The sequence below is a fragment of the Pseudomonas sp. URIL14HWK12:I5 genome, assembly GCF_900176445.1.
Lineage (GTDB): Bacteria > Pseudomonadota > Gammaproteobacteria > Pseudomonadales > Pseudomonadaceae > Aquipseudomonas > Aquipseudomonas monteilii.
The window spans coordinates 278563-392608 of the sequence record NZ_FWXQ01000006.1 but is presented as its reverse complement, the minus strand read 5'-3'; the positions used below and the strand labels follow the sequence as shown (position 1 = coordinate 392608).

Genomic DNA, 114046 nt, shown 5'->3' with positions numbered 1-114046 from the left:
AGCAACTCCACACCATTGGGGTCGTTGGGCGAAGTGAGGGTCAGCCAGCGGTGCCGGCCCATGGGGATGTCATGCTTGGGCTCGAAACCGAGTACATAGTGATAGAAGGCCAGGGCCTTGGCCTGGTCGTCGACGAGAATGCTGGTAACCACGATCTTCATTGGCGCACTCCGTATCGCTGAGGCCGTTGGGTATCAGTAAAGACGTTCAGAGATTATTGGCCAGTGGCCGGGTTTCCAGATGGGGTACCGGGTGAGCGGACGATAGAGTCTATCTGGCAAGTTCACCCAACCCAGGAGTAACGTACATGCAAGATGAACCGAAGGCGGAATTGCCAGGTAACGATGAGCAACAGACGCTGGAGCATGTGGAGTCTGAAGTGAAACTCTCCAGGCGCAAGCGTGGCGTGGCCCCTGTAATGGAGATGGCATGTGCCCCAGGGTACAAACACGTCGGGGATGACTGCGTGATGGCGAATATAGACTTCGAGTGATCCGGTGGGGGCTTCAGGTGGCCCCCACAAAAAAACCTGCTCAAGCCATAGGTAAATCCTTTATCACCCAGCCCCCATCCGCCAGCGGCCAGGGTTAAAGTGTCAGCCATGATCCCTGCGTGCCCATCGGGCACCAAAGAGGTACCCGTGGCTGCCTATACCCTGCGACAACTGAAGTACTTCGTCACCACCGTGGAGGCCGGCAGCGTTGCCGAGGCTTCGCGCCAGCTGTACATCGCCCAGCCGTCCATCTCCACGGCCATCAAAAGCCTGGAGGAAAGTTTCGGTGTGCAGCTGTTCATCCGTCACCATGCCCAGGGTGTGTCGCTGACGCCCAGTGGCAAGCGCTTCTACGCCAAGACCAAGTCGCTGCTGCAGATGGCCCATGAGTTCGAGCAGAACGCCTTGGCCGATAACGATACCGTGGCCGGGCAGATCGACATCGGCTGTTTCGAAACCGTGGCGCCGTTGTACCTGCCGCGGCTGATTGCCGGTTTTCGTCAGCGTTACCCGGGCGTGGACATTCGCCTGCGTGACGGCGAGCAGCAGGACCTGATCCAGGGCCTGACGGCCGGCACCTTCGACTTGGCGTTTCTCTACGATCACGACCTGGACGGCACCATCGAAGCCGAGCCGCTGATGCCGCCGCAAAAGCCCTATGTGCTGCTGCCGGAAAACCACCGTTTTGCCGGCCAGGCCCAGGTCTCGCTGCGCGACCTGTGCCCGGAACCGATGATCCTGCTGGACGTGGCGCCCAGCCGCACCTACTTCGTCAGCCTGTTCAACGAACTGGGGCTGACGCCGAACATCGTTTTCAGCTCGCCGTCGATCGAGATGGTGCGTGGCATGGTCGGGCAGGGCTTTGGCTTTTCGCTGTTGGTGACACGGCCGCATTCGGAATGCACCTACGACGGCCAGCGCCTGGCCATGCTGGACATTGCCGAGCCGGTGGCGCTGTCGGGGCTGGCGGCGGCGTGGTTGAAGCGGGTGCAGTTGACCAAACCTGCACAGTTGTTTGTGGAGTTCTGTCGGGAGGAGCTGGCGAAGTTCTAAGGCCGGCACGCCATGCCGCCTGATTCAACGGCATGGCGTGCCAGGGTGGTCAAGGATTGACCTGATAGCCGCGGCCTTGCAAGCAGCCGCTGTAGGCACTGGCATGGGCCTGGGTTTTTGCTTCGTCCTGACCGCGCCTGTCCTGGCGCCGATCCTGACGCTGACGCATGCCACCGACTGCGGCACCGGCGGCAGCCACCTCGCCAGCGCGGTTTTGCCGGTATTGCTGCTTGGCATCGTCACTGGCCCGGTCATACAACGCTTCATGCTGGTTGCCGCGCACCTGCGCGCCCACTGCACCGGCGGCGGCACCGGCAGCCGCGCCGCGTACCCGGCCACCGACATGGGCTTCACCGGACGTTGCGGTGCTGTTTGCAGCATTTGTGGCGACGGTATTGCAATCGTTGATATCCAGTTGCATCTGCTGGCTGCTCTGGCCTTTAAGCGGCACTACCGACTGCGCCTGGGCAGCCGGTGCCGCGCTCAGCAGCACCAGCAGGCAGCTCCATGTGAACGTACGCATGGCACACCTCCACGGGGCGGAAAGCCCGTTTCACAGGATAGTCTGTCTTCAGTTGGACATGGCGGTTTTGCCTGCATGGTCTACACCGGATATCAGGCTTCACCATTGCATACGACCATCAAAGCGGGCTACCGGTGGGATCGTCATGACTCAGACCCACGATCTGATTATTTGCGAGTACTGCGACGCGGTGTATCACCGTGCGACGCTGCGCAAGCATCAGCGCGCCCTTTGCCAGCGCTGTGGCGGCGTGCTGTACCGGCATACGTCCTTGACCCTTCAGCAGCGGCTGGCACTGAGTGTGACCGGTGGCATCCTGCTGGTGTTCGCCAATGCCTACCCGGTGATGACCATCGGCATGCAGGGGCTTACCCATTCGGCCACGTTGTGGGACTCGGTGCAGATCCTCAGCCACGGCAGTATTACCTTCATCGCCCTGGTCATGGCGCTGTCGATCATCGTTGCGCCGGTGCTGCAGATTGCCGTGTTGTGCTGGGTTTTGAGCTTTGCCCTGGCCGGTCAGCGTGCCCCCGGCTTTGCCCTGTGCATGCGCGGGCTGGAGAGCCTGCGGCCCTGGAGCATGCTGGAGGTGTGCCTGCTGGGGGCGATGGTGGCGGTGATCAAGCTGGCGGGGTTGCTCGATGTGATCCCGGGCATCGGTTTGCTGGCCCTGGCCGCGCTGAGCATGCTGATCATTCATATCGCCGGCAAGGACATCCGCGATTTGTGGGAGCAGGCATGACTGCCCCGGCCAGCGCTGACGACCTCGGCCTGTGTCTGTGCCATGGCTGCGGCCAGGCGTGTGACCTGAGCAGTGGCGCGCATACGTGCAACCGCTGTGGTGCTGCCATCCATCGGCGCAAGGCCAATGCCATCAGCCGCGGCTGGGCGTTTCTGCTGGCCGCGCTGGTGTTTTACATCCCGGCGAACCTGCTGCCTGTGATGCACACCGAAATGCTCGGCAGTGGCAGTGAAAGCACCATTGGCGGTGGGGTGCTGGAGTTCTGGGAGGCGGGGGCCTGGGACATCGCACTGATCATCTTCATTGCCAGCGTGGGTGTGCCTGCCATCAAGTTCTTTTCCCTCGGCCTGCTGCTGTATACCGCCCAGCGTGGTTCCACCTGGGCCTGCCGGCAACGTTCGCAGCTGTACCGCTTCGTCGAGCTGATCGGCTACTGGTCGATGCTCGATGTCATGGTGGTGGCGCTGGTGGCGGCACTGGTGCAATTGCGCGGGCTGGGCACCATCGAGCCACGGGTGGGCATCCTGTTCTTCGGCATGGTGGTGGTGCTGACCATGTTTTCTGCGATGAGCTTCGATCCACGCCTGATCTGGGATAGCCATGCCAACGAGGGGAGGCCGCACTGATGGGGCAACAGGCTGACGAACGCGAGGGGGCGGGGCAGGTTGACGTGCGCACCCGACGCTGGAGCGTATCGCTGGTGTGGATCGTGCCGATACTGGCCATCCTGATCGGCGCTTCGCTGGTGGTGCGCAACTGGATGCAGCAAGGGCCGGTCATTGCCATTTCCTTCCACACCGGGGAAGGGCTGGTGGCGCACAAGACCCAGGTGAAGTACCGGAGCGTGGTGATTGGTGAAGTGACCACGGTGGAACTGGCCGACGACAAGAAGAGCGTAGTGGCCAAGGTGCAGTTGTCGGACGATGCCCGCTCGTTCGCCACACAGGGTGCGCGCTTCTGGGTGGTGCGCCCGCGCATCGGCGTGGGTGGGGTGTCCGGGGTGGACACGCTGCTTTCCGGCAGTTTCATCGGGGCTGACTCCGGCGAGTCGAAAGTGCCGGAAAAGGCCTTTGTCGGCCTTGAACTGCCGCCACCGATCACGTTCGACGAAAAGGGCAAGCGTTTTACCCTGACTGCCAGCGACCTTGGCTCGCTGGACGTCGGCTCATCGATCTACTACCGCAAGATTCCGGTGGGTGAGGTGGTGTCGTTTGCCCTGCAGGATGATGGCAAGGGGGTAGAGATTGGCGTGTTCGTGCAGGCACCCTATGACAGCTTCGTCACCACGGATAGCCGCTTCTGGAACGCCAGCGGCATCGACATGCAGATTGGTGCCAACGGCCTGAAGGTGGATACCGAATCGCTGTCATCGATCCTGGTGGGTGGGCTGGCTTTCGGCTCGCCTGATTTTTCCCCCCAGGCCGAGGCTGCTGCCGACCAGGCCCGCTTCCAGCTGTTTGCCGACCGCGAGACCGCGTTGGCACCACCCAATGGCCAGGCGCAGTATTTGCAATTGCGCTTTGACCAGGCCATGCGCGGCCTTTCGGTGGGCGCGCCGGTGGAGTTCAAGGGCGTGGAGTTTGGCCGGGTTACCTCGGTCCAGCTTGACTACGATGCCGCCCGCCAGACTTTTCCGGTGGTGGTCAATGCGGTGATCTACCCGCAACGGTTGGGGCCGGTGCACCGCAAGATGCTGTCGGTGTTCAAGCACGCCGAGGGCGATATGGATGGGGCCAGGCGGTTGATCGGCACCTTCGTCGAACATGGCCTTCGGGCCCAGGCGCGCAGCGGTAACCTGATCACCGGGCAGATGTTCATTTCCCTGGATTTCTACCCGGATGCCCCCAAGGTGGCCTTCGACATGGCCGCCAATCCCATCACCATCCCCACACTGCCGGGTAGCCTGGAACAGTTGCAGGAGCAGCTGCAGCGGGTGGTCGAGCGCATTGCCAAGCTGCCGCTGGAAAGCATCGCCGGCAACCTGGACGGCAGCCTTCGAGCGTTGCGCGCCAGCCTCAAACAGTTCAATGGCCAGACGCTGCCGGACGTGAAGGTGGCGCTCGATGAAGTGCACAAGACCCTACGCACGGCCAACTCGGCCATTTCCGAAGATTCGCCACAGCGCGAGCGGATGGGCGAAACACTGGATGAGCTGGAGCGCATGTCGCGTTCGCTGCGTGACCTCGCCGATTACCTGGGCCGGCACCCCGAGTCGCTGATTCGCGGGCGGCCGAAGGCGGCCGGTGCCGAAGCGCTTGAACCCTGAGGAGACAGCCGATGCAACGACTGCGCAATGTCTGTGTGGCCAGCCTGCTGGTGTGGCTCGGGGGCTGCAGCAGTACGCCGAACAACTACCACACGCTGGTGGCGAGCGAGCCGGTGCGCGACAGCGGGCAGCATATCCAGGTGACCCGGGTGGTGGTGCCGCCGCAGGTGGACCGCCCGCAACTGGTGGTGCGCCGGGGCCAGAGCGGCCTGGCCATTCTGGAAACGGAATGGTGGGGCGCCAACCTGGTGGATGAATTTCGCAGCGCCTTGCAGGACCAGTTGGGCGGGCCGGCGGCTGGCAACAAGGCGGCACTGCGGGTGGATGTGCGGCGCTTCGATACGGTGCCGGGGCGCTATGCCTCACTGGAGGCCGTCTGGCGCCTGAAGCAGGCAGGTCAGGCTGAACTGACCTGCCGCACGTCGGTGCAGACGGCCGCGGACAACAGCATCACCAGCCTGGTGAATGCGCACCAGGCCAACCTGCGCAAACTGGCCGAGGCGGTGCGGGGGAGTGCCCGGAACGGCAGTTGCTCTGCACCGGTATAAGTCCCATGCGGGCGGCGCGCTGGCATCCTGCCTTCATGCCTGTGTGGCCTGGCGCAGCGGCACTTCGCGCAGCAGCCAGGGCAGTGCGAAGGCCACGCTGGTGATCAGCCCTGCCAGCAGGACTACACCGTGCATCGCACCGGAAAACGCCCGCAGGTGCCGGCTTACTGCCGGCTGCTGGCTGTTTCCTGTGCTCGCTCAGGCTTGTCCAGCGGCAGGTGGTCGAACTCGCGCAAGCCATCCTTGCGGTAGGGGTCGCCGATCCAGCGCTGTGTTGCCACGAACTGCGGGCTTACCAGGCTCTTGGCCGGCTCGAAGCGGTCATAGCTCAGCCCGGCCAGGTCTGACAGGGTATGGATCAGGTGCGAGCTGCTGTAGGGGCGGTTGGCCATCGCCTGCAAGTCACGAGGGTGCTCGGCCTGCCAGCTGGGCGAGGTCCACAGCAGGAACGGAATGGTGTACATCGGCCGGGTCGGCGCGCCCTCGTTGCGCCCGAGGCGGTCGTGGTCGCCGGAGCTGTAAACGTCCTCACCGTGGTCCGACAGGTACACCAGGAAGCCATTGGGGTTACCGGCCGAGTAGCGCTTGATCAGGCTCGAGACCACATAGTCGTTGTAACGCACCGCATTGTCGTAGAAGTTGTAGGTTTTGACCTGGTCCGGCGTCAGTTTGCCCGGCACGCCCTGGTTGTCGGTGAAGTGCGTGTAGTCGTCCGGGTAGCGGTAGCGGTAGTCCATGTGCGTGCCCAGCAGGTGCACGATGATGAACTTGTTCGGTGCAGGGTCCTGCAGGGCCTTCTCGAACGGCGCCAGCACCACGTCATCGTACTGGCTGGCATTCTGGTTGCGCTGGTTGTTCAGGTACACCGGCACGTCCGTCTGCTGCGAGAAGGTGGTGAGCATGGTGTTGCGCTTGGTCATGGTCTGCTGGTTGGTGATCCAGAAGGTCTTGTAGCCTGCCTGTTTCATCAGGTTGATCAGCGACGGGTCGGTGAGGAAGCGGTCCGGGTTCTGCTCATCGCCGAAGGTGAGGATCTGCTGCATCACTTCGATGGTGTACGGGCGTGGCGATACCACATCGCGGAACACCGTCAGGCCTTTGTCGCTGGCGGCCAGCGCGTCGAGGTTGGGCGTGGTGTCGCGGTTATAGCCGTACAGGTGCATGTGCTCGCGGGTGGTGGACTCGCCCAGTACCAGCACCAGGGTGCGGGGCGCTGTTCCGCTGCTGTCACGCAGGTTTTGCAGCGGCGGCAATGCGGCGTTCTGGGCCAGCAGTTCCTGCATGTTGTCCAGTTGCTGGCGGTACTGCCGGTAGCCGACCAGCAACTGCCAGGGCACGGCGGGTTCCATACGCTGCTGCACCTTCTCCGCGGCATCGGCGAAATTGCGCTCCTGGGTGACCATCTGCTTGTAGAACGGGTACACAAGGTTGGCCACCAGCAACAAGGCGACCACCGGCAGGCGACTGCGTAGCGGCAGGCTGACCGGGCGTACGCGCTTCCACAGCAGCACCGCCACCAGTGTGTACAGCAGCAACGCCAGACCCAGCCATACACTGAAGTACTGGCTGAAGTACTCACCGGCTTCGGCGGTGTTGGACTCGAACATCACGAAGATGACGCTTTGCGAGAACTCCTGGCGATAGATGCCGAAGTAGCTCAAACCCACCAGCGAAGCCCCCCACAGCACCAGGCCGATGACCGCTGCAGTGGCGCGGGTGAAGCGCGGCACCAGCAGCACCGGGGCCAGCCACAGGCTACTGAGGAAGAACGCATCACGAAAACCGGCAAACCCGGTCGTTCCGCTGAACAGCAGCAACGCCTGGGTTACGCCGGAAAAGTACCAGAAGAACAGCAAAAGCCAGCCCAGGCCGGCCCAGTCCACGCGCTTGCGCGCGGCGGGGGATGTAGTGTGTGACACGTATGCCTCGTCGTACCTTGGTAGCCAGCAGGTTTGCTGCGGCCATAAAGGATGTGACGCTAATCTGTGGGCTGTGAAAATAACGTCAACGTGGCGAAATGCGCAGGCCGCACGGGTATGATGGCGGCCGCTAAAACGTACTGACAGGCCCTGTGGATTATGAACCGTCGTAAGAAGATCAAGCAGCTATTGCAGGCGCATGCCAAAAAGGCCAGTGCCAAGCTGGCACCGCGCAAGCCCAAATACATTTGCAAGGCTGACCGGTTGAAGATGGAGGCAGAGGCGGTGGGGGACACCCCCACCTGACTCACTGAGCAGGCAGCGCAAGTGCTGCCGCAGCGCCCTTAACGGCGGTAGTACCGGTGGTCGTCATAGTGACGCTGGTGCATCGCCCGCTCATGGCGGCGCTCCCAGTCACGGCGGCGTTCCCAGTCCCGCCGCCGCTCCCAGTCCCGCCGGGCTTGCTCACGCCGCCACTGCTCACGGCGCCAGTCGCTTCTGTGGTCATGCCAGCGGTCGTCATCATGCGCCAACAGCGTGGCCGGCTGTTCGACGGCCCCGGAGGCCACTTTCGACCAAGGGTTGCCGGCAGGCTGCAACGGTGACTGAACGGCGGGGGCCTGGGCCACTGGTGCTTTCATTTGTGTTGCCGATGCCGAACCCATTGCCGCGAACGAGAACAGGCCGAGCAGCATCAACCTTGCGACATGTATTTTCATGAGCGAAGCCAACCTCTGATAACAATTGAGCCATCTGGCCAGCAGGTGAGGGCGAGCCTTGTCTCGCGAGCCGCTACCTTTCTGTACCTGCGAAATAGACCCGCCATCGAGAAAAAGTTCGCTACGGCAACAACTTGTAGAACATTTGCACACACCCGATGCCGCTTGCGCTGCTTGCCAGAAACCTCATCTGATTGGCTGATCACACAAAAGCCCGCCCCCCACGGCGGCGGTCTTCCTTCAGCAGCCCCTCTACTTTGCGCAACGCTTGCCCCAGTACGGCCTGGTCCGGTGCCCCGCCCAGCGAGATACGCACGGCCTCCGGCCCTTGCTGCGCAACGCTGAACGAGTCCGCCCCGGCCACACTCACCCCCACATCATCCAGGGCTTGGGTAAACCGTTCCTGGCGCCAGTGCGCCGGCAACGGTAACCACAGGTGCAGCCCGGTAGGGTGCGCCTGGAACTCATGGCTCAGCAGTGTGCGTGCCAAGTGCTGGCGGGCGCGGGCTTCGCGCTGGATTTCCTGTACCAGCTCCCTGGCGGTACCACTGCGGATCCACTGCTCGACCAAGGCCAGCAGCAGGGCTGAGCAGCCCATGCTCGAGGCGCGCAAGCCGTTGAGCAGGGCATGGCCGTCATCTCCGCGCGGGGGCAGTACAAAAGCGGTGCGCAGGCTTGGCCACAGGCACTTGGACAGCGATGCCAGATAATACGTGTTGGCACCCCCGGTCAGGCAGGTGATGGGCGTTGGCGCATCGTCAAGCAGATAGCGGTAGGGGTCGTCCTCGATCAGTGTGATGCCGCACTTGAGCAGCACTTCGGCAATCGCCTGGCGCCGGGCCACGGGCATGGTGTGCGCTGTAGGGTTCTGGAACGTGGGGTTGAGGTACAGCAGGCGCGCACCGCTTTGTTGGCAGGCTTGCTCCAGATGGTCGGGGCGCATGCCGTCGGCGTCACCGGGCACCGCGACAATGCGCAGCCCCAGTTGTTGGGCAGCCAGTAGCAGGCCGGGGTAGGTCAGTGGGTCGCACAGCACGGTGTCACCCGTGCGGGCATGGGCGCTGAGGATGGCGAATACGGCCGCTTGCGAACCTGGGCACAGGGCCAGGCTGCGGCTGTCCAGATCACCCAGCGCCGGTTTCAACCAGCCCTGCGCGGCCTGCAGCAGCGAGCGGGAGGCCGGCTCATCCTGGTAGGGCGACAGTGCTTCGATGGGGTTGCGTTGCAGTACCTGTTCAAGCCCGGCGCTTACCCATTGGGCCATCGAGCCATTGGCCGGCTGCGGCGGAATGTTCATGGTCAGGTCAATGCCTGCCTGGGTGGGTGTTTCGCGGGCACCCAGAATGAACGACCCGCGGCCACTGTAGGAGGCAATCAGGCCGCGGTCGCGCGCTTCGGCGTAGGCACGGGTCACCGTGGTCAGGTCGACACCCAGGTGCGCTGCCAGCGCACGCTGTGGTGGGATTTGTTCGCCGTCCTGCAAAATTCCAGACTGTATGGATTCTGAGATCATATCGGCAATCTGTATGTATCTTGGGCCGCTCTTCGGCTTAAATGGCCTGGTCCAGCTTATTTGAGCGTGTTCTCTTGGCGTTTCGGCAAGAGGCATGAGTATTATCCCCCGGTTGTCAGTCCATACGCATAGGAATATCATGACATACGGTTGTTAATAGATCCATACAAAATGGAAAGCGTATGGTTATTTTGATATGCACCGGAACGCCGCTGCAGGGCTGCAACGATAAGCGCTTCCGGGCTCCCAGTCATGGAGATGTTCGATGGATGACTGTCATCTGATCTGCGCCAACCGCCTGGGCGATGGGGCTGTGGTCTGGCTTGATGCCGGGCATGAATGGGTAGAGACACTGCAACAGGCCGGCACCTTCGATGCGCAGGCCCTGGAAGCGGCAACCTTCGCGGCCGAAGCTGCCGTGCGGGCCAACCAGGTGGTTGCGCCGACGCCTTGTGAAGCCTGGCTGGTCGATGGCCAGCCTGAGCCCAAAAGCCTGCGTGAGCGGTTGCGTGCGCGCGGCCCGTCGGTACGCAGCGACCTTGGCAAGCAGGCTCCCGGGGGGGCCCTACAGGTCGGCAAAGGGGTACGGCCGCTGCTGCCGGTTGCGGCGGGGCAGGCTGGGGTATACCGCTACGATCCGTTCGAGCGCGAGTTCCTCAAGGACCGCGCCCGCCAGTTCGAGCAGCAGGTTGCCCGCCGCCTGAGTGGCGAGCTGGATGAAGAGGCGTTCAAGGTCTACCGGCTGATGAACGGCCTGTATCTGCAATTGCACGGCTACATGCTGCGCGTGGCCATTCCGTATGGAACCTTGAGCGCGGTGCAACTGCGTCAGCTGGCCTACGTGGCACGCACCTATGACAAAGGCTACGGCCACCTCACCACCCGGCAGAACATCCAGTTCAACTGGCCGCACCTGGCCGATACGCCGGAAATTCTGTCGGTACTGGCAGATGCCGACCTGCATTGCATCCAGACCAGCGGCAACTGCATCCGCAACGTGACCACCGACCACTTTGCCGGTGCCGCCGAAGATGAAGTGCTCGACCCGAGGGTGCATGCCGAGATCCTCCGTCAGTGGTCTACTGATCACCCGGAATTCACTTACCTGCCACGCAAGTTCAAGATCGCCATCACCGGCAGCCCCAAAGACCGGGCGGCTGTGCGCTTTCATGATATCGGCATACTGGCGCAGCGCAACGAACAGGGCGAGGTGGGCTTCCAGGTGTATGCCGGTGGTGGTCTGGGGCGCACCCCGATCGTCGGCACCCGGGTGCGCGAGTGGTTGCCGGAGCGTGAACTGTTGCGCTACGTCGAAGCCATCTTACGGGTGTACAACGCCCTGGGGCGGCGCGACAACCTGTACAAGGCACGCATCAAGATCCTGGTGCGCGAGCTCAAGCCTGGCCGCTTCATCGAGATGATCGAGCAGGAGTTCGCCAGCCTTCCAGCTGACCATCAATACCTGGAGCCCGCCATCGTCCAGGGCATTCATGCCCGCTTCGTGCAACCCGCCTTCGAGGCATTGCCCAGGCTGTGTGACAGCTTTCTGCGCGCACGGGCAGACGACAACGCGTTTGCCAGCTGGGTACGCACCAATACCCACCCGCACAAGCAGCGTGGCTATATCAGTGCAGTCATCTCGTTGAAGCCACCAGGCGGCATCCCCGGAGACATCAGCGCCGAGGAAATGCTCACCCTGGCTGACCTGGCCGAGGCTTACTCGCTGAACGAAATCCGCGTTTCCCATGAGCAGAACCTGGTGTTGCCGCACATTCGTCAGGGTGACTTGTACAGCGTCTGGCAGGCCCTGCGCCAGGCGGGGCTGGCGACCAGCAACATCGGCTTGTTGTCTGACGCCATCGCCTGCCCGGGGATGGACTACTGCAGCCTGGCCACCGCCCGCTCGGTGCCGGTCGCCCAGCGCATCGCCCAGCGTTTCGACGCAGCCCGACAACAGGAAATCGGCGAGCTCAAGCTCAATGTGTCCGGCTGCATCAATGCCTGTGCCCACCACCATGTGGCGCATATCGGCATCCTCGGTCTGGACAAGGCTGGCCACGAAAATTACCAGATCACGCTGGGCGGCAGTGCCGAAGAGGACGCTGCGGTGGGGACCATCCTCGGCCGTTCGGTGCCCTTTGAGGAGGTGCCCGACATCGTCGAGGCCATCGTTGGCATTTATCTGCAATTGCGCGAGGACGGCGAACGCTTCCTCGACACCTACCGCCGCGTCGGTATCGAGCCATTCAAGGAGGTGCTGCGTGATGCTCGTTGATCGTGAAGGCCAGGCGCAGCCCGACAGCTGGCGCTACCTGGGCAGCGAAGTGCTGCCAACCTATGCCCCGCACACCGTGCTGCAGCCGCAGCAGTGGGACGACTACCACATGCGTTTCGGTCAGCCGGCAGAGGGCCTGTGGCTGAGCGCCGACCAGGACCCGGCACAGGTGCTGGCGCTGCTTGGCCACCTGACGTTGATCGTGATCGAGTTCGCCAAGTCACGCGATGGTCGTGGCTTCACCTTGGCCAGGCTGCTGCGCGAGCGCCATGGGTTCACCGGCGACCTGCGCGCCGCCGGGCCATTGCTGCCTGACCAGTTCGCCATGTTACTGCAGTGCGGCTTCACCAGTGCCCTGGTTTCGCCCAGCGTACCGGCCCAGCGCTGGCAGGAGGCTGCGGCCACCCATCGGCAGGCCCGGCCACGCACGCTGCTGCAACGTCTTTCACAACGGAGCGAGGCATAGCCATGTTCAGCCTTACAGCCCTGGAGCTGGCCCGTATACAGTTTGGTTTCACCATCACCTTTCACATCATTTTTCCGGCCATCACCATTGGCCTGGCGGCGTTTCTGGCCGTGCTGGAAGGCCTGTGGTTGTGGAAAAAGGAAAACGCCTACCTCGACCTTTACCACTTCTGGTCGAAGATCTTCGCCGTCAACTTCGCCATGGGCGTGGTCTCGGGGCTGGTCATGGCCTACCAGTTCGGCACCAACTGGAGCTTCTACTCGCAGTTCGCCGGCAGCATCACCGGCCCGTTGCTGACCTATGAGGTGCTGACGGCTTTCTTCCTTGAAGCAGGCTTTCTCGGGGTGATGCTGTTCGGCTGGCACAAGGTCGGCCGTGGTCTGCACTTCTTCGCCACGCTGATGGTGGCCGTGGGGACGATGATTTCCGCCACCTGGATTCTGGCATCCAACAGCTGGATGCAGACGCCACAAGGCCACGAAGTGATCAATGGCGTAGTAGTGCCCGTGGACTGGTTCGCGATCATTTTCAACCCGTCGTTCCCGTACCGCCTGGCGCACATGGTGACCGCCGCCATGCTGTCGACTGCATTGTTCGTCGGCGCCTCGGCGGCGTGGCACCTGCTGCGTGGCAACCGCACCCCGGCAGTGCAGAAGATGTTTTCGATGGCGTTGTGGATGCTGCTGTTCACCGCGCCGCTGCAGGTGCTGATTGGTGACATGCATGGTTTGAACACGCTCAAGTACCAGCCGGCGAAGATTGCCGCCGTAGAGGGCCACTGGAGCAACACGCCGGGGCAGGGCGTGCCACTGATCCTGTTCGGTATACCCGATATGGAAGCAGAAACCACCCGCTACAAAATCGAGATCCCGAACCTGGCCAGCCTGATCCTGACCCACAGCCTGCACGGACAGATCCCGGCGTTGAAAGACTTCCCGAGAGAAGACCGGCCCAACGCGACCATCCTGTTCTGGTGCTTCCGGGTCATGGTCGGCCTGGGGTTGCTGATGGTCGTGCTCGGTCTGTTTGGCACCTGGCAGCGCTGGCGCGGCAAGTTGTACGCGTCGCGGGGGCTGGCACGGTTTGCCCTGTGGATGGGGCCTTCCGGGCTGGTGGCCCTGTTGGCCGGCTGGTACGTCACCGAGATCGGCCGACAGCCGTGGGTGGTGTACGGCCTGATGCGTACCAAGGACGCCGTTTCCGATCATTCGGCACTGACCTTGTCGGTGGGCCTGGTGGTGCTGGTGGTGATGTACATGGCTGTGTTCGGCACCGGCGTCGTTTACATGCTGCGCATGGTGGGCAAGGGGCCGCAGCCGCACGACGACCATGAGCACCCCGTGGCCGCCAACCAGCGCCCGGCCCGCCCATTGTCGGCCGTGGACGACCCGCTGTATCCGAATTCGCCCAATCACACTGACTGACCGGAGACGCTGTCATGGGTATTGATCTTCCGCTGATCTGGTTCTTGATCATCGGCTTTGGCGTGATGATGTACGTCATCATGGATGGCTTCGACCTGGGTATCGGCATCCTGTTCCCGTTCATCACCGACCGCGACCACCGCGATACCATGGTCAACACCGTGGCGCCGGTGTGGGATGGCAACGAAACCTGGCTGGTGCTGGGCGGGGCAGGGTTGATGGCGGCATTCCCCAAGGTGTACGCCATTTTGCTCAGCGCGCTGTACATCCCGGCGCTCGGCCTGCTGGCCGGGTTGATCTGGCGTGGCGTGTCGTTCGAGTTCCGTTTCAAGGCCGATGATGCGCACAAGCCGTTCTGGGACCGGGCCTTCATTGGCGGGTCGTATGCGGCGGCGTTTTTCCAGGGCGTGATGCTGGGCGCGTTCATCGACGGGCATTCGATTGTCGATGGCGTGGCCACCAACGGGCTGATGAGCTGGCTGACACCGTTCAACGTGTTCTGCGGGATCGGCGTGGTCGTGGCGTATGCGCTATTGGGCGCCACCTGGCTGGTGTTGAAGACCGAGGGCCGGCTGCAGGCCAGTATCATTCGTGCCTGCTCACCGATCACCCTGGCGACGGTGGCGGCGATGCTGATTGTGAGCATCTGGACGCCGCTGACGCACCCGGCGATCTTCGACCGCTGGTTCGGCCTGCCGAACTTCTGGTTCTTCCTGCCGGTACCGGTACTGGTGCTGGTGGCCACCTGGGCGATCCTCAGGTCGTTGCGCGGTACGCCCCATGCCGGTCCTTTCGTCTGGTCGCTGGTGTTGGTGTTCCTCGGTTATAGCGGTTTGGTCATCAGTATCTGGCCGTACGTGCTGCCGCCCAGCCTGACCATCTGGGAAGCGGCGGCGCCACCGCAGAGCCTGGGCTTCGCCCTGGTCGGGGCGTTGCTGATCATTCCGTTCATCCTGGGGTATTCGGCCTGGTCGTATTACGTGTTCCGCGGCAAGGTGAAGGACGGCGAGGGGTATCACTGAGCCACAAGCTCATAAACCCGCAAATATCACACGCAAGTGCGCCCGGTAACTGTCGAACGCGGCAATCGCGCCAGCGACCACTGCGGCCTCGTCCTGGTCGTCCAGCACCAGGCCGTCGAGCCGGGCAACGAACTCGCGCCAATGCAGCGCACGGCCATCCGGGTGTGGCGCCAGGTGGCGGGCGCCTTGGTCGCCATCGAGCCCGAGGCGCTGGGTTTGCTTGAACAGAAACGCCGCCCCCAGATTCGAACCTTCGCTGCAATATAGCCAGCCCAAGGCCTCGGCCGGGCCGACGCAGACTTGTTGAGGGCGCGTTGGCAGTGGCAGGCCGAGATCACGCAGGTCGGTTTCGACCGCAGCGAAGCGCGACAGCCCAACCAGCCCTGGCAGGTGCTGGTTGAGCTGTGCATCGTTGTACAACGTCAACAGGCTGCCGTGAAAGCGGTGTTGTACCTGCAGGAAACGGCCATAGCGCTCGCGGTTTTCGAAAGGGCGTGCCGCCATCACCAGTTGATCGACGCTGTCATGGTCCCGGCTGCTGGCCGCCTTCAAGCGTTTGCAGCGGCCGGGCTCCACGAGGGGGTAGTGTGCAGCGGTCATAGGGGTATCCGTGGTGTGAGGGGTATACGCCCATGATGCTTGCCATCCTTGGCCAGCATCAAGCACCACGCGGCTGGCCTGGCCGAGGGTGGCGGCCCGATATCGCCAGAACGCACGCCTGATTTACCATGGCAGACGCTTTCACGTTTCCAAGGAATCAGCCATGAGTATTGTCCAGTTCCGCACCCCCACCGCCGCAGACGCCGAGCGATGCTACGCCATTGAAATCGGCGCCTATGAAGGGGATGAGGCGGCCACCCTGGAGAAGATCCGCACCCGCATCGCACAGTACCCACAGGGTTTTCTCATTCTGGAAATCGCAGGTGAGATCGTCGGTTTCATCAACAGCGGCTGCGCCCACGAAGTTGTCATGTCTGATGAAGCGTTCAAGGAACTGGTCGGCCACGACCCGGCAGCACCGAACGTGGTGATCATGTCAGTAGTGGTGGACCCGGCACACCAGGGCAAAGGCTACGCCAAACGGCTGATGGAAGCATTCATCGCCCGTATGAAAGCGTCGGGCAAGCAGACCATTCACCTGATGTGCAAAGAGCAGCATGTGGCCCTGTACCAGAAGCTGGGCTACCAGTATGTGAAACCGTCACCGTCGGACCACGGCGGCATGGCCTGGCACGAGATGATCATGGGCCTGTAATCGAGGGCGTGCTTCAGGCCGGGCGGCCGAACAGGTTGTGGATCACCTCCCTCAGCCAGCGGTTGCCACTGTCCTGGTGGTAGCGAGCGTGCCAGTGTTGCTTCACCGTGAAACCCTCAACTGCAAACGGGCAGTCGTGCACTTGCAGGTCGTGCATATCGGCTAGGGTCTGGCCGATATGCCGAGGCAGGGTTGCGACCAGGTCCGTAGTGCCGACGATCATGCCCAGTCCGAGAAACGCGGGTAGCTCCAGCACGATGCGACGTTCGATGCTGGCGCGGGCCAGCCCCGCTTCCAGCAACTTCTGGCCGGTCCCCGCGCTGATCTGCACATGGCCTTCAGCGTGGTAGCGGGCCAGGTTCATGCCGCCTTCCAGCCGCGGGTGCTGGCGGTTGCTCAGGCATACCCAGTCCTGTTCGAACAGGACCTGCTGGTACATCCCGCCACCCAGCCAAGGCACAAAGCCGATGGCGAGGTCGGCCTCGCCCGACTCCAGCGCGCTTTCACTGTTGCCATCGATGCGCACAGCCTCCAGGCGAATGCCCGGCGCATGGGTGCGCAGGTGGTTGAGGATGCTTGGCAGCAGGGTGATATGGCTGGCATCGCTGACACACAGGCGAAAGCGCCGTTGTGCCGTGGCGGGGATGAACTGCGGCTCCCAGGCGGTGAGCCTGCGCAGCGACTCCAGCACCTCGCGGCAAGGCCCGATCAGCTGGTCGGCGCGCGGGGTTGGGGCCATGCCGCCGGGGGTGCGCACGAACAGAGGGTCGTTCAGTTGCTGGCGCAGGCGGGCCAGCCAGATGCTGATGGTCGGCTGGCTCTGGCCCAGCTGTTCGGCGGCACGGGTAACGCTACGACAGTGGTAGAGCACATCGAACAATTGCAGCAGCTTGGGCTCGGGCAGGGCGTCGGCAGCAGACATTATTGTAAATCTCAATTGGCATATTGCAGTCATTGTATAGCGCGAATAAGGCCCGCTGCATAAGGTAATCGCAAACCACAGGAGGTCTGCGATTTGAAAGTCTGCATTCTGGGTGCCGGCGCCTTGGGTTGCGCCATTGGTGCGGCGCTGAGCGAGGCCGGGCATGAAACCTGGCTGCTCAACCGTGGTCGCGAGCATGTCGAAGCGATGAACCTGCACGGGCTGCAGGTGCAGGATGAGCGCGGTGAGCGCCACGTGCGCGTCAACGCCACCACGGACGCCAACGACGTGGGTGTGGCCGACCTGGTCGTGGTGCTGGTGAAGTCATTCCACACCGCCGAAGCGATGGCCGGGGCCACCGCGCTGCTGGGGCCGCAGACGCTGGTGCTGTCGCTGCAGAACGGCTTGGGGCACGAGGACATTCTGGCCGAGGTGGCCGGACGGGAACGGGTGTTGGCGGGTAAGACCTATGTGGGCGGCGTGCTGCTTGCACCCGGTTCGATTCGCGCTGGTGTGGCGGGCAAACACACTTACATCGGTGAACTCGACGGCCAGCTTTCAGCGCGTGTGCAGGCCATCGCCGAGGCCTTCAACGCTGCCGGGCTGGCCACCACGGTCAGTGACAACATCCTCGGTACCATGTGGGACAAGCTGCTGGTCAATGTCGCCACGGGCGCACTCAGCGGCATCACCATGCTCAGCTACGGCCAGTTGTACAGCGAGCCGCTGCTGGCCAGCACTGCCAAAGCTGCGGTGGCCGAGGCGATTGCCGTGGCCGAGCGTGCCGGCATAAGCCTGAGCCTGACCAGCCCCGACGCAGCGTGGGCCTTGGCCGCCGAGGGCCTGCCATCGAGCTTCCGCACCTCGATGCTGCAAAGCCTGGAAAAAGGCTCGGTCACCGAAATCGACTTCATCAATGGCTCTGTCGTGCGCTGGGGCCAGCGCCATGGCGTCGCCACACCGGTCAACGCCACGTTGGTGGCTTGTATCAAGGGCATCGAACGTGCGATGGCCGATCATCAGAAAAGGGACAACCCATGAGCCAGCCAAAAGCCTACCTTGAACACGTGGCGTTCTGGGTGCAGGACATCCAGTGGCATATCCGCTTTTTCAGCGAAGTGTGTGGCATGACCATGCGTGAGGTGCAGGGCAGCGTCGAGCAACCGGCGCAGTACTGGACGCTGGGTGGCCTGCAGTTCATTCACCAGCCCGACTTTGCCGGCCCTGAGGGGCGCATGGCACACCTGGGCATCATGTGCGAAGACCTGGAGAGCGTACTGGCAGCCGCCCAGCGCTATGGCGTCAGCGAAATGCCCCAGGGCCGCAACTGGCTGCGCCTGCCGGATGGTCTGGCGGTGGAGTTCATTCAGGCGTTGCCGGCGAAGTGTGTTGCCCAGGCACTGGCCATCGACCCGCGTGCGCAGGTGCAGGCATGAGCGGGGTGGAAAGATACTGGGATGATGCCCGCGAAGGCGATGAGTGCATCAGCCCCACCTATACCGTAACCCGTGAGCGCATCCTGGCCTACGCCGATCTCACGGGTGATCACACCCCGGTGCACGTCGACGAGGCCTACGCCAACGCCAGCCACTTCGGCTGCCTGGTTGCGCACGGCCTGTTCGGGCTGTCGATCGCCGATGGTTTGAAGACCCAGTGCGAGTACCGCTTCTTGCCGGGCATGTCGCTGGGCTGGACCTGGGACTTCGTGTTGCCGATCAAGGTCAACGATGTGTTGCACGTACGCATGCGGGTGGGGGCGATGCGACCGAGCAACAGCCGGCCAGGCTGGGGCATCGTGGTGCTGCCGTCAGAGTTGGTCAACCAGCATGGCCAGGTCGTGCAGCGCGGTGAGCACCGGTTGATGGTGCCACGGAGGGGGCAGGCATGAGCCAGGCATTGCCATTGGCGGGTATCCGCGTCATCGATTACAGCCACTTCCTTGCCGGGCCCTATGTAGGGCGCTGCCTGGCGGCGCTGGGCGCTGAAGTGATCAAGGTCGAACGGCCGGGCAGCGGCGATGCTGGCCGCCAGCACGCCTTTACCCTGGACGATCAGCAGAGCGGCTATTTCCTGCAGATGAACATGGGCAAGCAGGGCGTCAGCGTGAACATGAAGGACCCACGCGGAAAAGCCTTCATGCAGCGCCTGGCCGACTCGGCCGACGTGTTCATTGAAAACTACCGCCCCGGCGCGTTGGACAAGCTGGGGCTGGGTTATGCCGAGCTGTCGGTGCGTAACCCGCGCCTGGTGTACTGCTCGATCTCCGCCTATGGCCACACCGGGCCGGATGCCCACCGCGCCGGTTTCGGGCTGATCGCCGAGGCCAAGAGCGGGATCATGCAGATGGTCGGCGTGCCGGGTGAAGCGCCGCCATTGCTGCGCATTTCGCTGGGCGACATGTACACCGGTATTCACGCTGTAGCCGCGATCAATGCGGCGCTGCTGGGGCGGGTGAGCAGTGGGCGCGGCCAGCACATTGACATGGCGCTGTACGACACCTTGGTGTCGATGCATGAGTACGCCGTGCAGTGCTACACGCTGTCCGATGGCACCGTGCTGCCCGAGCAGACCGGCCACGACATGCCCACGTCTACCTTGTACGGCGTGTTCCGCGCCGCCGACGGCGATCTGGTGATTGCAGCCCAGGTCGATGATGCCTGGCGGCGCTTCGCCGCCATGCTCGAAGCCAACGGCGGCCCGGCAGGTTTTGGCAGCGATATTCGCTACCACGACCTGAATGGCCGCAATGCCCACCGCGAGGCGATTCTGGCGGTGGTGCGTGACTGGGCGGGTGCGCGCTCGGTGGCCGAGATCCTCGCCTTGCTCGACACCGTCGACATTCCCAGTGCCAAGGTCCAGCGTATCGATGAGGTGTTGGCAGACCCGCAAATCCAGGCGCGCAACATGGTCATCGAACAGCTGCACCCTCGCTACGGCACCCTGCGCCTGCCCAATCTGCCGTTCCGGTTTTCCGGCTGTGACACCACGATCCATCAGGTAGCCCCTGACCTCGGCCAGCACAACGCCGAAGTGGCCGCAGCGCTTGGCTTCAGCCCTGAAGAAATCACCGCCATGCAGGCAGACGGTGTGCTGTTTACCCACGGAGATACACGATGAGCGACCGCTACGCAGTGATCGGCCGACCGATCAACCACACCAAGTCACCGCTGATTCATGGCCTGTTCGCTCAGGCCAGCAGCCAGCACCTGGAATACGGGGCTATTGAAGGCTCGCTGGACGGTTTTGAGGCCCAGGTGTTGCAGTTTCGCACTGACGGTGGGCTGGGCATGAACATCACCGCGCCGTTCAAGCTGCGTGCCTTCGAACTGGCCGACCGGCGCAGCGAGCGCGCGCAGTTGGCCCGGGCCGCCAATGCGCTGAAGTTCGAGGATGGCCACATCACAGCTGAAAACTTCGACGGCATCGGCTTGCTGCGCGATATCGAAGACAACCTCGGTGAGCCGCTGCGTAACCGCCGCGTGCTGGTGCTTGGCGCCGGTGGTGCAGTGCGCGGTGCGCTGTTGCCGTTCTTGCACGCGCAGCCCAGCGAGCTGGTGATTGCAAACCGCGACATGTCCAAAGCCTTGGCACTGCGTAACGAACTGGATCACCCAAGGCTGCGTATCAGCCGTTACGAAGCGCTGGAAGGGCAAACCTTCGACATTGTGGTTAACGCCACTTCCGCCAGTCTTGTCGGTGAACTGCCGCCGCTGCCTGGCGGGGTGCTGAGCGAAGCGCGACTGGCGTATGAACTGGCCTACGGCAAAGGCCTCACGCCGTTCCTGCGCCTGGCGCGCGAGGCCGGTGTGGCACGTCTGGCGGATGGCGTGGGCATGCTGGTCGAGCAGGCCGCAGAGGCGTTTGCCTGGTGGCGAGGAGTGCGGCCTGAAACCCGTGCCGTGATCGACCGCCTGACGATTGCGCTGGAGTAAGCCATGGTCGCCAATGTCCTGATGCTGCACGGTATCAACCACAACATGTTTGGCAAGCGCGACCCGCGCCAGTATGGCACGGCAACCCTGGCCGACATCGACCACGCCTTGGAGGCGCTGGGCGCGGAGCTGGGGGCAAGGGTCGAAAGCTTCCAGAGCAACTTCGAAGGTGCCCTGTGCGAGCGTATCCATCGGGCCTTTGACGAGCGGGTGGATGCAGTGCTGATCAATGCCGGGGCGTGGACGCATTACAGCTACGGTATTCGTGATGCACTGGCCATTCTTGAGGTGCCGGTGGTTGAAGTGCATATGTCGAACATCCATGCTAGGGAGCCGTTTCGGCACCACTCGGTGTTTGCCGAAGTGGTGCGTGGGCAGATCTGCGGGTTTGGTGTCGAGACTTACCTGCTGGCGTTGCGTGCGGCCTTGCGCATGCTCTAGGTCCCAGCACCGACCTTTGTGGGAGCGGGCATGCCCGCTCCCACAGGGGCTGCTCCACGGCCCATGATTCATTGCCAACCAGAAGGACGCGTACCTTGGCCAATCCGGCAGCCCCCTATACCTCCCGCCAAGCCACCTGCATCGCCTTGCTGGTCGCCATCACCTTCTTCATGGAAAACCTCGACGCCACCGTCATTGCCACGGCACTGCCGCAGATGGCCAGTGACTTCGGCGAAAATGCGGTCAGCCTGAACATCGGCATCAGTGCCTACCTGCTGGCGGTGGCGGTATTCATTCCGCTGAGCGGCTGGGTGGCCGACCGCTTTGGCCCGCGACAAGTGTTCGCCGGGGCCATCGGCCTGTTTACCGTGGCGTCGTTGCTGTGTGGTATGGCCCCCAACCTGGAAGCCTTCGTCGCCGCGCGGGTATTGCAGGGTATTGGCGGTGCCTTGATGGTGCCGGTAGGCCGGTTGGTGGTGCTGCGTACCACCGAAAAGAAAGACCTGGTGAAAATGCTTGCGGTGATCACCTGGCCCGGGCTGGTGGCGCCAGTACTGGGGCCACCGCTCGGTGGCCTGATCGTCACCCATTGGTCGTGGCCCTGGATCTTCTACCTGAACATCCCCCTCGGGTTGCTGGCGATCGCGGCGGCCTGGTTACTGGTTCCGAATGCCCGTGCAGATGAAACGCGCCGTTTCGACATGCTGGGCTTCCTGTTTCTGGCGTCGGCTTGTGCGGCGTGGCTGGTCGGCCTGGAAATGCTTGGTTCACTGGCTGGGGGCAGCCTGGGGACCGGGCTGGCGCTGGTGTTGCTGGGTGGGGGGCTGACCGGGTTGGCGATCCGTCACTGCAACCGCCATCCTGCACCGCTGTTGCCACTGGCAACCCTGGCTATTCCCACGTTCAGGGTCAGCATCGTGGGCGGTACCTTGTTCCGCCTGTCGATCAGCGCCTTGCCGTTTTTGATCCCTCTGCTGTTGCAGATCGGTTTTGGCCTGTCGCCAGTGGATGCCGGGTTGCTGGTGCTGGCGATCTTCGCGGGCAACCTGGCGATGAAGCCGTTCACCACCCGCTTGCTGCGCCGTTATGGCTTTCGCCGGGTGTTGCTGGTCAATGGCGTGATTGGCGTTGGATGCATGCTGGCGTGCCTGGGCTTGCAGCCAGGCATGCCGTGGTACTGGATGGCGGCGGTGCTGTTCGTGGGTGGGCTTTCGCGGTCGATGCAATTCACCACCTACAACGCTGTCGGCTTTGCCGAAGTGCCCAAGCAGCAGATGGGCGAGGCTTCGACGTTGTTCAGCATGTGCTTCCAGCTGGCGATGGCCTTGGGTGTGGCCGTGGTGGCGCTGCTGCTACGCGTAGCGATGATGGTGCGGGGCGGCGAGACTGAGATGTCAGTCAGTGACTTTCACTGGGCGTTGATCGGCGTTGCATTGATCGCCTGCGTCGCGTTGGTGGATGCCATCCGCTTGCCGAGCAATGCAGGGGAGCAGGTCCTGCGCACCTGATGGCAGTGCTGCGTACCTAGAACGCCATCCGCCAGCAGGCGTGAGCAGGCTGCTGCGCCCGACATGGGACGCAGCAGCCGGGTGCATCACGCACCGCTGACCAGTTGGTGCGCCAGCTGGTTGTGGCGCTCCAGTACGCGGGGCAGGTCGACGGTGGCCAACTGGCCGTCCTTGACCACCACACGGCCATTGATCACGCTGGTGTGCACCTGGGTCGGGGTACAGAACACCAGTGCCGCCAGCGGGTCGTGATGGCCGCCGGCATAGGCCACGTGGCCCAGGTCGAAGGCGACAAAGTCGGCGACCATGCCGGGTGCCAGGGCGCCGATGTCATTGCGGTTGAGCACCTTGGCACCGCCCAGGGTGGCGATTTCCAGTGCTTCGCGTGCGGTCATGGCGTCGGGGCCGAAGCCTACCCGTTGCAGTAACAAGGCCTGGCGCACTTCACCGATCATGCTGGCGCCGTCGTTGGACGCCGAACCATCGACCCCCAGGCCCACCGGCACGCCGTGGTCACGCATCTTGCGCACCGGGGCGATGCCTGAGGCCAGGCGCATGTTCGAGCAAGGGCAATGGGCGACCCCGGTGCCGGTGCGGGCGAACAGCTCGATGCCGTGCTGGTCGAGCTGCACACAGTGTGCGTGCCAGACATCGTGACCGACCCAGCCGAGGTCTTCGGCGTATTCGGCGGGGGTCATGCCGAATTTCTCGCGGCTGTAGGCGATATCGTTGACGTTTTCGGCCAGGTGGGTGTGTAGCGACACGCCGTACTGCCGCGCCAGCACGGCGGCTTCGCGCATCAGGTCGCGGCTGACCGAGAAGGGCGAGCAGGGCGCCACCACGATACGGCGCATCGCGCCATGGCTGGCATCGTGGTAGTCCTCGATCAGGCGCTGGGACTCCTTGAGGATGTCGGCCTCCTTTTCCACCACCGCGTCAGGCGGCAGGCCGCCCTGGCTCTGGCCCACGCTCATGCTGCCGCGCGCGGCGTGGAAGCGCATGCCGATCTCGGCGGCGGCATGGATGCTGTCGTCGAGCTTGCAGCCGTTGGGGTAGATGTACAGGTGGTCGCTGGAGGTGGTGCAGCCGGACAGGATCAGTTCGGCCATCGCGGTCTGGGTCGACACCGCGATCATTTCTGGGGTCAGGCGTGCCCAGATCGGGTACAGATTGGTCAGCCAGTTGAACAGCTCACCGTCCTGGGCAGCAGGCACCACGCGGGTGAGGCTCTGGTACATGTGGTGGTGGGTGTTGACCAGGCCCGGGATCACCACTTTGCCGGCCATGTCCAGGATGACATCAGCCTGTTGTGGCAGGGTATCGCTGGGGCCGACCTGCTTGATCAGGTTGTCTTCGATGAACAGGCCGCCGTGTTTGATTTCGCGGCGTTCGCCGTCCATGGTGACCAGAAGTGCAGCGTTCTTGACGAGGAGGGTTTTCTTGCGGGTTGAAGATGACATGGCTAAGGCCCGTCGCAATACGCATCGGCGTTTACCGAGGTCGTAGGCGAATGGTTATGTAATCAGAATTCATGAAAGTTGTATACATTGCCCCATGATTGATGAATCTGGTTCATTTAATTTATGAAATATGACCAGAAATATGAACCCATTTTGCCAATAGACTGACAGACTCTTTTCTGGAGCCTGTCTTGATGCCTGTTCATGAATCCAGCCTTGGGGCTGCCACTACCGGGCGAAATGTTGCAATCAGCATCGCCATCCTGGCCTTCTCGGCATTCCTGATCGTCACCACCGAGTTCCTCATTGTCGGGTTGCTGCCCGCGCTCAGCCAGGACCTGGAGATATCGATCTCGATGGCGGGCCAGTTGGTTACGCTGTTCGCCTTTACCGTCATGCTTGCCGGCCCGGTCTTGACAGCCGCATTGGCCCATCTGGACCGCAAGCGGTTGTTCATCGCCATCCTGCTGGTGTTTGCCGCAGCCAATGCGCTGGCTGCGGCATCGAGCAGTTTCTGGGTGCTGGCTATCGCGCGGGTGATTCCGGCTCTGGCATTGCCGGTGTTCTGGGGCACGGCCAGCGAAACGGCCGGGCACCTGGCCGGGCGTGATAGCGCGGGGCAGGCCATCGCCAAGGTTTACCTGGGCATCTCGGCGGCGATGTTGCTGGGCATTCCGCTGGGTACTGTGGCGGCCAATGCCGTGGGCTGGCGTGGCGCGTTCTGGATACTGGCCGCACTGTCGTTGCTGATGGCATTGGCCATGGGGTTGTGGATGCCGCGAGTCGCCCGCACGGCGAAAATCGATTTCATGCAGCAGGCGCGCATTTTCAAGGAGCGCTATTTTCTCGCCAATGTGCTGCTGTCGGTGGTGGTGTTCACCGCGATGTTTACCGGCTACACCTACCTGGCCGATCTGCTACAGCGGGTTGTCGGCGTCGCACCGGCTCATACCGGCTGGTGGCTGATGGGCTTTGGCGCAGTCGGCCTGTTTGGCAACTGGATCGGCGGGCGCGCAGTGGACCGTTCACCGCTCAGGGCGACGGCGCTGTTCCTGCTGCTGTTGGCCATCGGTATGGCGGCGCTGGTGCCGCTGGCAGGTGCCGGCCTGGCATTCTGCCTGGCACTGGCGGTGTGGGGCATTGCCAACACGGCGCTGTACCCCGTCAGCCAGGTGCGGGTGATGAGTTCGGTGACGCACGCCCAAGCGTTGGCCGGTACCACCAATGTGTCGGCGGCCAACGCTGGGATCGGCCTGGGCGCCTTGCTCGGTGGCATGACCATCTCTGGCTTGGGTATCGAGTACCTGGGCTACATGGCCGCCGGTGTCGCGCTGTTGGCGCTGGGCCTGGTGCCGCTGGTCAGCAGCCTTTCGCGTCAGCCCGCGGTGCTGGCACGGGTGCCGTGAGGCGACAACCGGGGCAGCAGGTAGTCGCGCAAGGCGCGTACCTTGGGTAACCCTTCGCGGCTTTTCAGCCACACCAGGTTCATCGGCAGGCCGTCGGTGGCCAGGGCCGGCAACACCTCTACCAGCCGCCCTTGATCGAGGTGTTGCTGGGTCAGCCAGGTGGGCAGCTGGCCGATGCCATGACCGGCCAGCACGGCTGCAACTTCCCCCTCGCCGTCGCCCACCGCGATGCGCGGCTGCACGGTGCGTCGCTCCATCTCGCCAGGTTGGCGGCCCTTGAAGAACCATGGGCTGACCATGCCGTCGGTGTGGCCATAGCCGATGCAGTGATGGTGTTCCAGGTCGCGCTCGTCTTGCGGCACACCGTGCTTCTCCAGGTACGAGGGGGCGGCACAGAACATCAGGCGCTGGGCACCGAAGTACTGGTGGCCGAGCGCGGTCGGCCATGCATCCGGGCCACCGATGCGCACGACGATATCGATACCTTCGTGCACCGGGTCGACAAAACGATCGGAAAACGACACATGCGGCTGCAGCAGAGGGTGCAGGCGGATAAAGTCGAGGATCAGTGGCAGCACATGCAAGCGACCGTAGGAGGCGGGCAGCTCGATTCGGACTTTACCGTGGGGTTGACTATCGCTGGCGACCAGTGCGTGCTCGACCTCTTCCAGGTCAGCCAGCACCGAGGTGCAGGTGCGGTAGAACAGCACGCCCGCTTCGCTGAGCGACAGGCTGCGGGTGGTGCGATTGAACAGGCGTGCGCCCAGGCGAGCCTCTAGCCGGGCCACACTCTTGCTGATGGCCGAGCTGGTGAGGTTGAGCCGATCGGCGGCTGCGGTGAAGCTGCCCAGATCGGCGACGGCGACGAAAACATCGATGCCTTTCAGGCGTTCGGAGGAGTACATGGCCGGCCTTTTGATGAATTGAGTTTGATTGTCAGTGCTGCATTATTGAATGCCGACAACCCAAATTCATCAATGATGTGAGCCTGTAACGGCCTCCTCGCGGCGGTTAGGCGCCTCGAAGAGGCCGGCACAGGCTACCTCAGTGCCCGTTCAAACCGTCTCGCGGGTGGCCACACCATCCACCAACCTTGTAATCCCCAGCGGGTTGGCGCTTTTCAGTGCATCCGGCAGCAGCGCCTCCGGGTAGTTCTGGAAGCACACCGGGCGTAGGAAGCGGTCGATGGCCAGGGTGCCGACCGAGGTGCCTCGGGCATCGGACGTGGCCGGGTAAGGCCCGCCATGCACCATCGCGTCGCTCACCTCAACGCCAGTAGGGTAGCCGTTCAACAGCAGGCGCCCGGCCTTGCGTTCCAGCAGTGGTACCAGCCCGGCAAAGGCGTGCAGGTCGTCAGGCTCGGCAATCAGGGTGGCAGTCAGCTGGCCTTGCAGGTGGCGCAACGCCTCGGCCAGTTGCTGGGCATCGGCCACCTCCACTACGACGGTGGTCGGGCCGAATACTTCTTCCTGTAGCAGCGGGTCGCCGTTCAGCAGCAGGCTAACGTCTGCCTTGAACAGCTGTGGCCGGGCCTGGTTACCGGTTTGCGGCTGCCCGGCCAGATGCTGGATGCCTGGGTGCGCCAGCAGGTGCTGCACACCGTTCTGGTAGCTGCGCAGGGTTCCGGCATTGAGCATGGTCTGTGGACCCTGGTCGGCCATGCGCGCCACCAGCGTGTGCACGAAGTGCTCGAACTGCGGCGACCGAATACCGATGACCAAGCCCGGGTTGGTGCAGAATTGCCCGCACCCCAGCACCACCGAGGCGGCCAGCTCTACAGCCACTTGCTCGCCACGGGCCTGCAGCGCCTGGGGCAGCACGATGACCGGGTTGATGCTGCTCATTTCGGCGAACACCGGGATTGGCTGCGGGCGCGCGGCAGCCATGTCGCACAGGGCGCGGCCACCCCGCAGCGAGCCGGTGAACCCCACTGCCTGAATGGCCGGGTGCTTGACCAGCGCTTCGCCCACGCCGGCACCGTAGATCATGTTGAACACCCCTGCCGGCATACCGCTGCTGGCCACGGCGCGGTCGATGGCTGCGGCTACATGCGCGGCAGTGAGCATGTGCCCGCTGTGCGCCTTGAACACGACGGGGCAGCCCGCTGCCAGCGCCGAGGCGGTGTCACCACCTGCCGTGGAGAAGGCCAGTGGGAAGTTGCTGGCGCCGAACACGGCCACCGGGCCCACGCCGATGCGGTACTGGCGCAGGTCCGGGCGCGGCAGCGGGGTACGCTGGGCCAGGGCGCGGTCGATGCGTGCGGCGTAGAAGTCGCCACGGCGTACCACCTCGGCAAACAGGCGCAACTGGTTGCTGGTACGGCTGCGTTCGCCACGGATGCGGGCTTCGGGCAGTGCGGTTTCGCGGCTGACATGCTGGATGAAGTCATCGCCCAGGGCGTCCAGTTCGTTGGCGATGGCGTCGAGGAAGGCGGCGCGCTGTGCCGGGCGGGTACTGCGGTAGGCCGGGTAGGCAACCTCGGCAGCCTGCACGGCAGCCTCGACTTCGTCGCCGGTCGCCTGGTGGAAGGCGTACGGCAGCGGCTCGCCGCTGTGGGCGTCGACGCTGTTCAGCAGCACGTCCCCGTTGCCGCTGAGTTGGCCGGCGATGTGGTTCAGGCGATGTTCGATGGACATTTCGGTTCCCGTTGGCAATGACAGTCGTTGCGCTGGGACTGTAGGCGGCGAACGGGAGGCTGAATAATGATTAATGCGGATCGGGTGATAACGAGCGGTTATCACCCGGTGCTCAGCGTCACTCGGCCATCTGCAACTCCGGCAGCTTCACCCGGAACGCCTTGGTCAGCCCCATCAGCACCACCAGCCCCATGCCCATCCAGCACAGGCCGATGGTGAACGACAGGCTGGTCAGGCTGCTCCACAACCACAGGGTGCTAAGGAAGCCCAGGCCGGGAATGGCGCCATACAGCAGGTAGTTGCGGCCTCCGCGTAGCTTCTGATCGACCAGGTAGTGCTTGACCACCGCCAGGTTTACCGCCGAAAAGGCGAACAGGGCGCCAAAGCTGATCATGTTGGCCACGGTGTCGAGGGTGATGACCAGGGCGATGAGGGACATCAGGCTGACCACCAGAATGGCAGTCGCCGGTACGCGCTTTTTCGTCACCAGCTGGCCGAACGCGCGCGGCAATGCGCCGTCGCGGCCCATGGCGAACAGCACGCGTGACACGCTGGCCTGGGACACCATGGCCGAGGCGAAGCAGCCGGCCACGTAGGTGGCGGTGAACGCGGTAACCAGCCATTCGCCGCCCACCCGGCGCATGACATCCACCGAGGCCGAGTCGGGGTCGGCAAAGCTGCCCCAGTCGGGGAACACCATCTGTGCGCAGTACGACACCACCAGGAACAGCAGGCCGCCGATCAGCGACACGGCCAGGATCGCCACGGGAATGCGGTAGGTCGGGTTGCTGGTTTCCTCTGCCATGGTCGACACCGCATCAAAGCCGAGAAACGATAGGCACAGCACAGCGGCGCCCGTCATGATCAACGGCACGTTGAAGCCTTCGTGATGGAAGGGCGCCAGCAGCGACACCGACTCCGCCTGTCCGTTGAGCTTGAGCACGGACAGGGCGACGAAGACGATGATGAACACCAGCTGCGCCACCACCAGGATCCAGTTGACGCGGGTGATCGACTCGATGCCGATCAGGTTGAGGAAGGTGACCAGGGCGATGGAGCCCGCCACCCACACCCAGGCGTGGATCGCCGGAAAGTATTCCGACATGTAGATGCCGATCAGCAGGTAGCTGAGCAGTGGCAGGAAGATGTAGTCGAGCAGCAGCGTCCAGCCGGTGATGAAACCGATGTGGCTGCCGAAGGCTTTGCGCGTGTAGGTGTAGACCGAGCCGGAGTAGGGGTGGGCCTGGACCATGCGGCCGTAGCTGTAGGCGGTGAGCAGCATGGCGGCGAGGGTGAGCAGGTAGGCGGTGGGCAGGTGCCCTTTGGTCATCTGGGTGACCAGCCCGTAGGTGGTGAAGACGGCCAGGGGCACCATGTAGGCCAGGCCGAACAGCACCAGGGCGGTCATGCCCATGGACTTGCGGAAGCGGCCAGTGTTGGTGCCGGGGTGTGACGGTGCATGCGAAGCAGGCGAATGGGCTGTACTTGTTGTTGTATGCATTGCTAACTCCTGGAAAGGGATGCAGGGCACCGCAGTACGCGAGCAGGCTCGCTACCGGTGGGTGGTGTGCAAGGAGGTCGAGCGCAAGGCTCGCAGCGCTGGGGCGGTTTGATGCTCCCACACCCTGTGGGTGCCCGGAATCACCCTTTGGGGTGAGGGGGGCGACCCTTGGCCGACTCACCCCAACGGGTGATTTCGGTACCTGCAGCGGCGTGGGAGGATCTGGTCAACAACGCACCGCACTGGCGGCGGTGCCACTGAATAGAAACGGCAGGCCCACAGTGACTAATCAATTGCTTTCAGAACAGTGGTTCGAGCACCTGGCCAAGGTCACCGAGGCCATCGGTCGCCCGGGCTTCGCCGCCAACCTGTTTGTCGCACTTGGCGTGATCCGGCCGATCCAGGCGACCACGGTGTACCTCTACCCGCACGACGGCATGCCTTGCGCGCTGTTCGAGCAGGACGACAAGGCGCCCTGGCAGCCCGAGGGCAATGTCAGCCGCTACCTGTCGGGCTTCTACCTGCTCGACCCGTTTTACGGTGCTTGCGTGGAGCAGGTCGCGTCCGGTTGCTATGGCCTGTTCGAAGTGGCTCCCGACCACTTCGAGGTCAGCGAGTACTACCAGTCGTTCTACCGGCACTCGCACCTGGAAGATGAGCTCAACTACATCCTGCAGGTGGCGCCCGGGCAAAGCCTGGCGGTGTCGCTGGCGTTTACCGACAAGCTCGATACACAGACCCGCGAGCTGTTCGGGCGCGTCACGCCCTGGGTGCTGGCGGTACTCGGCAAGCACTTCGCCGGGCTGGACAGCCGCGCCGGGCGTTTCGAGAACATCCTCGAACAACGCATCCACGCTGCGCTGAACAACTTCGGCAGCTCGTTGCTGACCGAGCGTGAATGCCGCATCGCCCAGCTGATCCTGCGTGGCCACTCGACCAAGTCGCTGGCCGAGCGCCTGGGTGTTTCGGAAGACACCATCAAGTCGCACCGCAAGAACGTCTACGCCAAGCTCGACATCGGCACCCAGTCCGAGCTGTTTTCCCTGTTCATCGACGCGCTGGCCAATGCCCAGGGCGTGCTGGGCAAGGATCCGCTTGAAAGCTACATGGGCAAGCTGCGCTGAGCGACGGCTGCCCTGCAACCCCCACCGCAAAGGAAAACCAACAATGAACGCGCCTTTCGCCCCGCAACGCCAGACCCGTGACTACCAGGCAGCCGACGCCGCACACCATATCCATGCCTTCCTCGACCAGAAGGCGCTGAACGCCGAAGGGCCGCGGGTGATCGTGGGTGGCGAACGCCTGCACCTGTGGGACAGCGAGGGCAAGCGCTACCTGGATGGCATGTCTGGCCTGTGGTGCACCCAGCTCGGTTACGGCCGCCGCGATCTGACGGCCGCCGCTGCCACGCAGATGGACCAGCTGGCCTACTACAACATGTTCTTCCACACCACCCACCCGGCGGTGATCGAGCTGTCCGAGTTGCTGTTCAGCCTGCTGCCAGGGCACTACAGCCACGCGATCTACACCAACTCCGGCTCCGAGGCCAACGAGGTGCTGATCCGCACCGTGCGCCGCTACTGGCAGGTGGTGGGTCAGCCAGGCAAGAAAATCATGATCGGCCGCTGGAACGGCTACCACGGTTCGACCCTGGCGGCCACGGCGCTGGGCGGCATGAAGTTCATGCACGAAATGGGCGGGTTGATTCCGGACGTTGCGCACATCGATGAGCCGTACTGGTACGCAGAGGGTGGCGAGCTGACCCCGGTCGAGTTTGGCCGCCGTTGCGCCTTGCAGCTGGAGGAAAAAATCCTCGAGCTTGGCGCCGAGAACGTTGCCGGCTTTATTGCCGAGCCTTTCCAGGGTGCGGGCGGCATGATCTTCCCGCCGGAAAGCTACTGGCCGGAAATTCAGCGCATCTGCCGCCAGTACGACGTGCTGCTCTGCGCCGATGAGGTGATTGGGGGCTTTGGTCGCACCGGCGAGTGGTTTGCCCACGAATACTTCGGCTTCGAGCCCGACACCCTGTCGATCGCCAAGGGACTGACCAGTGGCTACGTGCCCATGGGCGGCCTGGTGCTGAGCAAGCGCATTGCCGAAGCGTTGGTAGAGCGCGGTGGGGTGTTTGCCCATGGCCTGACCTATTCCGGCCACCCGGTGGCGGCGGCGGTGGCCATTGCCAACCTGAAGGCGCTGCGCGACGAAGGCATCGTGCGCCAGGTGAAGGACGACACCGGGCCCTACCTGCAACGCATCTTGCGCGAGGTGTTCGCTGACCACCCGTTGATCGGCCAGGTGCAGGGTGCCGGACTGGTGGCGGCGTTGCAGTTTGCCGAGCACAAGCCAACGCGCAAGCGTTTTGCCAACGAGAACGACCTGGCCTGGCAGTGCCGTACGTTCGGTTTCGAGGAGGGGGTGATCATTCGCTCGACCCTGGGCCGGATGATCATGGCGCCGGCCTTGATCGCCAACCACAGCGAGCTGGATGAGCTGGTGGAGAAGACGCGGATTGCCGTGGACCGCACGGCCCGGTTGGTCGGCAAACTCTAACCCGTTCCCACAGGAAACGCGTAGCCCTTCATCAAAAGACTGCTCCAAGGGTATAAGGAGTACAAATGTACACCCTCGAATTCTGGCAACAACGCGCCTCGGACCTGTACCTCCCGTCCCAGGCATTTATCAGCGGCAAAGCCGTCAACGCACAGGATGGCGCCACCTTCGCCGCCATCAACCCCGCCACCAACGCCGTACTGGCCCAGGTCACTGCCTGCGGCCAGGCCGAAGTCGACCTTGCAGTGGCCAGCGCCCGCCGGGCCTTCGAGCAAGGCCCGTGGCCACGCATGGCTCCCGGCGAGCGCAAGAAGGTGCTGCTGCGCCTGGCCGAGCTGATCATGGCCCATCGCGAAGAACTGGCCTTGCTGGACTCGCTGAACATGGGCAAGCCCGTCATGGATGCCTACAACATCGATGTGCCGGGCTCGGCCCATGTATTCGCCTGGTACGGCGAGGCGCTGGACAAACTCTACGACCAGGTGGCACCCACTGCGCCCAACGCGCTTGCCACCATCACCCGGGAAGCGCTCGGTGTGGTCGCCGCCGTGGTGCCCTGGAACTTCCCGCTCGACATGGCCGCCTGGAAGCTGGCCCCGGCGCTCGCGGCCGGCAACAGCGTGGTACTCAAGCCCGCCGAGCAATCCCCGTTCTCGGCCCTGCGTCTGGCCCGGCTGGCCCTGGAGGCAGGCTTGCCGGAAGGTGTGTTGAACGTGGTACCGGGCCTGGGTGAGCAGGCCGGACAGGCGCTGGGCCTGCACCCGGACGTAGACTGTCTGGTGTTCACCGGCTCTACCCAGGTGGGCAAGTACTTCATGCAGTACTCGGCGCAATCCAACCTCAAGCAAGTGTGGCTGGAATGTGGTGGCAAAAGCCCCAACCTGGTGTTCGATAACTGCCAGGACCTCGACCTGGCGGCGGAAAAGGCCGCCTTCGGCATTTTCTTCAACCAGGGCGAGGTATGCTCGGCCAACTCGCGGCTGTATGTGCAGCGTTCGATTCATGACGAATTTGTCGAGCGTCTGCAGGCCAAGGCACGCCAATGGATGCCGGGTAATCCGCTGGACCCGGCAAGCCGCGCCGGTGCCATTGTCGATGCCGAGCAGACCGGCCGCATCGAGGCCGCCATTGCCCGCGCCGGGCAAGAGGGCGCCAGGTTGGTGTGTGGCGGTCGACGCTTGACTGTCGAAGGCTCGGACAACTACATCGAGCCGACCATTTTTGCCGGTGTCGAGGGGCGCATGCGCCTGGCGCGGGAGGAAGTGTTCGGGCCGGTGCTGGCGGTCAGCGCCTTCGACACGGAAGAAGAGGCGGTGCGCCTGGCCAACGACAGCATTTATGGCCTGGCTGCCTCGGTGTGGAGCGATGACTTCAATCAGGTGCACCGGGTGGCGCGGGCGTTGAAGGCCGGTACGGTGTCGGTGAACACGGTAGATGCGCTGGATGTGACGGTGCCGTTCGGCGGGGGCAAGCAGTCGGGGTTTGGCCGCGACTTGTCGCTGCATTCGTTCGATAAGTATTCGCAGCTCAAGACCACCTGGTACCAGCTGCGCGCCTGATGCGTTGTTCATGAACTGCGTCGCCTGCTTCGCGGGTTCAACCGCGAAGAGGCCAGCGCAGGGCAGCGATCAGGCCTTGCTGTCGAGCAAGCGCTGATACCGCGACAGGCTCTCTTCCAGGTGTTTGCGCAGCGCCGTGCGCGCACTGGCCACGTCGCCCATGCTGATTGCCGACAGGATTGCCCCGTGTTCACGGGCGATTTTCTTGATATGCGCCTGGCGGTTCTTGCCGGTGACCTGCCCATGCTTGAGGTTCAGGTCGAGGATGATGTCCGGCCCCAGCGCCTCCAGCAGTTGGGTGAAGTGCGGGTTGCTGGTGGCGCGGGCAATCGCCAGGTGGAACTCGAAGTCGGCCTTGGCTTCTTCCTCTTGCGTGGCGCCGTCCAGCGAGTTGAAGCGGTCGAACGCCTCGGTGATCGCCGCCATGCTCGCAGGGCTGCGGCGCTCGGCGGCGCGGGCGACCGATTCGGTCTCGATGCCCAGGCGCAGTTCAAGGATCTGCGCTGCAGCGCGTACATCATCGACAACGCTGTCGATGGCGAAGCCGATGCGCTTTACATCCTGCTCGACCACGAATACGCCCACACCCTGGCGAGCGATCAGGCGCCCGCCAAGGCGCAGCGAGGCCACCGCCTCGCGGATGACGGGGCGGCTGACGTTGAACTCTTTGCACAGCTCCTGTTCGGACGGCAGTTTGTCGCCCGGGCCGTAGGTGCCGTTGTCGATCCGGCTGGAAAGCTCCTGGATAACGGTTTCCGCCAGGTTGGCGCGGCGCGTGCCTAACGACGCATTCATAGAAGGGTTGCTCCTGAAACTGATTGGCTCATCACGGTTGATTCTCCGGCAGGTTGCGCGCAGCCCTGATGCCCCTTGCGGCGGGATCCGTAGCCAACCAGCGGTGATGGTGTTGGCATATGTTATCAAACATCTTACTAGCCAGGCTCATGCCCTGCTTTTTGATTGCGTGCATCGCTTGTCGCCGGAAAGATTATTATACCTTCTCCCGTAGCATACACCCATTGACAGTTGCCTGCTGACTGTTATCTTACAAGTGCGATGGCGTTCCGGCCAATTTGCATGCGGTAAGCGATGTCGAGGTTCGTCCAATCACTACTGGGAGCTGAGCATGAATAACAACAAGGGAGGGCGTACAGCCCTTGCGACCGCGGTAACATTGCTGATGGCCATGGGGACGGCACACGCAGCAGGCAGTGAAATTGTCAGGATCGGCTTCGCCGGCCCCCTGACCGGGCCTTCGGCGCACCAAGGACAGGACGTCGAGCATGGCATCCAGATTGCGGTGGAAGAGGCCAACCAGCAGCAACTGAAAATCGGTGACAAGGTGGCCCGGTTCAAGCTGGTTTCCGAAGACGATGTCGCCGACCCGCGCACAGGCACTGCGGTGGCGCAGCGGCTGGTGGACGCTAAAGTGGCGGTGGTGATCGGTCACTACAACTCTGGCACCAGTATTCCCGCTTCGAAAATCTATGCCGCCGCCGGCATTCCGCAAATCTCGCCTTCGGCCACCAACCCCACCTTGACCCGCCAGGGTATCGCTTCGGTATTTCGCACCGTCAACGACGACGCCACCCTTGGCCGTTATGCCGGCAATTACCTGGTCAGCCAGCTCAAGGCTCAGCGCATTGCCATCTTCGATGACCGCACCGCGTATGGCCAAGGCCTGGCCGATGAGGTGACCAAGGCGGTCAAGGCGGCGGGTGGCAACGTGGTGGTGCGCGAGTACACCAATGACAAGTCGACCGACTTCAATGCCATCCTCACCACGGCCAAGGCGCAAAAGGCCGATGCAGTGTTCTTTGCCGCCCTCGACTACCAGGCCGCCCCGATGGCCAAGCAGATGAAGAACCTGGGCCTGAAGGCGCGCTTCATGAACATCGGCAACCTGCCCAACGATTCGTTCAGGCAGATGGCCGGCAGCGCCGCTGAAGGCACCTACGCCTGGAACTACGGCACGCCGTTGCAGGACATGCCCAAGGGCGCGGCTTTCGAGCAGAAGCTCAAGGACAAGTTCGGCGTGGGCGTGGTGCAGTCGTCGCCCGCCGCCTATGACGCCACCTGGGCGGCAATCAATGCCATGGTCAAGGCCGGCTCCGACGACCCCAAAGTGTACTTGCCTGTGCTCAAGAACCAGAGTTACGAAGGCGTCACCGGCACCATCGCCTTCGACGATCAGGGCAACCTGAAGAACCCGGCGGCCACCGTGTTCCAGTTCGCCGACGGCGGCTGGAAAACCCTGTCGGTCGAGCGCGACTGAGCAGCACCTCATAACAAGCAGGCGCCGGCCTGCCACATAACAAGAAGACTTTTCCCACCTGCCAGGCCTGTCGGCGTGTGGCGCTGAGCCGCCGCGCGCCGACGACAACGCAGTTTCGAGGATTCAGCGCGTGGACGGTAATTTCGATATCTTGTTGCAACAGGTCCTCAACGGCCTGGTGCTGGGCAGCATCTATGCCCTGGTAGCCCTGGGCTACACCATGGTCTACGGCATCATCGGCCTGATCAACTTCGCCCACGGCGAGGTGGTGATGGTTGGCGCCATGGTGACCATTTCGGTACTGACGATGCTCGCTGGCGCAGGCTTTGCCCCCGGGCTGATTACCTTGCTCCTGGCGATCATGGCCGCCGTGGTGGTGTGCATGCTGCTGGCCCAGGGCATGGAAAAGTACGCTTATCGCCCCTTGCGCAAAGCCCCGCGGTTAACCCCGCTGATTCTCGCCATTGGCATCTCCATCGCCCTGCAGAACCTGGCGATGATGATCTGGGGGCGCGGCTACAAGACCTTCCCTGAAGTGGTCGAGACGCAGCCGGTCGACGTGTTCGGCGCCACCGTCACCAACGTGCAGCTGTCGATCATGCTGATTGCCGTGGTGATCATGCTTGGCTTGTGGCTGCTGGTGGACAAGACCCGCCTGGGCAAGGCCATGCGTGCCACCGCGCAAAACCAGGAAGTGGCCGGGTTGATGGGCATCAACATCAACCGCGTGATCAGCGCCACCTTCCTGATCGGCGCCAGCCTGGGTGCCATCGCCGGGGTAATGCGTGCGATCAACTACGGCCAGGCCGATGCCTACATGGGCTTGCTGCTGGGCCTGAAGGCGTTCTCGGCGGCGGTGCTGGGCGGTATCGGCAACCTGTTCGGCGCCATGGCCGGCGGCCTGTTGCTGGGGCTGATCGAGTCGCTGGCAGCGGGCTACACCGGCCAGATCACCGGCGGTTTCCTGGGCGCCAACTACCAGGACATCTTCGCCTTCGCGGTGCTGATCCTGGTGTTGCTGTTCCGGCCAAACGGCCTGCTTGGCGAACGCCAGGCCGACCGGGCGTGAGGAGGCGGTCATGAAAAACCTCAAGAGCCAGTACCTGCTGTTGATCCTCGGCTTCATCGCCCTGCCGTTCCTGATCGAGGCCATCCCCATGCTCGGCCCCACCTGGGTGCGCATCCTTGGCTTTGCCATGCTCTACGTGCTGCTGGCGTTGGGCCTGAACATCGTCATCGGTTACGCCGGGCTGCTCGACATGGGCTACATCGGCTTCTACGCCATTGGTGCCTACCTGTACGCACTGCTGGCCTCGCCGCACTTGCAAATGGCCGGCCTGATCGAGGTTGTGCTGGACTGGCCGGTGTGGGTGATCATCCCGCTGGCAGCCGTGGCCGCAGCCATTTGCGGCGTGTTGATCGGGGCGCCAGTGCTCAAGTTGCGCGGCGATTACCTGGCCATCGTCACCCTGGGGTTCGGCGAGATCATCCGCATTTTCATGAACAACCTGGACCAGCCGGTGAACCTCACCAACGGCCCCCAGGGCATCAGCGACATTGCCCCGCTGCACGTCGATTTCGGGCCATGGGCGCATGCGCCGGATGCCGGTGGGGCACCCGTGCTGTCGTTGCAGCAAAGCTGGAGCGTATTCGGGCTGCAGGTTTCGCCGGTGATCAGCTACTACCTGTTCTTCCTGTTCATCGTCATCCTCTGCATCGTGCTGTCCAAGCGCCTGGAAGTGTCGCGCATCGGCCGTGCCTGGATGGCCCTGCGTGAAGACGAAGTGGCCGCCGAGGCCATGGGCCTGAACAAGCGCAACCTCAAGTTGCTGGCGTTCGCCATGGGCGCGACCTTTGGCGGGGTGTCTGGCGTGCTGTTCTCCAGCTATCAGGGCTTTGTCAGCCCCGAATCGTTCACCCTGATGGAATCGATCATGGTGCTGGCCATGGTAGTGCTCGGCGGCATGGGCTCGATCCGTGGCGTGGTGCTGGGGGCGCTGATCCTGTCGGTGATGCCCGAGCTGTTCCGCGACCTGGTCAACTGGATCCAGCCATGGGTGATGGACAACGTTACCTTCATCAGCCGCGACATCCTGCGCAACGTGCTGGATGCCTCGACCCTGCGCATGCTGGTGTTCGGCCTGGCGCTGATCCTGGTCATGCGTTTCCGGCCCGAAGGGCTGTGGCCGTCCGACCGCCGCCGTGCCGAGCTGCACGAGGGTGAAGTGGAAGCAGAGCCCGCGCCGGTCGTTGCAGTACCTCAACAGGCATCCTTCGAACTCCCGATCAAAGAGGCGGACAAGGCATGAGCGATATCCTTCTCGAACTGCATCAGGTCAGTAAATTCTTCGGTGGCCTGCAGGCACTGCACGGCATCGACCTGAGCATTCGCCGTGGCGAGATTCGGGGGCTGTTGGGCCCTAACGGTGCTGGCAAGACCACCCTGTTCAACGTACTTACCGGCCTGTACCGGGCCGAGCAGGGCCGTGTGATGTTCGACGGCTTGCCGCTGCGCATCAGCAAGCCGCACAAGGTGGTGGAGGCGGGTATTTCCCGTACCTTCCAGAACATCCGCCTGTTCCACAACATGACCGCCCTGGAGAACGTGATGATTGGCCGCCATGTGCGTACCCGTAGCGGTGTGTTCGGCGCCATCCTGCGTACCCCGGCCTGCGTGCGTGAAGAGCGCGAGATCCGCCAGGCCGCCCGTTACTGGCTGAATTACGTGGGCATCGGCCACCTGGCCGGCGAGTTGGCCAAGAGCCTGTCCTACGGCGACCAGCGTCGCCTGGAAATCGCCCGGGCTCTGGCCACCGAACCCAAGCTGATTGCACTCGACGAGCCGGCTGCAGGCATGAACGCTTCGGAAACCGAAGGCCTGCGCCAACTGATGTGCAAGATGCAGGCGGATGGCAAAACCGTGTTGTTGATCGAGCACGACGTGAAACTGGTGATGGGCCTGTGCGACCACATCACCGTACTTGAATTCGGTCGCAAGATCGCCGACGGCTTGCCGGCCGACGTGCGCAAGGATCCACGCGTGATCGAGGCTTATCTGGGTGCAGAGGCAGTGGCATGAAGAACATTCTGCAAGTGAGCGACCTGAGGGTCAGCTATGGCGCCATCCAGGCCATCAAGGGCATCGACCTGAGGGTGGGCGAGGGTGAGATGGTGGCGCTGATCGGCGCCAACGGCGCGGGCAAGACCACCACCTTGAAAACGCTGGCCGGGCTACTGAAGCCGAGTGCCGGCAGCATCACCTTCGATGGCAAGGCGCATGCGGCGATCAAGGGCCACGACCTGATCCGCGAAGGGCTGGCGCTGGTGCCGGAGGGGCGAGGGATCTTTCCCAAGCTGACGGTGCACGAAAACCTCGAAATGGGCGCCTTCAGCCGGCGCGACGGCAAGGACGCCATCGCTGCCGACATCGAGCGCATGTACGGCATCTTCCCGCGCCTGAAGGAGCGCGCCTTCCAGCTGGCCGGCACCATGTCGGGTGGCGAGCAGCAGATGTTGGCGATTTCCCGGGCATTGATGGGGCGGCCCAAGCTGCTGTTGCTGGACGAGCCGTCCATGGGGTTGGCGCCGATCATCGTGCAGAAGATTTTCGAAACCATCCTCGAGGTGGTCAAGGGTGGGGTGACGTTGCTGCTGGTGGAGCAGAACGCCCGGCTGGCGCTGCAAACCTGCCAGCGCGCCTACGTGATTGATGGTGGGCGCATCAGCCTGGAAGGCTGCGCCAAGACCCTGCTGCATGACGACCAGGTGAAGAAGGCCTACCTGGGCGAATGATTCACTCACAATGACAAGCCAGTCTGACCTGGGGTTGAACGTTTGTATCGCCGGCCGCTTAGCGGGCACGCCTGCGAAGAGGCCGGTAAGCCCATGGCTGATTTTCGCTCTGGCGAGGCACCCCAAAATGCTTAAATGTGTGGCGCGCTGTGGGCCGTCACTCCTCCCGCGAACTCAGGCTTCAGATGCCCCTGCTCATCCAGCAGATAAGCATCCATCACCTCCCGCACCACCGGCCCTGCCACCCGGCCCCCCGCCTCACCGTTCTCGATCATCACCGCCACCACCACACTTGGGTGGTCGGCCGGTGCAAAGCCGACAAACAGGGCGTTGTCACGGTGCCGCTCCAGGGTCTTGTTGCGGTTGTAACGTTCGCCCTGCTTGATCGCTACCACCTGCGCGGTACCACTCTTGCCGGCAATCCGGTATTGCGCCCCAGCTGCCGCCGCACGGGCGATGCCGCGCGGGTCGTGCATGACCATCTGCATGCCCTGGCTGACCTGGTCCCAGGCATGTTTGTCGTGCAGCACGATGTTGGGCATCGGGTTAGGATCGACTGGCGTATCGCCGCCCACGGTCATCGCCAGGTGCGGGCGGTGCCATACCCCTTTGCTCGCCAGCAGGCTGGTGGCCTGGGCCAGTTGTAGCGGGGTGACCTGCATGTAGCCCTGGCCAATGCCCAGGATCAGCGTTTCGCCCGGGAACCATGCCTGGCGGCGCGTGGCACGCTTCCACTCGGCCGACGGCATCAGCCCGGAGGCTTCCTCGAACATGTCCAGTGATACCTTCTGGCCCAGCCCGAACTCGGCCATGTAGTCGTGCAGGCGGTCGATGCCCAGCTTGTGCGCCAGGTCGTAGAAGTAAGTGTCGTTGGAGCGCATGATGGCGGTGTACATGTCCACCCAGCCGTCGCCGCTGCGGTTCCAGTTGCGGTACTTGTGGTCGTAGTTGGGCAGTTCGTAGTAGCCCGGGTCGAACACCCGGCTGCCCGGGGTGATCACGCCGCTGTCGAGGCCTGCGATGGCTACCTCCGGCTTCACCGTCGAGCCTGGGGCATACAGGCCGCGCAGCACGCGGTTGAACAGCGGGCGGTCGATGGAGTCGCGCAGTTCGGCGTACTGCTTGAAGCTGATGCCTTTTACGAACAGGTTGGGGTCGAAGCTGGGGTTGCTGACCATCGCCAGTACATCGCCATTGGCCGGGTCCAGCACCACCACCGAGCCGCGGCGGTCGCCCAGCGCTTTTTCTGCGGCGATCTGCAGGTGGGCGTCCAGGGTCAGGACGATGTCCTGGCCAGGGGTCGGGGCCTTGTGGTTGAGCACGCGCATCACCCGGCCCTGGGCGTTGGTCTCGACCTCTTCGTAGCCCACGTGGCCGTGCAGTTGGCTTTCGTAGAAGTGTTCGATGCCGGTCTTGCCGATCGATTGGGTGCCTCGGTACTCGGTACTGTCGAGGACCTTGGCTTCTTTCTCGTTGATACGCCCCACATAGCCTACCGAATGGGCGAAATGTTCGGCCAGCGGGTACTCGCGGATGAACTGCGGCTCTACCTCAAGGCCTGGCAGGCGGAACTGGTTCACGGCCACCAGGGCGATCTGCTCTTCGCTCAAGCCCACCATCAAGGTTACGGGCTCGAACGGTTTGCGACCCCGGCGCAGGTCCTTGTCGAACTGCTTGCGGTCGTCCTCGGTCAGGCCCAGTACCTGGGTCAGGGTATCGAGCACCTTGGCCGTATCGCCACCGGCCCGCTCGCGCGTCATGGTCAGGTCGAAGCTGGGTTTGTTGTCAGCCAGTACCACGCCGTTTCGGTCGTAGATCAGCCCGCGTTCGGGGGCGATGGGCAGTACGTGCACGCGGTTGTTTTCCGACACGGCGGTCTGCTGGTCGTGCTGCAGCACCTGCAATACGTACAGCCGTCCCACCAGAACGGCACACAGGCTGAACACCAGGGCGGCGCAGGCCAGAAGCCGGCGGTTGACCAGGTGCTTTTCCTTTTCGTGGTCCTTGAGGGGGATGGGCTGTGGCATCGGGGCTCTTCTTTCTACGGGTATCGCGTTGGCTGTGCGGGCGCGCGAACGGGCGGGGGATGCTACGCAACACGCCCCGCCGCCTCAAGGTGAGTGGCGCCCATCAGAAAGCGGGTATGGGCTGCGTGCCCCGTGATCAGGGCGCTGGCGCACATCATGAAGATTTGTTCATGGCTAACCCTTGGTGAAGAGGATTGAGCTCGATTTTGGTGTATTTATGGATCCATAAATAAAATTTGTGCGATAAACGAACAAGAAATCTTTTTCGGTATAAATATGTAAGATGTTGAAAATAATCAATAAAAATTGATTCTTTGTCGTTTTGTTTCTTTGCTCACCGCGTTACACCCTGAGCCTCCACCCTTGAAGTGATTGTTTGTGGATCCACTATCTGGTTGATTAGCGCCTGACAACGGCCGGATCCCTCCAGCCGTATGCGACAACAATTACAAAAAGGGTCCAGTCATGAGTGGCTTTCCAAGGGGACGGAACCGTCAGGGTTCCTTGCGCTTTGCCTGCGTGTGCGTATCTGTTCTCCCACCTGTGAACCGGCAGGTGACCTTATGAATGCCGATCTCAAGCAACGCCTGGACAACGACCCGATGGGCCGCTTCCAATGCCTGGCCATTGGTATTTGCATCATCCTCAACATGATCGATGGCTTCGACGTACTGGTGATGGCCTTCACGGCTGCCTCGGTGTCTGCCGAGTGGGGCCTGAACGGGGCGCAGGTAGGGCTGCTGCTCAGCGCCGGCCTGTTCGGCATGGCGGCCGGCTCGTTGTTCATTGCGCCGTGGGCCGACCGCTTTGGCCGCCGCCCGCTGATCCTGCTGTGCCTGGGGCTGTCGGGTATCGGCATGCTGCTTTCGGCGATGAGCCAAAGCCCGCTACAGCTGGCGTTGCTGCGTGGCCTGACCGGGCTGGGCATCGGCGGCATCCTGGCCAGCAGCAACGTGATTGCCAGTGAGTACGCCAGCAAACGCTGGCGCGGGCTGGCGGTGAGCCTGCAGTCCACCGGCTACGCCCTGGGCGCGACGTTGGGTGGCTTGCTGGCGGTGTGGCTGCTGGGGCAGTGGGGCTGGCGCTCGGTGTTCCTGTTTGGTGGCATTGTCACCGTGCTGGTGATCCCGCTGGTGCTGCTGTGGTTGCCGGAGTCGCTGGACTTTCTGCTGGCACGTCGCCCGGCTAATGCGCTGGCACGGGTCAATCGCCTGGCCGTTCGCCTCGGCCAGCCGGCGCTGGCACAACTGCCAACACCCACTGAAAGTAAGCAGGGCGCCGCCAGCGGCTTCCGGCAACTGCTGGCGCCTGACATGCGCCGCACCACGCTGGTGATCTGGCTGCTGTTTTTCCTGGTCATGTTCGGCTTCTACTTCGTCATGAGCTGGACGCCGAAACTGCTGGTCGCCGCTGGCCTGTCGGCACAGCAGGGCATTACCGGCGGGGTGCTGCTGAGCGTCGGCGGCATCCTCGGCGCGGCGCTGATCGGCGGCCTGGCTTCGCGTTGGCCACTCACGCGGGTGCTGGCGTTGTTCATGCTTATCACCGCAGCGCTGCTGGTGTTGTTCGTGGTCAATGGCGCGTCGGTCAGTGCGGCGCTGGCGCTGGGGCTGCTGATCGGGCTGTTTTCCAATGGCTGCGTGGCCGGGCTGTATGCGTTGTCGCCGGTGGTCTATGACGCTTCGGTACGTGCAACAGGCGTGGGCTGGGGCATCGGCATCGGGCGCATGGGGGCGATCCTGTCGCCCACCGTGGCGGGTGTGTTGCTCGATGGCGGCTGGCAACCGCTGCACCTGTACGGAGTGTTCGCCAGCGTGTTCGTGCTGGCGGCAGGGTGCCTGCTGTTGCTGCGGCCAGCGGCCAAGCCGGCACCTGCTCTACCTACCGATGCATTGAGCCACTAAGTGCCGCCCGGCCTGGCCGGGCACCTGAATGCAGCTTATCGCCCCAGGTGTCTGTTGGCCTGGGGCGGGCGGCTGCGCCCAAGTAAAGCGGAGAACAATAATAATGATGCACACAACTTGCACGCTGGCCCGTTCGGTTCTGGCGGTATCGCTGGCGCTTGGCCTGGGTTTGCCGGCCTGGGCCGAGGAGGGGGGCTTCCTTGACGATGCCAAGGCCGGGCTGACCCTGCGCAACTACTACTTCAACCGCGATTTCCGCGACCCGGGGGCGGCCAAGGGCAAGGTCGAAGAATGGGCTCAGGGCTTCATCTTCAAGTTCAGCTCTGGCTACACCCCGGGGTTGATCGGTGTTGGCCTGGACGGTATCGCCATGTTCGGTGTGAAGCTGGACAGCGGCGGTGGCACCAGCGGTTCCGAATTGCTGCCGGTGCACGATGACGGGCGTGCAGCCGACAACTATGGCCGGGCAGGGTTGGCGGCGAAGCTGCGTATCAGCGCGACCGAACTGAAGGTTGGCGAGCTGCTGCCCGACATCCCCCTGCTGCGCTACGACGATGGCCGCCTGCTGCCGCAGACATTCCGTGGGGCGATGCTTGATTCGCGAGAGATCGAAGGCTTGAGTCTGCAGGCCGGCCAGTACCGTGAAGTAAGCCTGCGCAACTCGTCCGACATGCAAGACCTTTCTGCCTGGGCCGCGCCCGGGGTCACCTCGGACGGCTTCAACTACGCCGGTGCCGAGTACCGCTTCAACCAGCAGCGCACACTGATCGGTGCCTGGCATTCGCAGCTGGAGGACATCTATCAGCAAAGTTACTTCAACCTGCTGCACAACCAGCGGGTGGGGGAGTGGACGTTGGGAGCCAATCTTGGCTATTTCATCGACCGGGATGACGGCCAGGCGCGCATCGGCGGCATTCAGAGCCGCACCGGTTACGCCTTGCTGTCGGCCTCGCACAGTGGCCATACGCTGTACCTGGGGTTGCAGAAGGTCAGTGGCGACAGCCAGTGGATGTCGGTGTATGGCAGCAGCGGCCGTACCTTGGGCAACGACATGTTCAACGGCAACTTCAGCAACGCCGACGAGCGCTCGTGGCAAGTGCGTTACGACTATAACTTTGCCGCATTGGGGGTGCCAGGGCTGCTGGCCATGGTGCGTTACGGGCATGGCGAGAACGCGACCACGGCGGCCGGCAGCAATGGCAAGGAGTGGGAGCGCGATACCGAAGTGAACTACACCTTCCAGAGCGGGGCGTTGAAAAACCTTAACATCCGGCTGAACAACGCGACCAACCGGCGAAGCTTCAACAGTGATTTCGACCAGACCCGCCTGATCGTCAGCTATCCGCTGTCGCTATAAAAGCTTGCACCGCGCCGCCTTTAAGGCACTGGGGCTGCGCAGCAGCCCCAATGATACGCCGCACTGTCTCTGGTATTGCCCGAACAAGCCAACAGCACCTCCCCGCCTTACGCTAAGATGCCCGCTCATGTCCCTGGAAGTCGCCCGGATGAGCAAGCCTGGTCAAATGGTGCTGGTCGCGTTGCGCAAGATGATCGCCTCGGGCGAGCTTGCAGCTGGCGAGCGCTTGATGGAAGTCCCCACCGCTGAACTGTTCGGCGTGTCACGCATGCCGGTGCGCATGGCGTTTCGCACCCTTGAGCAGGAAGGCCTGCTGGTGCGTTTTGGCGGTCGGGGTTTTCAGGTGCGCTCGGTCAGTGCCGATGACATCGCCGGCGCAGTCGAGGTACGCGGCGTACTGGAAGGCCTGGCTGCCCGCCAGGCTGCGGAACGTGGCCTGTCAGCCCAGGCCCGCGAAGCGCTGCAACGCTGCCTGGTCGAAGGCGACCAGTTGTTCGACAAGGGCTTCGTTACCGAAGAAGACCTGCAGGCCTACCACGACCTCAACATGCGCTTTCACCAGGTCATCATCGAAGCCAGCCATAATCCGGCCATCGCCGATGCCCTGGCGCGCAACGATCACCTGCCGTTTGCCTCCGTCACAGCGCTGGCCGTGGACCGCCACGACCTGGCCCGTGAATACCGGCGCTTCAACTTCGCGCACATGCAACACCATGCGGCGTTCGATGCCTTGGTCAATCGCCAGGGTGCCCGCGCCGAAGCCATTATGCGCGAGCACGCCAACGCCACCTTGCGCTACGCCGAAACCTTCGGCGGGGCAACGGTGGAAGAGGGCATGAAGGTGATTCTGCCCTCGTCGTAGGCCGGTTCAGATGTCCAGCACCAGCAGGGGTGTTTTCGAGCGCGAGCAGCAGGGCGTGAACTGATCGTTCAGCGCCTGCTCTTCTTCGGTGAGGAACATGTCGCGATGATCTGGCGTGCCTTGCAGCACGCGCGTCAGGCAGGTGCCGCAAATGCCCTGTTCGCATGACATCGCAATCTCGATGCCGTGCTGCTCCAGCACCTGCACCACTGTCTGGTTGGCGGGTACCTCGAACACCTGGCCGGTGCTGCCGACCTGTACCGAGAAACTGCCGTCGTTGCTGGCATCCACCGGCGCTGCGGCAAAATATTCCCGATGCAGGCAAGCCTCCTGCCAACCCAGGCCCCTGGCGCTGTCCAGCACATGCTGCATGAAACCACCCGGCCCACACACATACAGGTGTACATCCGGCTGCGGGTTATCCAGCACCCGGGCAATGTCCAGTGCCGTTTCCGGCTGCTCATCAAAATGCACGAACAGGCGGTCGGCGAAAGGCGCTTTACGAATGCGTTCGACAAAGGCGGCACGCTCACTCGAGCGGGCGCAGTAGTGCAGTTCGAAATCCCCACCGCTTTGCGCCAGCTGCTCGGCCATGCACAGGATCGGGGTAATCCCGATGCCTCCCGCAAACAGCACACTGCGCCGCGCCCCTTCCACGAGCGGGAACAGGTTGCGGGGTTCGCTGATGCGCAGGCGTGCGCCGGCCTGTACCTGCTCGTGCAGGCGGCGTGAACCACCCCGCGAGGCCGGGTCGTTGAGCACACCGATCAGGTAGCGGTGGCGCTCTTCGGGGTGGTTGCACAAGGAATACTGGCGCACCAGCCCATCGGGCAAATGCACATCTATGTGCGAGCCAGCGCTGAACGCGGGCAGCAGGCTGCCATCCGCCGCTGCCAGCTCGAAGCTGCAAATGCCCTGCGCTTCATCGTTGCGGGAAACCACTACGGCATCGATCATCTTGGCTTCTCCTCAGGCAGGGGTAGCGCTGGTGGCAATCAGTTGTGGTTGCGGCATGCGCTCTTTGGCAATCAGCCGCTCCAGGATCTTGCGCGACTGCACGCCACCGGCATCGATGTTCAGCTTCAGCAGGTTGCGTTCCGGGTAGGCCAACAGGTTCTGTTGCTGCCGCTCCAGCATCTCCAGGTCTTCGCTGAAGATCTTGCCCTGGCCTTCCCGGATGTTGTCGGTCAGCGCCTGGTCCTGCGCCGCAAAATTGCGCGCCATGCCCCAGAAGTACCAGATCGAGGTGTCGCTCTCTGGCGTGATGAAGTCCACCACGATGCTCGACGCCTTGTGCTGCGCATCCGCGTGATAGCCCCCTTTGCCGGCGTGCGCCACGCCTACTTCGATCAGCACATGGCTGGGCGGGGTGAAGCGGCAGATCTGCCAGCGGTCCACCGGCACATCGTCTGCCAGCCCGTTGCCACGCAGGGCCATGCGCCAGAAGGGCGGCGCCATGATGTTTTCCATGTGCCGGGCGGTGACCACTTCGTCGCCGGTGACGGTGGTGACGGGCGGCGCCTCGTCGATTTCCTTCTGGCCGATGCTGGAGGCGTGCACGTAGGTTTCGTGGGTGAGGTCCATCAGGTTGTCGATCATCAGGCGGTAGTCGCAACCGATATGGAACAGCCCACCGCCATAGGCCCACTCTTCATTGACGGCCCATTCCAGGTGCGGGATCAGCGCCGGGTCGGCCAACGCCTGGTCGCCGGGCCAGACCCAGATGAAGCCGTAGCGCTCGACGGCGGCGAAGGTTTTGTTGCAGGGAAAGCCCCGTACCCGCTGGCCCGGCATCGACACGGTCTTGCCATCGCAGCCCATCACCAGGCCGTGGTAACCACACACCAGATTGCCGTTTTCAACGTAACCCAGCGACAACGGCGCACCACGGTGCGGGCAGAAGTCCTCGACGGCGGCCACGCGGTTTTCCTGGGCGCGGTAGAACACGATCTTCTCGCCGCAGATCTGCCGGCCCAAGGGTTTGGTGGCGATTTCGTCGGGGGTGCAGGCTACGTACCAGGTGTTTTTGGGGTACATGAAGGAGGCTCTCCGGGTTTTGTTTTTATTTAATGGATCCATTAGAGCCATTCGCCTCACGCGCGGTCAATGGTTTGCGCGGTTATTTATAAGGTTTTGGGCGATTATCGGATTTTATGGATCCACTAATAAGAATTTTGATCACGGCTCGGGATTGAGCAGGGTGTTTTAATGGCTGGGAAACGGCCTGAACCTGCTATTCCTAAACAAACCCCACAACCCACCAAGGCCCCTCGATGCTCGCCATCGAACAGCTCCACAAATCATTCCGCACCCCCCAAGGCCCGCTGCCTGTGCTGCAGGGCGTCAACCTGCGCCTGGCGCGCGGCAGCAGCTTGGCATTGATGGGCGAATCGGGCAGCGGCAAGAGCACCTTGTTGCACCTGGTTGCCGGCCTGGACCGCGCCGACAGTGGCCGGATCCTGATTGATGGCACGCCGCTCGACAGCCGTTCAGAGTCATCGTTGGCGCAGTGGCGGCGGCAGGGCATTGGCCTGGTGTTCCAACAATACAATTTGATCAGCAGCCTGGACGTGGCGACGAACCTTGCATTCCAGGCAAGGCTCGCCGGCCGGCATGACCCGCAATGGGTGGCCTACCTGGCAGAACGCCTGGGCCTGGCAGGTTTGCTCGCGCGCTATCCGGAACAGTTGTCTGGCGGCCAGCAACAGCGGGTTGCCATTGGCCGTGCGCTGGCCGGGCGGCCGGCGTGGCTGCTGGCCGACGAGCCTACCGGCAGCCTTGACGAAGCCAGCAGCGATGAGGTGCTGAACCTGCTGCTGCAACTGGTCGCCGAGGCCGGCAGTGGTGTGCTGATGGTGACCCATAGCCCGCGGCTGGCGGCACGCTTGCAGCAGCGTTGCTACCTGCAGGCCGGCCGCGTTCAGCCAGAGCACGGGTGATGAGGCTCTTGTCGCTGGCCCTGTTGGCGTTGCTCAGCCATTGGCGGCGCCATCGGGTGCAGTTTGTCAGCATCTTCACCGGGCTGTGGCTGGCCACGGCCTTGTGGACGGGCGTACAGGCACTGAACAGCCAGGCCCGCAGCGACTATGCCCGGGCCAGTGCCGTGCTGGCCGGGCCGATGCAGGCGCAGTTTGTACCGCGCAAGGGTGAGCATTTCGATCAGAAGCTGTACGTGCAGTTGCGCAAGCAGGGGTGGCAGGTGACACCCATGCTGGAAGGGCGTTTGCGCTTGTCGGGTGAGCCTGTGCGCAGTGTGCGGCTGATCGGCATCGATCCTTTGAGCCTACCGCCGACCAGCAGCATTGCCGGCGTGCAGCCCCAAGCATTCGACCTGCAGGCATTTATCGGCACACCCGGGCAAGCCTGGGTAGGGCCGGATACGTTGCGCCAATGGGGCGAAGGTTCAATGCGCGACAGCGAAGGGCAACCGCTTCCCCCCGTGGTCCTGCAACCTGCGCTGGCGCCCGGCATCATGGTCGTCGACATCGGCCATGCCCAACGCCTGCTGCACGCACCCGGGCAGTTGTCGCGGTTGCTGGTGGCCGGCAAGCCAGGGCCGTTGCCTGCTGATATCGCGGCCCTGCTCGAACTGCAACCTCAGCAGGACGACGACGGATTGCAGCGGCTGACCGACAGTTTTCACCTTAACCTGACCGCCCTTGGCCTGCTGGCGTTCGTTGTTGGCCTGTTCATCGCCCACGCCGCCATCGGGCTGGCGCTGGAGCAGCGGCGAGGCCTGATACGTAACCTGCGCGCCTGTGGGGTCAGCTTGAACACGCTGCTGGGTGCATTGGTGTTGGAGCTGGGCCTGTTCGCACTGCTGGGCGGGCTGGCAGGTGTGGCCAGTGGGTATGTACTGGCCGCGTGGTTGTTGCCTGATGTGGCTGCCAGTTTGCGCGGCCTGTATGGCGCCCAGGTGGCCGGCACGCTGAGCCTGCCCGCAGGGTGGTGGCTGGCGGGTGTACTGGTGAGTGTGCTGGGGGCATTGCTGGCAGGGCTGGGTAGCGTGTTGCGTGCAGCCCGGCTGCCATTGCTGGCGCTGGCGCAGCCTCAGGCCTGGCGGCTGGCACAGGGGTTGTGGTCAAGGCGCCAGGCTTGCGCAGCAGGCTTGCTGTTGCTGCTGGCCTTGGGGTTTGGCGTGTTGGGTAACAGCCTGGCTTGCGCGCTTGCCATGCTGGCCGGGTTGTTGCTGGCGTCGGCACTCCTGTTGCCCGCCTTGCTCGACCACGGGCTTGGCGGGTTGACGCGGTTTTGTCGGCGGCCCTTGGCGCAATGGTTCGTGGCCGACAGCCGCCAGCAACTGCCGGCCCTGAGCCTGGCGCTCATGGCGTTGTTGCTGGCGCTGGCGGCCAGTGTCGGCGTGGGCAGCATGACCGAAGGCTTTCGCAAGACGTTCGTTGGCTGGCTGGACATGCGTCTGTCTGCCGACCTGTATGTCACCCCCAGGGATACCGAACAAGGGTTGCAAATTGCCGAATGGCTTGGCCAGCAATCTGCGGTCATCGCAGTGCTGCCTGGCTGGCGTGTTGAAACCCGGTTGCAGGGGTGGCCAGTGCAGGTCCAGGGTATCGTCGATCACCCCCTCTACCTCAAACGTTGGCCGTTGCTTGAGCAGCAGCCGCGCGCCTGGGAGCAACTGTCCAGTGGGCAGGCCGTGATGCTCAGTGAACAATTGGCCAGGCGCTTGAAGCTGCACTTGGGTGACCGCCTTGCGCTGTCTTCGCAGGCCATGACGGTGGTCGGGGTCTATGCCGACTACGGCAACCCCAAAGGCCATGTGCTGGTGAATGCCGGCTGGTTGCGTTCGCATTGGCCACAGGCGACGCTGACGGGGTTGAGTGTTGACCTGCACACCGACCAAGTGCCCGTCACCAAGGCCGCGTTGCAACAGCACTTCGCCCTGGACGACAGCCGCGTGGTGGAGCAGGTACGCCTGAAAAGCTGGTCTACCGAGGTGTTCAACCGCACCTTCGCCGCCACCGCGGCACTCAACAGCCTCACCCTGGGCGTGGCCGGGGTGGCGTTGTTCATCAACCTGCTGACGTTGGGCCAAACCCGGCTCGGCCAGTTGGCACCACTGTGGGCGCTGGGCGTGCAACGTAGGCAACTGGTGTGGCTGAGCCTGGGGCAAACGCTGATGCTAAGCAGTTTCACGGTATTGCTGGCCATTCCGCTGGGGGTGTTACTGGCATGGTGCCTGGTGGCGGTCGTCAATGTGCAGGCGTTTGGCTGGCGTTTGCCGCTCTACGTGTTTCCTGCGCAACTGCTGCAACTGGCTGTGCTGGGCCTGTTGACCAGCCTGCTGGCCAGCGCCTGGCCGCTGTGGCAACTGGCGCGCCGCCAGCCCCGCGAACTGTTGAGGCCGTTTGCCGATGAAGCGTAGTGCGTGGTTGTTGCTGTGCGGCCTGCTGTGCGCTTGTGATCAACCGGCGCCACAAGGCTATGCCGGGCTTGGGCAGCAGGCAGTCGGGTTCAGCCAGGTAACCCGCGGGCATCACTTGGCGTTCCCTCGTGACCACGGGCCTCATGAGGGATTTCGCATCGAGTGGTGGTATGTCACCGCCAACCTCAAGGACGCCCAGGGGCGCGACTGGGGCGCGCAGTGGACGCTGTTCCGCTCGGCACTGCGCCCCGGCCCGGAAACCGCTGACTGGAACAGCCCGAACCTGTGGATGGGGCACGCGGCTTTGACCGGCCCGGGTGGGCATCAGTCTGGCGAAACCCTGGCGCGCGGTGGTATCGGCCAGGCCGGCGTGCAGGCCCAGCCGTTTCGGGCGTGGATCAATGACTGGGCGTTGCAGGGCAGGGGAGGTATCGAAAGCCTGCGAATGGTCGCAGGTGGCGAAGGTTTTCACTATGACTTGCTCCTGCGCAGTGACCGGCCCTTGGTGCTGCACGGCGATCAGGGTTACAGCGAAAAATCCGGCAAGGGACAGGCTTCCTATTATTACAGCCAGCCGTTTTACCGCGTGCAGGGGGAGGTGGAGCGTGACGGCTTGTGCATGGCTGTCACTGGCCAAGCCTGGCTGGACCGGGAATGGAGCAGCCAGCCGCTGGCTGCCGGGCAGACTGGGTGGGACTGGTTTTCCCTGCATCTGGACAGTGGTGCCAAGCTGATGCTGTTCCAGGTGCGCGAGGCGCAGGGTGAGGTGTATCGCGCCGGGACCTGGGTGGGGCCGCAGGGTGACGTCGTGGCGCTTCATGGGGAGCAGATCCAGATGCAGGCGCTTGCTTCGGTGACTCAGAAAAATGACAAGCAGGTGCCAACGCGCTGGCGGGTGCGGGTACCCGCGCACGGGGTAGATATACACGTGGATGCAGTGGAACCGCAGGCGTGGATGGATACGCGGTTTGGGTATTGGGAAGGGCCGGTGCGGTTGACGGGAAGTGCGGGTGGGCGTGGGTATCTGGAGATGACCGGATACTAGCCTCAGCCCATTCAATCCTTGATCAGGCCCCTTAACACGGTCCGGGCTTCCTCGGTACGCAAACAGTCGATAAACAACCGGCTCTCCCGCGCCACCGTCGCCTCCAGCTCGGCGCGCTGGCTGTCCTTGAGCAGCCGCTTGCTGATGCGCAGCGCCGCCTGCGGGTAGCCCTGCAGCTGCCGCGCCAGCGTGCGGGCTGCGGCCAGGCATTGTTCGCCATCCTCATGCAGCTCGTTGGCCAGCCCCCAAGCCACCATCTGTTCGCCATTGAGCCCTTCATTGCCCAGCAGCAAGCGGGCTGCACGGGCCTGGCCAAGCAAGCGAGGCAGCAGCAGGCTGGAGCCAAACTCCGGGCACACACCCAGTGGCGCGAACGGCATGCGCAGCTTGGTCGAACGGCTGACAAGTACCTGGTCGCAATGCAACAGCAAGGTGGCACCAATGCCGATGGCCGCGCCACTGACTGCCGCGATCAGCGGCTTGTCCAGGCCCATCACCACCCGCATCAGGCGAAATACCGGGCTGTTCAGATCACCGGGCGGGTTGTCGAGAAAATCGCGCAGGTCGTTGCCCGCAGTGAAGCACTGCGGCCCACCGGTGATGATGATTGCCTCTACGTTCGGGTCTTCACTGGCCGCCAACAACAGGTCGCCCAGCTGCTGGTACATGGCTGTATTCAGTGCGTTGAGCTTGTCGGGGCGGTTGAAGGCCAGGGTCAGCAGGCCCTGGTCCAGGTCGCGTATGATCAGGTCGTTCATGGCAGCCGCTTTTGTTGTTGTAGGCAGGAGAGCCAAGGGTTTATCACGCACGCCGGCTTGTTGTACAGTCGTTCAGTCCAGCCCCCCGAACCGAGAGCCGCCCATGAACCAGGAAGCCCGCTACCACCGCATGCTGCCGGAATTGCGCAAAGCCAACCTGGTCGAGGCGACCTTGGTGTGCCTCAAGCGCCATGGCTTCCAGGGGGCTTCGATCCGCAAGATCTCGGCCGAGGCCGGGGTTTCGGTAGGGCTGATCAGCCACCACTACGCCGGCAAGGACGAACTGGTGGCCGAGGCCTACCTGGCGGTTACCGGGCGGGTGATGGGCCTGTTGCGTGAAGCCATGGCCCAGGCCGCGCCCAATGCCCGCGAGCGGTTGTCGGCGTTTTTCCGCGCTTCGTTCTGCGCAGAGTTGCTCGACCCGCAACTGCTTGACGCCTGGCTGGCGTTCTGGGGCGCGGTCAAGACAGCTGATGCAATCAACCAGGTGCACGACCATTCCTATGGCGAGTACCGCAAGGAGCTGAGCCAGCTGCTGGCCTCGCTCGCCAGAGACGAGGGCTGGCAGGGCTTCGATGCCGACCTCGCCGCCATCAGCCTCAGCGCCTTGCTGGACGGCCTGTGGCTGGAGTCGGGGCTCAACCCCGGCACCTTCACGCCCGAGCAGGGCGTGATTATCTGCGAAGCCTGGGTCGATGGCCTGCAAGCCGGTGGTCGGCGCCGTTTCAGCCTGCCCGAGGGCTGTTGATCGCCTGTTCAGTAACGAGTACGCTGCTGGCGCGAGTGTGTAGAACAACACCAATAAAAAGAGACGACACGCATGACGCCTCGGGTATTGATCGTCGATGACGATCCGCTTATTCGTGACTTGCTGCAGGCCTATCTTTCCCAGGAAGGCTACGACGTACACTGCGCTGATACGGCAGAAAAAGCCGAAGCCCTGCTCGGCAGCCAGGATGTCGACCTGGTGCTGCTGGATATCCGCCTGCCCGGCAAGGACGGCCTCACCCTGACCCGCGAGCTGCGGGTGCGCTCGGAGGTGGGCATCATCCTCATCACAGGGCGCAACGACGACATCGACCGCATCGTCGGCCTGGAATGCGGTGCCGATGACTACGTCATCAAACCGCTCAACCCCCGTGAGCTGGTGTCGCGCGCCAAAAACCTGATCCGCCGCGTGCGCCATGCTCGCGAAGTGCATCCCGTGCCGGCCTGTGCGCAGTCGCTGAAGCAGTTTGCCGACTGGGCGCTGGACACCGACCGTCGCCGCCTGATTGACGCGCGCGGGGGGCAAACCCTGCTCACCCACGGTGAATTCCAGTTGCTCAGCGTGTTTTTACGCAACAGCGGCCATACCCTCAGCCGTGACCAGTTGATGGACCAGATTCGCAACCGTGAGTGGGTGCCCAACGACCGCTCCATCGACGTGCTGGTCGGGCGCTTGCGGCGCAAGCTGCACGACGACCCGGCCGAGCCGCAACTGATCATCACCATCCACGGTACCGGCTACCTGTTCACCGCCAGCGTGGCCGCATGACCCCCCGCGCCCTGGGGGTGGCGCTGGTGATGCTCGCCGCGCACGCTGGTGCGGCCGAGACGGTGCGCTATTGTGACTACCCGGTGTACCCGCCGATCTCCTGGAGCGATGGCCACCAGGTGCGCGGCCTGGCGCCGACCGTGGTGCGCGAGCTGTTCACCCGCATGGGCTACGACGTGCAGACGGTGGTGCTGGGCAACTGGAAGCGCTGTCTGATGGACGCCGCCGCCGGGCGGGTGGACGTGGTACTGGCCTACAACAGCGACCAGCGTGACCAGCGCATGCGTTTTTCCACCGAGCCGGTGGTACGCGAAGAGGTGGCGGTGTTCTACAACCGCCTTCGGCCGGTTCGGTTCCAGCGCGTGGAGGACCTTGCGGGCTACCGTGGCGGCCTGCTGTACGGTGAAAGCTACGGCGCCGAATTCGATCGCTTCGTGGCCCGCCACCAGAACATCGAGCGGGTGTCTTCCAGCCAGCAGAACTTCGGCAAGCTGATCCGTGGGCGCATCGATTATGTGATCCAGGAGCGGCGCACCGGCCAACTGTTCATCGAGCACCTGCCCGGGGCGCAGGATATCCGCGTATTGCCCAGCGCCCTGAGCGTGGACTACCTGCGCGTTGCGGTATCGCGGCGATCACCCCTGAGCCGGCACATGGACGAAATCGACGCGCAGTTGCAGCGTATGAACCAGACCGGAGAGATCGCGCGCTGGCTGGAGCAGAGCGAAGTCACCTACAGGGACATGGTCAACCTGCCGGCGGATGCCCGATGATCCCGCTGCGCGCTGACGGCCTGCTGCGCCGCCTGTTGCTGTTCATCCTGTTGTTCAGCCTTTGCTTTACCGTGCTGGCCAGCGGGGTGCAGCTGTACTTCGAGTACCGCCGCGAGATGCGCGACATTGACGCACGCATGGCGCTGATCCGTGCCGGCTACCTGGCCAGCCTGGAGCGCAGCTTGTGGGACCTGGACGAAGCGCAACTGGACACCCAGCTGCGCGGCCTGGTGGACTTTTCCGATGTGGCCCGGGTGCGCCTGGTCAGCGACGACTTCCAACTGCAGAGAGGGGCGGCCGAGCCCAAAGGGCCGCTGCGTGTCGAGCGCTTCCCGCTCGACTTTCAGCCCCCTTCGGGGCCTGCCAGGCACCTGGGTGAGCTGGAAGTGACCATTGACTTGGGGGCAGTGCATCAGCGGCTGTATGCCACCGGCTTGACCAGCCTGCTGTGGATGGGTGTGTTTTTGTGCGGGTTGGCGGTGGCGCTGTCGGGGCTTTTCTACCGACTGGTCACTCGCCACCTGCAAGTGATGGCCGAGTTCGCTCGCCGTATTGGCGCCGGCCAGTGGCAAGAGCCGCTGCGCCTGGGCCGCCGTCCTTCATCGCGCCCGGATGAAATCGACACGGTGGCCAATGCCTTGGACGATATGCGCCGCGCCATCCTCAGCGATATCGAGCGCCGCGAGCGTGATCGGCTTGAACTGCAGGACAAGCGCGACGAACTGCAGGCCATGGTCGAGCGGCGTACGGCCAGCCTGGCTCGGGCCAAGGACGAGGCCGAGGCTGCCAACCTGGCCAAGTCGCGCTTTCTGGCGACCATGAGCCATGAGCTGCGTACGCCGCTTAACGGCATTCTGGGCATGGCTGAATTGTTGCGCGGCGCGCGGCTGGAGTTGCCTGACCGTCAGCGCGTCGAGGCCTTGTACAAGGCCGGCGAGGGGCTGCTGGCGATTCTCAACGAAGTGCTGTATTTCGCCCGGCTCGAAGAAGGCGAGAGCCGGGCCGAGCTGGTGGGTTTTTCCTTGCGCCAACTGTGCCAGGAAGTGTTGACGCTGCTTGAGCCCATGGCCAAGGACAACGGCGACACGTTGCACCTGCATATCGATGAGGCGTTGGCCGGGTACCAGCACGGTGCCGAGCAGTACCTGCGTCAGGTGCTCAGCAACCTGCTGGCCAATGCCATCAAGTTCACCGAGCACGGCCAGGTGCAGCTTGGGGTGAGGGTGCTTGCCAGTAGCGAGCACGCGCAGCGCTTGCGGCTGTCGGTCAGTGACAATGGCATCGGCATCGAGCCCGCCGTGCAGGCGAGAATCTTCGACCGCTTCGTCCAGGCCAGCGAGGCCGTGGCCCGTCGCTATGGTGGCACCGGCCTGGGCCTGGCGATCTGCAAGCACCTGGTGGAAAAACTGGGCGGCAGCATCGGCCTGGACAGCGTGCCGGGGCAGGGCAGTTGCTTCTGGTTCGAGCTCGAAATGGCCCGTGGGCAACCCGTGCCGGGCCGGTCACCCGCCATGCCGCCGATGCCCAGCCTGGATATTCTGGTGGTCGAAGACGTGGCATTGAACCGCGAGGTGGCGAAAGGGTTGCTACTGCGCGATGGCCATCGGGTGAGCTTTGCCGAAGACGCCGGGCAGGCCCTGCAGGTTTGCGCGCAACAGCGCTTCGACCTGATCCTGCTGGACGTACACTTGCCGGGCATGAGTGGAGTGGAACTGTGTCAGAGGCTGCGTGCCTCGCCCGGACCGAACCGCGCCAGCCGGATTCTGGCGCTGACGGCCGGTGTGCAACCGGGGCAGGTATCGGGTTATCTGGCGGCCGGCATGCAGGGGGTACTGGCCAAACCGTTGCGGTTGGAGACCCTGCGCAAGGCGTTGGCCGAAGTGGCGCCCAGCGAAGTGATTGGCACTGACGCAGACATGGACTGGTCGCTGCTGGACACCCACCGTTCGCTGCTGGGTGAGCAGAAACTGCAGGGCTTGCTGAAGGTGCTGCGCCAGTCACTGGAACAGCACGCCACGGCACTGGCCGAGGCGCTGCTGGCCCAGGACGTTACCGAAGTGCTGCACCTGGCCCATCGTTTGGCCAGCAGTTGCGACTCCCTGGGCTTTTCTGGCCTGGCCGCGCTATTGCGCTGCATTGAAGAGGCGGCCCGGCAGCACGACGAACAGGCGTTGAAGGCGCTTGGTGAGCCATTGGCAAGCCAGCTCGGCCAGGCCCGCGCCACCCTCGAACAGCTGATCCAGGGCTGACGTACAAAAAACTTACGACTTTTTACATCTTCGATCCGTTCGTACAACGGCGTCTTACATCTGTTTCCAATAATCCATGGCAACCGTGCTGTACGCGGTCCATGAGGCTTACTGGAGACAAGAACAATGACATGCGCTAGTGCTCAGCCCTTCCTTCACACCACCCCGCGCACCGGCCGCAATGGCGAGGTGCACCATGACTGACACCCACGAGAAGATCCAGCTCACCCGCGCACTGAAAAGCCGTCACATCTTCATGTTGTCGCTGGGCGGGGTGATCGGCACCGGCCTGTTCATGGGCTCGGGCGTGACCATCAACCAGGGCGGCCCGGTGGGCGCCATCCTGGCCTACCTGGTGGCAGGCTTGCTGATGTATCTGGTGATGGTCTGCCTGGGCGAGCTGTCGGTGCAGATGCCGGTGTCCGGCTCGTTTCAGGCCCACGCCACCAAGTTCATTGGCCCCGCCACCGGCTTCATGATCGGCTGGGTGTACTGGATGAGCTGGGCCACTACTGTGGGCCTGGAGTTCACCGCCGCCGGCATGCTGATGACCCGTTGGTTCCCCGAGGTTCCGATCTGGTACTGGTCGGCGCTGTTCGTGGTCGTGCTGTTCGGCCTCAACGCCTTGGCCACCCGCGCTTTTGGCGAGGCGGAGTACTGGTTCTCGGGCATCAAGGTGGCGACCATCCTCGGTTTCATTGTCATTGGCCTGTTGGTGATTTTCGGCGCCATCCCGCTGAGCAGCGGGGCACCGGCACCGATGCTGGACAACCTGGTGGGCGAGTCGCTGTTCCCACACGGCCTGTCGGCGGTCTTCGCCGTGATGATGACCGTGGTCTATGCCTTCCAGGGGTGTGAAATCATGGGCGTGGCCGCCGGTGAGACCGAGCACCCGGAAAAGAGCATCCCGCGGGCCGTGCGCAACGTGGTGTTCCGTGTGCTGATCTTCTATGTGCTGGCGATTGCCGTGCTGTCGGCCATCGTGCCGTACGAGCAGGCTGGCTTGATGGAAAGCCCGTTCGTGCAGGTGTTCGACATGGTCGGCATCCCTTACGCCGCCGACCTGATGAACTTCGTCATCCTTACCGCCATCCTGTCGGTGGGCAACTCCGGGCTGTATGCGTCCACACGCATTCTGTGGGCCATGTCCAAGAGCGGCATGGCGCCGAAAAGTCTCTCGCCGCTGAGCAAGCGTGGTGTACCGCTGCGGGCGCTGAGCATCACCCTGTGCTTTGCGTTGATCTCGTTGATGACCAGCTTCATTGCCGCCGACACCCTGTTCATGGTGCTGATGGCGGTGAGCGGCATGTCCGGCACCGTGACCTGGATCGTCATTGCCCTGGCGCAATACCGCTTCCGCAGAGCCTACCTGCGTGAAGGTGGGCAACTGCAAGGCTTGAAGTACAGGGCGCCGCTGTACCCGCTGGTGCCGCTGCTGTGCATCACCTTGTGCAGTTCGCTGTTCGTGTTCCTGGCGCTGGATGAAACCCAGCGGCCGTCGCTGTACTGGGGCTTTGGCTTCATTGCCCTGTGCTATGCGGCGTATTTCTTTGTAAATCGTCGTCGGCAAGGGGCCCTGGCACCCAGCGCGCCCGGTGTCTGAACCGACAGCCCATGCCGCACACCCCCTGCAATAGCAGGGGGTGTGTAACGTCGAAGACCAAGTTGTGCGAAGTTGTAACAGCCCATCCCGCCTTGTTGAACACTCGTTTAGTATCTCCCTCGTCAGCCCCTCAAATAGACACAACAATACCGAGGCCTACATGACCACCCCGTCGTCGTCTCTGTTGAGCAAGGTCGAAACCGGCGTTGCCTGGATCACCCTCAACCGCCCAGAGCAGCGCAACGCGCTGGATATCCCCACCCTCAAGCAGCTGCACGCCTTGCTCGACAGCCACAACGGCGACCCGGCCGTACGCGTGGTGGTATTGACTGGCAGCGGCCGCAGCTTCTGCGCCGGTGCCGACCTGGCCGAGTGGGCCGCCGCCGAGGCTGCAGGTACCCTGGAAACCTATGGCTGGACCGAAACCGCCCACGCCCTGATGTTGCGCTTGCACAGCCTCGACAAACCCACCCTCGCTGCCATCAACGGCACCGCCGTGGGCGGGGGCATGGACCTCAGCCTGTGCTGCGACCTGCGTATCGCCGCCGCCTCGGCGCGTTTCAAGGCCGGTTACACCAGCATGGGCTACAGCCCCGATGCCGGCGCCAGCTGGCACCTGCCTCGGCTGATCGGCAGCGAACAGGCCAAGCGCCTGTTGTTCCTCGATGAACTGTGGGGCGCCGAACGCGCCCTGGCAGCCGGGCTGGTCAGCGAAGTGTGCCCTGACGAACAACTGCCCGCCGTAGCCGCCGAACTGGCCGGGCGCCTGGCCAACGGCCCGACATTCGCCTACGCGCAAACCAAGCGGCTTATATGCGATGGCGCCCGGCGCACCCTGGCCGAACAGCTGGAAGCCGAGCGCCACGCCGGCCTGCTGTGTGGCCGTAGCCAGGACGGCGCCGAGGCGCTGCAAGCTTCGGTTGAACGTCGCGCCCCCCGTTTCACCGGCCAGTAACCTGATACCGACCCTGACCAGGACCTTCGCAGATGAATTTCCAACTGACCCAAGAACAAGAAATGTTGGTGGAAGCGGTACGCAGCTTTGTTGCCAAAGAGCTGCTGCCCCATGAGGAAGCGGTGGACCGAGCCGATGCCGTGTCTCCGGAACTGGCCGCGTACATCCGTGGCAAGGCCATCGCCGCCGGGTTCTACGCGTTCAACATGCCGGAGGAGGTGGGCGGCGGCGGCCTGGACTACCTGTCCCAGGCGCTGATCGAACGCGAGTTGTCCAAGGTGTCCTGGGCGCTGCATGTGTTCGTTGCCCGGCCGTCGAAAATCCTCATGGCCTGCAAGGACGAGCAGATCAACGACTACCTGCTGCCCTGCGTACAGGGCGAGAAAACCGATTGCTTCGCCCTCACCGAGCCGGGGGCCGGCTCTGATGCCAACGCCATCAAGACCCGCGCCGTGCGCCAGGGCGATGACTTTGTCATCAATGGCAGCAAGCACTTCATCAGCCACGCGGGCCATGCCGACTTCGCCATTGTCTTTGCCGTCACTGACACCTACGAGCACAACGGGCGCAAGCGCAACGCGGTCACGGCCTTCCTGGTCGACCGTGGTACGCCGGGCATGACCATCCGCCGTGGCCCCAAGTGCGTGAGCAACCGCGGCTATCACACTTATGAGCTGTTCTTCGACGATTGCCGGGTACCGGCCAGCAAGGTGCTGGGTGAAGTCGACAAAGGCTGGGAAGTAGCCAACGCCTGGCTCACCGCCGGCCGGGTGATGGTTGCCGCCAACTGCGTAGGCCAGGCCCAGCGCGCCCTCGACCTGTCGCTGCAATGGGCCGCCGACCGCAAGCAGTTCGGCCAGGCCATTGGCAGCTATCAAGGTGTGTCGTTCAAGCTGGCCGACATGGCCACGCAGATCCGCGCTGCCGAAATGCTCACCCTGCACACTGCCTGGAAGATGGACCAGGGCAGCATGACCGATGGCGAGGCTGGCATGGCCAAATTGTTCGCCAGTGAAGTGCTGGGCAAGGTGGCCGACGAAGCCGTGCAGATCTTCGGCGGCATGGGCCTGATGGATGAAGGGCCGGTCGAGCGCATCTGGCGCAATGCGCGCATCGAGCGCATCTGGGAGGGCACCTCGGAAATCCAGCGGCACATCATCGCCCGTGAACTGCTGCGCCCGCTGCTGCGCTGACCGGCCTGGAGAACGCACATGTCGCAATCGATTCGTGACAACCTCAAGCGCCTGCTGGCGCCCCGGCACCTGGCCTTCGTTGGTGGGCGCAGCATGGCGCGGGCGCTCAAGCGCTGCGCGGAAGGGGGCTTTGGTGGCGAGCTGTGGCTGGTCAACCCGCAGCACGAAAGCCTGGAGGGCATCCCTTGCGTAGCGCGGGTGGCCGACTTGCCCTATGCCCCGGACGCGGTGTTCATCGCCACCAACCGCGAGCGGACGTTGCAGTGTGTGGCCGAGTTGGCTGCACGCGGGGCCGGCGGCGCCATCTGCTATGCCTCGGGCTTTGCCGAGTGTGGCGAGGAGGGCCGCCAGTTGCAGCAGTGCCTGCTTGACGCTGCTGGCGACATGGCCTTGCTCGGCCCCAACTGCTACGGCCTGCTCGACTACCTGCACGGGGCCGCCCTGTGGCCGGTGGCCCATGGCGGTAAACAGGTGGAGAAGGGCGTGGCGATTCTCACCCAAAGCGGTAACTTCGCCTACAACCTGTCCATGAGCGACCGCTCGCTACCGGTGGCCTACATGGCCTCGGTCGGTAACCAGGCGCAACTGGGTGTGGCCGAGTTGATGGACGTGCTGCTTGACGACCCACGGGTAACGGCGATCGGCCTGCATCTGGAAGGCCTGAAAAACGTGCAGGGCTTCGCGCGCGCCGCTCACAAAGCGCTGCAACAGGGCACGCCGATCATTGCCTTGAAAACGGGCGTGTCGCAAATCGGTGCTGAACTGGCGCTCAGCCACACCAGCTCGTTGTCCGGCTCCGATGCCTTGTACGACAGCCTGTTCCAGCGCTTGGGGGTGATCCGTGTCAGTGGCCCGGTCAGCTTTGTCGAAACCCTCAAGGCCGCCGCTTGCGGGCACTTGCCGGCAGACGGCGAGCTGATCGCACTGGCTTGCTCAGGCGGTGATGCCGGGCTGATTGCCGACTATGCCGAGCGAAACCGGTTGAACCTTCCAACGCTTGAACCAGAGCAGGTGACGGCACTGACCTGCGTGCTGCCAGCCTATGCCAACCTGGTCAACCCGCTGGATTTCACCACGGCCATCTGGGGCGATGAAGCGGCCCTGCAGTGCATGCTCGATAGCACCCTGAGCGGGCCGGCCGGTGCTGCCATGCTGGTGCTGGATTACCCAGCGGCCTTTACCGGCGAGCGCAAGGAATGCGACCTGCTGCTAAGGCTTTACTGCGATGCGCTGGAGCGCCATGGCAAGATCGGCTTCGTTACCTCGGCCTTCCCCGAGCTGCTGCCCGCCAGCGCGCGTGAGCGCCTGCATGCGCGCGGCATCGCTGCCTTGCAGGGCGTGGAAGACGGCCTGGCTGCGTGGGGCTGCATCGTCGGTTACCAACGCAACCGCCAGCGGCTGCTGGAGCAGGGCGAGGCCGCACGCGTACCGTTGTGCCCGCAGGCGCTCACGGGCGAAAACCGGTTGCTGGATGAATGGCAATCCAAGCAAGCGCTGCGCGCCTTTGGCTTGCCGGTGCCAGCGGGTGTACTGAGCACGCCCGAACGCGCCGTGGCAGACGCCGCACGTGTGGGTTACCCGCTGGTGCTGAAGGCCGTCAGCGCGCAGTTGCCACACAAGACTGAGGCCGGTGCGGTGGCGCTGAATCTGCGCGATGCTGCTGCCCTGGAAGCCGCACTGGTGCAGATGCGCCAGCGCATCGCCGCCTACGCCCCGCACGTAGCATTCGACCAGGTACTGCTCGAACCCATGGCCGAGCCGCCGCTGGCCGAGCTGATCGTCGGCATCAAGCGTGAACACGACTTCGCCCTGGCGCTGGTGATGGGGGCCGGAGGCGTGTTGGTCGAACTGCTCAAAGACAGCGTCAGCCTGTTGCTGCCCACCACCGACAGCGCCATCCGTGCCGCACTGCTGAGCCTGCGCAGCGCCAGCCTGCTGCAAGGCTTCCGTGGTCGCCCGGCCGCCGACCTCGACGCGCTGGTTGCAGCCATCCGCGCGGTGGCCGACTACGCCTGCGAAAACGCCGGGCACCTGCTGGAACTGGATGTGAACCCATTGATGGTGGGGGCCCGTGGCACCACTGCGGTCGACGCGTTGATCCGCCTCGGCCAGGCGCAAGGAGAACGACATGAATAACCACAGCATGACTGCCGGCCAGGCGCTGGTACGGCTGTTGGCCAATTACGGCGTGGAAACCGTGTTCGGCATCCCCGGCGTGCATACCCTGGAGCTTTACCGTGGCCTGCCGGGCAGTGGCATCCGCCATGTGCTGACCCGGCATGAGCAGGGCGCCGGTTTCATGGCCGACGGCTACGCGCGGGTCAGTGGCAAGCCTGGGGTGTGCTTTGTCATCACCGGCCCGGGCGTGACCAACGCCGCCACCGCCATTGGCCAGGCCTATGCCGACTCTATCCCGATGCTGGTGATTTCCAGCGTCAACCACACCGCCAGCCTGGGCAAGGGCTGGGGTTGCCTGCACGAAACCCAGGACCAGCGCGCCATGACAGCGCCGATCACCGCGTTTTCTGCTGTGGCCCTGCGCGGCGAAGACCTGCCCGAGCTGATCGCCCGCGCCTGGGCAGTGTTCGACAGCGAACGGCCGCGCCCGGTGCACATTTCGGTGCCGCTGGACGTGCTGGCCGCGCCGGTAAGCCGCGACTGGAGCAATGAGGTGGTGCGTCGGCCCGGCCGTGGCCAGCCGTGCCGGGAAACCCTCGACCGGGCGGCCCTGAAGCTGGCGGCGGCCAAGCGGCCGATGATCATTGCCGGCGGGGGGGCGCTGCACGCTGCCGAGCCACTGGCGCAACTGAGCACTCGCCTGGCGGCACCGGTGTTCACCAGCGTGGCCGGCAAGGGCCTGCTGCCACCGGACGCTCCACTCAATGCCGGCTCTAGCCTGTGCGTGGAGCCCGGTTGGCAACTCATCAGCGAGGCCGATGTGGTGCTGGCCGTGGGCACCGAAATGGCCGACACCGACTTCTGGCGCGAGCGCCTGCCGATCACGGGCGAACTGCTGCGCGTGGACATCGACCCGCGCAAGTTCAACGACTTCTACCCCTGTGCCATGGCCCTGCACGGCGATGCCCGGCAAACCCTGTGCGGCTTGCTCGACCACCTGCCGGAGCTCGCCCGCGAACCGGCTCAGGCCCACGAGGCTGTGGCCAGCCTGCGCCAGGCCATCCGCAACGGGCATGCGCCACTGCAGGCCACGCACCAGGCCATTCTGGACCGCATTGCCGCGGTGCTGCCCGACAACGCTTTCATCAGCAGCGACATGACCCAGCTGGCCTACACCGGCAACTACGCCTTCGCCAGCCGGGCGCCACGCAGCTGGCTGCACCCCACCGGCTACGGCACCCTCGGCTACGGCCTGCCGGCCGGCATCGGCGGCATGCTCGCCACCGATCACCGCCCGGGCCTGGTGCTGGTGGGCGACGGCGGTTTTCTTTACACCGCCCAGGAACTGGCCACTGCGGTCGAAGAACTGGACCGCCCGATGGTCGTACTGCTGTGGAACAATGACGCCCTCGGTCAGATCCGTGACGACATGCTCGGCCTGGACATCGAACCGGTCGGTGTACTGCCGCGCAACCCGGACTTCGTCGGCCTGGCCCGCGCCTTTGGTTGCGCGGTGCGCCAGCCGCGAGACCTGGACGCGCTGCAGGCCGACCTGGCCATTGGCTTCGCCACACCCGGCGTGACCTTTATCGAACTCAAACACACCTGTGTGCGCTAAACCGCGCACACCACCCATAACAAGAGAAACCACCATGCCATTTCGCCGTACCCTTCTGGCCGCCTCCCTGGCCCTGCTGATCACTGGCCAGGCTCCGCTGTACGCCGCGCCGCCGCTGTCGATGGACAACGGCACCACCGCCTTGACCGTGCAAAACAGCAACGCCTGGGTCGAAATCAGCGCCAGCGCCCTGCAACACAACATCCGCACCTTGCAGGCCGAACTGGCCGGCAAGTCCAAGCTGTGTGCCGTGCTCAAGGCCGATGCCTATGGCCACGGTGTCGGCCTGGTGATGCCGTCGATCATTGCCCAGGGCGTGCCCTGCGTGGCGGTGGCCAGCAACGAGGAGGCCCGCGTGGTCCGCGCCAGTGGCTTCACCGGGCAACTGGTGCGGGTACGCCTGGCCAGCCTCAGCGAAGTGGAAGACGCCTTGCAGTACGACATGGAAGAACTGGTGGGCAGTGCCGAATTCGCCCGCCAACTCGACGCCATCGCCGAGCGCCATGGCAAGCCGTTGCGCATCCACCTGGCGCTCAATTCCAGCGGCATGAGCCGCAACGGGGTAGAGATGACCACTTGGTCCGGCCGTGGCGAAGCGTTGCAGGTTACCGACCAGAAGCACCTCAAGCTGGTCGCGCTGATGACCCACTTTGCCGTGGAAGACAAAGATGATGTGCGCAAGGGCCTGGCAGCGTTCAACGAGCAGACCGACTGGCTGATCAAGCACGCCAAGCTGGACCGCAGCAAGCTCACCCTGCACGCCGCCAACTCGTTCGCTACGCTGGAGGTGCCGGAAGCGCGCCTGGACATGGTGCGCACCGGTGGCGCGCTGTTCGGTGACACCGTGCCGAGCCACACCGAGTACCAGCGGGCCATGCAGTTCAAGTCGCGTGTGGCTGCCGTGCACAGCTACCCGGCCGGCAATACCGTCGGTTACGACCGCACCTTTACTTTGGCCCGTGACGCTCGGCTGGCCAATATCACTGTCGGCTATTCCGACGGTTACCGCCGGGCGTTTACCAACAAGGGCCATGTGCTGATCAACGGCCACCGTGTGCCGGTCGTGGGCAAGGTGTCGATGAACACGCTGATGGTGGACGTTACCGACTTCCCGGATGTGAAGGGGGGCAACGAAGTGGTGCTGTTCGGCAAGCAGGCCGGGGGCGAAATCACCCAGGCCGAAATGGAAGACATCAATGGCGCGTTGCTCGCCGACCTGTACACCGTGTGGGGCAGTTCCAACCCGAAGATCCTCGTCGACTGAAACCGCCATTGAAGGGAGATTGCCATGCGCTACGCCACGCTCACCCAACGCATCGCCGGCGACGGGGCTGCGGCCTGGGACATCCACTACCGCGCCCTGGCGTTGCAGGCCGAGGGCAAGGACATCCTGCTGCTCTCGGTAGGTGACCCGGACTTCGACACGCCCGCGCCGATCGTTGACGCGGCCATCGACAGCCTGCGTGCGGGCCACACCCATTACGCCGATGTGCGCGGCAAGCTGGCCCTGCGCCAGGCCATTGCCAACCGCCACCGGCAGCGCAGCGGCCAAGCGGTCAGCGCAGACCAGGTGACCGTGTTGGCGGGTGCCCAGTGCGCGTTGTACTGCGTGGCCCAGTGCGTGCTGGACCCGGGCGACGAGGTGATCGTTGCCGAGCCCATGTATGTCACGTACGCGGCCGTGTTCGGTGCTTGTGGTGCCAAGGTGGTACCGGTGCCGGTGAAGCCGGAGAACGGCTTTCGCGTTTGCCCGCGAGACGTGGCCGAGCGCATCACGCCGCGCACCCGCGCGCTGGCCCTGAACAGCCCGCACAATCCCTCGGGTGCAAGCCTGGCCCGTGCGACCTGGGAAGCACTCGCCGAATTGTGCATCGCCCGTGACCTGTGGCTGATTTCCGACGAGGTGTACAGCGAGCTGCTGTACGAGGGTGAACATGTGAGCCCAGCCAGCCTGCCGGGTATGGCCGAACGCACCGCCACCCTCAACAGCCTGTCGAAATCGCATGCCATGACGGGCTGGCGGGTGGGCTGGGTAGTCGGTTCGGCTGAACTGGCCACGCACCTGGAGAACCTCGCCTTGTGCATGCTGTATGGCTCGCCAGACTTCATTCAGGACGCTGCGGTGGTGGCGCTGGAGCAGCAGTTGCCCGAACTGGACGCCATGCGCGAGGCCTATCGCCAGCGCCGTGACCTGGTGTGCGAGCAACTGGCTGGCTGCCCGGGCCTCAAGGCGTTGAAGCCCGATGGTGGCATGTTCGTGATGGTTGATATCCGCGAAACCGGCCTCAGTGCCCAGGCCTTTGCCGACCGCCTGCTGAACAGCCAGGGCGTGTCGGTATTGGCCGGCGAAGCCTTTGGCCCCAGCGCCGCCGGGCATATTCGCCTGGGGCTGGTGCTGGGCAACGAGGCGCTCGTCGATGCCTGCCAGCGCATCGCCCGCTGTGCCGGCGAGCTGATGCAAGGCTAAGCGACGGCGGCAAAACAACCTGTTTTGTGCAAGGAGAACACGAGTGAATGTACTGATCGTCCACGCTCACCCCGAGCCACAATCGTTTACCGCCGCACTGCGCGACCAGGCCGTGGAAACCTTTCGTGCCCAGGGCCACCAGGTGCAGGTCAGCGACTTGTACGCCATGGGCTGGAACCCGGTGGCCAGTGCCGAAGACTTCACCCAGCGCGAGAACCCGCAATACCTGGTGTATGCACTGGAGCAACGCCAGGGGGTCAAGCGCGGTGCCATCGCTGCGGATATCCAGCAGGAACTGGACAAGCTGCTGTGGGCTGACCTGCTGGTGCTCAACTTCCCGATCTTCTGGTTCTCGGCGCCGGCCATGCTCAAGGGCTGGATCGACCGGGTGCTGGTGTCGGGGGTGTGCTATGGCGGCAAGCGCTTCTACGACCAGGGTGGTTTGACGGGCAAGCAGGCGCTGGTCACCATAACCCTGGGCGGGCGCGAGCACATGTTTGGCGAAGGGGCGATTCATGGCCCGCTGGAAGACATGTTGCGGCCGATTCTGCGGGGTACGCTGGCCTACGTGGGGTTCGAGGTGTTGCCGCCGTTCGTGGCTTGGCATGTGCCGTATATCAGCGATGAGGCGCGCCAGGGCTTCTTGCTGCAGTACCGACAGCGGCTGGAGCAGCTCTCGGATGATCAGCCGCTGGTGTTCCCGCGGTTGGCGCAGTTCGATGAGGCGCTGTACCCGCTGACCTGATCTTTCTCCTGTACCAACCCTTGGGGCCGCAACGCGGCCCCAACCTGTTATCGGCCTACGACATTGCGCAAACCTGGCAGTGCCGTCTGCCAAAAACGACCACCCACACATTCGGGGTATGTTCCCCCTCGGCAAATCCCCCGATAGTGAACCCATCGGCTCGATCCGGAGCATTCACACGATGGAGTTGCCATGCGCAAGGTACTGAAGGTGATGGGTGGTCTGCTGCTGGTGGCTGGCGCAAGCCTCGCCCAGGCGGGAGAGGTGGACAGCGGTAACACGCTGCGGTTGTACAACTGGACCGACTACATCGGCGAAACCACCCTGGCCGACTTCGAGAAGGCCACCGGCATCAAGGTCATCTACGACACCTTCGACGGCTACGAAACGGTACAGACCAAACTGCTCACCGGCCGCTCCGGCTACGACCTGGTCATGCTCAACGCATCCTTGGTACCCCCGCTGATCAGTGCTGGGGTGTTCCAGGCGCTGGACAAGCAGCAACTGCCCAGCTGGCACAACCTCGACCCGCAAGTGGTTGACAACCTGCAGGGCTACGACCCAGGCCTCAAGTACTCGGCGCCCTACACCTGGGGCAGTTCGGGGGTCACTTACAACGTCGACAAGATCACCGCGCGCATGCCCGACGCCCCCATCGGCTCGCTGGCCATGCTGTTCGACCCCAAGATCGTCTCGCGCTTCGCCGACTGTGGCGTCACCCTGATGGACGCGCCCACCGAGGTCATTCCGCTGGCCCTGCAATACCTGGGCAAGGACCCGCGCAGCGCATCCGCGGCCGACCTCAAGGCCGCCGAACAACTGTTGCTGAGCATCCGCCCCTTTATTCGCAAGTTCGACTCGGTCAACTACCTGACCAGCCTGCCCAACGGCGATGTCTGCCTGGCACTGACCTGGTCCGGTGACTACGCCACCGCCCAGGCCCGCGCGGTGGAAGCGAAGAAGGACATCAAGCTGTCGTTCTTCATCCCCCAGGAGGGCTCGTTGATCTGGTTCGACAACCTGTACATCCCCAAGGATGCGCCCCATGCAGCCAACGCTCACCGCTTCATCGAGTTTTTGCTGCAGCCGCAGACCATGGCCAAGGTCACCGACTACATCCACTACGCCAACAGCAACGCTGCTGCCACTGCGCTGGTGCGTGACGACATCCGCCAGGACCCGGCCATCTACCCCGATTCATCCACCCGCGAACGCCTGTTCGCGCAGAAAACCCAGAGCCCCAAGGACATGCGTGCCATCACCCGGGTCTGGAGCACGGTCAAGACCGGTTTCTGAACACTGCCCAACGATTCCCGCCAAGGAGCTGCCCATGGCCACCCCAAGCAAAGCATTCTCCATCGCCCACGACCCGCTGGTGGAAGCCGATAAGGCCCACTACATGCACGGCTACCATGTGTTCGACGAGCACCGCGAGCAAGGCGCACTGAACATCGTCGCCGGCGAGGGCGCGTACATTCGCGACACCCACGGCAACCGCTTCCTCGATGCCGTTGGCGGCATGTGGTGCACCAACATCGGCCTGGGCCGTGAGGAGATGGCCCAGGCCATCGCCGACCAGGTGCGCCAACTGGCCTATTCCAACCCGTTCTCCGACATGGCCAACGACGTGGCCATCGAGCTGTGCCAGAAACTTGCGCAGCTGGCCCCCGGCGACCTGAACCATGTGTTCCTCACCACCGGCGGCTCGACCGCTGTCGACACCGCCTACCGGCTGATCCAGTACTACCAGAACTGCCGCGGCAAGCCACACAAGAAACATATCATTGCCCGCTACAACGCTTACCACGGCTCTACCACCCTTACCATGTCGATCGGCAACAAGGCCGCCGACCGGGTGCCGGAGTTCGATTATCACCATGACCTGATCCACCACGTCTCCAACCCCAACCCGTACCGCGCGCCGGACGACATGGACGAGGCCGAGTTCCTCGACTTCCTCGTGGCCGAGTTCGAGGACAAGGTCCTCTCGTTGGGCGCTGACAACGTGGCAGCGTTCTTCGCCGAGCCGATCATGGGCTCGGGCGGGGTGATCATTCCACCCAAGGGCTATTTCGAACGCATGTGGCAGCTGTGCCAGACCTACGACATCCTGTTCGTCGCCGACGAGGTGGTGACCTCGTTCGGGCGCCTGGGTACCTTCTTCGCCAGCGAGGAGCTGTTTGGCGTTACCCCCGACATCATCACTACCGCCAAGGGCCTGACCTCGGCCTACCTGCCGCTGGGGGCGTGCATTTTCTCCGAGCGCATCTGGCAGGTTATCGCCGAGCCGGGCAAGGGCCGTTGCTTCACCCATGGTTTCACTTACAGCGGTCACCCGGTGTGCTGCACGGCGGCGCTGAAGAACATCGAGATCATCGAGCGCGAGCAGTTGCTGGAGCACGTCAAGGACGTTGGCAGCTATCTGGAACAACGCCTGCAAAGCCTGCGCGAGTTGCCGCTGGTGGGGGATGTGCGCTGCATGAAGCTGATGGCCTGCGTCGAGTTCGTGGCCGACAAGGCCAGCAAGGCGCTGTTCCCGGATGAGGTGAACATTGGTGAACGCATCCACAGCAAGGCCCAGGCCAAGGGGCTGCTGGTACGCCCGATCATGCACCTGAATGTGATGTCGCCGCCGTTGATCATTACCCATGCGCAGGTGGATGAAATCGTCGAGACCCTGCGCCAGTGCATCATCGAAACCGCGCGCGAACTCACCGCGCTTGGCCTGTACCGGGGCCGATGAACCTGGCGCAAAGGGCTGTGCGGGGGCGTGCCTGGCAGGCTAGACTGCCGGGCATGACCCAGGCCACCCCCGACACCCCGCTTACCCTCACCATGGGCGCGCTGCAGCAATGGCATGCGGCGTTGCAGCGTGCGCTGGCCAATAGCGAAACGCCTGAGGCGCTGGAGCATGTAGCCGCTGCCATCGGCCAGCTGGTGCAGGTGGAATCGATGATGATCAGCCTGGAGTGCCAGGGGCGGGCGCCGCAGCTTTTATACCAGCAAGGCATTCCCGAACGGCACCGCGCCGCGGTGCTGGAACGCTACTTCAGCGCCGGTTACCTGCTCGACCCGTTCTGCCTGGCCGTGCAAGGCGGCCTGGCCGAAGGCTTTTACCACCTACAGGAAATCGCCCCCGACAACTTCTTCGACAGCGACTACTACAAGGCCTATTACCTGGGCACCGGTTGCAGCGAAGACAGCTACTACATCGTCGACCTCAGCGCGGGCCGCAAGCTATCGCTGAGCCTGTTCCAGGGGTGCAGCGGTACGCCCCTGAGTGCCGGGCAGATCGACCTGCTGCGGGCGCTGGAGCCTATGGTGCGCGAACTGCTGGGGCGCTATGCCCGACACAACCTGGAGCCTGGCACTGCATCGGTCGAGCGCGGCGGCTTGCAGGCAGCGTTCGACAGCTTTGGCTGCCAAGTGCTGACCGACCGCGAGCGCGAGGTGGCACACATGATCTTGCGAGGGCATTCGGTGAAGTCGACCGCGCTGGAGCTGGGTATCTCGCCTGAGACGGTGCGCATGCACCGCAAGAACCTGTACCTGAAGCTGGAGATCAACTCCCAGTCCGAGTTGTTTGCACGGTTCATCGACTGGTTGCGCGGCGACCCCCTCGAAAATTAGAGACTGATCTTGGCCAGTCGAGCTTCCAGCGCGGCAATATGTGCCTGCAGCCGTTCATGTTCCTGGCGCTCGGCGCTGATGTCCTCGAACACGCTGATCAGGTGTTCAGGCTCGCCATTGGCATGGCGCTGCAACGAGGTGCGGGCGCGCACCCAGATGTACTCGCCGTTCTTGTGGCGCACGCGTTTTTCTACCTCGTAACGCTCGGTCTCACCGGCCAGCATGCGCTGCAGCAGTTGCAGGTTCTGCGCCAGGTCGTCAGCGTGGGTGATCTGCTGGAAGGTCATGCCGTAGAGCTCTTCGGCTCGGTAGCCCAGCAGCTCGCACAGGCTGTTGTTGACCCGCTGCCAGGTGCCGTCCGGGTCGATGTAGGCGAGGGCGCCCCAGGCCAGTTCGAAGATCGCCCGGAAGCGTTCCTCGCTTTGGCTAAGCGCTTGTTGGGCCACCTGACGTTCGGTGTTGTCCATGCTGATACCGACCATTTTCACCGAGCGCCCGGCGCTGTCGCGTACCACCGTGGCGCGGGAGGAAATCCAGCGTACTTCGCCATCGGGGCGGGTGATGCGGAAGTCGCACTCACAACCCGTGCCCTCGGCTACCGCCTCGGCGTACATCGCCTGCATGCGCTGCACGTCTTCGTCGGGCAGGTGCTTCCAGAAGTCTTCGTTGTGGTGCACCGGCCAGCCGTACACCTGCTCGACGTTAGGCGAGTAGGTGACTTCGTCACTGATCAGGTTCCACTCCCAGGTGACGATGCGCGCGCCTTCCTGGGCCAGCTTCATGCGCGTTTCGCTTTCCATGATCTCGGCGGTCAGGCGCCGGCGCAGGTCGGTCATCGGCAGCTCGACCACCTGCGGTTGCTGGATGTTCTGCAGGGCTTCGTCGCCATAGCGCAACCAGATCCAGTTGACCTTGAGAAAATCGGCCAGCTTGCGCAGGTTGTCGTAGTCGATCTCGCCGCCACGGGTCCACTTGTGTACTGCGGTGCGTGAGATGCCCAAGGCCGTGCCCACGGCTTGCAGGGTCAGCTTGTGATGCTCGAGCAGTTCCTTGAGGCGGAAGGCGAAGCTGTTTTCCAACATCGGCAGGGTGTCCTGATCTGGGCCAAGAGCCTGCCAGTATACGCAAGCCGTCAACTTTTGGTTGACGGCCTTTGCAGCGGTCACTTACAGATCCAGCACCAGCCGCGCCGTACGGGCGCGCGAGACGCACAGCATGATGCTCTGCTGGGCAGCCTTCTCCTCGTCGCTCAGGTACTGGTCATAATGCTCGGCCTCGCCCTCCAGAATGGCGGTCTCGCACGTACCGCACACGCCTTCGCGGCACAGGCACTCGACCTTGGCGGCCTTGGACTTTTCGATGGCCTGCAGAATGGTCATGCCTTCTTCCACCTGCAACTCCACGCCCGACTGCGCCAGCACCACGGTAAAGGCGCTGCCGGTGACGGGGGTGGCGGCAAACTGTTCCCAATGCACGCGGTGCTCGGCAATACCAGCCTGGGCAGCACAGTCGATGACCGCGTCGATCAGCGGTTTGGGGCCGCACACGTACAGGTGCGCTTGCTCGTCCAGCCCTGCGCACAGGGCGGCGAGGTCGAGCTTGCGGTCGAGGCTGTCGATGTAGAAACGGGTATTGGCCGCGTGCGGGCCGCAGACCAGTTGCTCCTGAAACGCGCCGTGCTCCGGTGCGCGGAAGGCATAGTGGAGCTCGTAGTCGGTGCTGCCGCCTTCCAGCTCATGCAGATGCGCAAGGAACGGGGTAATGCCGATACCGCCGGCAATCAGCACATGGCGGCCAGCCGAAGGGTCCAGGGCAAACAGGTTGTTGGGTGACGAAATGGTCAGGCGAGTGCCGACTTCCACCTGCTGGTGCATGAATGCCGAGCCGCCCTTGGACCGCTCTTCCAGTCGCACGCCAATCTGGTAGCTGCGGGTGTCGCGCGGGTCGCTCATCAGCGAGTAGGCGTTACTGAACTGGCTGCCATCGGCGCCTTGCATCTGCACGATGACGTGGCTGCCACCGGTGAAGGCGGGCATCGCCGCGCCGTCTTCGCGGGCCAAGGTAAAGCGCTTGATCAGCGGCGTGGCGTGTTCCACGTCGGTTACGCGGACGCTGAACATTTCATAAGTGTTGGCCATGGTTCACCTCAACTGCCTGGGTGCGCGGCAGGCCCTGCCGCGCACCTTTTAAGTGCATATAAAAGTGGAGCGGTTGCCATCAATCGTCGAGGTGGGCCACGGCGATCAGGTTGTGGAAGTGGGCAATGCCGTGCTCGCTCATACCGCTGCGTTCGCGGTCGGCCATGATGCGGCCCTGGCCGCGGTAGCCACGCGACTTCAGGCCCTTCTGCACGCTTTCGACCAGACGCAGGTCTTCTGGGCGGAACACTTCGCGGTACCAGTCGATCAGCTTCTGCTGCTCTTCGCTGATGTCCTTGTTGAGGAAGTAGATGTCGTAGTGCTGCAGGGTGGTTTCGGCATCGACCGGGAACTCGTAGATCACGGTCATGAAGTTGGCCCCTGGCGGCACATTGAACATGGTGCATGGCCAGGCCCAGAAACCGGCGAACGACGGGTCTTTCACGTTTTCGTCAAATTTGAACGACTGCTCCGAAGGCTTGGCCAGGCCGTACTGCAGGGTCCAGTTGCCGTGCAGGCTGTGGCTGTACTGGCCAACGTCCACCGAGTCGGAGAAACCAGGGTGGGCAGGGGCGCAGTGGTAGCACTCCAGGTAGTTGTCGACGATCGACTTCCAGTTGGCCGGGGTGTCACTAACAAAGCGCGCAGCCAGGTGCAGGTCGTCGATCACCGCGCAGGCTTCACGCATGCGCGCTTGCATGCCTGGCAACTGGTCTTCGACGGAGCCTGCGTCCATGTCCATATTGATGAAGATGAAGCCGGCGTATTCCTCTACGCGCAGCTGCACCAGGGTGGAGTTTTCCTTGTCGAAGTTGACCACGTTGTCGCAGTTGCGGGCGTGGGCCAATTCGCCGTCGAGCTTGAAGGTCCAGGCGTGGTACGGGCAGGTGATGACGTTCTTGGCCTTGCCGCTGCCGCTGAGCAGCTGGTGGCCACGGTGCGGGCAGACGTTGTAGAACGCACGCAGCACGCTGTCACGGCCGCGCACGACAATGATGCTTTCGCCAATCACTTCGCGGGTGATGTAGGCGTTGTTGTCTGCCACTTCGCTGCGGTGGCCTACGCAGATCCAGCTGCGGGCGAAGATGGCTTCTTTCTCGTGCTCGAACACCGCAGCCTGGGTGTAGAAGGTGGCCGGGATGGTGAAGGCCTCGTCGGCATTCGCGCAGAAATCGGCGGGCAGGCGTTTGAAGTCGTTCATGACAGGTATCTCACAAGCTCGGTTTATAGTTGTTGGTTAACGCGTATCTGTTGGTTAACAGATCAGGCAAAAAAATTTGCAGTCCTTCGAGGGGGCCGCAGTGCAGCCCCCTTTGATTTAATCAATGCACGGCAGCAGCGCTGCGCGGGGCCTGATCGGTGGGTTCTTCACCGGCCATGCGCGCAGCTTCCTCCTCGATGACATGGGCCGGTACCTGGCCGTAGTCGGCGATCATCCACTTGAAGAAGCCGTAGATCTTCACCAGCAGAATCACCATGAACGGGATTGCAGTCAGCACCACGGCGGTCTTCATGGTCGACAGCGAGGCCTTGGCGAACAGCATGGCCAGCGGCACCAAAGTCAGCACCACGCACCAGAACAGGCGGTGGGTTGGCGTCGGGTCGTCGCCTTCACGCAGGTTGCGGGTGCTGGTGGCGGCCACCGCGTAGGCTGCGGCATCCATGTGCGAAGCACAGAAGATGGCCATGATGAACAGGTACACACCGAGGAACACTTGGCCCCACGGCAACGCCAGCAGCAAGTGCGTCACGGCCGATTCGCCACCTTGCTCGGCGAGCATCTTCGGTACATCCACCGCGCCGGTGATGAACTGGTGCATGCTGTAGCTTTCCAGCGCACCGAAGAAGAACCAGCAACCGAAGCTGCCACCCAGCAGCAGGGCCAGCACCACTTCCTTGATCTGTCGGCCACGCGAAACGCGGGTGACGAACATGGCCACGCCCGGTGCGTACGACACCCACCACAACCAGTAGAACACCGTCCAGTTGCGGGTGAAGGCACCGTCCCCGGCCGGGTCGGTGAACAGGCTCATGTGCACATAGTTCTGGATCATCAGGCCAATCGAGTTCGCGGTGTTGTTGAGGGTGAACTGGGTCGGGCCCACCAGCAGCACGATCGCGGCAAACACCAGCGCGCCGATGCACACCATCTTGCTCAGGCGCTGCAGGCCGCCATCGATACCGATGTAGGAGCTGAGCGAGAACATCACCGCCACGCCGCCGATCACCATCAATTGCACGGTGAACGTATCCGGGGTGCCGGTCAGGTCGTGCAGGCCGCGCGTCAGGGTAGAGGCGGTGAGGGCCAGCGACACGGTCAGTGCGCCCATCATGGTCAGCAGGAAGATCAGGTCGACGGTACGGCCTACTGGCCCAGTGGCCTTGAAACCTGTCACCGCTTCGATGACCGAAGCCAGGTTCAGGCCGCTCTTCTTGCGTACATGGAAGTGGTAGGCCATGGCCAGCGAGGCCAGGGCGTAGATCGACCAGGCGCTGATACCCCAATGGAAGAACGAGTAGCCCACGCTGTATTCCAGCGCCTTGGGCGTGGCGGCGGCGATGTTCAGGCCTGGGGTCTGGTAGTAGTAGGCCCACTCCATCACACCCCAGTAGAGGGTCGACGACCCCATGCCGGCGCAGATGAACATGAACACCCAGGTGGCGGTGGCATATTCAGGCTTGCCGCTGCCCAGGCGGATATTGCCGTACTTGCTGAAGGCCAGGTACAGCACGGCCAGGGTACTGGCGAACACCAGTACCTGCACGCTGGTACCGAAGGTGCGGGTGGACAGTTCGAACAACTGGTTGGCGGCGCTTTCAGCCTGGGAGGGGAAGGCTGCAAGGCCGATCACGGTGAGCAGTACGGCAATCAGGCTCACGGTAATCAGGAACACATCAATCTTTTTATTCTTGTGCGACATCATCGTCTCCTGGACGTTGGCGTACTTGTTATACCCGGCAGGCATCCGGGGTGCTGCGGTACTGCTCCTTCCTTGGTGGTTAACCATTGGTTTACAATAATCTAATGGTTAACAGATTTTGCATACAATCCACGCCGCTCGCAAGAGGCAAGGGGCCGATTGTCAGACACTTCTGACAATCGGCCCCTGTGCATTAGGCTTCGACCAGCGCGGTAATGGCCTGGCCCACTTGTTGGGTGGACTGCTGGCCGCCCATGTCGCGGGTTACGTCACCGGCGGCGATGACCTGCTCGATGGCCTTGAGGATGTCGTCGTGGGCAGCCCGGTAACGTGGGTCGGTGCCGTCGTTGCCGAGGAAGTCGAGCATCAGCGCGCCGGACCAGATCATCGCGATCGGGTTGGCGATGTTCTTGCCGTAGATGTCTGGCGCCGAGCCGTGCACCGGCTCGAACAGCGACGGGAACTTGCGCTCGGGGTTCAGGTTGGCCGAGGGCGCGATGCCGATGGTGCCGGCGCAGGCCGGGCCGAGGTCGGACAGGATGTCGCCGAACAGGTTCGAGGCCACGACCACGTCGAAGCGGTCTGGCTGCAGCACGAAGCGGGCGCAAAGGATATCAATGTGCTGCTTGTCCCAGCTGATTTCGGGATAATTGGCTGCCATGGCGGCGGTGCGCTCGTCCCAATACGGCATGCTCACGGCCATGCCGTTGGACTTGGTGGCCGAGGTGACGTGCTTGCGCTCGCGGGTCTGGGCCACCTCGAAGGCGTATTTGAGAATGCGGTCGACGCCACGGCGGGTGAACACCGATTCTTGCAGCACGAACTCGTTCTCGGTGCCTTCGAACATGCGCCCGCCCAGCGACGAGTACTCGCCCTCAGTGTTTTCGCGGATGACCACGAAGTCGATGTCACCGGGTTCACGGCCAGCCAGCGGGCACGGCACACCCGGGAACAGGCGCACTGGGCGTATGTTCACATACTGATCGAAATCGCGGCGGAACTTGAGCAGCGAACCCCACAGCGAGATGTGGTCCGGCACCTTGTCTGGCCAGCCCACGGCACCGAAGTACAGGGCGTCAAAATCCTTGAGCTGTTCGAACCAGTCGTCCGGCATCATCTTGCCATGGGCCAGGTAGTAGTCGCAGCTGGCCCATTCGAAGAACTCGAAGCTGATGTCCAGGCCGTGCTTGCGTGCAGCGGCCTCGACCACGCGAATGCCTTCTGGCAGTACTTCGTTGCCGATGCCGTCGCCAGGGATTGCCGCGATTCTGAACGTCTTGCTCATGGGGGTGCACTCGTTGTCTAGGGAACAGGTGCTGGCCATGCTATAAGGGCTTGACTTGGAGATAATCTGGCCAATCATTGATTCTTGGAACACGCTACGTGAATAATCTGCCCAGCCTCGACGACCTCAACATCTTCCTGCTGGTGGCCAAACGTGCCAGCTTCGCGGCCGTGGCCGACGAGTTGGGCATGTCGGCGGCGTACATCAGCAAGCGCATTCGCATACTCGAGCAAACCCTGGAGGTACGCCTGCTGCATCGCACTACGCGAAGGGTGACGGTGAGCGAGGAGGGCGAGCGGGTATATCAATGGGCATTGCAGATATTCGATGCCGTGCAGCGCATGGGTGATGACATCAGTGCCCAGCACCGCGAACCGGCCGGGCAGCTGCGTATTGCCAGCAGCCTGGGACTGGGCCGGCGCTTCGTGGCGCCGGCGTTGTCCGAATTGGCCGAGCGCTATCCACGGCTGGATGTTCGCCTGGATGTGCACGACCGCCTGGTGGACCTGATTGCAGAAGGCGTGGATCTGGACATTCGTGTGGGCAACGCCATTGCCCCCAACCTGATCGCCAAGCCGCTGGCGCGCAACCGTCGGGTGCTATGCGCCGCGCCGGCTTACCTGGCGCGGCGCGGTACGCCCAAAGTGCTGGGCGACCTTGCCAGCCACGACTGTCTGGTGATCAAGGAGCGCGACCACCCGTTTGGCGTGTGGCAACTGATGGGGCCGGACGGCGAAGAAGGCGTGCGAGTGACCGGCGGCCTGTCGACCAACCATGGCGAAGTGGCGCACCAGTGGTGCCTGGACGGGCGGGGGATACTGCTGCGTTCATGGTGGGATGTGCACGATAGCCTGCAGGACGGGCGGCTGGTTCAGGTGCTCGAGGACTATCACCAGCCGGCGGATATCTGGGCGGTGTATACTTCGCCGCTGGCCAGTTCGGCCAAGGTGCGGGTGGCGGTGGACTTTTTCCGGCAGTATTTTGCCGAGCGTTACAGTTTGCCGGAATAGCCACCGATCAGCCTTCAGGACACGGGTATCCGCGACACCGCCTTCACTTCCCGCAACGCCAGGCTCGACTGGATCGAGGCAATGCCCGGCTGCCTGCGCAAAACCTCTTCCACAAACCGGCCATAGCTCTCCAGATCAGTCGCCAGCACCGTCAGCACATAATCAGCCTCGCCGGTCACCTTGTGGCAGGACAGCACCTGCGGCAGCTTCAAGATCACTTGCTCGAAATCATCCGGCGCATTGGCCGAGTGATTACCAAAGCGCACCTGGGCAAACGCCATCACGTCGTACCCCAGCTTCCTGCGGTCGAGGTTGGCTTGGTAATCCTTGATGATACCGAGCTCCTCCAGCCGTTTGCGCCGGCGCCAGCAGGGCGTCACGGTCATCGACAGGCGCTCGCCCAGCGCAGCGCTCGACAGGGTGCCGTCCTCCTGCAAAAGGCGCAGCAGCTCGCGGTCGGTTTCGTCTAGTTCTTCAATAGCAAAAGCTTTGCTCATAAATTGTAATTACCGTTAATACTTTGCTCAAGCATCGGGTTTATCTGAGCATAAAGCAAAGCATTTTCAGGGCTATCTCGCGAAAATTGGTTATCTGGTAACCCCTTGAAAAAGGACATTCGCGTGCTGACAGTCTTTAGCAACAAACACCGCTTGCACCACGGCTCGGAACTCAAGGATGGCGCCATCACGCCATCGTTCGAAAACCCCCGCCGCGCCGACACCGTACTGGCCCGTGTGCACAGCACCGCATTGGGCGATGTGATCGCCGAGCAGGCCTTCGACCGTGCCTGCTATGTGGCGGCGCACAGTGAACGGTATGTAACCTTCCTGGAAAACGCCTGGTCGGAATGGGCCGCCACCGGCAAGACCCACGATGCACTGCCGCTGGTGTGGCCGGTGCGCGACCTGGCCATCGACCGTGAACCCGGCTTCATCGACGGCAAGCTGGGCTTCTACGCCATGGATGCCGGAGCACCGATCACGGCGGGTACCTGGGAGGCCGTGCGCAGCAGCGCCAACGTTGCCCTCACCGGCATGCAGCGCATCATCGACGGTGCCAACAGTGCTTTCGCCCTGTGTCGCCCACCGGGGCATCATGCCGCCCGCGAATACATGGGCGGCTATTGCTACCTGAACAACGCCGCCATCGCCGCCGAGCGCTGCCTGAGCCAGGGCGCCAAGCGCGTAGCTGTGCTGGACGTGGACTTCCACCACGGCAACGGCACACAGAACATCTTCTATGACCGCCCTGATGTGATGTTCGCCTCCCTGCATGGCGACCCGCATGTCTCCTACCCGTACTTCTCTGGCTATGCCCATGAAAAGGGCGCAGGTGCAGGCGAGGGCTTCAATGCCAACTTCCCAATGGGCAAGGGCACTGTCTGGGCGCAGTACCAGGTGGCCCTGCAGGCAGCGCTCAAGCGCATCGTCGCGCACAAGCCCGAATTCCTGGTCGTGTCGCTAGGTGTCGACACCTTTGAAGATGACCCGATCAGCCATTTCAAACTCACCAGCGATGACTTCCTGCGCATGGGCGCCGAGATCGCCAGTGCCGGCATCCCGACCCTGTTCGTGATGGAGGGTGGCTACATGGTCGACGAAATCGGCATCAATGCGGTGAACACCCTGCAAGGGTTCGAAAGCGCGCGCTAACCCGCGCACAAAGCGCTGGCGAGGCCGGTAAACGGCCTTGCCGCAGTGTGACAGACCAACAATAACAAGAGGTCGCCATGCAAGACATGCCCGCAAGCCTTGAGCAAAGCAAACCGGTAACGCCCGACCGTGACGGGCACCTGCAACGCACGCTGGAAAACCGCCACATCCAGCTGATTTCCATCGGTGGCGCAATCGGCACTGGCCTGTTCATGGGCTCGGGCAAGGTCATTGCGCTGTCCGGCACCTCAATCCTGCTGGTTTACGCCATCCTCGGGTTCTTTGTGTTCTTCGTCATGCGCGCCATGGGCGAGCTGCTGTTGTCCGACCTACGCTTCAAGTCGTTCGCCGATATCGTCGCCCATTACCTGGGCCCGCGCGCCGGCTTTGTGCTGAGCTGGTCTTACTGGCTGAGCTGGAGCGTGGCAGTGGTTGGTGACGTGGTCGTGGTGGCTGGGTTCTTCCAGTACTGGTATCCCGATGCACCGGCCTGGTTACCCGCGTTCTTCACCCTGTTCGTGCTGTTGGGGTTGAACATGCTGGCGGTGCGGATATTTGGCGAGGTGGAATTCTGGTTCGGCATCATCAAGATCGTTGCCATCGTGCTGTTGATCATCACGGCGGTGGTGATGATCGCCACTTCCTACACCTCACCCAATGGCGTGGTAGCGTCGCTGTCCAACGTGGTCGCACCGGGTGCGGTGCTGCCCCACGGCATCAGTGGCTTCTTCGCCGGGTTCCAGATTGCCGTGTTTTCCTTTGCTGGCACCGAACTGATAGGCACCACCGCCGCCGAGGCGAAGAATCCGCATCGTTCACTGCCCAAGGCCATCAACACCATCCCCTTGCGTATTCTGCTGTTCTACATCCTGGCGCTGGTGTGCATCATCAGCGTGGTGTCGTGGGCCGAGGTGCCGGCCAACCGCAGCCCCTTCGTCGAACTGTTCCTGCTGGCCGGCTTCCCGGCGGCGGCCGGCATGATCAATTTCGTAGTGCTGACCTCGGCAGCCTCTTCGGCCAACAGCGGGGTCTATTCGGGCTGCCGGATGCTGTTCGGTTTGGCCGAGCGGCGTAACGCGCCGGCCCTGTTCGCCAGGCTTTCGGCGCTCAGCGTACCGGTGTACAGCCTGGTTTTTTCCGGTGTGTGCATGCTGATCGGGTTGAGCCTGCTGTTCATCATTCCCGAGGTGATGACGGTGTTCACGCTGATCTCGACGGTTTCGGCGATTCTGGTGATCTTTACCTGGTCGATGATCCTTGCAGCGTACCTTGCCTATCGCAAACGCAACCCGGTTGCGCACCAGGCTTCGCAGTTTAAACTGCCGGGCGGGGTGCCGATGGCCGTCACGACCTTAGGCTTCCTTGGCTTTGTGCTGGTGCTGCTGGCATTGCAGCCGGATACACGGTTGGCGCTGTGCGTGATGCCGTTGTGGTTCGTGTTTTTGCTGGTGGCATACCGTCGCCGTACTGAACCACATTGAATGTGGTTTTGCTCATCCAGCCTGCCGTTCGATCAACGCCATGCACCGTTGCACGACCGGGCTCACATCCCCCTTGCGGCGGCTAAGAATGATCGGGCTCACCGCGCCGCTATCCAGCAAACCGACATACTCGATATCGGTACGGTGCTGCTGTTGCACCGACGCCGGCACCAAGGTCACCCCCACGCCCACCGCCACCAGGCCGATGGCGGTTTGCAGTTCGTTGGCCCACTGGCTGACGCGAATGCTCATGCCGTGCTGGGCGAACAGCGCCAGCACATGGTCGGCATAACTGGGCCGAGGGTTGGCCGGATAGAGGATGAACGCTTCGCCTGCCAATTGAGCCAGGGTAAGTGGGGGGCCCGCCAGCGGGTGGCCCTTGGGCAGCACGGCCACCAGCGGGTCTTCACGCAGAACCTGCTGGTGGATGGCGGGATCATCGATACGAATGCGCCCAAAAGCGATATCGATACGCCCGCTCTTCAGCGCTTCTACCTGCTGCAGCGTGGTCATCTCGCTCAGGCCCAGCTCCAGCTCGCTGTCCTGGCGCAGCTCGCGGATCAGCTCCGGCAGCACGTTGTACAGGGTCGAGGGGGCAAAGCCGATGCCCAGCCACTGGCGCTGGCCCTGGCCAATACGCCGGGTGTTGTCGCTGATATTCTGCAATTGCTGCAACACGGTGCAAGTCTGCTCATAGAAGAAGCGACCCGCCTCGGTCAGCCGCAGCGGGCGTTCGCGTACCACCAGCAGGGTACCGAGCTGGTCCTCCAGTTGGCTGATCTGCCGGCTCAGTGGTGGCTGGGCAATGTGCAGCAGCTCGGCGGCGCGGGTGAAATTGAGAGTTTCGGCCAGGACTTTGAAGTAACGCAGGTGGCGCAGCTCCACAAGACCTCCAGGGTATGGTGGGAGATTCATTTGATATTGGACGGTCACCAGGGTCTCGCGCAATCCTTGAACACGCAAGTAAATGCACCATTCGGGATTGCCACTGGCAGCCCGACCTGACGGGACCTGGCTACAATGACAAGCGCGCTGATTGAACGCATAGAAGCAATTATCGTCGACCTGCCGACCATTCGCCCGCACAAGCTGGCAATGCACACCATGCAGCAACAGACCCTGGTGGTATTGCGCGTGCACTGCAGCGATGGCGTGGAAGGTATCGGCGAGGCCACCACCATCGGTGGCCTGGCCTATGGCTACGAAAGCCCCGAGGGCATCAAGGCCAATATCGATGCGCACCTGGCGCCTGCGCTGATCGGCTTGGCGGCAGACAACATCAACGCTGCCATGCTCAGGCTGGACAAGCTGGCCAAGGGCAATACGTTTGCCAAGTCGGGTATCGAAAGCGCGTTGCTCGACGCCCAGGGCAAGCGCCTGGGCCTGCCGGTCAGCGAGCTTCTGGGCGGCCGTGTGCGTGAGAGCCTGGAAGTGGCCTGGACCCTGGCCAGTGGCGACACTGCCCGCGACATCGCCGAAGCTCAGCACATGCTGGAAATTCGCCGTCACCGCGTGTTCAAGCTGAAGATCGGTGCCAACCCGGTGGAGCAAGACCTCAAGCACGTGGTGGCCATCAAGCGTGAGCTGGGCGACAGCGCCAGCGTGCGCGTCGACGTCAACCAGTACTGGGACGAATCCCAGGCCATTCGCGCCTGCCAGGTGTTGGGCGACAACGGTATCGACCTGATCGAACAACCGATTTCACGCATCAACCGGGGTGGCCAGGTGCGCCTGAACCAGCGCAGCCCGGCGCCGATCATGGCCGATGAGTCGATCGAAAGCGTCGAGGACGCCTTCAGTCTGGCCGCCGACGGCGCGGCCAGCATCTTCGCCCTGAAAATCGCCAAGAACGGCGGCCCGCGTGCCGTATTGCGCACCGCGCAAATCGCCGAGGCCGCCGGTATCGCCCTGTATGGCGGCACCATGCTCGAAGGTTCGATCGGCACTTTGGCGTCGGCCCATGCCTTCCTTACCCTGCGCCAACTCACCTGGGGAACCGAGCTGTTCGGCCCGCTGCTGCTGACCGAAGAAATCGTCAACGAGCCGCCGCAGTACCGCGACTTCCAGCTGCACATTCCCCGTACCCCAGGCCTGGGTCTGACCCTGGACGAACAGCGCCTGGCGCGCTTCGCTCGTCGCTGATCAGCAAGCAAGGAGAAATCATGCTGTTCCACGTGAAGATGACCGTGAAACTGCCGGTCGACATAGACCCGGCCAAGGCTGCCAAGCTCAAGGCCGATGAAAAGGAACTGGCTCAGCGCCTGCAGCGCGAGGGCACCTGGCGCCACCTGTGGCGCATTGCCGGGCACTATGCCAACTACAGCGTGTTCGATGTGCCCAGCGTCGAGGCGCTGCACGATACCCTGATGCAACTGCCATTGTTCCCGTACATGGACATCGAGGTGAACGGCCTGTGCCGGCACCCTTCGTCGATCCACAGCGACGACCGCTGATTCGCACCTGACTACCCGACAAGAACAATACGAGGTAAGCACGATGACCGTGAAAATTTCCCACACTGCCGATGTTCAAGCCTTCTTCAACAAGGTGGCTGGCCTGGACCATGCCGAGGGCAACCCACGCTTCAAGCAGATCATCCTGCGCGTCCTGCAGGACACCGCGCGCCTGGTCGAAGACCTGGAAATCACCGAAGACGAATTCTGGCACGCCATTGACTACCTCAACCGCCTGGGCGGCCGTAACGAGGCGGGCCTGCTGGCCGCAGGCCTGGGTATCGAGCACTTCCTCGACCTGCTGCAGGATGCCAAGGACGCCGAAGCCGGCTTGGGTGGCGGCACACCGCGCACCATCGAAGGCCCGCTGTACGTGGCCGGTGCGCCGCTGGCGCAAGGCGAAGCGCGCATGGATGACGGCACCGATCCGGGTGTGGTGATGTTCCTTCAGGGCCAGGTGTTCGATGCCGACGGCAAGCCGCTCGCCGGTGCCACCGTCGACCTCTGGCATGCCAACACCCAGGGCACTTATTCGTACTTCGATTCGACTCAGTCCGAATACAACCTGCGCCGCCGCATCATCACCGATGCCGAGGGCCGCTACCGTGCGCGCTCCATCGTGCCGTCGGGGTACGGCTGCGATCCGCAGGGCCCGACCCAGGAATGCCTGGACCTGCTCGGCCGCCACGGCCAGCGCCCGGCGCACGTGCACTTCTTCATCTCGGCACCTGGGTTCCGCCACCTGACCACGCAGATCAACTTCGAGGGCGACAAGTACCTGTGGGATGACTTCGCCTACGCCACCCGTGACGGGTTGATTGGCGAGCTGCGCTTTGTCGAAGATGCCGCTGCCGCGCGTGATCGCGGTGTTCAGGGCGAGCGCTTTGCCGAACTGGCGTTCGACTTCCACCTGCAGGCGGCTGCAGCGCCGGAGGCCGAAGCGCGCAGCCATCGGCCGCGTGCGTTGCAGGAGGGCTGAGTTCTAGCCTGGATTCACAGTGTTTTGGCCTGGGCCTTTCCGTGCGGGGAGGGCCTGGGCTTTTTGCTGTCGGCCGCTTGTCATCTAGAATCGGCCTTTTACCCCGAGCCCGCACCATGCTCCCGATTGCACTGTTACCGACTACCGCCGACCAGGCCCCGCTCATCCGCAACCTTTACCAGTTCTACTCTTACGAGTCCTCCGACTGGGAGCAGGAAGATGTTGAAGTGGATGGCCGCTTCTACATCCACGACGAGCACCTGCAGCGCTACTGGCAGGACGACGGTTGGGGCGCCTACCTGGTGCTGGCGGACGGCTTCATCGCCGGTTTCGTACTGGTGGAACGCAGCGAGCTGCCGGGCCTCGATGCCCTCGAACTGGCCGACCTGTTCATCCTGAAGAAATACCGCCGCCAGGGTATTGGGCAGGCGGTGGCGTTGCAGTTGTTGAGCGGTGAGGGCGACTGGTTGTTGCGCTGCTACGCACAGGATCCGCCCGCTGTGGCGTTCTGCAAGGCTGTGCTGGCGAACCTGTCGCGCCCGGCACAGGCGATTGCCTTGGACGATGAGCCTGACTTGCTGAATTTCCTGGTGAGTGGCGCCCGCCATTGAGGCTGTATCTGTCTTCGTTCGTCCTTGAAGGGGAATAGCGAGATTTTTGTGAGCCGCTTCACAAAATCGTCATGAGCGGCATAATGCCATCAACGCATACCAAGACCCGGCCACAGTGTGCCGGGGTCCCTTCTCATGCCCCTCGAGGGTTCAGGTAAAGTTCATGTCGCTAGCTGCAAACCCCGACATCATGTACCGGCTGTTGATCCAGAGCGTGGTGGACTATGCCATCTACCTGCTCACCCCCGAGGGTATTGTCGCCAACTGGAACCCAGGTGCCCAACGTGCCAAGGGCTACCATGCCGATGAAATTGTCGGCCAGCATTACTCGTTGTTTTACACCGATGCCGAGCGTGCAGCCGGGCTGCCGGCGCTGAACCTGGAGCAGGCGCGCAGCACCGGGCGCTTTGAAGAAGTGGGTTCGCGCCTGCGTAAGGATGGCACTGCCTTTCACGCCCATGTGGTCATCGAAGCGGTGCATGACGATGCCGGGCAACTGGTGGGGTTCGCCAAGGTCACCCGCGACATTTCCGAGCGCCACCACCAGGAGCAGGAGCTGCTGAAGGCCAAGGAACTGGCCGAGCAGTACAGCCAGGAAATGACCAAGCTGTCTCAGTTCCTGGATTCGGTGATTGCCAACATTCCTGCCAGCGTCATCGTCCAGGACCTGGAAAGCCAGCGCATCCTGTTGGCCAACCAGCAGGCCGAGCGCCTGTTCGGCGGGCCGGGGCGCAGCATGATCGGTCAGTTGCCCGGTGACTGCCTTGCCCCCGCAGCGGCCGGCTACCTTGAGCAGCAACTGGCGCGTGGTGCCCGCAGTACCAAGGGCCATGCCGCCGAAACCCGCGTCGACACGGCCCGCGGCCCGCGCACCCTTCGCAGCCGCACCTTGCTCAGCCAGAACCGCGAGGGCCAGGCTGACTACGTGCTCTTCGTCGCCGAGGACGCCACTGAAGAGTTGGCCGCCCATGCGCAGATCCACCACATGGCGCACCATGATGCGCTCACCGGGTTGCCCAACCGAACGCTGTTCAACGAACGCCTGCGACAGGCCCTGGTGCGAGGCAGCGAAAACGCCAAGCTGACCGCTGCCTTGTGCCTGGACCTGGACAATTTCAAGAACATCAACGACTCGTTGGGCCATGCCTTTGGCGACAAGCTGCTGCGCGAGCTGGGCAAACGCCTGCGCCGCGAGTTGCGCGAGCACGACACTCTGGCGCGTCTGGGTGGTGACGAGTTTGCCGTGGTGCTGACCGGCCTGGATGGCCGAGATGCCGCATGCAACACCGCGCAGCGGTTGATCAACGCCATCTGCCCGCCGTTCCAGATCGAGGGGCACCAGTTCACTGTGGGGGTCAGCATCGGCATTGCCATCGCCCCCGATGACAACGACCAGGCCGAGCAATTGCTCGGTTATGCCGACATGGCGCTGTACGAGGCCAAGCGCAATGGCCGCAACCGCTACGAGTGTTTCGACGTCGAGCTGGACGTCGCGGCCCGCCAGCGCCGCCTGGTGGAAACCGACCTGCGTACCGCGCTGCATCTGGGCCAGCTGCAGCTGCACTACCAGCCGGTGGTCGACCAGCAGACCAGCAGCGTTACCGGTTACGAGGCGTTGCTGCGCTGGGAGCACCCGACCCGTGGCATGGTCATGCCCATGGACTTCATCCCCATCGCTGAAGAAACCGGGCTGATCCACGAACTGGGCACGCGTGCACTGAACCTGGCTTGCCAGGAGGCGGCCAGCTGGGACAGCGAGCAGACCGTGTCGGTCAACCTGTCGGCCGTGCAGTTCAAAAATGGCAACCTTGTCCATATTGTCGCCCTGGCGCTGGCCGACTCAGGCCTGCCGCCGCAGCGGCTGGAGCTGGAAATTACCGAATCGGTACTGCTGGGCAACAGCGAAGAAAACGTGCGCACCTTGCGTGCGCTGAAAGACCTGGGTGTGTCCATTTCGCTGGACGACTTCGGGACCGGCTACTCATCGTTGGGGTACCTGCGCTCGTTCCCGTTCGACCGGATCAAGATCGACAAGTCGTTCGTGCACGACATGTGCGACAGCCGCGAAGCAATGTCGATCATTCGCGCCATTACCGACCTGTCCAACAGCCTGATGATCAAGACCACGGCCGAGGGGGTGGAGTCGGAAGAGCAGATGCGTCGGTTGGCGGCGGAAGGGTGTTCGCACTTTCAGGGTTACCTGTACGGGCGGCCGGCACCGGCGAGCGAGCGGTTGAAGCAGGTCATTACGCCAGGCTGACGGCTTACGCGGTCTTACTCAAAATCTAAAAACTTGTGCAATCCTTGTGGGAGCGGGCGTGCCCGCTCCCACAAGGCCTGTGTCGCGCTTATGAATTTCAGCTATTCCAGTCCGGCGCAAACGCCGGGCTCACTACGCGCTGATCCTTCGGCAACCCGGCAATCGCCGCACGGTCTTCGTCATCCAGTTGCACGTCCAGCGCTGCCAGGTTGGCCAGTTGGTTTTCGCGGCTACTGGCCTTGGGGATCGCCGCTACGCCGTCCTGGTCCAGCAGCCACTTCAGTGCCACCTGGCCAGGCAGCACACCATGCTTACGGGCAACTTCCTGGATGACCGGCTGCGCCGCTGCCTGGCCACGGGCCAGTGGGGTGTAGGCGGTGAGCAGCAGGTCATGGCGGCGCGCGTAATCAAGCAGCGGTTGCTGGCCAAGTAGCACATGGTATTCCACCTGGATCGCCGACAACGGTGCGCCCAGGGTTTCCATCACCTGGCGCAGCAGCCCAAGCGGGAAGTTGGCCACGCCGATGTGTCGCGCCTTGCCTTCGTCACGCAGCGCTACCAACGTTTCGATGCTGCGGGCCAGGTCCCAGTCCTGGCCGGGCCAGTGAATGTGGAACAGGTCGACGTGCTCGGTGCCCAGCGCGCGCAGGCTGTCTTCCAGTGACTGACGCATGGCCTTGGGTTCCAGGCGGTCCCACCACACCTTGGTGGTCAGGTGGATCTGCTCGCGCGGCACGTCGCTGTCGCGCAGGGCCTGGCCGACAGCCGCTTCGTTGTCGTAAGCGGTGGCGGTATCGATGTGCCGGTAACCCACGTCCAGCGCCTGGCGCACGGCCTGGGTGCACGCGGTGCCAGTCATCGGCCAGGTGCCCAGCCCGATTGCGGGCAGGGCCAGGCCGTTACGGGTGGTGAGCCTTTGCATGTAAATTCCTTGTAGGGTGTGCAGGGTTCGCGGTCGATGGTCGGCGATCAGCACGGCACGGGCCATGCGTGCGGGGCACAAAGTGGTCGATCAGCGAACAGAATTTGCAGTCGGCCTGGACAAGCGGCAATTGAACTTCCTTATGCTGCGCCATCTCTTCTAGAATCCGAACTGTTGCACCCGCCAGGCCATGCCTGTGCGGCCTTCCCTGGGCGCTGCCTGCTGGCGCGCCGTCATCGAGAGAGCCATGAGTTCCAGCACACCGCTGTCCGGCGTCAACCAACCTCTGCGTGGCATCACCCTCGTCGTGGTGGCGACGTTTCTGTTTGCCAGCCACGATGCCTTGTCCAAGTTTCTTGGCGGCCTGTACCCGATCATCATGGTGGTGTGGGCACGCTATTTAGTGCATACGCTGCTGATGGCCGGCATCTTTCTGCCCAAGTCGGGTATGAACGTGCTGCGCACCCGTCGGCCGCTGTTGCAGACGCTGCGTGCCTTGAGCCTGCTCAGCACCAGCCTGTTGTTTACCGCTGGCCTGCAATACCTGCCGCTGGCCGAGGCCACGGCAGTCAACTTTCTTGCCCCGGTGCTGGTCACCGCGCTGTCGGCGCCGCTGCTCAAAGAGCGGGTGACGGTGGGGCAGTGGGTGGCGGTGGTGTTGGGCTTTATCGGCGTGCTGGTGGTAGTACACCCGGGGGGAGCAATGTTCACCCCTGCCATTCTGTACCCGTTCGGTTCGGCGCTGGGGTTCTGCTTCTACCAACTGCTGACCCGCATCCTGGCGGCGCACGACAGCCCGACCACCAGCAACTTCTATGCGGGGCTGTGCAACACCTTGGCGTTGAGTGCGCTGGTGCCGTTTTTCTGGGAAATGCCGCGTTGGGACCATGCGCTGCTGATGCTGGCGTTGGGGGGCTTTGGCATGACGGCGCACCTGCTGCTGACCCAGGCCTTCCGCCATGCGGCGCCAGCGTTGCTGGCACCGTTCAGCTACTGCCAGATCGTGTTTGCCGGGTTGCTCGGGTTCGTGATCTACAGCCAGGTGCCGGATACCTTGAGCCTGGTGGGTATTTCGGTTATTTGCCTCAGTGGGCTGGGTGCGGCGTGGATGCAGCGGCGTAAATGAGGCGCTCGATCTCACAAACGCCAAACTTCTTCAGCCAAGCACCTACCGAGCCATAAACTGCAAAATACGCTCGCGCAACCAGCGCTCGGCGGGGTCGTTGTCCTGGGCACCGCTCCACACCATCGACAGCTCTGCCTCGGTGATATCGAACGGCGCCGGGTCGGCGCGCAAGCTGCCGTCGTCGGCCAGGGCGCAGGCGGCGTAGTCCGGCACCGTGGCGATCATCTCGGTATTGCGTAGCAGGGCGCGCAGGCTGCCGAACTGCGGCACTGCCAGCACCACCTTGCGGCAACGACCGATGCGCGCCAGGTCCAGGTCGATATTGCCGCTCATGTCGCCGGAGAACGACACCATCACATGCGGGCGGGCGCAGTATTCGTCGAGGGTCAGCGGGCCGGGGCGGTCGTCGGCGCGCAGTACCCGCACGCCGATGTTACGCAGCTTGCGGCGTTTGGCGGTGGCCGGCAGGTCGGTGGTGTAGCTCACACCGACCGAAATTTCACCGCTGGCCAGCAAGCCGGGCATCAGCAGGAAGTTGGCACGCCGTACCACCACGCTGATATCCGGGGCCTCTTCGCGAAGGGCCTGCAGAAGCGCTGGGAACAGGCCGAACTCGGCATCGTCCGACAGGCCCAGGCGGAACACGTTGCAACTGCTGGCCGGGTCGAACTCGCGGGCTCGGCTGATGGCGGCGGAAATCACGTCCATGGCCGGGCCCAGCTCGGCGAAGATCTGCATGGCCCTGGGCGTGGGCTCCATGGCCCGGCCGCTACGGATCAGCAGCGGGTCGTCAAACAGCTCGCGCAGGCGGGCGAGGGCGGCGCTGACGGTGGACTGGGTGATGAACAGCTTTTCACCCACGCGGGTCAGGTTGCGTTCGATCATCAGGGCTTCGAACAGCACCAGCAGGTTCATGTCGACGCGGCGCAGGTCGTTGCGGTTCATTGGGCTCGGGTTCCGGGGGTAGAGGGCTTGGCGGTGTATTGAAGCATGTGGGCGGCCTGCTTGCCTTGTATGGATGTGCCTGCCAACGCCTGACAGAGCCAGCCTATCACCCCCTAACAGCCACTCTATTAGAAGTCTGCCCAAGCTCGGCTAGTCTTTCCCCTGGCCCCGCGAATTCCGCGAGCGGGCGGTGTGTCAGCACCTGCGTGCAAGACCGCACCGGCCCGCCGTGACAGCTTCGCAAGCCCCGTGTAGACCTGATGAGGGGTAGCACGAGCCCACACGCTCGGCTGAAAGAACACCTGGCATAGACCGGAAATCTGGATAACCGACCCAAAGGTACCCGCAGATGTCGAACGAATCGAAATGCCCGTTCCATCAAACCGCAGGTGGCGGCACCACCAACCGTGACTGGTGGCCTGACCAGCTCAACCTGAGGATTCTTCACCAACATTCGTCCAAGTCCAGCCCTGACCCGGACTTCGATTACGCCAAGGCGTTCAAGAGCCTGGACTTCCAGGCCCTGAAAAAAGACCTGACCGCCTTGATGACCGATTCGCAGGACTGGTGGCCCGCCGACTTCGGCCACTACGGACCGCTGTTCATCCGCATGGCCTGGCACAGCGCCGGTACCTACCGCATTGGTGATGGCCGGGGTGGCGCCGGCTCGGGTCAGCAGCGTTTCGCCCCGCTCAACAGCTGGCCGGACAACGTCAGCCTGGACAAGGCCCGGCGCCTGCTGTGGCCGATCAAGCAAAAGTACGGCAACAAGATTTCCTGGGCCGACCTGATCGTGCTTACCGGCAACGTCGCCCTCGAATCCATGGGCTTCAAGACGTTCGGGTTCTCGGGCGGGCGTGCCGATGTGTGGGAGCCCGATGAAGACGTGTACTGGGGTTCGGAAAAGGTCTGGTTGGGGGGCGATACCCGCTACGGCAAGGACCAGGTCAAGGCGCAGCCGCCAGGCCAGGGTGACCTGGTGGCCGAACCGGCCAAACATGGCGAAGAGCAAAACCGCGACCTGTCGGCCGAGCGCAACCTGGAAAACCCACTGGCCGCCGTGCAGATGGGCCTGATCTACGTGAACCCGGAAGGGCCGGAAGGTAACCCCGACCCGGTGGCTTCGGGCAAGGATATCCGCGAGACCTTCGGCCGCATGGCCATGAACGACGAAGAAACCGTGGCACTGATTGCAGGTGGCCACGCCTTCGGCAAGACCCACGGTGCCGGCCCTGCCGACAACGTCGGCCCGGAGCCGGAAGCTGCAGGCCTGGAGCTGCAGGGGTTGGGTTGGGCCAACAAGTTCGGAAGCGGCAAGGGTGGCGATACCATCACCAGCGGCCTGGAAGTGACCTGGACCTCGACCCCCACCCGATGGAGCAACGAGTACCTCAACAACCTGTTCAACTTCGACTGGGAACTGACCAAGAGCCCGGCCGGTGCCCACCAGTGGCGGCCGAAGGAGGGCAAGGGGGCAGGCACCGTGCCGGATGCCCATGACCCGGCCAAGCGCCACGCGCCTTCCATGCTTACCTCCGACCTGGCGCTGCGCTTCGACCCGATCTACGAACCGATCGCTCGCCGCTTCAAGGACAACCCCGAGCAGTTGGCGGATGCTTTCGCCCGCGCCTGGTACAAGCTGATCCACCGCGACATGGGCCCGCTTGCGCGTTACCTGGGCCCGGAAATGCCCAATGAAGAGCTGCTGTGGCAGGACCCGTTGCCCAAAGCTGAGGCATCCACTCTCAGTGAACAAGACATCGCGGCCCTCAAGGCCAAGGTTTTAGCTTCGGGCTTGAGCGTGGGCGAGCTGGTTTCCACCGCCTGGGCATCGGCCTCGACCTTCCGTGGCTCCGACAAGCGCGGTGGTGCCAATGGCGCCCGCTTGCGCCTGGCGCCGCAGAAGGACTGGGCTGCAAACCAGGGTGTAGACAAGGTGCTGGCGGCGCTGGAGAAGATTCAGGCCGACTTCAACAATGGCGGTAAAAAGGTCTCGATGGCCGACCTGATCGTGCTGGCGGGTACGGCCGCCGTTGAAAAGGCCGCCAAGGATGCCGGCTACAGTGGCAGCGTTGGGTTCCGCCCGGGCCGTGTCGATGCGTCCCAGGCGCAGACCGATGTCGAATCGTTTGCCGTGCTGGAACCGTTGGCCGATGGTTTCCGCAATTTCACCAAGGCTCGCTATAGCGTCAAGGCCGAGAAGCTGTTGCTGGACAAGGCCCAGTTGCTGACCCTGACCGCGCCGGAGCTGACCGTGCTGATCGGTGGCCTGCGCGTGTTGGGCGCCAACCATGGCGGCAGCAAGCAGGGCGTGTTCACCGACAAGCCCGGCACCTTGAGCAATGACTTCTTCCGCAACCTGTTGGACATGGGCGTGGAATGGAAGGCGACTTCGGCAGACAACGAAAGCTTCGAAGGCCGCGATCGCAAGACCGGGCAGGTGAAGTGGACCGGTAGCCGGGTTGACCTGGTGTTTGGTTCGCATGCCCAGTTGCGGGCGCTGAGTGAGGTGTATGGCAGCAGTGATGGGGGTGACAAGTTCGTCCGGGACTTTGTGGCCGCGTGGCAGAAGGTCATGGAGCTGGATCGCTTTGACCTGAAGTAGCAGTGTTTCCGGGGGCGCATCGCGCCCCCTTTGCAGTGGCCATCCCGCCAATTCCAGGTCGGATAGATACAAAAGCGTCCTCGTCGGTTCTGTTGCAATGCTTCTCAGGCGGCAAGCCTGAACAGCGTGCTTACAACGACAAGGAACCCCGACCATGCAAATGCCCAAGACCCTGAAAATCCGCAATGGCGACAAGGTGCAGCCAACCTTCTCGGCCCAGGAATATGCGGCCCGCCATGCCCGGCTGCGGGCCTACATGGACGAGCAGGACATCGAAGCGGCGATCTTCACGTCGTACCACAACGTCAACTACTACAGCGATTTTCTCTACTGCTCGTTCGGCCGCCCCTATGCGCTGGTGATCACCCAGGACAAGGTGGTCTCGATCAGTGCCAACATCGACGGCGGGCAACCCTGGCGGCGCACGGTGGGCACTGACAACATCGTCTACACCGACTGGCAGCGCGACAACTTCTTCGTCGCCATCCAGCAGGCCCTGCCGCTGGCCTCGCGCATTGGCGTGGAGCATGACCACCTCAACCTGCAGAACCACGGCAAGCTCGCCGCCTGCTACCCCAAGGCCGAGCTGGTAGACATCGGTGCACCCTGCATGCGCATGCGCATGATCAAGTCGGCCGAGGAGCAGGCGCTGATTCGCCATGGCGCGCAGGTGGCCGATATCGGCGGTGCGGCGGTGGTAGAGGCGCTGCGCGATCAAGTGCCTGAATATGAAGTGGCATTGCATGCCACCCAGGCGATGGTCCGGGAAATTGCCAAGCGCTTCCCCGATGCCGAGCTGATGGACACCTGGACCTGGTTCCAGTCCGGGCTCAACACCGACGGTGCGCACAACCCGGTAACCAGCCGCCGCGTGGGCAAGGGTGAAATCCTCAGCCTCAACTGCTTCCCGATGATCGCTGGCTACTACACCGCGCTGGAGCGCACACTGTTCCTCGACCATTGCCCGGACGAGCACCTGCGCCTGTGGCAGGCCAACGTCGAGGTACACGAGGCCGGGTTGAAGCTGGTACGTCCGGGCATGCGCTGCAGCGATATCGCCCGTGAACTGAACGAGATTTTCCTGCGCCACGACCTGCTGCAATACCGCACCTTCGGTTATGGCCACTCGTTCGGCACCTTGAGTCACTACTACGGCCGCGAAGCCGGGCTGGAGCTGCGCGAAGACATCGACACGGTGCTGGAGCCGGGCATGGTGGTGTCGATCGAACCGATGATCATGCTGCCTGAAGGGCGACTGGGGGCGGGCGGGTATCGCGAGCATGACATCCTGATCGTCACTGACCACGGCGCTGAGAACATCACCCGATTCCCGTATGGGCCGGAGCACAACATCATTCGCAAGTAAGCATCGGTGGTGCCTCGTCGCGGCTTCAGCCGCGATGAGGCCAGCCCAGACAACAAAAAAATCACTGTATGACCACCAGACCCTGCCTCCAATTAAAAGAACCAGAGGGTATCCGTCATGTCCAGCACCACACTTGACCCATCCACCGTCGACGGCCCCGCGCTCAGTGCCGAACGCCAGGCCCTGCGCAAGGCCGCCCGGGCCAGTTTCATGGGCAACTTCGTCGAGTGGTTCGACTACGCCGCCTACGGCTACCTCGCCACCATCATCGCCGCCACCTTCTTCCCGCAAACCGATAAGACCACCGGCTTGCTGGCCACCTTTGCAGTGTTTGCCCTGTCGTTCCTGGTGCGGCCACTGGGCGGCATTGTCTGGGGCCATTTCGGCGACCGCCATGGCCGGCGCAACGCACTGTCGTGGTCGATCCTGATCATGTCGGTATCCACGTTTTGCATTGGCCTGTTGCCCGGTTATGCGCAAATCGGCCTGTGGGCACCCTGCCTGCTGTTGCTGATCCGCCTGGTGCAGGGCTTTTCGGCTTCGGGCGAGTACGCCGGTGCCGCCGCGTTTTTGGCTGAATACGCACCGCCTGGACGGCGCGGCTTGTACACCAGCATCGTGCCGGCCAGCACCGCAGCGGGGTTGCTGTTTGGTGCGGCATTCGTGGCGGTACTGCACGAGCTGCTCAGCAGCGAAGCCCTGCATGAATGGGGCTGGCGGCTGCCGTTCCTGCTGGCGGCGCCGTTTGGCCTGGTAGGGCGTTATATCCGCATGAGCCTGCAGGACACCCCCAAATTTCTGGAGATGGAGCAGCGCCTGGAAAACAAAGCCTGCATGGCGCAGGCGCCAATACGCGAACTGATGAGCCAGCACCGCCGCAGCCTGGCCATCGGCATTGGCGTTACCTGCCTGAACGCCGTGGCGTTCTACCTGCTGCTTAGCTACATGCCGACCTACCTGTCCACTGAAATGGGCATGAGCGAGCGGGATTCGTTCATTGCCTCGACGGTGTCGCTGGCCACCTATATCGGCTTGATCTTCCTGATGGGGCGTTTGTCCGACCAGTTTGGCCGCAAGACCATGCTGGTGGTGGCGTCGCTGTTGTTCCTGGGGCTGACCGTGCCGTTGTTCCGCCTGCTCGATGGGCAGCCGCTGGTGGTGATCCTGGCGATCCAGATTTGCTTCGGGGCGGTACTGGCGATGAACGACGGGACCTTGCCGTGCCTGCTGGCGGAGATTTTCCCGACCCGGGTGCGTTTCAGTGGCTTTGCCCTGAGCTTCAATCTGGCCAACGCGCTGTTTGGCGGGACTGCGCCGTTCATTGCCACCTGGCTGATCCAGGTGACCGGCAGCAAGCTGGCGCCGGCGGGGTATTTGCTGGCGGCGGCACTGGTCGCGCTGGTGGCCATGCTGATGTGTCGGGAAACGGCGCACTCGGCTCTTGAAGATTAGTTGACCTGTACCGGCCTCTTTGCGGGTAAACCCGTGAAGAGGCCGGTAAAAGCGATACAAAAACTTGAATTAATGCAGCGAAGCCTGCCGCCGCTCCCCCAGCGGCGACAACCCGAAGAATCGGCTATAGCTCTTGGAAAAATGCGCCGGCGAACTGAACCCGCAAGCCAACGCCACCTCCCGCACCTGCACATCACTGCGCAGCAGCAACTCCCGCGCCCTCGACAGCCGTAACTCCAGGTAATACTGGCTGGGCGTACGCTGCAGGTACTTGTGAAACAGCCGCTCCAACTGGCGCACGGTCACTTCATTGAGGCTGGCCAGCTCTTCCAGCCCCAGCGGTTCTTCCAGATTGGCTTCCATGATCGCCACCACCTGGCTCAGCTTGGGTTGGGCGCTGCCCAACAGGGTGCGCAGCGGCACCCGCTGGCGCTCGCGCTCGCCCCGCATGCGGTCGCACAGCAACAGCTCGGCCGCCTTGGCCGCGATGTCCTGGCCGCCAGCCTCGCGGGCTACCAGTTGCAGCATCATGTCCATGGCTGCCACACCGCCCGAGCAGGTGTAGCGGTCGCGGTCCAGTTCGAACAGCTGGCTGGAGATCACGATGCCGGGGAAGTGTGCCTGCAATGTCGGCAAGTCTTCCCAGTGGATGGTGCAGCGGTAGCCCTTTAGCAGTTCGGCCTTGGCCAGCAGGTAGCTGCCGGTACAGATACCGCCCAACGGCATGTGTTGGCGGGCCAGCTGGCGCAACCAGTCGATCAACGGACGGTTACCTCGACTACGGTCGATGGGGTTGGCACCCACCACCAGCAGGGTATCCAGTGCGGGCGCGTTGGCGATGCTGTAGTCGGGTAAGACGCGCATGCCGTTGCTGGCCGTCACTGGCGCATCGTCTGCTGCGATGAGCACACTGCGAAACAGTGGCTTGCGCGCGGCCAGGTTGGCCATGCGCAAGGTTTCTACCGCAGAGGCCAGGCCGATGGTGGTGAAATTGGGCAAAATCAGAAAGCCGAAGGTCTTCGCGGAACAACTCTTTACAATAGACGGCGATGGGGTTGCAGAAGCGGGGTGGACCATTGCGCTGTTCCTGTGCAAGCTGAGGCATAGTTCGTCAGGGGCAGTGAGAAAATACAGCCTCGCGTGGTTCTTGTTTTTATAGGTCGTTGCCGGGTCGATCTTACACCCCCGGCGCAGCGACCAGGAATGGCCCCGCCGGCTGGCAGGGCCGACAGTGATTGCACAGAGAAGGTGATCGTTCGTGAACCCCGAATCCATGCTGGCGGCATTGCCAGGCTACGCCATGTCGCCCGAGTCGATCCAGGTGCTGCCCGATGCCAAGGCCTACCGCGCCTGCCTGTTCGAGCGCATCCGCGCTGCAACCCGGCGCATCGTCATCGTTGCGTTGTACTTGCAGGAAGACGAGGCCGGCCAGGAAGTGCTGGATGCCTTGTACCAGGCCAAGGCCGAGCGGCCGGGCCTGGAAATCACTATCGTGGTCGACTGGTTCCGTGCCCGCCGTGGCCTGCTCGGGGCCGGTCGCCAGCCGGGTAACGCCGCCTGGTACCAGGCCCAGCGCCAGTTGCGCGGGCTGGATATCGTCATTCACGGGGTGCCAGTGCAGACCCGTGAGTTGTTCGGTGTGTTGCACCTGAAGGGCAGCATCATCGACGACTGTGTGATCTACACCGGCGCCAGCCTGAACAACGTGTACCTGCACCGCTTCGACCGTTATCGCCTGGACCGCTATCACCTGTTCCAGTCACCGGCGCTGGCCGACGCCATGGTCGGCCTGGTAGCGCGCCTGCTGCACCACACCGCCACACCACGCCTCGACTTGCCCGCACCACCCGCCACCCGTAGCCTGCGCGGCGACATTCGGCGCTTGCGTGCGCGGTTGCGGCGCATGGCGTACGAGGCACCGGCCGCCGTGCCTGGGGAGGGGTTGCGGGTGGTGCCACTGTTGGGCGTGGGCCGTGGCAACCCGTTGAACCGGGCGCTGTGCGCCCTGCTAGCGGCGGCGCGCACGCACATCATCATCAGCACGCCGTATTTCAACCCGCCACGGGTGGTGATGCGTGAGCTCGACCATGCGCTGGAGCGGGGCGTGCACGTTGAGCTGATCGTGGGTGACCGCACGGCCAACGACTTCTACATCGCCCCCGGTGAGCCGTTCAGTGCCAGTGGCGCTTTGCCTTATCTGTATGAAGACAACCTGCGAGGCTTCGCCCGGCGCCGCCACGCGGCCATTACCCGTGGCCAGCTGGAAGTGCGGATCTGGAACGATCCCGGGCATACCTTCCACGCCAAGGGCGTGTGGGTCGACCAGCGCTATTCGCTGCTGACCGGCAACAACCTGAACCCGCGGGGGTTCAACCTGGACCTTGAGAACGGCCTGCTCATCGATGACCCGCTGGGGCAGTGGCTGGCGCCACGAGAGGCGGAGCTGGCCGAGTTGCGCCGGTTTGCGCCGAAAATCGGCTCGGCCGAGGCGTTGGGGGTCAAGGCCGAGCACCCCAAGGAAGTGCGCAAGTTCCTGCGGCGGTTGCGTTATAGCCGGTTGGAGCCGTTGATCAAGCGGGTGCTCTGAGCCCTTGCACTCTTCCAAAAGCCGTGCCCGCGCCTACAGGGACCGCGCCGGCTCGGCGACCTTAGCTAAGCCTGTGCTTGTCTGAGTGCTCACGGGCGGGCAACGGGTGCGTTTTCTTGGGTGAATGCATCGCGATTTGAGTGGTGAACACGACCGCTTGATGTCAATATGATATTGCTTGCGCACGACCATGGACAGGGGCTGGGCTATCATTTGCAGGCAACCGTGCAAGGCCCCTCTGAAAAGTCATCACGAGCGCATACAATCGGGCCTTTTCTTCGTTAACCAGATAGGCCAATGCGTATATGGCGCTAGATCCACCCACGATGCTGACCATCTCGGTCGCCCTGGCAGCAGCAGCTGCGTTGTACCTGGCGATTGAGTGGCGCAGCGTCCGCGAAACCTCTTTGCTGTTCTGGAGTGCAGGTTTTGCCACCATTACTGTCGGCTGTGTTCTGGCCTTGCTACGCGGGATCGGCTTGCTGTTCATCGGCATCTGGTTCGCCAATGGCTTGCTGGTGGTTGCGCACTGGTTTTTCCTGATGGGCGTGTTGCGTTTTACCCAAGACCGTTTGTCGCGGGCCTGGTTATTGGTTGTGGTCGTGTGGTTCGCCTTGCTTTTGCTGCCCGTGGGGCCGCAGTGGTCGAAGGTGATGTTGATGGTCAACTCGCTGCTGGTGGCCGCGCTGACGTTGAAGGCCAGCTTCCTGTTGCGGCCGCACGGCAAGTCGCTGAGCGTGGGCGCGGTGCAGCTGCGCTATGTGTTGCTGCTTCACGGGCTGTTCTACGTGGCCAAGGCGGTCATTGCGATCACGCCGGGCACCTTGATTGACCTGGCCACCTTTGGCGGGCTGATCATTCAGATTTCCCTGGTCGAGGGGGCGATGGCGATCATGCTGATTGCCTTGTCGATGACGGGGACCGTGCGTTATCGACGCGAGGAGCGGATTGCCAGGTTGGCCGCGCGCGACCCGTTGACTGCGCTCTACAACCGCCGCGCGCTGGAAGTGCGGGCCGGGCATTTCTTCAAGGAAGTGAGCCCGGCGCAACCCGGGGCCTTGCTGCTGATCGACATCGACAACTTCAAGCTGGTCAACGACCTGCATGGGCATATCGCGGGTGATCGCTTGCTGATTGCCCTGAGCGAACTCATTCGCACAGGACTGCCCGAGCGCTCGCTGGCAGCGCGTTTGGGCGGTGATGAGTTCGTCATCTTGCTGTGCGGGGCGAGCAGCGAGCGGGTCATGGAGTTGGGTGGGCTATTGCGTGAACAGTTCCAGCAGTACGCCAGCAAGACCGTGCCTACACCGCAGGCGGTCACCTTGAGTATCGGTGCCAACCTGTTCGAGCAGCCGCCGGCCAGCCTGGCGGCGTTGATCGAGCAGGGGGATGTGGCGTTGTACCAGTCCAAACGCAGTGGGCGGGACAGTATCCGGTTTGTAGAGCGGCCTATGGCAGACCTTAGCCAATAGGCCATCGGGGCCGCCAAGCGGCCCCGATGTTATGGGCTATCAGGTCACCACCTGGTAGCACGGTACATACGCCGCGCCGCCGGGCAGCTTCATCCGGTGCTGGTCGACGAAGGCCTGCAACAGCCGGCCCAGCGGGTCCAGCACGGCGCTGTCGCCACGGATCTGGTACGGCCCGTGCTCCTCGATCAGGCGGATGCCCTTGTCTTTCACGTTACCCGCAACAATGCCGGAAAACGCCCGGCGCAGGTTGGCTGCCAGTTCATGGGGCGGCAGCTCGCGGCGCAGGTCCAGCTCGGCCATGGCCTGGTGGGTCGGGTCGAACGGGCGCTGGAAGCTCTCCTCGATCTTCAGCAGCCAGTTGAAGTGGAAGGCATCGTTACGCTCGCGGCGGAACTGCTTGACCTCTTTGAGCCCTTCGACCATGTGCCGGGCAACTTCCGCCGGGTCGTCGATGATGATTTCGTACAGCCGGTGCGCTGCTTCACCCAAGGTGGCGCCGACAAAGGCATGCAACTGCTGCAGGTAAGGCTCGGCACTGCGCGGGCCGGTGAGTACCACCGGGAACGGCAGGTCGTGGTTGTCCGGGTGCATGAGGATGCCCAGCAGGTACAGGAACTCCTCGGCCGTGCCGGCACCGCCCGGGAAGATGATGATGCCGTGGCCGACACGTACGAAGGCTTCCAGGCGCTTCTCGATGTCCGGCAGGATCACCAGTTCGTTGACGATAGGGTTGGGCGCTTCGGCGGCGATGATGCCCGGTTCGGTCAGGCCCAGGTAACGGCTGCCGTGCATGCGCTGCTTGGCGTGGGCGATGGTGGCGCCCTTCATCGGCCCCTTCATCACGCCAGGGCCGCAGCCGGTGCACACGTCCAGTTTACGCAGGCCAAGCTCGTGGCCGACCTTCTTGGTGTACTGGTATTCCTCGGTGCTGATCGAGTGGCCGCCCCAGCACACCACCATTTTTGGCTCCACGCCCGGGCGCAGGGTGCGCGCGTTGCGCAGCAGGTGGAAGACGTAGTCGGTGATGCCCTGGGAGCTTTCCAGATCGATGCGCTGGCTGGCCAGTTCGCTTTCGGTGTAGACGATGTCGCGCAGGGCGCTGAACAGCATTTCACGGGTGCTGGCGATCATTTCGCCATCGACGAAGGCGTCGGCCGGGGCATTCAAGAGCTCCAGGCGGACACCGCGGTCCTGTTGGTGGATTCTCACCTCGAAGTCCTTGTAGGCCTCGAGAATGGTCTTGGCATTGTCGACATGGGCGCCGGTGTTGAGGATGGCCAGGGCGCACTGGCGGAACAGGGTGTAAAGGCTACCGGTACCGACTTCACTCAGTTGCTGCACTTCACGTTGTGACAGCGTTTCCAGGCTGCCTTTGGGGCTGACGGATGCATTGATGACATTGCGTTGAGGCATCTAAGTCTTTCCTGTGCGGGTAAAACATCCTTCTTTGACAACACCATACCGAGAAATGTGGGCGGCAACGAGAGGGCTAGTGAAAAAGCTTGAGGCCGGGTTGGCTTCTTCGCGTATTTACCCGCGAAGAAGCCAACCCGGCCTCAAGTCAGCCCAACAGCTTCTGCACGCCGACTGTAATCGCCAAACCACCCCCGACCAGCCACAGGTTGAGAATCGCCCCGGTCGCCAGCGCCTTCGGCCCAGCCTGGCGGATCTGGCTGAAGCGGGTTTCCATCCCCAGTGCCGTCATGGCCATGGTCAGGGCAAAGGTGTCCAGGCTGTTCACCGCCTGGGTCACGCTACCAGGCAGCACCTGCAACGAGTTCACCAGTACCAGAGCGAGGAAGCCGAAGGCGAACCAAGGCATGGCGATACGCCCATTGCCCTGCGCCTGGCCGGCTTTGCGCGAACGGCTGATCCACAGGCCTACCACCAACAGTACCGGCACCAGCAACATTACCCGGGTCATCTTGACGATGGTTGCGATATGGGTGGCTTCAGGGCTTACGTTACTGGCGGCGCCAACCACCTGGGCCACTTCATGAATAGTGCCGCCCAGGAACAACCCGGCACCCATCGTGTCGAGGTGCAGCCAGCCGGCGTTGATGGCCAGCGGGTACAGGAACATCGACAAGGTGCCGAACAGCACCACGCTACCGACTGCCATGGCGCTCTTGTGCGGGGCACTGCGCAGTGCCGATTCGAAGGCCAGCACCGCAGCGGCGCCGCAGATGGCGCTACCGGCGGCCGTCAGTAAGGCAGTATCGCGGTCCAGCTTGAACAGTTTCATGCCGCACCACAGGCCGATCAACAGTGTGCTAGATACCACCAGCAGCGACACGATAAGCCCCGACCAGCCGACTTCGGCGATCTCCTGCAGGCTGACGCGCAGGCCAAAGAAGGCCACGGCGATGCGCAACAGGCCGCGCGCAGAAAAGTTGATACCCGCCGCCCAGCTAGCCGGTACGCCGTCACGCAGCGCGTTGCCATACAGCGCACCGGCGACAATACCGACGATCAGCGGGCTGATGCCCAGGTTGGCGATGGCGGGCATGGCGGCCAGCTGAGTGACCGCGAGCGCGAACAACGCCACGAACAGGATGCCATTGAGCCGCCCTCGGGTAGAGAGGGTAGGTGCAAAAGCAGGGTTGGACGGAACCGTGGCCATGTGAGTCCTCCGGAAAGGTATTTCGACAAGGCCTACGTTAATCTGGTTATAAGCTTATAAAAAATCGTAATTTAGGATGGCAAATATCCGAATAGCTGATATTTTTCATTCATGACCCCAGAACAGCTGATAACGTTCGCCACCGTTGCCGAGCATGGCAACATCAGCCATGCGGCCCAGGCCCTGCATCTGTCGCAGCCGGCTGTGTCCGGCCAGCTCAAGCTGTTGCAGGAGGCGTTTGGCGAGCCGCTCTATCAACGTGCCGGCCGTGGTGTACGGTTGACGGCGGCTGGCGAGCAACTGCTGGCCAATGCCGAGCGCCTGCGTGAAACCTTTCGTCAGGCGCAGGCGCTGCGCGAAGCCATGCGCGGGCTGGAGCGCGGGACCTTGCGCATCGGTGCCAGCACCACGCCGGCCAGCTACCTGCTGCCTTACTTGATTGCCGATTTCCACGGGCGCTATCCAGACGTGCTGGTCACCACTTCACATGGCAACACGGCGGAAATTGTTGCCGCCCTGGACAGTGTCGATATCGCCCTGATCGAAGGCCCGCCGGGACAGGAGCTGCCGCTGGGCACGGAAGTGACGGCATGGCGTGAGGACGAGATCGTGGCCATCGTGCCACGGGGTCACCCCTTGGCTGACAGTGATCAGCAGACGCTGGCGTCACTGGGAGCCTGCCCACTGGTGCTGCGCGAAAGCGGCTCGGGTGTGCGGCAAATCGTCGAGCGGGCGTTTGCCCGTGAGGGTGTGGCGATGCGCGTGGCGCTGGAGATTGCCGGGGTGGAAGGGGTGAAGGAGGCGGTACGGGCCGGGATGGGGGTTGGCTTTGTGTCGGCGATGTCCATTCGCCATGAAGATGGGGCGCTGCACCGGCTGCAGGTTACGCCGCAGGCGCTGGTGCGTCGGTTCTCCATTCTGGTGCCGCATGCGGCAACCCCCTCGCGGGCGGCTGCGCGGTTTCTTGAGTTGTGTGTTGGCAGGCAATTTGGCTGGGGCGGCGTGCGGCTACGATAGTTCCGGATACCGCGGGATTACGCAGAACCCAAGCGATCGCTACAGCCGCCGCACCGACCCCGTGCCTGACACCGATATCTGCCATGACTTCTACCAAAGCGAGGTTCTTGCTTAGGCGAGGTTCCTGGAAATCCGCGCTGCGCGTTTTTCGCCAGTCGTCATCGGGCAGTTGTGCAATTCGCTCGCGGCTCATGCTTCCCGTCAATAGGCCAGATTGCAACGTTGAGTAGGCAATGACTGACCTGGTAAAAATATCAGTTTCCAAACCACGAATGTCTATCTAGGGTGAAGGCATCTGAGGCTTGGGATAGTTTTGCCATGGATTGTCTCCTTCGGGGTGTAAGTCTCCAGAGTCGTCCGAACCTTGATCTAGCCTATACGGTTTACGGTTTCTCTGAGCTGTCACAACATTCGTCCATTATCGGATTCGCCGGACAGCGGCGTGACGCAGTGCATGGCTTGTATCCGCTAGGAAATGGTCGGCGTCTGTATAGCCCTTCAATCTGCCGCTTTACCAGCCCTGACTCTATAAGCCCGTTTGGTAGCGGGGGGATAAATGCGTATGCCTATTGCTCAGGTGATCCTGTGAATTATGTTGACCCTTCTGGGTCTTCCAGAAATGCCTCCAGGGGACAAGTGAACCCTCGAATGAGTCTGGATATCAATGTTTTGCAAAAAGAGGGTTTTCCATCAAGCTTGCAGCCACAGCTTTCACATTTCCGGAAAGTGGCGAAGGGAATACATCGGGGGACGATGGAAAAGAGTGTTGTAGCTGCACGGTTATATAAGCACGGGGCTCCGCACTATGGGTACACCCGATGGGATCTAAAATACAATTTTGAAACCGATGGGTTTGCAGCGGATTTCGTGGCTGGCAGCCCCATTTTTCATTTGCCGGTTGGTCACTATGAGACGAAGCTGAATATCTTTGTGTTGGGCGTGGGACCTTTTAAACCCGCACGAGGGCTCGGAAATTATAAATCTTACGAAGTCAGTAAAAGAGATCTTAGGAGTTTCTCTCTTCCTGCTGCTCAGCACGAGAGACCGCAGCTAGCAGGGTCAGCGTGGCGTGAAGTTGCTAAAGCAATGTGGGATGTGCGTTTCCAAAGGGAGATTGACCGGTTTGATAGGATGCTTGAGCGCTATGGACCACCAGAAGCGCCGCCTTCTCCACCCCCTAGGCGAAGCTAACTCTAGAAGTAAGCCTTCTCGCTTCGTCAAGCAGGCGCGGCATGCGTTGAGCCGCGCCCAGGACAGATATTCAGTGCGCGCAGCGACTGGTGTCCCCTTGCTCCGCAGGTGCTTTGCGCGCGTCAGCTAGAATAGTCGCCAGCACGATCAGCGCAGCACCCGCAGCCATGCGCAGGCTCGGTTGGTCACCAAACAACCACCATGCCCCGATGATCGCGCACACCGGCTCCAGCGCGATGATCATGCCGGCAATGCGGGCTTCCAGGCCTTCCAGGCTCTTGACGAACAGGAACTGCGACAACCCGGTGCAGAACACACCCAACAAGGCCAGGTCGACCCAGTCGCTGCCTGCCAGGCGGGTGCTGCCCAGCAGGTCGAAAGTCGGTACCACCAACACCAGGCCGGCGGTAACCATCTTGCGGGCGATGTGTGCTTGCCTGATCGCGATATCGGCAGTTGCCTTGCTACGCCGCGTCACTCTTCGCCGTAGTTCATGATCGACAACAGGCGGATGGGCACCTGCACCAGCTGTTCGGGGCCATGCGGGGTCTCACCGTCGAAGGTCAGGCTGTCGCCAGCGTGCATGTGATAGAGCTGGTTGCCATGGCGGTACACCAGTTCGCCTTCCAGCAGGTGGAGGAATTCGGTGCCCGGGTGGGCGAAGGTCGGGAACTCTTCGCTGGCGTCATCCATGCTCACCATGTAAGCCTCGAAGTTCTTTTTCGGCCCCCTGGCGTGATTGAGCAAATGGTAGGTGTGGCCCTTCTCGGTGCCGCGGCGCACCACCTCCAGCCCTTCGCCGGCCTTCACCAGCAAGGCATTGCCGTCGGGCTGGTCATATTGGCTGAACAGCTTGGCCATCGGCATGCCCAGTACGTCGCACAGGCGGCTGAGGGTGTCGAGGCTGGTGGACACCTGGGCGTTCTCGATCTTGCTCAGCATGCCCTGGCTGATGCCGGCGATGCGCGCCACATCGGCGAGCTTGAGGGACTGGGCCTGGCGCTGGCGCTTGATCTGCAGGCCCAGGTACTGCTCCAGGCGAAGGCGCGGTTCGGTTTCGGTCGACATCGAATGTCCTGCACGGTTTCAGTTCAAGAATAAAGATTTCGCACTGGGAAAGTGCGAAAAGCAGCTGCGTTGGCTGCTTCTTTCCTCGGGTGAAAACAAGTTTCCCATAAATAGAGCTTAAATATCAGCCTGGGTTTTGAGTTGTCTGTGCGGGCCTCATCGCGGTCAAGCCCGCTCCTACAGGGGCTGCGGTGTATTTTTGCAGGAGCGGGCTTACCCGCGATGAGGCCAGATCAGGCGGTACACAAGGGCGCTGTGGACAGAGTTGGCAAGCGCATTGCATTCCTGTGGGGAAATTAAGTTTCTCATGCGGAATCATTGCCCCTTACCCAGGAGTGTTCAACCCATGTTGCCAGCAGAAACCCAGCGCACCCTCGACCAGCACGGCATCAAGTACGTGCTGGCGCAGTTCGTCGATATCCATGGCTCGGCGAAGACCAAATCGGTGCCGGTCTCGGGCCTGAAGATGGTGGCCGAAGAGGGCGCCGGCTTTGCCGGGTTCGCCATCTGCGGCATGGGCATGGAGCCGCACGGCCCGGACTTCATGGCCCGTGGCGACCTTTCCACCTTGATCCCGGTACCGTGGCAGCCGGGGTACGGCCGGGTGGTGTGCGTGGGGCATGTCAACGGCCAGCCCTGGCCTTACGACAGCCGCTATGTGTTGCAACAACAGGTGCAACGCCTGGCCGACAAGGGCTGGACCTTGAACACCGGCCTGGAGCCGGAATTCAGCCTGTTCCGCCGTGACGAAGGCGGCAAGCTGCAACTGGTGGATGCCTCCGACAACCTCGACAAGCCTTGCTACGACTACAAGGGCCTGTCGCGCTCGCGGCTGTTTCTCGAGCGCCTGACCGAGGCCCTGCAACCGGTAGGCTTCGACATCTACCAGATCGACCACGAAGACGCCAACGGCCAGTTCGAGATCAACTACACCTACAGCGACGCCATGGAGTCGGCCGACCGCTTTACCTTCTTCCGCATGGCCGCCGGTGAAATCGCCAACGACCTGGGGATGATCTGCTCGTTCATGCCCAAGCCCGACCCCAAGCGTGCCGGCAATGGCATGCACTTCCACCTCTCGCTGGCCAGCAGCACCAACAAGAACCTGTTCCACGACGCGTCCGACAGCAGCGGCATGGGCCTGTCGAAGCTGGCCTACCACTTTGCCGCAGGGCTCCTGGCCCACGGCCCGGCGTTGTGTGCCTTCGCGGCACCGACGGTCAATTCCTACAAGCGGCTGGTGGTGGGGCGTTCCTTGTCGGGTTCGACGTGGGCGCCGGCCTTCGTGGCCTGGGGGGCCAACAACCGCTCGGCGATGGTGCGCATCCCGTATGGCCGCCTGGAGTTCCGCCTGCCGGACGCCGGCTGCAACCCGTACCTGGTTACCGCCGCGATCATCGCCGCCGGGCTCGATGGCATCGACCGCCAGTTGGAGCCGGGCGAGATGTGCAACGAGAACCTTTACAACCTCAGCCTTGAAGAAATTGCCGCACGCGGCATCAAGACCCTGCCGCAATCGCTGAAGGAAGCCGCCGACGCGCTCGAAGCCGACCCGTTGTTCCGCGAGGTGTTGGGCGCCGAGATTGTCGACGAGTTCATCAAGCTCAAGCGCATGGAGTGGGTGGAGTACTGCCGCCATGTCTCCGACTGGGAAATCCAGCGTTACACCGAGTTCTTCTGACCGCCCCAATCCTCTGGGCGGCCAATACGACAGCGACCGCCCACTGCCTAGTAAGGAGCATCACCATGTGTGGAATCGTAGGTCTGTACCTGAAAAAGCCCGAGCTGGAGGCCCAGCTTGGCAAACTCTTCGAACCCATGCTCGAAGCCATGACCGACCGTGGCCCGGACAGCGCAGGCTTTGCCATCTACGGCGACGAGGTGGCGGATGGCTGGGTCAAGCTGACCCTGCAAGCCACGGATATCAACTACGACTGGGCCACCCTGATGGGCCAGCTGGAGGGGCGCCTGGGCTGCTCGCTTGACGGGTTCCAGAATGCCAGCGCGGCGGTGCTCAAAGTGCATACCAGCGAAGCGGCTGCCCGCCAGGCACTGAGCGAACTGGCCCCGGCCGTGCGCATCATGAGCGCCGGGCAAAGCATCGAAATCCTCAAGGGTATGGGCCTGCCGGCTGAAATCTCCAGCCGTTTCGGCCTGGCCGGCATGAAGGGCAGCCACATCATTGGCCATACCCGCATGGCCACCGAAAGCGCCGTGACCATGGAAGGCAGCCACCCGTTTTCCACCGGTGCCGACCTGTGCCTTGTGCACAACGGCTCGCTGTCCAACCACTTCCGCCTGCGCCAGGAACTGAAGCGCGAAGGCATCAGTTTCGAAACCGATAACGACACCGAAGTGGCCGCCGGCTACCTGACCTGGCGCCTGCAGCAGGGCGATACCCTGGCCCAGGCCCTGGATGGCGCGCTGGAAGACCTGGACGGCTTCTTCACCTTCGCCATCGGCACCCGCAACGGCTTTGCCGTGATCCGCGACCCGATTGCCTGCAAGCCGGCAGTGCTAGCCGAGACCGAAGACTACGTGGCCATGGCCTCGGAATACCAGGCACTGGCCAGCCTGCCGGGTATCGAGCATGCCAAGGTCTGGGAGCCGGCTCCGGCCACCCTGTACGTCTGGGAGCGCGAAAGCGCCTGACCTGCCACCGAACCTCTGGAGAACCTTATGAAAACGATCGACCTTTCCAGCACTTCGGTGCGTGTGCTCAACCAGTCCCTGCACGGTGAGGTGCAAGACCACGAATGGCGGGTGACCCACCCCGATGGCAAACACAACCTGGCCGTGGGCATCAACGCCGCCGTGGCGGTGGATATCGAAGGCCACGCTGGCTACTACTGCGCCGGCATGAACCAGCAGGCCAGCGTGACCGTGCATGGCAACGTGGGCGTGGGCGTGGCCGAAAACATGATGTCTGGCTCGGTGCGGGTCAAGGGCAGTGCCTCCCAGGCCGCTGGCGCCACCGCCCATGGCGGGCTGCTGGTGATCGAGGGTGATGCCGGTGCCCGTTGCGGCATTTCCATGAAAGGCGTGGACATCGTGGTGGGCGGCAGCATCGGCCACATGAGCTGCTTCATGGGCCAGGCCGGGCGCCTGGTGGTGTGTGGTGATGCCGGCGATGCGTTGGGCGACTCGCTGTACGAGGTGCAGATTTACGTCAAAGGCTCGGTGCAGTCGCTGGGCTCGGACTGCATCGAAAAAGAAATGCGCGCCGAGCACCTTACAGCGTTGCAGGAGCTGCTGAACAAGGCAGGCCTGGAGCACAAGGCCGCCGATTTCAAACGCTACGGCTCGGCCCGCCAGCTGTACAACTTCAAAGTCGACAACGCCAGCGCGTACTGATCCAGGAGCATTCCCATGAGCGAACAATTCCCCCCGGTACTGCGTGAGTCGGCCACCTTCGATCGCCTGACCATCCAGGAAATCCAGCGTGCCGCCGAAACCGGCATCTACGACATTCGCGGTGGTGGCACCAAACGCCGTGTGCCGCACTTCGACGACCTGCTGCTGCTGGGTGCCAGCGTGTCGCGCTACCCGCTGGAAGGCTACCGCGAGAAGTGCGGCACCGATGTGGTGCTGGGCAACCGGTTTGCGAAAAAGCCGATCCACCTGAAAATCCCGGTGACCATCGCCGGTATGAGCTTCGGCGCGCTGTCGGCCAATGCCAAGGAAGCGCTGGGCCGTGGTGCGACCATCGCCGGCACCAGCACCACCACCGGCGACGGCGGTATGACCCCTGAAGAACGCGGTCAGTCGCAGCATCTGGTGTACCAGTACCTGCCGTCGCGCTATGGCATGAACCCGGATGACCTGCGCAAGGCCGATGCTATCGAGATCGTCCTCGGCCAGGGCGCCAAGCCGGGCGGTGGCGGCATGCTGTTGGGCATGAAAGTCACCGAACGGGTGGCCGGCATGCGCACCTTGCCGATTGGTGTCGACCAGCGCAGCGCCTGCCGCCACCCCGATTGGACCGGGCCGGACGACCTGGCGATCAAGATTGCCGAGATCCGTGAAATCACTGACTGGGAAAAGCCCATCTACGTGAAAATCGGCGCCAGCCGCCCGTACTACGACGTCAAGCTGGCAGTGAAGGCCGGTGCCGATGTGATCGTGCTCGACGGCATGCAGGGGGGGACTGCGGCGACGCAGGAAGTGTTCATCGAACACGTCGGCATCCCGATTCTGCCGGCCATCCCGCAGGCAGTGCAGGCCCTTCAGGAAATGGGCATGCACCGCAAGGTGCAGCTGATTGTATCGGGTGGCATTCGCAACGGTGCCGACGTGGCCAAGGCCATGGCACTGGGCGCCGATGCGGTGGCCATTGGTACGGCGGCGTTGATCGCCCTGGGTGACAACCACCCGCGACTGGACAGCGAACTGAAGAAGATTGGCTCGGCGGCCGGCTTCTATGACGACTGGCAGAACGGTCGCGACCCGGCCGGCATCACCACCCAGGACCCGGAGCTGGCCAAGCGCCTGAACCCGGAAGAGGCCGGGCGCCGATTGGCCAACTACCTGCGCGTACTGGTGCTGGAAGCGCAGACCATGGCACGGGCGTGTGGCAAGTCGCACCTGCACAACCTGGACCCGGAGGACCTGGTGGCGTTGACCGTGGAAGCGGCGGCGATGGCACGGGTGCCGCTGGCGGGGACTGCGTGGGTACCGGGCCAGGCGCAGTACTGATCTACCCCGACACCGCCGGCTGCCAGCCGGCGGTTTTCATTGCACAGGAGTGACTCCATGAAGCTTGCCCTTGCTGTTGTGCTGTTCGCACTGACACCGCTGGCCTATGCCGCGGAACCCACCCTGGACACCGGCAACACCGCCTGGATGATCTGCGCCGCGATGTTCGTGCTGATGATGTGCATACCCGGCCTGGCGCTGTTCTACGGTGGCATGGTACGGGCGAAGAACTTCCTTTCGGTGTTCACCCAACTGTTTGCCGTAGCGGGTGTGATCGGCATCCTTTGGGTGCTGTTTGGCTACAGCCTGGTGGTCGACACCACGGGTATGGTCGAGGGGCAGTTGACCTTCAACAGCTTCATCGGCGGCCTGGACAAGGCGCTGATGCTGAACATCGGCCACGACAGCCTGGTGGGCACGATCCCGGAAGGTGTGTTCGCGGTGTTCCAGCTGACGTTCGCCATCATCACCCCAGCGCTGATTGCCGGTGGTTTTGCCGAACGCATGAAGTTCAGTGCGTCGTTGCTGTTCATGGGGGCCTGGTTCGTGCTGGTGTATGCGCCGATCGCCCATATGGTGTGGGGCGGGCCGGGGGCGCTGATGGTCAACTGGGGCGTGCTGGACTTTGCCGGCGGCACGGCGGTGCATATCAACTCCGGCGTCGCTGCCTTGGCGGCTGCGTTGATGCTGGGCAAGCGCAAGGGCTATCCGCAGGTGGCCATGCCGCCACACAACCTCGGTTTTACCCTGGTGGGTGCCGGGTTGTTGTGGGTGGGCTGGTTTGGCTTCAACGTGGGGTCGGGGCTGGCGGCCAACGAAGGAGCAGGGGTGGTGATGCTGGCGACCATGGTGGCGGCCTGCGCCGGGATTGTCGGCTGGTTGCTGACCGAGAAGGTGATGCATGGTCGGCCGACTGCCCTCGGTGCGGCTTCCGGCGCGCTGGCAGGCTTGGTGGGGATTACCCCGGCCTGTGCGTTTGTCGGGCCTTTGGGGGCTGTAGTGATTGGCCTGTTGACCGGGGCCATCTGTTTCTTTGCCGTGACCCGGCTGAAACAGGCATTGGGGTATGACGACAGCCTGGACGTGTTCGGGCTGCATGGTGTGGGCGGGATGGTCGGTGCGATTCTGACCGGCGTATTTGCTGCGCCGGCGTTGGGCGGTTATGTAGAGGGCGTATCGCCGATAGGGCAGGCGCTGGTGCAGTTGAAGGGGGTGGCGTTCACCTTCGTCTACTGCTTCGTGGTGAGCTGGGCGATTCTTGGGGCCATCAAGCTGACCGTGGGCCTGCGGGCCAGTCGGGAAGAGGAAGAGCAGGGGCTGGACCTGGCGGAGCACAATGAGCGGGCGTACAACCTCTGATGGCAAGTGGCCTGTGCTGGCCTCTTCGCGGGGTTGCCCGCGAAGAGGCCAGCACAGGCTGAATCAGTGCCCCATGGCCAACTTGGCACTCATCTGCCGACGACGGTAGGCACTGTCACGCGAAGCCAGCCACCAGTACAGCGGCGAGGTAATCGCCAAGCCCACCAGCCAGGACAGGTCAGCCCCGTTGATGTGCTCGGAAATCGGCCCGACATACAGCGGCGTGTTCATGAACGGGATCTGCACCACGATGCCCACGGCATAGGCGATCAGCGCCTGCGGGTTGTAACGGCCGTAGATACCGCCATCGACCTGGAAGATCGACTGGATGTCGTAGTCCCCCTTGTGAATCGCGTAGAAGTCGATCAGGTTGATCGCCGTCCATGGCACCAGCACCACCAACA

At 63.2% G+C, this 114046-nt stretch carries 101 protein-coding genes and 2 pseudogenes (2 of these 103 running past the window's edge); 71 read left to right on the top strand and 32 right to left on the bottom strand.

The genetic code is table 11. The annotated features are described in order from the left end of the window. Window positions 1-161, bottom strand: partial view of a VOC family protein gene (locus B9A31_RS16610; protein ID WP_019097297.1) — the 5' end (the start) only. The gene continues 226 nt to the left of window position 1, outside the view; only the first 161 of its 387 coding nucleotides appear in the window; the start codon lies at window positions 159-161; its stop codon lies off the left edge, out of view. Between the two features lie 146 nt (window positions 162-307). On the opposite strand from B9A31_RS16610, the gene B9A31_RS16605 reads away from it, so the two are divergent. After that, complete coding sequence (locus B9A31_RS16605) at window positions 308-493, top strand: hypothetical protein (RefSeq protein ID WP_019097296.1); 186 nt, start codon at window positions 308-310, stop codon at window positions 491-493. Window positions 494-640: 147 nt separating this feature from the next. Continuing rightward, a complete protein-coding gene (locus B9A31_RS16600) occupies window positions 641-1546 on the top strand; it encodes a LysR family transcriptional regulator (RefSeq protein WP_025754539.1) in 906 nt (301 codons plus the stop codon). Window positions 1547-1595: 49 nt separating this feature from the next. Here the strand turns inward: B9A31_RS16600 and B9A31_RS16595 are convergent, their stop codons facing one another. Next, the gene (locus tag B9A31_RS16595; RefSeq protein ID WP_019097294.1) at window positions 1596-2069 is read right to left on the bottom strand and encodes a YMGG-like glycine zipper-containing protein; all 474 of its coding nucleotides are present in this window, start codon (window positions 2067-2069) and stop codon (window positions 1596-1598) included. A 145-nt stretch (window positions 2070-2214) separates the two neighbouring features. On the opposite strand from B9A31_RS16595, the gene B9A31_RS16590 reads away from it, so the two are divergent. The 4 genes from B9A31_RS16590 to B9A31_RS16575 are packed head-to-tail and all read left to right on the top strand — an operon-like array spanning window position 2215 to window position 5625. Further along, a complete protein-coding gene (locus B9A31_RS16590; protein WP_019097293.1) occupies window positions 2215-2811 on the top strand; it encodes a paraquat-inducible protein A in 597 nt (198 codons plus the stop codon). Beyond that, window positions 2808-3437: a paraquat-inducible protein A gene (locus B9A31_RS16585; RefSeq protein ID WP_016714620.1), complete on the top strand. Its 630-nt coding sequence runs from the start codon at window positions 2808-2810 to the stop codon at window positions 3435-3437. Before B9A31_RS16590 ends, B9A31_RS16585 begins: the two co-directional genes overlap by 4 nt. Beyond that, a complete protein-coding gene (locus B9A31_RS16580; protein ID WP_019097292.1) occupies window positions 3437-5077 on the top strand; it encodes a PqiB family protein in 1641 nt (546 codons plus the stop codon). Before B9A31_RS16585 ends, B9A31_RS16580 begins: the two co-directional genes overlap by 1 nt. An 11-nt stretch (window positions 5078-5088) precedes the next feature. Then, window positions 5089-5625, top strand: coding sequence for a PqiC family protein (locus B9A31_RS16575; protein WP_084297156.1), 537 nt, complete (start codon window positions 5089-5091; stop codon window positions 5623-5625). A 164-nt stretch (window positions 5626-5789) separates the two neighbouring features. Here the strand turns inward: B9A31_RS16575 and B9A31_RS16570 are convergent, their stop codons facing one another. Then, window positions 5790-7544, bottom strand: a complete 1755-nt coding sequence (locus tag B9A31_RS16570; protein WP_080587355.1) for a phosphoethanolamine transferase CptA — start codon at window positions 7542-7544, stop codon at window positions 5790-5792. Window positions 7545-7703: 159 nt separating this feature from the next. On the opposite strand from B9A31_RS16570, the gene B9A31_RS16565 reads away from it, so the two are divergent. Then, a complete protein-coding gene (locus B9A31_RS16565; protein WP_016714615.1) occupies window positions 7704-7850 on the top strand; it encodes a DUF2986 domain-containing protein in 147 nt (48 codons plus the stop codon). 38 nt (window positions 7851-7888) lie between these two features. Here B9A31_RS16565 and B9A31_RS16560 read toward each other — a convergent pair whose 3' ends face one another. Both B9A31_RS16560 and B9A31_RS16555 read right to left on the bottom strand, forming a co-directional pair. Then, window positions 7889-8239, bottom strand: coding sequence for a hypothetical protein (locus B9A31_RS16560; protein WP_019097288.1), 351 nt, complete (start codon window positions 8237-8239; stop codon window positions 7889-7891). Window positions 8240-8465: 226 nt separating this feature from the next. Next, window positions 8466-9776: an aminotransferase-like domain-containing protein gene (locus tag B9A31_RS16555; protein ID WP_232062856.1), complete on the bottom strand. Its 1311-nt coding sequence runs from the start codon at window positions 9774-9776 to the stop codon at window positions 8466-8468. Window positions 9777-10041: 265 nt separating this feature from the next. On the opposite strand from B9A31_RS16555, the gene B9A31_RS16550 reads away from it, so the two are divergent. From B9A31_RS16550 to cydB, 4 genes are read left to right on the top strand one after another with little or no spacing between them, the layout of a single operon-like run. Then, on the top strand, window positions 10042-12051 hold the full coding sequence (locus B9A31_RS16550; protein WP_019097286.1) for a DUF2849 domain-containing protein: 2010 nt from the start codon (window positions 10042-10044) through the stop codon (window positions 12049-12051). Further along, window positions 12041-12517 carry a DUF934 domain-containing protein gene (locus B9A31_RS16545; RefSeq protein WP_019097285.1) on the top strand — a complete coding sequence of 159 codons (477 nt, stop codon included), beginning with the start codon at window positions 12041-12043 and terminating at the stop codon, window positions 12515-12517. Before B9A31_RS16550 ends, B9A31_RS16545 begins: the two co-directional genes overlap by 11 nt. A gap of 2 nt (window positions 12518-12519) precedes the next feature. Then, window positions 12520-13941 carry a cytochrome ubiquinol oxidase subunit I gene (locus B9A31_RS16540; protein ID WP_025754534.1) on the top strand — a complete coding sequence of 474 codons (1422 nt, stop codon included), beginning with the start codon at window positions 12520-12522 and terminating at the stop codon, window positions 13939-13941. A 14-nt stretch (window positions 13942-13955) separates the two neighbouring features. Then, entirely contained in the window at window positions 13956-14963 is a 1008-nt protein-coding gene (gene cydB, locus B9A31_RS16535) for a cytochrome d ubiquinol oxidase subunit II (protein ID WP_019097284.1), read from the top strand. A 9-nt stretch (window positions 14964-14972) separates the two neighbouring features. Here cydB and B9A31_RS16530 read toward each other — a convergent pair whose 3' ends face one another. Continuing rightward, entirely contained in the window at window positions 14973-15563 is a 591-nt protein-coding gene (locus tag B9A31_RS16530) for a biliverdin-producing heme oxygenase (protein ID WP_019097283.1), read from the bottom strand. Between the two features lie 163 nt (window positions 15564-15726). Between B9A31_RS16530 and B9A31_RS16525 the strand changes: the two genes are divergently transcribed. Further along, window positions 15727-16218 carry a GNAT family N-acetyltransferase gene (locus B9A31_RS16525; RefSeq protein ID WP_019097282.1) on the top strand — a complete coding sequence of 164 codons (492 nt, stop codon included), beginning with the start codon at window positions 15727-15729 and terminating at the stop codon, window positions 16216-16218. A gap of 13 nt (window positions 16219-16231) precedes the next feature. Here the strand turns inward: B9A31_RS16525 and B9A31_RS16520 are convergent, their stop codons facing one another. Further along, a complete protein-coding gene (locus B9A31_RS16520) occupies window positions 16232-17140 on the bottom strand; it encodes a LysR family transcriptional regulator (RefSeq protein WP_016714611.1) in 909 nt (302 codons plus the stop codon). Between the two features lie 93 nt (window positions 17141-17233). Between B9A31_RS16520 and B9A31_RS16515 the strand changes: the two genes are divergently transcribed. The 7 genes from B9A31_RS16515 (at window position 17234) to B9A31_RS16485 (ending at window position 23021) form a co-directional block, all read left to right on the top strand. Then, complete coding sequence (locus B9A31_RS16515; RefSeq protein WP_025754531.1) at window positions 17234-18181, top strand: ketopantoate reductase family protein; 948 nt, start codon at window positions 17234-17236, stop codon at window positions 18179-18181. After that, window positions 18178-18576: a VOC family protein gene (locus tag B9A31_RS16510; protein WP_016714609.1), complete on the top strand. Its 399-nt coding sequence runs from the start codon at window positions 18178-18180 to the stop codon at window positions 18574-18576. Before B9A31_RS16515 ends, B9A31_RS16510 begins: the two co-directional genes overlap by 4 nt. Next, a complete protein-coding gene (locus tag B9A31_RS16505; protein ID WP_016714608.1) occupies window positions 18573-19028 on the top strand; it encodes a MaoC family dehydratase in 456 nt (151 codons plus the stop codon). The genes B9A31_RS16510 and B9A31_RS16505 overlap by 4 nt, the downstream gene beginning before the upstream one ends. Continuing rightward, window positions 19025-20257 (top strand): CaiB/BaiF CoA transferase family protein, encoded by a 1233-nt coding sequence (locus tag B9A31_RS16500; protein WP_084297155.1) that lies wholly within the window; start codon window positions 19025-19027, stop codon window positions 20255-20257. The genes B9A31_RS16505 and B9A31_RS16500 overlap by 4 nt, the downstream gene beginning before the upstream one ends. After that, window positions 20254-21072, top strand: coding sequence for a shikimate dehydrogenase (gene aroE, locus B9A31_RS16495; RefSeq protein ID WP_019098900.1), 819 nt, complete (start codon window positions 20254-20256; stop codon window positions 21070-21072). The genes B9A31_RS16500 and aroE overlap by 4 nt, the downstream gene beginning before the upstream one ends. A 3-nt stretch (window positions 21073-21075) precedes the next feature. Continuing rightward, a complete protein-coding gene (aroQ, locus tag B9A31_RS16490) occupies window positions 21076-21513 on the top strand; it encodes a type II 3-dehydroquinate dehydratase (RefSeq protein WP_019098899.1) in 438 nt (145 codons plus the stop codon). 95 nt (window positions 21514-21608) lie between these two features. Next, window positions 21609-23021, top strand: coding sequence for an MFS transporter (locus tag B9A31_RS16485; RefSeq protein ID WP_019098898.1), 1413 nt, complete (start codon window positions 21609-21611; stop codon window positions 23019-23021). Between the two features lie 86 nt (window positions 23022-23107). On the opposite strand, the gene B9A31_RS16480 is transcribed toward B9A31_RS16485, so the two are convergent. Then, the gene (locus B9A31_RS16480; RefSeq protein WP_019098897.1) at window positions 23108-24481 is read right to left on the bottom strand and encodes an 8-oxoguanine deaminase; all 1374 of its coding nucleotides are present in this window, start codon (window positions 24479-24481) and stop codon (window positions 23108-23110) included. A gap of 194 nt (window positions 24482-24675) precedes the next feature. On the opposite strand from B9A31_RS16480, the gene B9A31_RS16475 reads away from it, so the two are divergent. Then, window positions 24676-25887, top strand: a complete 1212-nt coding sequence (locus B9A31_RS16475; RefSeq protein ID WP_027615116.1) for an MFS transporter — start codon at window positions 24676-24678, stop codon at window positions 25885-25887. Here the strand turns inward: B9A31_RS16475 and B9A31_RS16470 are convergent. From B9A31_RS16470 to B9A31_RS16460, 3 genes are all read right to left on the bottom strand, one after another. Beyond that, a complete protein-coding gene (locus B9A31_RS16470) occupies window positions 25857-26792 on the bottom strand; it encodes a LysR family transcriptional regulator (RefSeq protein ID WP_027615117.1) in 936 nt (311 codons plus the stop codon). The two genes, B9A31_RS16475 and B9A31_RS16470, sit on opposite strands and share 31 nt — an antisense overlap. Before the next feature lie 150 nt (window positions 26793-26942). Next, window positions 26943-28523 (bottom strand): aldehyde dehydrogenase (NADP(+)), encoded by a 1581-nt coding sequence (locus B9A31_RS16465; protein ID WP_027609083.1) that lies wholly within the window; start codon window positions 28521-28523, stop codon window positions 26943-26945. 118 nt (window positions 28524-28641) lie between these two features. Then, window positions 28642-30024, bottom strand: coding sequence for an APC family permease (locus tag B9A31_RS16460; protein ID WP_019098893.1), 1383 nt, complete (start codon window positions 30022-30024; stop codon window positions 28642-28644). 281 nt (window positions 30025-30305) lie between these two features. On the opposite strand from B9A31_RS16460, the gene B9A31_RS16455 reads away from it, so the two are divergent. The 3 genes from B9A31_RS16455 (at window position 30306) to B9A31_RS16445 (ending at window position 34133) form a co-directional block, all read left to right on the top strand. Continuing rightward, a complete protein-coding gene (locus tag B9A31_RS16455) occupies window positions 30306-31148 on the top strand; it encodes a helix-turn-helix domain-containing protein (protein WP_016714597.1) in 843 nt (280 codons plus the stop codon). A 43-nt stretch (window positions 31149-31191) separates the two neighbouring features. Further along, window positions 31192-32574 (top strand): aspartate aminotransferase family protein, encoded by a 1383-nt coding sequence (locus tag B9A31_RS16450; RefSeq protein ID WP_016714596.1) that lies wholly within the window; start codon window positions 31192-31194, stop codon window positions 32572-32574. 65 nt (window positions 32575-32639) lie between these two features. Then, entirely contained in the window at window positions 32640-34133 is a 1494-nt protein-coding gene (locus B9A31_RS16445) for an aldehyde dehydrogenase (protein ID WP_084297154.1), read from the top strand. A 69-nt stretch (window positions 34134-34202) separates the two neighbouring features. On the opposite strand, the gene B9A31_RS16440 is transcribed toward B9A31_RS16445, so the two are convergent. After that, entirely contained in the window at window positions 34203-34928 is a 726-nt protein-coding gene (locus B9A31_RS16440; RefSeq protein ID WP_016714594.1) for a FadR/GntR family transcriptional regulator, read from the bottom strand. A 331-nt stretch (window positions 34929-35259) separates the two neighbouring features. Here B9A31_RS16440 and B9A31_RS16435 point away from each other — a divergent pair, with 331 nt between their 5' ends. From B9A31_RS16435 to B9A31_RS16415, 5 genes are all read left to right on the top strand, one after another. Beyond that, window positions 35260-36408 carry a branched-chain amino acid ABC transporter substrate-binding protein gene (locus B9A31_RS16435; protein ID WP_232062857.1) on the top strand — a complete coding sequence of 383 codons (1149 nt, stop codon included), beginning with the start codon at window positions 35260-35262 and terminating at the stop codon, window positions 36406-36408. A 130-nt stretch (window positions 36409-36538) separates the two neighbouring features. Beyond that, a complete protein-coding gene (locus tag B9A31_RS16430) occupies window positions 36539-37477 on the top strand; it encodes a branched-chain amino acid ABC transporter permease (protein ID WP_019098889.1) in 939 nt (312 codons plus the stop codon). Between the two features lie 10 nt (window positions 37478-37487). Further along, window positions 37488-38717 (top strand): ABC transporter permease subunit, encoded by a 1230-nt coding sequence (locus tag B9A31_RS16425; RefSeq protein WP_027615118.1) that lies wholly within the window; start codon window positions 37488-37490, stop codon window positions 38715-38717. Continuing rightward, complete coding sequence (locus tag B9A31_RS16420; protein WP_019098888.1) at window positions 38714-39487, top strand: ABC transporter ATP-binding protein; 774 nt, start codon at window positions 38714-38716, stop codon at window positions 39485-39487. The genes B9A31_RS16425 and B9A31_RS16420 overlap by 4 nt, the downstream gene beginning before the upstream one ends. Further along, window positions 39484-40200 carry an ABC transporter ATP-binding protein gene (locus tag B9A31_RS16415; RefSeq protein ID WP_084297152.1) on the top strand — a complete coding sequence of 239 codons (717 nt, stop codon included), beginning with the start codon at window positions 39484-39486 and terminating at the stop codon, window positions 40198-40200. The genes B9A31_RS16420 and B9A31_RS16415 overlap by 4 nt, the downstream gene beginning before the upstream one ends. Before the next feature lie 131 nt (window positions 40201-40331). Here B9A31_RS16415 and mrdA read toward each other — a convergent pair whose 3' ends face one another. Next, window positions 40332-42227: a penicillin-binding protein 2 gene (gene mrdA, locus B9A31_RS16410; protein ID WP_025754523.1), complete on the bottom strand. Its 1896-nt coding sequence runs from the start codon at window positions 42225-42227 to the stop codon at window positions 40332-40334. A gap of 563 nt (window positions 42228-42790) precedes the next feature. Between mrdA and B9A31_RS16405 the strand changes: the two genes are divergently transcribed. From B9A31_RS16405 to B9A31_RS16395, 3 genes are all read left to right on the top strand, one after another. Beyond that, window positions 42791-44131, top strand: coding sequence for an MFS transporter (locus B9A31_RS16405; RefSeq protein WP_019098885.1), 1341 nt, complete (start codon window positions 42791-42793; stop codon window positions 44129-44131). 103 nt (window positions 44132-44234) lie between these two features. Beyond that, window positions 44235-45488, top strand: coding sequence for an OprD family porin (locus tag B9A31_RS16400; protein WP_025754522.1), 1254 nt, complete (start codon window positions 44235-44237; stop codon window positions 45486-45488). Window positions 45489-45636: 148 nt separating this feature from the next. Next, window positions 45637-46350 carry a GntR family transcriptional regulator gene (locus tag B9A31_RS16395; protein ID WP_016714586.1) on the top strand — a complete coding sequence of 238 codons (714 nt, stop codon included), beginning with the start codon at window positions 45637-45639 and terminating at the stop codon, window positions 46348-46350. Window positions 46351-46356: 6 nt separating this feature from the next. On the opposite strand, the gene B9A31_RS16390 is transcribed toward B9A31_RS16395, so the two are convergent. Beyond that, on the bottom strand, window positions 46357-47307 hold the full coding sequence (locus B9A31_RS16390; protein WP_025754521.1) for a PDR/VanB family oxidoreductase: 951 nt from the start codon (window positions 47305-47307) through the stop codon (window positions 46357-46359). 12 nt (window positions 47308-47319) lie between these two features. Continuing rightward, window positions 47320-48387, bottom strand: a complete 1068-nt coding sequence (locus B9A31_RS16385) for an aromatic ring-hydroxylating oxygenase subunit alpha (RefSeq protein ID WP_019098882.1) — start codon at window positions 48385-48387, stop codon at window positions 47320-47322. Between the two features lie 236 nt (window positions 48388-48623). Between B9A31_RS16385 and B9A31_RS16380 the strand changes: the two genes are divergently transcribed. From B9A31_RS16380 to B9A31_RS16370, 3 genes are read left to right on the top strand one after another with little or no spacing between them, the layout of a single operon-like run. Next, window positions 48624-49289, top strand: a complete 666-nt coding sequence (locus B9A31_RS16380) for an ABC transporter ATP-binding protein (protein WP_016715653.1) — start codon at window positions 48624-48626, stop codon at window positions 49287-49289. After that, the gene (locus tag B9A31_RS16375) at window positions 49289-51733 is read left to right on the top strand and encodes an FtsX-like permease family protein (protein WP_084297151.1); all 2445 of its coding nucleotides are present in this window, start codon (window positions 49289-49291) and stop codon (window positions 51731-51733) included. Before B9A31_RS16380 ends, B9A31_RS16375 begins: the two co-directional genes overlap by 1 nt. Then, window positions 51723-52778, top strand: coding sequence for a lipocalin-like domain-containing protein (locus tag B9A31_RS16370; RefSeq protein ID WP_084297150.1), 1056 nt, complete (start codon window positions 51723-51725; stop codon window positions 52776-52778). The genes B9A31_RS16375 and B9A31_RS16370 overlap by 11 nt, the downstream gene beginning before the upstream one ends. Before the next feature lie 11 nt (window positions 52779-52789). On the opposite strand, the gene B9A31_RS16365 is transcribed toward B9A31_RS16370, so the two are convergent. After that, window positions 52790-53536, bottom strand: coding sequence for an enoyl-CoA hydratase-related protein (locus tag B9A31_RS16365; RefSeq protein ID WP_016715656.1), 747 nt, complete (start codon window positions 53534-53536; stop codon window positions 52790-52792). 103 nt (window positions 53537-53639) lie between these two features. On the opposite strand from B9A31_RS16365, the gene B9A31_RS16360 reads away from it, so the two are divergent. The 15 genes from B9A31_RS16360 (at window position 53640) to B9A31_RS16290 (ending at window position 72424) form a co-directional block, all read left to right on the top strand. Beyond that, the gene (locus B9A31_RS16360) at window positions 53640-54284 is read left to right on the top strand and encodes a TetR family transcriptional regulator C-terminal domain-containing protein (protein WP_016715657.1); all 645 of its coding nucleotides are present in this window, start codon (window positions 53640-53642) and stop codon (window positions 54282-54284) included. A 72-nt stretch (window positions 54285-54356) separates the two neighbouring features. Beyond that, complete coding sequence (locus B9A31_RS16355; protein ID WP_016715658.1) at window positions 54357-55073, top strand: response regulator; 717 nt, start codon at window positions 54357-54359, stop codon at window positions 55071-55073. Continuing rightward, complete coding sequence (locus B9A31_RS16350; RefSeq protein WP_019097073.1) at window positions 55070-55846, top strand: substrate-binding periplasmic protein; 777 nt, start codon at window positions 55070-55072, stop codon at window positions 55844-55846. Before B9A31_RS16355 ends, B9A31_RS16350 begins: the two co-directional genes overlap by 4 nt. Beyond that, window positions 55843-58095, top strand: coding sequence for an ATP-binding protein (locus B9A31_RS16345; protein WP_084297149.1), 2253 nt, complete (start codon window positions 55843-55845; stop codon window positions 58093-58095). The genes B9A31_RS16350 and B9A31_RS16345 overlap by 4 nt, the downstream gene beginning before the upstream one ends. Window positions 58096-58291: 196 nt before the next feature. Continuing rightward, a complete protein-coding gene (locus tag B9A31_RS16340; RefSeq protein ID WP_016715661.1) occupies window positions 58292-59698 on the top strand; it encodes an amino acid permease in 1407 nt (468 codons plus the stop codon). A gap of 160 nt (window positions 59699-59858) precedes the next feature. Beyond that, window positions 59859-60653, top strand: coding sequence for an enoyl-CoA hydratase/isomerase family protein (locus tag B9A31_RS16335; protein WP_025754514.1), 795 nt, complete (start codon window positions 59859-59861; stop codon window positions 60651-60653). A gap of 32 nt (window positions 60654-60685) precedes the next feature. Continuing rightward, window positions 60686-61846 (top strand): acyl-CoA dehydrogenase family protein, encoded by a 1161-nt coding sequence (locus tag B9A31_RS16330; protein ID WP_025754513.1) that lies wholly within the window; start codon window positions 60686-60688, stop codon window positions 61844-61846. Between the two features lie 18 nt (window positions 61847-61864). Further along, complete coding sequence (locus tag B9A31_RS16325; protein ID WP_025754512.1) at window positions 61865-63982, top strand: acetate--CoA ligase family protein; 2118 nt, start codon at window positions 61865-61867, stop codon at window positions 63980-63982. Beyond that, window positions 63975-65582, top strand: a complete 1608-nt coding sequence (locus B9A31_RS16320) for a 5-guanidino-2-oxopentanoate decarboxylase (protein ID WP_084297148.1) — start codon at window positions 63975-63977, stop codon at window positions 65580-65582. The genes B9A31_RS16325 and B9A31_RS16320 overlap by 8 nt, the downstream gene beginning before the upstream one ends. Before the next feature lie 34 nt (window positions 65583-65616). Then, on the top strand, window positions 65617-66846 hold the full coding sequence (gene alr, locus B9A31_RS16315; protein WP_019097886.1) for an alanine racemase: 1230 nt from the start codon (window positions 65617-65619) through the stop codon (window positions 66844-66846). Window positions 66847-66870: 24 nt separating this feature from the next. Continuing rightward, a complete protein-coding gene (locus B9A31_RS16310; RefSeq protein ID WP_084297147.1) occupies window positions 66871-68049 on the top strand; it encodes a pyridoxal phosphate-dependent aminotransferase in 1179 nt (392 codons plus the stop codon). Window positions 68050-68092: 43 nt separating this feature from the next. Continuing rightward, window positions 68093-68794 carry an NAD(P)H-dependent oxidoreductase gene (locus B9A31_RS16305; RefSeq protein WP_019097884.1) on the top strand — a complete coding sequence of 234 codons (702 nt, stop codon included), beginning with the start codon at window positions 68093-68095 and terminating at the stop codon, window positions 68792-68794. Between the two features lie 192 nt (window positions 68795-68986). After that, a complete protein-coding gene (locus tag B9A31_RS16300; RefSeq protein ID WP_019097883.1) occupies window positions 68987-70090 on the top strand; it encodes a polyamine ABC transporter substrate-binding protein in 1104 nt (367 codons plus the stop codon). Window positions 70091-70124: 34 nt separating this feature from the next. Beyond that, window positions 70125-71537, top strand: a complete 1413-nt coding sequence (locus B9A31_RS16295; protein WP_084297146.1) for an aminotransferase — start codon at window positions 70125-70127, stop codon at window positions 71535-71537. A gap of 53 nt (window positions 71538-71590) precedes the next feature. After that, window positions 71591-72424, top strand: a complete 834-nt coding sequence (locus tag B9A31_RS16290) for a helix-turn-helix domain-containing protein (RefSeq protein ID WP_025754510.1) — start codon at window positions 71591-71593, stop codon at window positions 72422-72424. Here the strand turns inward: B9A31_RS16290 and B9A31_RS16285 are convergent. From B9A31_RS16285 to B9A31_RS16265, 5 genes are all read right to left on the bottom strand, one after another. Next, window positions 72421-73506 carry a helix-turn-helix domain-containing protein gene (locus B9A31_RS16285; RefSeq protein WP_025754509.1) on the bottom strand — a complete coding sequence of 362 codons (1086 nt, stop codon included), beginning with the start codon at window positions 73504-73506 and terminating at the stop codon, window positions 72421-72423. The genes B9A31_RS16290 and B9A31_RS16285 overlap by 4 nt on opposite strands. Window positions 73507-73590: 84 nt before the next feature. Then, a complete protein-coding gene (locus tag B9A31_RS16280) occupies window positions 73591-74562 on the bottom strand; it encodes a PDR/VanB family oxidoreductase (RefSeq protein ID WP_019097879.1) in 972 nt (323 codons plus the stop codon). A gap of 79 nt (window positions 74563-74641) precedes the next feature. Beyond that, entirely contained in the window at window positions 74642-75763 is a 1122-nt protein-coding gene (locus tag B9A31_RS16275) for an aromatic ring-hydroxylating oxygenase subunit alpha (protein WP_019097878.1), read from the bottom strand. 121 nt (window positions 75764-75884) lie between these two features. After that, window positions 75885-77483, bottom strand: a complete 1599-nt coding sequence (locus B9A31_RS16270) for a BCCT family transporter (RefSeq protein ID WP_025754508.1) — start codon at window positions 77481-77483, stop codon at window positions 75885-75887. A gap of 193 nt (window positions 77484-77676) precedes the next feature. Then, complete coding sequence (locus B9A31_RS16265; protein ID WP_019097876.1) at window positions 77677-78768, bottom strand: tartrate dehydrogenase; 1092 nt, start codon at window positions 78766-78768, stop codon at window positions 77677-77679. 98 nt (window positions 78769-78866) lie between these two features. On the opposite strand from B9A31_RS16265, the gene B9A31_RS16260 reads away from it, so the two are divergent. After that, window positions 78867-79778: a LysR substrate-binding domain-containing protein gene (locus B9A31_RS16260; RefSeq protein WP_019097875.1), complete on the top strand. Its 912-nt coding sequence runs from the start codon at window positions 78867-78869 to the stop codon at window positions 79776-79778. A gap of 14 nt (window positions 79779-79792) precedes the next feature. On the opposite strand, the gene B9A31_RS16255 is transcribed toward B9A31_RS16260, so the two are convergent. Then, window positions 79793-80275: an Lrp/AsnC family transcriptional regulator gene (locus B9A31_RS16255; RefSeq protein WP_019097874.1), complete on the bottom strand. Its 483-nt coding sequence runs from the start codon at window positions 80273-80275 to the stop codon at window positions 79793-79795. 123 nt (window positions 80276-80398) lie between these two features. Between B9A31_RS16255 and B9A31_RS16250 the strand changes: the two genes are divergently transcribed. Further along, window positions 80399-81430 (top strand): histone deacetylase family protein, encoded by a 1032-nt coding sequence (locus tag B9A31_RS16250; protein WP_019097873.1) that lies wholly within the window; start codon window positions 80399-80401, stop codon window positions 81428-81430. A 77-nt stretch (window positions 81431-81507) separates the two neighbouring features. Further along, window positions 81508-82911 carry an amino acid permease gene (locus tag B9A31_RS16245; RefSeq protein ID WP_019097872.1) on the top strand — a complete coding sequence of 468 codons (1404 nt, stop codon included), beginning with the start codon at window positions 81508-81510 and terminating at the stop codon, window positions 82909-82911. A gap of 12 nt (window positions 82912-82923) precedes the next feature. Here the strand turns inward: B9A31_RS16245 and catR are convergent, their stop codons facing one another. Next, entirely contained in the window at window positions 82924-83796 is an 873-nt protein-coding gene (gene catR, locus B9A31_RS16240) for an HTH-type transcriptional regulator CatR (RefSeq protein ID WP_019097871.1), read from the bottom strand. A gap of 135 nt (window positions 83797-83931) precedes the next feature. Here catR and B9A31_RS16235 point away from each other — a divergent pair, with 135 nt between their 5' ends. From B9A31_RS16235 to B9A31_RS16215, 5 genes are all read left to right on the top strand, one after another. Beyond that, window positions 83932-85053, top strand: coding sequence for a muconate cycloisomerase family protein (locus B9A31_RS16235; protein ID WP_019097870.1), 1122 nt, complete (start codon window positions 83932-83934; stop codon window positions 85051-85053). A gap of 20 nt (window positions 85054-85073) precedes the next feature. Continuing rightward, window positions 85074-85364: a muconolactone Delta-isomerase gene (catC, locus tag B9A31_RS16230; RefSeq protein WP_084297145.1), complete on the top strand. Its 291-nt coding sequence runs from the start codon at window positions 85074-85076 to the stop codon at window positions 85362-85364. Between the two features lie 43 nt (window positions 85365-85407). Beyond that, window positions 85408-86343, top strand: a complete 936-nt coding sequence (catA, locus tag B9A31_RS16225; protein WP_027609068.1) for a catechol 1,2-dioxygenase — start codon at window positions 85408-85410, stop codon at window positions 86341-86343. A 116-nt stretch (window positions 86344-86459) separates the two neighbouring features. Beyond that, window positions 86460-86954, top strand: coding sequence for a GNAT family N-acetyltransferase (locus B9A31_RS16220; protein ID WP_016715679.1), 495 nt, complete (start codon window positions 86460-86462; stop codon window positions 86952-86954). Between the two features lie 163 nt (window positions 86955-87117). Continuing rightward, window positions 87118-89214 (top strand): putative bifunctional diguanylate cyclase/phosphodiesterase, encoded by a 2097-nt coding sequence (locus tag B9A31_RS16215; protein WP_016715680.1) that lies wholly within the window; start codon window positions 87118-87120, stop codon window positions 89212-89214. 97 nt (window positions 89215-89311) lie between these two features. Here B9A31_RS16215 and B9A31_RS16210 read toward each other — a convergent pair whose 3' ends face one another. Beyond that, window positions 89312-90136, bottom strand: coding sequence for an aldo/keto reductase (locus B9A31_RS16210; protein ID WP_019097867.1), 825 nt, complete (start codon window positions 90134-90136; stop codon window positions 89312-89314). A gap of 247 nt (window positions 90137-90383) precedes the next feature. Between B9A31_RS16210 and B9A31_RS16205 the strand changes: the two genes are divergently transcribed. Continuing rightward, window positions 90384-91262 carry a DMT family transporter gene (locus tag B9A31_RS16205; protein WP_016715684.1) on the top strand — a complete coding sequence of 293 codons (879 nt, stop codon included), beginning with the start codon at window positions 90384-90386 and terminating at the stop codon, window positions 91260-91262. Window positions 91263-91304: 42 nt separating this feature from the next. On the opposite strand, the gene B9A31_RS16200 is transcribed toward B9A31_RS16205, so the two are convergent. After that, a complete protein-coding gene (locus B9A31_RS16200) occupies window positions 91305-92207 on the bottom strand; it encodes a LysR family transcriptional regulator (RefSeq protein ID WP_019097866.1) in 903 nt (300 codons plus the stop codon). Between the two features lie 349 nt (window positions 92208-92556). Between B9A31_RS16200 and katG the strand changes: the two genes are divergently transcribed. The 3 genes from katG (at window position 92557) to B9A31_RS16185 (ending at window position 97630) form a co-directional block, all read left to right on the top strand. Then, the gene (katG, locus tag B9A31_RS16195; RefSeq protein WP_027609067.1) at window positions 92557-94812 is read left to right on the top strand and encodes a catalase/peroxidase HPI; all 2256 of its coding nucleotides are present in this window, start codon (window positions 92557-92559) and stop codon (window positions 94810-94812) included. Between the two features lie 154 nt (window positions 94813-94966). Continuing rightward, the gene (locus B9A31_RS16190) at window positions 94967-96178 is read left to right on the top strand and encodes a M24 family metallopeptidase (RefSeq protein WP_019097865.1); all 1212 of its coding nucleotides are present in this window, start codon (window positions 94967-94969) and stop codon (window positions 96176-96178) included. A 117-nt stretch (window positions 96179-96295) separates the two neighbouring features. After that, window positions 96296-97630 carry an MFS transporter gene (locus tag B9A31_RS16185; protein ID WP_019097864.1) on the top strand — a complete coding sequence of 445 codons (1335 nt, stop codon included), beginning with the start codon at window positions 96296-96298 and terminating at the stop codon, window positions 97628-97630. Between the two features lie 69 nt (window positions 97631-97699). Here B9A31_RS16185 and B9A31_RS16180 read toward each other — a convergent pair whose 3' ends face one another. Beyond that, entirely contained in the window at window positions 97700-98707 is a 1008-nt protein-coding gene (locus B9A31_RS16180) for a GlxA family transcriptional regulator (protein ID WP_028699619.1), read from the bottom strand. A 181-nt stretch (window positions 98708-98888) separates the two neighbouring features. On the opposite strand from B9A31_RS16180, the gene pssA reads away from it, so the two are divergent. Further along, complete coding sequence (gene pssA / locus B9A31_RS16175; RefSeq protein WP_025754502.1) at window positions 98889-100217, top strand: CDP-diacylglycerol--serine O-phosphatidyltransferase; 1329 nt, start codon at window positions 98889-98891, stop codon at window positions 100215-100217. Window positions 100218-100543: 326 nt separating this feature from the next. Continuing rightward, entirely contained in the window at window positions 100544-101689 is a 1146-nt protein-coding gene (locus B9A31_RS16170) for a GGDEF domain-containing protein (RefSeq protein WP_025754501.1), read from the top strand. Between the two features lie 39 nt (window positions 101690-101728). Here B9A31_RS16170 and ppnN read toward each other — a convergent pair whose 3' ends face one another. Next, window positions 101729-103102, bottom strand: a complete 1374-nt coding sequence (gene ppnN / locus B9A31_RS16165; protein WP_019097861.1) for a nucleotide 5'-monophosphate nucleosidase PpnN — start codon at window positions 103100-103102, stop codon at window positions 101729-101731. A 148-nt stretch (window positions 103103-103250) separates the two neighbouring features. Further along, on the bottom strand, window positions 103251-104312 hold the full coding sequence (locus B9A31_RS16160; protein ID WP_025754500.1) for a YeiH family protein: 1062 nt from the start codon (window positions 104310-104312) through the stop codon (window positions 103251-103253). Between the two features lie 111 nt (window positions 104313-104423). On the opposite strand from B9A31_RS16160, the gene B9A31_RS16155 reads away from it, so the two are divergent. Continuing rightward, the gene (locus B9A31_RS16155; RefSeq protein ID WP_084297144.1) at window positions 104424-105329 is read left to right on the top strand and encodes a LysR family transcriptional regulator; all 906 of its coding nucleotides are present in this window, start codon (window positions 104424-104426) and stop codon (window positions 105327-105329) included. Here the strand turns inward: B9A31_RS16155 and B9A31_RS27765 are convergent. Continuing rightward, a pseudogene (locus B9A31_RS27765) lies at window positions 105298-105567 on the bottom strand (aldo/keto reductase); the annotation flags it as partial. The gene B9A31_RS16155 and the pseudogene B9A31_RS27765 sit on opposite strands and share 32 nt — an antisense overlap. Before the next feature lie 80 nt (window positions 105568-105647). Between B9A31_RS27765 and B9A31_RS27525 the strand changes: the two are divergent. Beyond that, a pseudogene (locus B9A31_RS27525) lies at window positions 105648-105926 on the top strand (RHS repeat-associated core domain-containing protein); the annotation flags it as partial. 51 nt (window positions 105927-105977) lie between these two features. Next, a complete protein-coding gene (locus B9A31_RS27520; RefSeq protein ID WP_232062875.1) occupies window positions 105978-106520 on the top strand; it encodes a hypothetical protein in 543 nt (180 codons plus the stop codon). 70 nt (window positions 106521-106590) lie between these two features. Here the strand turns inward: B9A31_RS27520 and B9A31_RS16140 are convergent, their stop codons facing one another. Both B9A31_RS16140 and B9A31_RS16135 read right to left on the bottom strand, forming a co-directional pair. Then, on the bottom strand, window positions 106591-106935 hold the full coding sequence (locus tag B9A31_RS16140; RefSeq protein ID WP_081717249.1) for a DMT family transporter: 345 nt from the start codon (window positions 106933-106935) through the stop codon (window positions 106591-106593). A gap of 59 nt (window positions 106936-106994) precedes the next feature. After that, the gene (locus B9A31_RS16135; RefSeq protein WP_016715694.1) at window positions 106995-107588 is read right to left on the bottom strand and encodes a helix-turn-helix domain-containing protein; all 594 of its coding nucleotides are present in this window, start codon (window positions 107586-107588) and stop codon (window positions 106995-106997) included. Between the two features lie 346 nt (window positions 107589-107934). Between B9A31_RS16135 and glnT the strand changes: the two genes are divergently transcribed. From glnT to B9A31_RS16110, 5 genes are all read left to right on the top strand, one after another. Further along, the gene (glnT, locus tag B9A31_RS16130) at window positions 107935-109269 is read left to right on the top strand and encodes a type III glutamate--ammonia ligase (RefSeq protein ID WP_019097857.1); all 1335 of its coding nucleotides are present in this window, start codon (window positions 107935-107937) and stop codon (window positions 109267-109269) included. 65 nt (window positions 109270-109334) lie between these two features. Beyond that, window positions 109335-110240, top strand: coding sequence for a class II glutamine amidotransferase (locus B9A31_RS16125; RefSeq protein ID WP_016715696.1), 906 nt, complete (start codon window positions 109335-109337; stop codon window positions 110238-110240). A 27-nt stretch (window positions 110241-110267) separates the two neighbouring features. After that, window positions 110268-110942, top strand: coding sequence for a GltB/FmdC/FwdC-like GXGXG domain-containing protein (locus tag B9A31_RS16120; protein WP_025754498.1), 675 nt, complete (start codon window positions 110268-110270; stop codon window positions 110940-110942). Between the two features lie 15 nt (window positions 110943-110957). Next, window positions 110958-112283: an FMN-binding glutamate synthase family protein gene (locus tag B9A31_RS16115; protein ID WP_016715698.1), complete on the top strand. Its 1326-nt coding sequence runs from the start codon at window positions 110958-110960 to the stop codon at window positions 112281-112283. Between the two features lie 57 nt (window positions 112284-112340). Then, the gene (locus B9A31_RS16110; RefSeq protein WP_019097855.1) at window positions 112341-113642 is read left to right on the top strand and encodes an ammonium transporter; all 1302 of its coding nucleotides are present in this window, start codon (window positions 112341-112343) and stop codon (window positions 113640-113642) included. A gap of 63 nt (window positions 113643-113705) precedes the next feature. On the opposite strand, the gene B9A31_RS16105 is transcribed toward B9A31_RS16110, so the two are convergent. Beyond that, window positions 113706-114046 carry the 3' portion of a purine-cytosine permease family protein gene (locus tag B9A31_RS16105; RefSeq protein WP_084297143.1) on the bottom strand. 1072 nt of this gene lie beyond the right edge of the window, so only the last 341 of its 1413 coding nucleotides appear in the window; its start codon lies off the right edge, out of view; it ends in the stop codon at window positions 113706-113708.

Bases quoted from the DNA above. Each gene is read 5' to 3' on its own strand.
- B9A31_RS16605 (WP_019097296.1), top strand. From the start codon at position 308: ATGCAAGATGAACCGAAGGCGGAATTGCCAGGTAACGATGAGCAACAG.
- B9A31_RS16595 (WP_019097294.1), bottom strand. From the start codon at position 2,069: ATGCGTACGTTCACATGGAGCTGCCTGCTGGTGCTGCTGAGCGCGGCA.
- B9A31_RS16590 (WP_019097293.1), top strand. From the start codon at position 2,215: ATGACTCAGACCCACGATCTGATTATTTGCGAGTACTGCGACGCGGTG.
- B9A31_RS16585 (WP_016714620.1), top strand. From the start codon at position 2,808: ATGACTGCCCCGGCCAGCGCTGACGACCTCGGCCTGTGTCTGTGCCAT.
- B9A31_RS16580 (WP_019097292.1), top strand. From the start codon at position 3,437: ATGGGGCAACAGGCTGACGAACGCGAGGGGGCGGGGCAGGTTGACGTG.
- B9A31_RS16575 (WP_084297156.1), top strand. From the start codon at position 5,089: ATGCAACGACTGCGCAATGTCTGTGTGGCCAGCCTGCTGGTGTGGCTC.
- B9A31_RS16565 (WP_016714615.1), top strand. From the start codon at position 7,704: ATGAACCGTCGTAAGAAGATCAAGCAGCTATTGCAGGCGCATGCCAAA.
- B9A31_RS16560 (WP_019097288.1), bottom strand. From the start codon at position 8,239: ATGCTGCTCGGCCTGTTCTCGTTCGCGGCAATGGGTTCGGCATCGGCA.
- B9A31_RS16555 (WP_232062856.1), bottom strand. From the start codon at position 9,776: ATGATCTCAGAATCCATACAGTCTGGAATTTTGCAGGACGGCGAACAA.
- B9A31_RS16550 (WP_019097286.1), top strand. From the start codon at position 10,042: ATGGATGACTGTCATCTGATCTGCGCCAACCGCCTGGGCGATGGGGCT.
- B9A31_RS16545 (WP_019097285.1), top strand. From the start codon at position 12,041: ATGCTCGTTGATCGTGAAGGCCAGGCGCAGCCCGACAGCTGGCGCTAC.
- B9A31_RS16540 (WP_025754534.1), top strand. From the start codon at position 12,520: ATGTTCAGCCTTACAGCCCTGGAGCTGGCCCGTATACAGTTTGGTTTC.
- cydB (WP_019097284.1), top strand. From the start codon at position 13,956: ATGGGTATTGATCTTCCGCTGATCTGGTTCTTGATCATCGGCTTTGGC.
- B9A31_RS16530 (WP_019097283.1), bottom strand. From the start codon at position 15,563: ATGACCGCTGCACACTACCCCCTCGTGGAGCCCGGCCGCTGCAAACGC.
- B9A31_RS16525 (WP_019097282.1), top strand. From the start codon at position 15,727: ATGAGTATTGTCCAGTTCCGCACCCCCACCGCCGCAGACGCCGAGCGA.
- B9A31_RS16520 (WP_016714611.1), bottom strand. From the start codon at position 17,140: ATGTCTGCTGCCGACGCCCTGCCCGAGCCCAAGCTGCTGCAATTGTTC.
- B9A31_RS16510 (WP_016714609.1), top strand. From the start codon at position 18,178: ATGAGCCAGCCAAAAGCCTACCTTGAACACGTGGCGTTCTGGGTGCAG.
- B9A31_RS16505 (WP_016714608.1), top strand. From the start codon at position 18,573: ATGAGCGGGGTGGAAAGATACTGGGATGATGCCCGCGAAGGCGATGAG.
- B9A31_RS16500 (WP_084297155.1), top strand. From the start codon at position 19,025: ATGAGCCAGGCATTGCCATTGGCGGGTATCCGCGTCATCGATTACAGC.
- aroE (WP_019098900.1), top strand. From the start codon at position 20,254: ATGAGCGACCGCTACGCAGTGATCGGCCGACCGATCAACCACACCAAG.
- aroQ (WP_019098899.1), top strand. From the start codon at position 21,076: ATGGTCGCCAATGTCCTGATGCTGCACGGTATCAACCACAACATGTTT.
- B9A31_RS16480 (WP_019098897.1), bottom strand. From the start codon at position 24,481: ATGTCATCTTCAACCCGCAAGAAAACCCTCCTCGTCAAGAACGCTGCA.
- B9A31_RS16475 (WP_027615116.1), top strand. From the start codon at position 24,676: ATGCCTGTTCATGAATCCAGCCTTGGGGCTGCCACTACCGGGCGAAAT.
- B9A31_RS16470 (WP_027615117.1), bottom strand. From the start codon at position 26,792: ATGTACTCCTCCGAACGCCTGAAAGGCATCGATGTTTTCGTCGCCGTC.
- B9A31_RS16465 (WP_027609083.1), bottom strand. From the start codon at position 28,523: ATGTCCATCGAACATCGCCTGAACCACATCGCCGGCCAACTCAGCGGC.
- B9A31_RS16460 (WP_019098893.1), bottom strand. From the start codon at position 30,024: ATGCATACAACAACAAGTACAGCCCATTCGCCTGCTTCGCATGCACCG.
- B9A31_RS16450 (WP_016714596.1), top strand. From the start codon at position 31,192: ATGAACGCGCCTTTCGCCCCGCAACGCCAGACCCGTGACTACCAGGCA.
- B9A31_RS16445 (WP_084297154.1), top strand. From the start codon at position 32,640: ATGTACACCCTCGAATTCTGGCAACAACGCGCCTCGGACCTGTACCTC.
- B9A31_RS16440 (WP_016714594.1), bottom strand. From the start codon at position 34,928: ATGAATGCGTCGTTAGGCACGCGCCGCGCCAACCTGGCGGAAACCGTT.
- B9A31_RS16435 (WP_232062857.1), top strand. From the start codon at position 35,260: ATGAATAACAACAAGGGAGGGCGTACAGCCCTTGCGACCGCGGTAACA.
- B9A31_RS16425 (WP_027615118.1), top strand. From the start codon at position 37,488: ATGAAAAACCTCAAGAGCCAGTACCTGCTGTTGATCCTCGGCTTCATC.
- B9A31_RS16420 (WP_019098888.1), top strand. From the start codon at position 38,714: ATGAGCGATATCCTTCTCGAACTGCATCAGGTCAGTAAATTCTTCGGT.
- B9A31_RS16415 (WP_084297152.1), top strand. From the start codon at position 39,484: ATGAAGAACATTCTGCAAGTGAGCGACCTGAGGGTCAGCTATGGCGCC.
- mrdA (WP_025754523.1), bottom strand. From the start codon at position 42,227: ATGCCACAGCCCATCCCCCTCAAGGACCACGAAAAGGAAAAGCACCTG.
- B9A31_RS16405 (WP_019098885.1), top strand. From the start codon at position 42,791: ATGAATGCCGATCTCAAGCAACGCCTGGACAACGACCCGATGGGCCGC.
- B9A31_RS16400 (WP_025754522.1), top strand. From the start codon at position 44,235: ATGATGCACACAACTTGCACGCTGGCCCGTTCGGTTCTGGCGGTATCG.
- B9A31_RS16395 (WP_016714586.1), top strand. From the start codon at position 45,637: ATGAGCAAGCCTGGTCAAATGGTGCTGGTCGCGTTGCGCAAGATGATC.
- B9A31_RS16390 (WP_025754521.1), bottom strand. From the start codon at position 47,307: ATGATCGATGCCGTAGTGGTTTCCCGCAACGATGAAGCGCAGGGCATT.
- B9A31_RS16385 (WP_019098882.1), bottom strand. From the start codon at position 48,387: ATGTACCCCAAAAACACCTGGTACGTAGCCTGCACCCCCGACGAAATC.
- B9A31_RS16380 (WP_016715653.1), top strand. From the start codon at position 48,624: ATGCTCGCCATCGAACAGCTCCACAAATCATTCCGCACCCCCCAAGGC.
- B9A31_RS16375 (WP_084297151.1), top strand. From the start codon at position 49,289: ATGAGGCTCTTGTCGCTGGCCCTGTTGGCGTTGCTCAGCCATTGGCGG.
- B9A31_RS16370 (WP_084297150.1), top strand. From the start codon at position 51,723: ATGAAGCGTAGTGCGTGGTTGTTGCTGTGCGGCCTGCTGTGCGCTTGT.
- B9A31_RS16365 (WP_016715656.1), bottom strand. From the start codon at position 53,536: ATGAACGACCTGATCATACGCGACCTGGACCAGGGCCTGCTGACCCTG.
- B9A31_RS16360 (WP_016715657.1), top strand. From the start codon at position 53,640: ATGAACCAGGAAGCCCGCTACCACCGCATGCTGCCGGAATTGCGCAAA.
- B9A31_RS16355 (WP_016715658.1), top strand. From the start codon at position 54,357: ATGACGCCTCGGGTATTGATCGTCGATGACGATCCGCTTATTCGTGAC.
- B9A31_RS16350 (WP_019097073.1), top strand. From the start codon at position 55,070: ATGACCCCCCGCGCCCTGGGGGTGGCGCTGGTGATGCTCGCCGCGCAC.
- B9A31_RS16345 (WP_084297149.1), top strand. From the start codon at position 55,843: ATGATCCCGCTGCGCGCTGACGGCCTGCTGCGCCGCCTGTTGCTGTTC.
- B9A31_RS16340 (WP_016715661.1), top strand. From the start codon at position 58,292: ATGACTGACACCCACGAGAAGATCCAGCTCACCCGCGCACTGAAAAGC.
- B9A31_RS16335 (WP_025754514.1), top strand. From the start codon at position 59,859: ATGACCACCCCGTCGTCGTCTCTGTTGAGCAAGGTCGAAACCGGCGTT.
- B9A31_RS16330 (WP_025754513.1), top strand. From the start codon at position 60,686: ATGAATTTCCAACTGACCCAAGAACAAGAAATGTTGGTGGAAGCGGTA.
- B9A31_RS16325 (WP_025754512.1), top strand. From the start codon at position 61,865: ATGTCGCAATCGATTCGTGACAACCTCAAGCGCCTGCTGGCGCCCCGG.
- B9A31_RS16320 (WP_084297148.1), top strand. From the start codon at position 63,975: ATGAATAACCACAGCATGACTGCCGGCCAGGCGCTGGTACGGCTGTTG.
- alr (WP_019097886.1), top strand. From the start codon at position 65,617: ATGCCATTTCGCCGTACCCTTCTGGCCGCCTCCCTGGCCCTGCTGATC.
- B9A31_RS16310 (WP_084297147.1), top strand. From the start codon at position 66,871: ATGCGCTACGCCACGCTCACCCAACGCATCGCCGGCGACGGGGCTGCG.
- B9A31_RS16300 (WP_019097883.1), top strand. From the start codon at position 68,987: ATGCGCAAGGTACTGAAGGTGATGGGTGGTCTGCTGCTGGTGGCTGGC.
- B9A31_RS16295 (WP_084297146.1), top strand. From the start codon at position 70,125: ATGGCCACCCCAAGCAAAGCATTCTCCATCGCCCACGACCCGCTGGTG.
- B9A31_RS16290 (WP_025754510.1), top strand. From the start codon at position 71,591: ATGACCCAGGCCACCCCCGACACCCCGCTTACCCTCACCATGGGCGCG.
- B9A31_RS16285 (WP_025754509.1), bottom strand. From the start codon at position 73,506: ATGTTGGAAAACAGCTTCGCCTTCCGCCTCAAGGAACTGCTCGAGCAT.
- B9A31_RS16280 (WP_019097879.1), bottom strand. From the start codon at position 74,562: ATGGCCAACACTTATGAAATGTTCAGCGTCCGCGTAACCGACGTGGAA.
- B9A31_RS16275 (WP_019097878.1), bottom strand. From the start codon at position 75,763: ATGAACGACTTCAAACGCCTGCCCGCCGATTTCTGCGCGAATGCCGAC.
- B9A31_RS16270 (WP_025754508.1), bottom strand. From the start codon at position 77,483: ATGTCGCACAAGAATAAAAAGATTGATGTGTTCCTGATTACCGTGAGC.
- B9A31_RS16265 (WP_019097876.1), bottom strand. From the start codon at position 78,768: ATGAGCAAGACGTTCAGAATCGCGGCAATCCCTGGCGACGGCATCGGC.
- B9A31_RS16255 (WP_019097874.1), bottom strand. From the start codon at position 80,275: ATGAGCAAAGCTTTTGCTATTGAAGAACTAGACGAAACCGACCGCGAG.
- B9A31_RS16245 (WP_019097872.1), top strand. From the start codon at position 81,508: ATGCAAGACATGCCCGCAAGCCTTGAGCAAAGCAAACCGGTAACGCCC.
- B9A31_RS16235 (WP_019097870.1), top strand. From the start codon at position 83,932: ATGACAAGCGCGCTGATTGAACGCATAGAAGCAATTATCGTCGACCTG.
- catC (WP_084297145.1), top strand. From the start codon at position 85,074: ATGCTGTTCCACGTGAAGATGACCGTGAAACTGCCGGTCGACATAGAC.
- catA (WP_027609068.1), top strand. From the start codon at position 85,408: ATGACCGTGAAAATTTCCCACACTGCCGATGTTCAAGCCTTCTTCAAC.
- B9A31_RS16220 (WP_016715679.1), top strand. From the start codon at position 86,460: ATGCTCCCGATTGCACTGTTACCGACTACCGCCGACCAGGCCCCGCTC.
- B9A31_RS16215 (WP_016715680.1), top strand. From the start codon at position 87,118: ATGTCGCTAGCTGCAAACCCCGACATCATGTACCGGCTGTTGATCCAG.
- B9A31_RS16210 (WP_019097867.1), bottom strand. From the start codon at position 90,136: ATGCAAAGGCTCACCACCCGTAACGGCCTGGCCCTGCCCGCAATCGGG.
- B9A31_RS16205 (WP_016715684.1), top strand. From the start codon at position 90,384: ATGAGTTCCAGCACACCGCTGTCCGGCGTCAACCAACCTCTGCGTGGC.
- B9A31_RS16200 (WP_019097866.1), bottom strand. From the start codon at position 92,207: ATGAACCGCAACGACCTGCGCCGCGTCGACATGAACCTGCTGGTGCTG.
- katG (WP_027609067.1), top strand. From the start codon at position 92,557: ATGTCGAACGAATCGAAATGCCCGTTCCATCAAACCGCAGGTGGCGGC.
- B9A31_RS16190 (WP_019097865.1), top strand. From the start codon at position 94,967: ATGCAAATGCCCAAGACCCTGAAAATCCGCAATGGCGACAAGGTGCAG.
- B9A31_RS16185 (WP_019097864.1), top strand. From the start codon at position 96,296: ATGTCCAGCACCACACTTGACCCATCCACCGTCGACGGCCCCGCGCTC.
- B9A31_RS16180 (WP_028699619.1), bottom strand. From the start codon at position 98,707: ATGGTCCACCCCGCTTCTGCAACCCCATCGCCGTCTATTGTAAAGAGT.
- B9A31_RS16170 (WP_025754501.1), top strand. From the start codon at position 100,544: ATGCTGACCATCTCGGTCGCCCTGGCAGCAGCAGCTGCGTTGTACCTG.
- ppnN (WP_019097861.1), bottom strand. From the start codon at position 103,102: ATGCCTCAACGCAATGTCATCAATGCATCCGTCAGCCCCAAAGGCAGC.
- B9A31_RS16160 (WP_025754500.1), bottom strand. From the start codon at position 104,312: ATGGCCACGGTTCCGTCCAACCCTGCTTTTGCACCTACCCTCTCTACC.
- B9A31_RS16155 (WP_084297144.1), top strand. From the start codon at position 104,424: ATGACCCCAGAACAGCTGATAACGTTCGCCACCGTTGCCGAGCATGGC.
- B9A31_RS27520 (WP_232062875.1), top strand. From the start codon at position 105,978: ATGAGTCTGGATATCAATGTTTTGCAAAAAGAGGGTTTTCCATCAAGC.
- B9A31_RS16140 (WP_081717249.1), bottom strand. From the start codon at position 106,935: ATGGTTACCGCCGGCCTGGTGTTGGTGGTACCGACTTTCGACCTGCTG.
- B9A31_RS16135 (WP_016715694.1), bottom strand. From the start codon at position 107,588: ATGTCGACCGAAACCGAACCGCGCCTTCGCCTGGAGCAGTACCTGGGC.
- glnT (WP_019097857.1), top strand. From the start codon at position 107,935: ATGTTGCCAGCAGAAACCCAGCGCACCCTCGACCAGCACGGCATCAAG.
- B9A31_RS16125 (WP_016715696.1), top strand. From the start codon at position 109,335: ATGTGTGGAATCGTAGGTCTGTACCTGAAAAAGCCCGAGCTGGAGGCC.
- B9A31_RS16120 (WP_025754498.1), top strand. From the start codon at position 110,268: ATGAAAACGATCGACCTTTCCAGCACTTCGGTGCGTGTGCTCAACCAG.
- B9A31_RS16115 (WP_016715698.1), top strand. From the start codon at position 110,958: ATGAGCGAACAATTCCCCCCGGTACTGCGTGAGTCGGCCACCTTCGAT.
- B9A31_RS16110 (WP_019097855.1), top strand. From the start codon at position 112,341: ATGAAGCTTGCCCTTGCTGTTGTGCTGTTCGCACTGACACCGCTGGCC.